The 90243-nt window shown below is 67.3% G+C and carries 96 protein-coding genes, 2 tRNA genes, 2 pseudogenes and 1 riboswitch (1 of these 101 only partly in view); of the genes and pseudogenes, 56 read left to right on the top strand and 44 right to left on the bottom strand.

Annotated features, from left to right (window positions below):
• From E3D03_RS01755 to E3D03_RS01795, 9 genes and pseudogenes are all read right to left on the bottom strand, one after another.
• A protein-coding gene (locus tag E3D03_RS01755) for an MBL fold metallo-hydrolase (RefSeq protein WP_263565543.1) crosses the window boundary here: on the bottom strand, window positions 1-913 show its 5' portion. The gene continues 20 nt to the left of window position 1, outside the view; only the first 913 of its 933 coding nucleotides appear in the window; its start codon is at window positions 911-913; the stop codon falls past the left edge of the window.
• 118 nt (window positions 914-1031) lie between these two features.
• Entirely contained in the window at window positions 1032-1679 is a 648-nt protein-coding gene (locus tag E3D03_RS01760; RefSeq protein WP_263565544.1) for an RluA family pseudouridine synthase, read from the bottom strand.
• Window positions 1676-2302, bottom strand: a complete 627-nt coding sequence (locus E3D03_RS01765; protein ID WP_263565545.1) for a LysE family translocator — start codon at window positions 2300-2302, stop codon at window positions 1676-1678. The genes E3D03_RS01760 and E3D03_RS01765 overlap by 4 nt, the downstream gene beginning before the upstream one ends.
• Before the next feature lie 47 nt (window positions 2303-2349).
• Window positions 2350-2748, bottom strand: a complete 399-nt coding sequence (locus E3D03_RS01770; RefSeq protein WP_263565546.1) for a GFA family protein — start codon at window positions 2746-2748, stop codon at window positions 2350-2352.
• The gene (locus E3D03_RS01775; protein ID WP_263565547.1) at window positions 2726-3178 is read right to left on the bottom strand and encodes a GAF domain-containing protein; all 453 of its coding nucleotides are present in this window, start codon (window positions 3176-3178) and stop codon (window positions 2726-2728) included. The genes E3D03_RS01770 and E3D03_RS01775 overlap by 23 nt, the downstream gene beginning before the upstream one ends.
• Window positions 3179-3209: 31 nt before the next feature.
• A complete protein-coding gene (locus E3D03_RS01780; RefSeq protein ID WP_263565548.1) occupies window positions 3210-3557 on the bottom strand; it encodes a hypothetical protein in 348 nt (115 codons plus the stop codon).
• A 90-nt stretch (window positions 3558-3647) separates the two neighbouring features.
• Window positions 3648-4496, bottom strand: a complete 849-nt coding sequence (locus E3D03_RS01785) for an NAD-dependent epimerase/dehydratase family protein (protein ID WP_263565549.1) — start codon at window positions 4494-4496, stop codon at window positions 3648-3650.
• Window positions 4493-5329 (bottom strand): annotated as a pseudogene (locus E3D03_RS01790) (glycosyltransferase). Before E3D03_RS01790 ends, E3D03_RS01785 begins: the two are co-directional and overlap by 4 nt.
• Window positions 5326-6543 (bottom strand): NAD-dependent epimerase/dehydratase family protein, encoded by a 1218-nt coding sequence (locus E3D03_RS01795; RefSeq protein ID WP_263565550.1) that lies wholly within the window; start codon window positions 6541-6543, stop codon window positions 5326-5328. The pseudogene E3D03_RS01790 and the gene E3D03_RS01795 overlap by 4 nt, the downstream one beginning before the upstream one ends.
• Window positions 6544-6695: 152 nt before the next feature.
• Between E3D03_RS01795 and E3D03_RS01800 the strand changes: the two genes are divergently transcribed.
• The 7 genes from E3D03_RS01800 (at window position 6696) to E3D03_RS01830 (ending at window position 12128) form a co-directional block, all read left to right on the top strand.
• Entirely contained in the window at window positions 6696-7142 is a 447-nt protein-coding gene (locus E3D03_RS01800; RefSeq protein ID WP_017999077.1) for an RrF2 family transcriptional regulator, read from the top strand.
• A gap of 151 nt (window positions 7143-7293) precedes the next feature.
• Window positions 7294-8145 (top strand): shikimate dehydrogenase, encoded by an 852-nt coding sequence (locus tag E3D03_RS01805; protein ID WP_263565551.1) that lies wholly within the window; start codon window positions 7294-7296, stop codon window positions 8143-8145.
• A complete protein-coding gene (gene coaE / locus E3D03_RS01810; protein ID WP_263565552.1) occupies window positions 8142-8738 on the top strand; it encodes a dephospho-CoA kinase in 597 nt (198 codons plus the stop codon). Before E3D03_RS01805 ends, coaE begins: the two co-directional genes overlap by 4 nt.
• Complete coding sequence (gene dnaQ, locus E3D03_RS01815) at window positions 8731-9447, top strand: DNA polymerase III subunit epsilon (protein WP_263565553.1); 717 nt, start codon at window positions 8731-8733, stop codon at window positions 9445-9447. The genes coaE and dnaQ overlap by 8 nt, the downstream gene beginning before the upstream one ends.
• A gap of 75 nt (window positions 9448-9522) precedes the next feature.
• Entirely contained in the window at window positions 9523-10392 is an 870-nt protein-coding gene (locus tag E3D03_RS01820) for a YihY/virulence factor BrkB family protein (protein ID WP_253879927.1), read from the top strand.
• A gap of 126 nt (window positions 10393-10518) precedes the next feature.
• Entirely contained in the window at window positions 10519-11190 is a 672-nt protein-coding gene (locus E3D03_RS01825) for a hypothetical protein (protein WP_263565554.1), read from the top strand.
• The gene (locus tag E3D03_RS01830) at window positions 11187-12128 is read left to right on the top strand and encodes a hypothetical protein (RefSeq protein ID WP_263565555.1); all 942 of its coding nucleotides are present in this window, start codon (window positions 11187-11189) and stop codon (window positions 12126-12128) included. Before E3D03_RS01825 ends, E3D03_RS01830 begins: the two co-directional genes overlap by 4 nt.
• 37 nt (window positions 12129-12165) lie before the next feature.
• Here E3D03_RS01830 and E3D03_RS01835 read toward each other — a convergent pair whose 3' ends face one another.
• The 3 genes from E3D03_RS01835 to E3D03_RS01845 are packed head-to-tail and all read right to left on the bottom strand — an operon-like array spanning window position 12166 to window position 14702.
• Window positions 12166-13947, bottom strand: coding sequence for a sensor histidine kinase (locus tag E3D03_RS01835; RefSeq protein WP_263565556.1), 1782 nt, complete (start codon window positions 13945-13947; stop codon window positions 12166-12168).
• 9 nt (window positions 13948-13956) lie between these two features.
• Window positions 13957-14550 (bottom strand): RNA polymerase sigma factor, encoded by a 594-nt coding sequence (locus E3D03_RS01840; protein WP_017999071.1) that lies wholly within the window; start codon window positions 14548-14550, stop codon window positions 13957-13959.
• Between the two features lie 5 nt (window positions 14551-14555).
• Complete coding sequence (locus tag E3D03_RS01845; protein ID WP_017999070.1) at window positions 14556-14702, bottom strand: NepR family anti-sigma factor; 147 nt, start codon at window positions 14700-14702, stop codon at window positions 14556-14558.
• A 93-nt stretch (window positions 14703-14795) separates the two neighbouring features.
• Here E3D03_RS01845 and E3D03_RS01850 point away from each other — a divergent pair, with 93 nt between their 5' ends.
• The gene (locus tag E3D03_RS01850; protein ID WP_263565557.1) at window positions 14796-15599 is read left to right on the top strand and encodes a response regulator; all 804 of its coding nucleotides are present in this window, start codon (window positions 14796-14798) and stop codon (window positions 15597-15599) included.
• A gap of 105 nt (window positions 15600-15704) precedes the next feature.
• On the opposite strand, the gene E3D03_RS01855 is transcribed toward E3D03_RS01850, so the two are convergent.
• The 11 genes and pseudogenes from E3D03_RS01855 to E3D03_RS01905 form a co-directional block, all read right to left on the bottom strand.
• Window positions 15705-16679: an NAD(P)H-dependent flavin oxidoreductase gene (locus tag E3D03_RS01855; protein WP_263565558.1), complete on the bottom strand. Its 975-nt coding sequence runs from the start codon at window positions 16677-16679 to the stop codon at window positions 15705-15707.
• A 72-nt stretch (window positions 16680-16751) separates the two neighbouring features.
• Window positions 16752-17806, bottom strand: a pseudogene (locus E3D03_RS01860) (aldo/keto reductase).
• Between the two features lie 18 nt (window positions 17807-17824).
• Window positions 17825-17920, bottom strand: a tRNA-Sec gene (locus tag E3D03_RS01865).
• Window positions 17921-17927: 7 nt separating this feature from the next.
• Window positions 17928-19853, bottom strand: coding sequence for a selenocysteine-specific translation elongation factor (gene selB / locus E3D03_RS01870; RefSeq protein ID WP_263565559.1), 1926 nt, complete (start codon window positions 19851-19853; stop codon window positions 17928-17930).
• On the bottom strand, window positions 19850-21181 hold the full coding sequence (gene selA, locus E3D03_RS01875) for an L-seryl-tRNA(Sec) selenium transferase (RefSeq protein ID WP_263565560.1): 1332 nt from the start codon (window positions 21179-21181) through the stop codon (window positions 19850-19852). The genes selB and selA overlap by 4 nt, the downstream gene beginning before the upstream one ends.
• Entirely contained in the window at window positions 21181-22089 is a 909-nt protein-coding gene (gene fdhE, locus E3D03_RS01880; RefSeq protein WP_263565561.1) for a formate dehydrogenase accessory protein FdhE, read from the bottom strand. Before fdhE ends, selA begins: the two co-directional genes overlap by 1 nt.
• Window positions 22090-22124: 35 nt before the next feature.
• A complete protein-coding gene (locus E3D03_RS01885; protein WP_411969780.1) occupies window positions 22125-22811 on the bottom strand; it encodes a formate dehydrogenase subunit gamma in 687 nt (228 codons plus the stop codon).
• The gene (fdxH, locus tag E3D03_RS01890; RefSeq protein ID WP_318013683.1) at window positions 22811-23794 is read right to left on the bottom strand and encodes a formate dehydrogenase subunit beta; all 984 of its coding nucleotides are present in this window, start codon (window positions 23792-23794) and stop codon (window positions 22811-22813) included. Before fdxH ends, E3D03_RS01885 begins: the two co-directional genes overlap by 1 nt.
• Entirely contained in the window at window positions 23791-26874 is a 3084-nt protein-coding gene (fdnG, locus tag E3D03_RS01895; protein WP_263565563.1) for a formate dehydrogenase-N subunit alpha, read from the bottom strand. The genes fdxH and fdnG overlap by 4 nt, the downstream gene beginning before the upstream one ends.
• A 126-nt stretch (window positions 26875-27000) precedes the next feature.
• A complete protein-coding gene (locus E3D03_RS01900) occupies window positions 27001-28077 on the bottom strand; it encodes a hybrid-cluster NAD(P)-dependent oxidoreductase (RefSeq protein WP_263565564.1) in 1077 nt (358 codons plus the stop codon).
• Window positions 28077-29315: an aromatic ring-hydroxylating oxygenase subunit alpha gene (locus E3D03_RS01905; RefSeq protein WP_263565565.1), complete on the bottom strand. Its 1239-nt coding sequence runs from the start codon at window positions 29313-29315 to the stop codon at window positions 28077-28079. The genes E3D03_RS01900 and E3D03_RS01905 overlap by 1 nt, the downstream gene beginning before the upstream one ends.
• A gap of 214 nt (window positions 29316-29529) precedes the next feature.
• Between E3D03_RS01905 and E3D03_RS01910 the strand changes: the two genes are divergently transcribed.
• The 8 genes from E3D03_RS01910 to E3D03_RS01945 all read left to right on the top strand — a co-directional run bounded on the left by E3D03_RS01910 (window position 29530) and on the right by E3D03_RS01945 (window position 38175).
• Complete coding sequence (locus E3D03_RS01910; RefSeq protein WP_263565566.1) at window positions 29530-30552, top strand: TAXI family TRAP transporter solute-binding subunit; 1023 nt, start codon at window positions 29530-29532, stop codon at window positions 30550-30552.
• A 410-nt stretch (window positions 30553-30962) separates the two neighbouring features.
• Window positions 30963-31409, top strand: coding sequence for a CopD family protein (locus E3D03_RS01915; RefSeq protein WP_263565567.1), 447 nt, complete (start codon window positions 30963-30965; stop codon window positions 31407-31409).
• Between the two features lie 122 nt (window positions 31410-31531).
• Window positions 31532-32803, top strand: coding sequence for a transcription termination factor Rho (gene rho, locus E3D03_RS01920; RefSeq protein ID WP_062561621.1), 1272 nt, complete (start codon window positions 31532-31534; stop codon window positions 32801-32803).
• Window positions 32804-32819: 16 nt separating this feature from the next.
• Window positions 32820-34076, top strand: coding sequence for a tRNA uridine-5-carboxymethylaminomethyl(34) synthesis GTPase MnmE (gene mnmE / locus E3D03_RS01925; RefSeq protein WP_263565568.1), 1257 nt, complete (start codon window positions 32820-32822; stop codon window positions 34074-34076).
• Window positions 34077-34084: 8 nt separating this feature from the next.
• Window positions 34085-35944, top strand: a complete 1860-nt coding sequence (gene mnmG / locus E3D03_RS01930) for a tRNA uridine-5-carboxymethylaminomethyl(34) synthesis enzyme MnmG (protein ID WP_263565569.1) — start codon at window positions 34085-34087, stop codon at window positions 35942-35944.
• On the top strand, window positions 35941-36522 hold the full coding sequence (gene rsmG, locus E3D03_RS01935) for a 16S rRNA (guanine(527)-N(7))-methyltransferase RsmG (protein ID WP_263565570.1): 582 nt from the start codon (window positions 35941-35943) through the stop codon (window positions 36520-36522). The genes mnmG and rsmG overlap by 4 nt, the downstream gene beginning before the upstream one ends.
• Window positions 36515-37291 carry a ParA family protein gene (locus E3D03_RS01940; protein WP_062561625.1) on the top strand — a complete coding sequence of 259 codons (777 nt, stop codon included), beginning with the start codon at window positions 36515-36517 and terminating at the stop codon, window positions 37289-37291. The genes rsmG and E3D03_RS01940 overlap by 8 nt, the downstream gene beginning before the upstream one ends.
• Before the next feature lie 8 nt (window positions 37292-37299).
• Window positions 37300-38175, top strand: coding sequence for a ParB/RepB/Spo0J family partition protein (locus E3D03_RS01945; RefSeq protein WP_263565571.1), 876 nt, complete (start codon window positions 37300-37302; stop codon window positions 38173-38175).
• 84 nt (window positions 38176-38259) lie between these two features.
• Here E3D03_RS01945 and E3D03_RS01950 read toward each other — a convergent pair whose 3' ends face one another.
• Window positions 38260-38802, bottom strand: a complete 543-nt coding sequence (locus tag E3D03_RS01950; protein ID WP_263565572.1) for a nucleotide exchange factor GrpE — start codon at window positions 38800-38802, stop codon at window positions 38260-38262.
• A 5-nt stretch (window positions 38803-38807) separates the two neighbouring features.
• A complete protein-coding gene (gene hrcA / locus E3D03_RS01955) occupies window positions 38808-39863 on the bottom strand; it encodes a heat-inducible transcriptional repressor HrcA (RefSeq protein ID WP_263565573.1) in 1056 nt (351 codons plus the stop codon).
• Window positions 39864-39946: 83 nt separating this feature from the next.
• Between hrcA and rph the strand changes: the two genes are divergently transcribed.
• The 14 genes from rph (at window position 39947) to E3D03_RS02025 (ending at window position 51243) form a co-directional block, all read left to right on the top strand.
• On the top strand, window positions 39947-40660 hold the full coding sequence (gene rph, locus E3D03_RS01960; protein ID WP_263565574.1) for a ribonuclease PH: 714 nt from the start codon (window positions 39947-39949) through the stop codon (window positions 40658-40660).
• Window positions 40657-41262, top strand: coding sequence for an RdgB/HAM1 family non-canonical purine NTP pyrophosphatase (gene rdgB / locus E3D03_RS01965; RefSeq protein WP_263565575.1), 606 nt, complete (start codon window positions 40657-40659; stop codon window positions 41260-41262). Before rph ends, rdgB begins: the two co-directional genes overlap by 4 nt.
• Window positions 41255-41629 carry a RidA family protein gene (locus E3D03_RS01970; protein ID WP_263565576.1) on the top strand — a complete coding sequence of 125 codons (375 nt, stop codon included), beginning with the start codon at window positions 41255-41257 and terminating at the stop codon, window positions 41627-41629. The genes rdgB and E3D03_RS01970 overlap by 8 nt, the downstream gene beginning before the upstream one ends.
• Window positions 41626-42819: a radical SAM family heme chaperone HemW gene (hemW, locus tag E3D03_RS01975; protein WP_263565577.1), complete on the top strand. Its 1194-nt coding sequence runs from the start codon at window positions 41626-41628 to the stop codon at window positions 42817-42819. The genes E3D03_RS01970 and hemW overlap by 4 nt, the downstream gene beginning before the upstream one ends.
• 1 nt (window position 42820) lies before the next feature.
• Complete coding sequence (locus tag E3D03_RS01980) at window positions 42821-43174, top strand: YbaN family protein (RefSeq protein WP_017999011.1); 354 nt, start codon at window positions 42821-42823, stop codon at window positions 43172-43174.
• Window positions 43175-43265: 91 nt separating this feature from the next.
• Window positions 43266-43850: an S-(hydroxymethyl)glutathione synthase gene (gfa, locus tag E3D03_RS01985; protein WP_062561632.1), complete on the top strand. Its 585-nt coding sequence runs from the start codon at window positions 43266-43268 to the stop codon at window positions 43848-43850.
• Between the two features lie 113 nt (window positions 43851-43963).
• Entirely contained in the window at window positions 43964-45091 is a 1128-nt protein-coding gene (locus E3D03_RS01990; RefSeq protein WP_263565578.1) for an S-(hydroxymethyl)glutathione dehydrogenase/class III alcohol dehydrogenase, read from the top strand.
• 75 nt (window positions 45092-45166) lie between these two features.
• Complete coding sequence (locus tag E3D03_RS01995) at window positions 45167-45799, top strand: ATP-dependent Clp protease proteolytic subunit (RefSeq protein ID WP_062561634.1); 633 nt, start codon at window positions 45167-45169, stop codon at window positions 45797-45799.
• Window positions 45796-46308: a GNAT family N-acetyltransferase gene (locus E3D03_RS02000; protein WP_062561635.1), complete on the top strand. Its 513-nt coding sequence runs from the start codon at window positions 45796-45798 to the stop codon at window positions 46306-46308. Before E3D03_RS01995 ends, E3D03_RS02000 begins: the two co-directional genes overlap by 4 nt.
• The gene (gene fghA / locus E3D03_RS02005; protein ID WP_263565579.1) at window positions 46305-47144 is read left to right on the top strand and encodes an S-formylglutathione hydrolase; all 840 of its coding nucleotides are present in this window, start codon (window positions 46305-46307) and stop codon (window positions 47142-47144) included. The genes E3D03_RS02000 and fghA overlap by 4 nt, the downstream gene beginning before the upstream one ends.
• 175 nt (window positions 47145-47319) lie before the next feature.
• Window positions 47320-49122 (top strand): methanol/ethanol family PQQ-dependent dehydrogenase, encoded by a 1803-nt coding sequence (locus tag E3D03_RS02010; RefSeq protein ID WP_062561637.1) that lies wholly within the window; start codon window positions 47320-47322, stop codon window positions 49120-49122.
• A 104-nt stretch (window positions 49123-49226) separates the two neighbouring features.
• On the top strand, window positions 49227-49904 hold the full coding sequence (locus E3D03_RS02015; protein WP_263565580.1) for a c-type cytochrome, methanol metabolism-related: 678 nt from the start codon (window positions 49227-49229) through the stop codon (window positions 49902-49904).
• Window positions 49901-50725: a substrate-binding domain-containing protein gene (locus tag E3D03_RS02020; protein ID WP_263565581.1), complete on the top strand. Its 825-nt coding sequence runs from the start codon at window positions 49901-49903 to the stop codon at window positions 50723-50725. The genes E3D03_RS02015 and E3D03_RS02020 overlap by 4 nt, the downstream gene beginning before the upstream one ends.
• Window positions 50722-51243 (top strand): PQQ-dependent catabolism-associated CXXCW motif protein, encoded by a 522-nt coding sequence (locus E3D03_RS02025; protein WP_062561640.1) that lies wholly within the window; start codon window positions 50722-50724, stop codon window positions 51241-51243. The genes E3D03_RS02020 and E3D03_RS02025 overlap by 4 nt, the downstream gene beginning before the upstream one ends.
• On the opposite strand, the gene E3D03_RS02030 is transcribed toward E3D03_RS02025, so the two are convergent.
• Together E3D03_RS02030 and E3D03_RS02035 are read right to left on the bottom strand one after the other, a co-directional pair.
• Complete coding sequence (locus E3D03_RS02030) at window positions 51224-52141, bottom strand: YncE family protein (protein WP_263565582.1); 918 nt, start codon at window positions 52139-52141, stop codon at window positions 51224-51226. The two genes, E3D03_RS02025 and E3D03_RS02030, sit on opposite strands and share 20 nt — an antisense overlap.
• On the bottom strand, window positions 52138-52677 hold the full coding sequence (locus E3D03_RS02035; RefSeq protein ID WP_253879929.1) for an SRPBCC family protein: 540 nt from the start codon (window positions 52675-52677) through the stop codon (window positions 52138-52140). The genes E3D03_RS02030 and E3D03_RS02035 overlap by 4 nt, the downstream gene beginning before the upstream one ends.
• A 199-nt stretch (window positions 52678-52876) precedes the next feature.
• Between E3D03_RS02035 and E3D03_RS02040 the strand changes: the two genes are divergently transcribed.
• The 8 genes from E3D03_RS02040 (at window position 52877) to mobA (ending at window position 58663) form a co-directional block, all read left to right on the top strand.
• Window positions 52877-54070 carry an ABC transporter substrate-binding protein gene (locus tag E3D03_RS02040; protein WP_263565583.1) on the top strand — a complete coding sequence of 398 codons (1194 nt, stop codon included), beginning with the start codon at window positions 52877-52879 and terminating at the stop codon, window positions 54068-54070.
• Window positions 54071-54078: 8 nt separating this feature from the next.
• Window positions 54079-55050: a YVTN family beta-propeller repeat protein gene (locus E3D03_RS02045; protein ID WP_062561643.1), complete on the top strand. Its 972-nt coding sequence runs from the start codon at window positions 54079-54081 to the stop codon at window positions 55048-55050.
• Window positions 55051-55249: 199 nt separating this feature from the next.
• Window positions 55250-55642, top strand: coding sequence for a hypothetical protein (locus tag E3D03_RS02050; RefSeq protein WP_062562291.1), 393 nt, complete (start codon window positions 55250-55252; stop codon window positions 55640-55642).
• 9 nt (window positions 55643-55651) lie between these two features.
• Window positions 55652-55915, top strand: coding sequence for a PepSY domain-containing protein (locus tag E3D03_RS02055; protein WP_263565585.1), 264 nt, complete (start codon window positions 55652-55654; stop codon window positions 55913-55915).
• Between the two features lie 39 nt (window positions 55916-55954).
• Window positions 55955-56671, top strand: a complete 717-nt coding sequence (locus E3D03_RS02060; RefSeq protein ID WP_263565586.1) for an ABC transporter ATP-binding protein — start codon at window positions 55955-55957, stop codon at window positions 56669-56671.
• A complete protein-coding gene (locus tag E3D03_RS02065; protein ID WP_263565587.1) occupies window positions 56668-57474 on the top strand; it encodes an ABC transporter permease in 807 nt (268 codons plus the stop codon). Before E3D03_RS02060 ends, E3D03_RS02065 begins: the two co-directional genes overlap by 4 nt.
• Window positions 57471-58064: a hypothetical protein gene (locus E3D03_RS02070; protein ID WP_263565588.1), complete on the top strand. Its 594-nt coding sequence runs from the start codon at window positions 57471-57473 to the stop codon at window positions 58062-58064. Before E3D03_RS02065 ends, E3D03_RS02070 begins: the two co-directional genes overlap by 4 nt.
• Complete coding sequence (gene mobA / locus E3D03_RS02075; protein ID WP_263565589.1) at window positions 58061-58663, top strand: molybdenum cofactor guanylyltransferase MobA; 603 nt, start codon at window positions 58061-58063, stop codon at window positions 58661-58663. The genes E3D03_RS02070 and mobA overlap by 4 nt, the downstream gene beginning before the upstream one ends.
• Here the strand turns inward: mobA and E3D03_RS02080 are convergent.
• From E3D03_RS02080 to E3D03_RS02130, 11 genes are all read right to left on the bottom strand, one after another.
• On the bottom strand, window positions 58660-59391 hold the full coding sequence (locus tag E3D03_RS02080) for an ABC transporter permease (protein ID WP_263565590.1): 732 nt from the start codon (window positions 59389-59391) through the stop codon (window positions 58660-58662). The genes mobA and E3D03_RS02080 overlap by 4 nt on opposite strands.
• Window positions 59388-60173, bottom strand: a complete 786-nt coding sequence (locus E3D03_RS02085; RefSeq protein WP_263565591.1) for an ABC transporter ATP-binding protein — start codon at window positions 60171-60173, stop codon at window positions 59388-59390. The genes E3D03_RS02080 and E3D03_RS02085 overlap by 4 nt, the downstream gene beginning before the upstream one ends.
• Window positions 60170-60838 carry a TenA family protein gene (locus tag E3D03_RS02090; RefSeq protein ID WP_263565592.1) on the bottom strand — a complete coding sequence of 223 codons (669 nt, stop codon included), beginning with the start codon at window positions 60836-60838 and terminating at the stop codon, window positions 60170-60172. The genes E3D03_RS02085 and E3D03_RS02090 overlap by 4 nt, the downstream gene beginning before the upstream one ends.
• Window positions 60835-61776: an ABC transporter substrate-binding protein gene (locus E3D03_RS02095; RefSeq protein WP_263565593.1), complete on the bottom strand. Its 942-nt coding sequence runs from the start codon at window positions 61774-61776 to the stop codon at window positions 60835-60837. Before E3D03_RS02095 ends, E3D03_RS02090 begins: the two co-directional genes overlap by 4 nt.
• On the bottom strand, window positions 61773-62747 hold the full coding sequence (locus tag E3D03_RS02100; RefSeq protein ID WP_263565594.1) for a ThiF family adenylyltransferase: 975 nt from the start codon (window positions 62745-62747) through the stop codon (window positions 61773-61775). The genes E3D03_RS02095 and E3D03_RS02100 overlap by 4 nt, the downstream gene beginning before the upstream one ends.
• Entirely contained in the window at window positions 62744-63340 is a 597-nt protein-coding gene (locus E3D03_RS02105) for a thiamine phosphate synthase (RefSeq protein WP_062561653.1), read from the bottom strand. Before E3D03_RS02105 ends, E3D03_RS02100 begins: the two co-directional genes overlap by 4 nt.
• Window positions 63337-64101, bottom strand: coding sequence for a thiazole synthase (locus E3D03_RS02110; RefSeq protein ID WP_263565595.1), 765 nt, complete (start codon window positions 64099-64101; stop codon window positions 63337-63339). Before E3D03_RS02110 ends, E3D03_RS02105 begins: the two co-directional genes overlap by 4 nt.
• A 1-nt stretch (window position 64102) precedes the next feature.
• The gene (gene thiS / locus E3D03_RS02115; protein WP_062561655.1) at window positions 64103-64300 is read right to left on the bottom strand and encodes a sulfur carrier protein ThiS; all 198 of its coding nucleotides are present in this window, start codon (window positions 64298-64300) and stop codon (window positions 64103-64105) included.
• Window positions 64284-65261, bottom strand: a complete 978-nt coding sequence (locus tag E3D03_RS02120; protein WP_263565596.1) for an FAD-dependent oxidoreductase — start codon at window positions 65259-65261, stop codon at window positions 64284-64286. The genes thiS and E3D03_RS02120 overlap by 17 nt, the downstream gene beginning before the upstream one ends.
• Window positions 65258-66079 carry a bifunctional hydroxymethylpyrimidine kinase/phosphomethylpyrimidine kinase gene (gene thiD / locus E3D03_RS02125; RefSeq protein ID WP_263565597.1) on the bottom strand — a complete coding sequence of 274 codons (822 nt, stop codon included), beginning with the start codon at window positions 66077-66079 and terminating at the stop codon, window positions 65258-65260. The genes E3D03_RS02120 and thiD overlap by 4 nt, the downstream gene beginning before the upstream one ends.
• A gap of 64 nt (window positions 66080-66143) precedes the next feature.
• Window positions 66144-66247: riboswitch (TPP riboswitch) on the bottom strand.
• A 41-nt stretch (window positions 66248-66288) separates the two neighbouring features.
• Window positions 66289-67455 carry a nucleotide sugar dehydrogenase gene (locus tag E3D03_RS02130; RefSeq protein ID WP_263565598.1) on the bottom strand — a complete coding sequence of 389 codons (1167 nt, stop codon included), beginning with the start codon at window positions 67453-67455 and terminating at the stop codon, window positions 66289-66291.
• Window positions 67456-67578: 123 nt separating this feature from the next.
• Between E3D03_RS02130 and E3D03_RS02135 the strand changes: the two genes are divergently transcribed.
• Both E3D03_RS02135 and E3D03_RS02140 read left to right on the top strand, forming a co-directional pair.
• Window positions 67579-68181 carry an HAD family hydrolase gene (locus E3D03_RS02135; RefSeq protein WP_263565599.1) on the top strand — a complete coding sequence of 201 codons (603 nt, stop codon included), beginning with the start codon at window positions 67579-67581 and terminating at the stop codon, window positions 68179-68181.
• Between the two features lie 82 nt (window positions 68182-68263).
• Window positions 68264-69103, top strand: a complete 840-nt coding sequence (locus E3D03_RS02140) for a glycosyltransferase family 2 protein (RefSeq protein WP_263565600.1) — start codon at window positions 68264-68266, stop codon at window positions 69101-69103.
• On the opposite strand, the gene aroQ is transcribed toward E3D03_RS02140, so the two are convergent.
• Genes aroQ through E3D03_RS02155 form a run of 3 tightly spaced genes read right to left on the bottom strand, consistent with a single transcriptional unit; the run spans window position 69054 to window position 72109 of the window.
• A complete protein-coding gene (gene aroQ / locus E3D03_RS02145) occupies window positions 69054-69488 on the bottom strand; it encodes a type II 3-dehydroquinate dehydratase (RefSeq protein ID WP_263565601.1) in 435 nt (144 codons plus the stop codon). The genes E3D03_RS02140 and aroQ overlap by 50 nt on opposite strands.
• A 28-nt stretch (window positions 69489-69516) precedes the next feature.
• On the bottom strand, window positions 69517-70218 hold the full coding sequence (locus E3D03_RS02150) for a response regulator transcription factor (RefSeq protein ID WP_263565602.1): 702 nt from the start codon (window positions 70216-70218) through the stop codon (window positions 69517-69519).
• Window positions 70211-72109: a PAS-domain containing protein gene (locus E3D03_RS02155; protein WP_263565603.1), complete on the bottom strand. Its 1899-nt coding sequence runs from the start codon at window positions 72107-72109 to the stop codon at window positions 70211-70213. Before E3D03_RS02155 ends, E3D03_RS02150 begins: the two co-directional genes overlap by 8 nt.
• A gap of 119 nt (window positions 72110-72228) precedes the next feature.
• On the opposite strand from E3D03_RS02155, the gene E3D03_RS02160 reads away from it, so the two are divergent.
• The 8 genes from E3D03_RS02160 to E3D03_RS02195 all read left to right on the top strand — a co-directional run bounded on the left by E3D03_RS02160 (window position 72229) and on the right by E3D03_RS02195 (window position 81176).
• Window positions 72229-74202, top strand: a complete 1974-nt coding sequence (locus E3D03_RS02160) for an AMP-binding protein (RefSeq protein WP_263565604.1) — start codon at window positions 72229-72231, stop codon at window positions 74200-74202.
• Window positions 74199-75005 (top strand): ABC transporter ATP-binding protein, encoded by an 807-nt coding sequence (locus E3D03_RS02165; protein WP_263565605.1) that lies wholly within the window; start codon window positions 74199-74201, stop codon window positions 75003-75005. The genes E3D03_RS02160 and E3D03_RS02165 overlap by 4 nt, the downstream gene beginning before the upstream one ends.
• 9 nt (window positions 75006-75014) lie before the next feature.
• A complete protein-coding gene (locus E3D03_RS02170; RefSeq protein ID WP_263565606.1) occupies window positions 75015-75995 on the top strand; it encodes a branched-chain amino acid ABC transporter permease in 981 nt (326 codons plus the stop codon).
• Between the two features lie 147 nt (window positions 75996-76142).
• On the top strand, window positions 76143-77219 hold the full coding sequence (locus tag E3D03_RS02175; protein ID WP_263565607.1) for a branched-chain amino acid ABC transporter permease: 1077 nt from the start codon (window positions 76143-76145) through the stop codon (window positions 77217-77219).
• A 45-nt stretch (window positions 77220-77264) separates the two neighbouring features.
• On the top strand, window positions 77265-78545 hold the full coding sequence (locus E3D03_RS02180) for an ABC transporter substrate-binding protein (RefSeq protein WP_062562294.1): 1281 nt from the start codon (window positions 77265-77267) through the stop codon (window positions 78543-78545).
• 52 nt (window positions 78546-78597) lie between these two features.
• On the top strand, window positions 78598-79422 hold the full coding sequence (locus E3D03_RS02185) for an ABC transporter ATP-binding protein (protein WP_062561667.1): 825 nt from the start codon (window positions 78598-78600) through the stop codon (window positions 79420-79422).
• Window positions 79423-79439: 17 nt separating this feature from the next.
• Window positions 79440-80657 carry a phenylacetate--CoA ligase family protein gene (locus tag E3D03_RS02190; protein WP_263565608.1) on the top strand — a complete coding sequence of 406 codons (1218 nt, stop codon included), beginning with the start codon at window positions 79440-79442 and terminating at the stop codon, window positions 80655-80657.
• A 78-nt stretch (window positions 80658-80735) separates the two neighbouring features.
• Window positions 80736-81176, top strand: a complete 441-nt coding sequence (locus E3D03_RS02195) for a DMT family transporter (protein WP_263565609.1) — start codon at window positions 80736-80738, stop codon at window positions 81174-81176.
• 136 nt (window positions 81177-81312) lie between these two features.
• On the opposite strand, the gene ykgO is transcribed toward E3D03_RS02195, so the two are convergent.
• Complete coding sequence (ykgO, locus tag E3D03_RS02200) at window positions 81313-81438, bottom strand: type B 50S ribosomal protein L36 (RefSeq protein ID WP_017998967.1); 126 nt, start codon at window positions 81436-81438, stop codon at window positions 81313-81315.
• A gap of 84 nt (window positions 81439-81522) precedes the next feature.
• Window positions 81523-81597: transfer RNA gene (locus E3D03_RS02205), tRNA-Val, on the bottom strand.
• Between the two features lie 180 nt (window positions 81598-81777).
• On the opposite strand from E3D03_RS02205, the gene E3D03_RS02210 reads away from it, so the two are divergent.
• The 5 genes from E3D03_RS02210 (at window position 81778) to E3D03_RS02230 (ending at window position 84917) form a co-directional block, all read left to right on the top strand.
• On the top strand, window positions 81778-82641 hold the full coding sequence (locus E3D03_RS02210; RefSeq protein WP_263565610.1) for an N-formylglutamate amidohydrolase: 864 nt from the start codon (window positions 81778-81780) through the stop codon (window positions 82639-82641).
• 12 nt (window positions 82642-82653) lie between these two features.
• The gene (locus E3D03_RS02215) at window positions 82654-83544 is read left to right on the top strand and encodes an SPFH domain-containing protein (protein WP_263565611.1); all 891 of its coding nucleotides are present in this window, start codon (window positions 82654-82656) and stop codon (window positions 83542-83544) included.
• Window positions 83541-83807, top strand: coding sequence for a hypothetical protein (locus tag E3D03_RS02220; RefSeq protein WP_263565612.1), 267 nt, complete (start codon window positions 83541-83543; stop codon window positions 83805-83807). The genes E3D03_RS02215 and E3D03_RS02220 overlap by 4 nt, the downstream gene beginning before the upstream one ends.
• A gap of 20 nt (window positions 83808-83827) precedes the next feature.
• Complete coding sequence (locus tag E3D03_RS02225; protein ID WP_263565613.1) at window positions 83828-84223, top strand: NUDIX hydrolase; 396 nt, start codon at window positions 83828-83830, stop codon at window positions 84221-84223.
• A gap of 64 nt (window positions 84224-84287) precedes the next feature.
• Window positions 84288-84917, top strand: coding sequence for a glutathione S-transferase family protein (locus E3D03_RS02230; protein ID WP_263565614.1), 630 nt, complete (start codon window positions 84288-84290; stop codon window positions 84915-84917).
• On the opposite strand, the gene pyrF is transcribed toward E3D03_RS02230, so the two are convergent.
• Window positions 84918-85604 carry an orotidine-5'-phosphate decarboxylase gene (pyrF, locus tag E3D03_RS02235; protein WP_263565615.1) on the bottom strand — a complete coding sequence of 229 codons (687 nt, stop codon included), beginning with the start codon at window positions 85602-85604 and terminating at the stop codon, window positions 84918-84920.
• A gap of 152 nt (window positions 85605-85756) precedes the next feature.
• Here pyrF and clpB point away from each other — a divergent pair, with 152 nt between their 5' ends.
• The 3 genes from clpB to E3D03_RS02250 all read left to right on the top strand — a co-directional run bounded on the left by clpB (window position 85757) and on the right by E3D03_RS02250 (window position 90012).
• On the top strand, window positions 85757-88384 hold the full coding sequence (clpB, locus tag E3D03_RS02240) for an ATP-dependent chaperone ClpB (protein WP_263565616.1): 2628 nt from the start codon (window positions 85757-85759) through the stop codon (window positions 88382-88384).
• Between the two features lie 108 nt (window positions 88385-88492).
• Complete coding sequence (msrP, locus tag E3D03_RS02245; protein ID WP_263565617.1) at window positions 88493-89389, top strand: protein-methionine-sulfoxide reductase catalytic subunit MsrP; 897 nt, start codon at window positions 88493-88495, stop codon at window positions 89387-89389.
• A complete protein-coding gene (locus E3D03_RS02250) occupies window positions 89386-90012 on the top strand; it encodes a sulfite oxidase heme-binding subunit YedZ (RefSeq protein WP_263565618.1) in 627 nt (208 codons plus the stop codon). Before msrP ends, E3D03_RS02250 begins: the two co-directional genes overlap by 4 nt.
• Window positions 90013-90243 lie beyond the last annotated feature (231 nt).

Consider the following 90243-nt stretch of genomic DNA (forward strand, 5'->3'; position numbering starts at 1 on the left):
CCGGCACATAGCGATAGCTGCCAGCGCTGTTCGGCGCGATGAAGCCCAGCGCCGGGAACGGCATGTGATAGCCGACAAAGGGGATCATTTCGCTGGCCAGCCGCACCAGGACCCGCTTGCGGGTCGCGGCGCCAGCCTCCTTGTCGACGTCGAAACGCACATGCCATTCCGGCCGCTCGACCGAATAGACATAGTGGTTGAAACTGTCGCCGGTCAGCAGCAGCTTTTGCCCCTCGCTCTCCAGCAGATAGGTGGTATGGCCGGGCGTATGGCCATGGGCGGCCTCGGCGCGGATGCCGGGCAGGATTTCGCCATCCTCCTCGAACAGCCGCGCCTTGTCGATCAGGGGCTTCACCTTGGCATTATAGGCATCGCCCGGATTGGCCGCCCAGTAATCCGCCTCGGGGCGCGAGGCGACCAGCTCGGCATTGGCAAAGACCGGTGCCTCGCCGTCCATCAGCCCGCCGATATGGTCGCCATGCATATGCGTCAGCACGACATGGGTGACATCCTCGGGCTTGACCCCGGCCACGGCCAGCGAGGCCACGGTGTTCCCGGGCTGCATGCCGGTGTCGAACAGCACCAGCGCATCGGCGGTGCGCAGCAGCGTGGGCGTATAGGACCCGCCCGTGCGATCCGAGGGAATGAAATTCGCCTTGCTCACCGCCTCGAACTCGGCCGGCTCGGCATTCAAGCCGAAGGTCGCGATCGGATTGTCGCTGCTGCCGGTGCCGCCCAGCACGGTGGTCAGCTCGAACCCGCCCAGGCGGATGCCATGCACCTTTCCGGCGAAAGCCGGCTTCTCCGCCTCTGCCGCCGGCGCGGTCTGCGCCCGGGCCGGCAATGCCATCAGCACAGGCAGGCTGCCACCGGCAAGCAGCGCCCCGCGACGACTGAATTTCACCTTGTCCATGCCGCTCTCCCTTTCCCGACTGCCCGTTCAACCCGCAGCGGCAGGGCCGGTTCCGCGCCGACCGGCACTTTCCGTTTGCCAAATACCCGAACCCGGCCGTGCCACGGGAGCAAGCGGCTCAGAACGGGGCCGGCGCGTTGAAGCCCAGCATCACCCCGCTTTCGGGATGCTTGAAGCGCAGGCTCTCGGCATGCAGCATCAGCCGGGGGAAATCGGCGGCGGCGCCGGTCGCGTAAAGCGGATCGCCCAGGATCGGATGGCCCAGCGCCGCCATATGCACGCGCAGCTGGTGGCTGCGCCCGGTCAGCGGCGTCAGCCGCACCCGGGTCTCGGCATCCGAGGCCTTCATCACCCGCCAATCGGTCTGCGCCGGCCGGCCCTCGGCATGATCGACCTTCTGGCGCGGCCGGTTCGGCCAGTCGACGATCAGCGGCAGGTCAACGGTGCCGGATTTCGGCTCGAGCCGGCCCCACAGCCGGGCGACATAGGTCTTTTTCGTCCGCCGCTCCTCGAACTGCTTCGACAGGTGCCGCTGCGCATGCGGCGTCAGGCCGAAGACCATGACGCCCGACGTGTCCATGTCCAGCCGATGCACCAGCAGCACGGTCGGAAAGGCGCCGCGCAGCCGCTCGATCAGGCAATCGGCGCGGTCCTCGCCGCGGCCCGGCACCGACAGCAGCCCGGCCGGCTTGTCCACCACCAGCACCTCGTGATCGGCATGGATCACGCGGGGCTGCGCCTCGGTGGGCTGATAGACGAAGCTCATTTCCAGACCAGCCGCAGCGCCAGCCCGGCGAACAGGACCGAGGCAAGACGGTTCACCACCCGCATCCGCGCCGCCATCGCCCGGCCGGCCAGCCCGGCGGCCATGCCGTAGCCCATGGTGACCAGCGTGCCCGAGCAGACGAACATCAGCCCCAGCGCCAGCACCTGCTGGCCCACCGGCCCGTATTCCGGCCGGGTGAACTGCGGCAGAAAGGCCAGCAGGAACAGGATCGGCTTGGGGTTCAGCAGGTTCGCCAGCGCCCCGCGCCCGACCAGGTTGCCGGGGCTGCGGGCGGGTTGCGCGGCATTGTCCGTCGGCGTCGCGTGCCAGCTTTTCCAGGCCAGGATCAGCAGATAGACCGCGCCCAGAGACTTGATCGCGGCCAGCGCGCCGGGCTGGGCCGCTACCAGCGCCCCCAGCCCCAGCGCGCAGAAAGCCACATGCGCCGACCCGCCGATGCCGACGCCCAAGCCCGCCAGCGCGCCGGCCCTGGGTCCGTCCTGGATGCCGCAGGCGCTGGCGAAAAGCACGTCCTGCCCGGGCGTCAGGTTCAAGACCAGCGCCCCGGCCATGAAGGCCAGCAGTTGCTGCGCGGGAAATTGCGCCAGCGTGTCCCAGATCATCGCTCAACCTCGCTTTGGCGCGGATATGCTATGCGGGCCGGCCGGCGTCAATTCTCGCCCGGGTCCTGCGGCAGGCCGTCGGCGATGTCATAGTAATCACCCTTGTCGGCGACAAAGATATGGCCCTGCAATTGCAGCCCGGTCGGCGTGTCGATGGCACCCGCCGCCACGTCGATCACGTCCGATCCGTCGCGCTGCCAGAACAGCGACGACCCGCAGGTGCCGCAAAAGCCGCGCCGGGCGACGTCCGAGGCGCGGTACCACAGCGGCTCACCCTCGATCTGCAGCGATGTCGGCAGGATCGCGGCCCAGACATGGCCGGACCAGCGCCGGCACTGGCTGCAATGGCAGGCCTTCAGGTCGTGGCCCGCGTCATAGGTGCCGCGAAAGCGGACCCTGCCGCACAGGCAATGGCCGGTGAATTCAACCGCGTCCGAAGCATTCATCCAGGATCTCCCGCAGCCGCTGGGCGTCTTCCGCCGTGAAAGCGTCGGGCTGGTTGCTGTCGATGTCAAGCACGCCGAGCAGCTGCTCGCCGGCGCCGAGCACCGGGATCACCAGCTCGGACCGGGTCGAGCTGGCGCAGGCGATATGGCCCGGGAAGACATCGACATCGGGCACCAGCTGGACCTGCCGCGTCCGGGCCGCCGCGCCGCAGACCCCGCGCGAGAAGGGGATGACCAGGCAGCCGTGGCCGCCCTGATAGGGGCCGATCTTCAGCGTCTCGGGCGCCGTGACGCGATAGAAGCCGGTCCAGTCGAACCGGTCGTCCGAATGGTGGATCTCGCAGGCGAGGGTGGCCATCAGCGCGACCTCGTCGGTCTCGCCACGGGTCAGGGCGCGGATGCGGGCGGTCAGGTCGTCGTAATCGGGCATGCGCCGAACCTAGCCTTGCCACGCGGCGCTGTCACCCCGCGACGCGCCAATAGCTGCTGGGCGTGTGCATCAGCGGCAGCAGCGCAAAGCCGGCGGCAACGAGGCACATCAGCGCGCTGAGGTTCAGCCCGGCGAAGCGGGCCGCGACAAGCTGGCAGGCCATGAACAGGCCGCATCCGGCCAGCATCGGCGCCCAGCCCTCGCAGCGCGAGCGCAGAGCCAGCACCGCACCCAGGGCCGCCAGCGCCAGCATGGCCCAGGACAGCGGCGACATGACCGGTTGCAACCGGTTCAGCGGCAGGCCGCCAAGCGAAAGGGCAAGGAGATAGCCGGCCATGACAGCAAAGGACAGGCCGCAAAGGATCGAAAGCACGCGCATAAGCAACAAACCTCGTGCAGGGAAACAACATGCTCGTATACGGGCTTTTTCTGGCGCAGGACCGCTGTCCGGGCAAGGGTCCTGACGATTCTAATCTAATTTGTCGGCGATTTCTTGCTCAGGTTGTATTTGCGCAACAATCTCCGGCAGATCCCGGCGCAGCAGGGGCAGGCCGCCGGGGCACCAGCCCAAGGCCTGCAAGCGCCGGCTCAGCGGCCGGCGCAGCGGGCCCGGGTCGCCGGGCGGCGGCAGCGGGGTGGCGCAGCCGGTCAGACGCGCGACCTCGGCCAACAAATCGCTGCGGTCCAGCACCAGGTCGCCGACATTGTAACTCCCTGACATCGCATGGTCTTCCAGCACGGCCAGGGCGGCGCGGCCCAGGTCGGCGCCATGCACCTCGGTCGCGACGGCGGGGGCGGGCGTGGTGCCGGCCAGGAAATCCGCGATCAGCCCGGCCCATTTCTGCGGCAGGCCGGGTCCGTAGACTCCGGTCGGGCGCAGGCTGGCGGTGCGGAAATCGGGGGTCGCGAGGGCGGCCAAGGCGACCTCGGCCTGGGCTTTCACCTCGCCGTAAGGGCTTGTCGGCGCGGGGGAAAGTTCGTCTGTCAGCTCCATGCCGGCGGGGTGGCCGTCGTGGACGGCACGGCTGGAGAGGAACAGCACGCGAGAGATACCTTGCGCGCGGGCGGCGTGGAACAGGGCCAGCGAGCCGTCGAGATTGGCGCGGATGAAGCCTTGCGGATCGTCGCCCTCACCGCCGCGATAGCGGCCGGGGATGTGCTGGAAGGCGGCGTGGATCAGCGCATCTTTTCCTGACAGATCAACGGGCTGGCCCAGGCGCCAGCCGGGCAGGGGGTCGAGGTCGTGGCCGGCCTCGACCGCCGCTCGGGCGATCCAGCGACCGACGAGGCCCGAGGCGCCGGTCAGGGCGATCTTCATGGCTGCGCCGGGCCCGGCAACTCGCGCGGATCGGGCACCGACCCGTCGCCGGCATGGGCGTGCCAAAGGTCGATCAGCGGGCGCAACGCATCGGCCTTGGCGTGGTTTTGCCAAGGTTTTTCATACTGATAGTGCAAGACGCGGATGTCCTGCCAGCGCCAGAGTTCGGGCAGGTTCAGCCAGACATATTGCAGCATATTGTCGAAAACCGGCAGGCCGTGCCAGTTCGGGAAGAAATGTTCGAGAAAGGTCTGGTCGGTGCGGCGCTAGAAGCGGCCGGGCTGGTCGAGTTCGGACAGCATCCGCGCGAAGGTTTCCGGCGACGGGCGGGCGGTGAACACGCCCGAATTCAGGCGGTGGAAATCCGCGAGGCTCTCGTAAACATTTGGCGCGGCTGAGAATTCCGGGTAGTCGAACAGCCGGTCGATATTTTGCAAGACCAGCGCGTCGGCGTCGATGAACACCACGCGGGCATAGTCCAGCTGCCAGAGCCGCAGCTTGACGAAATTGTCCAGCGGCGTGTGGAAGGGCGGCTTTTCGCCCTTGGTGAAGGGGGCGATGCCATGCACCCGGTCGCGGGCATGCAAGGCGTTGAAATCGCTGGAGGTGGGCAGCAGATCCGCGTGCACCGCGCGTACACCGAGCGTACACAGCTCGTCGATCAGATTGTCCGGCAGCTCGGTATAGAGCAGCACCAGGTCGGCGGTGGTGCCGGTGCGCTTGAGCGACTTGAACAGCGCCCGCGCCCCGGTGACGTAATCCGGGTTGGTCGCCAGCGTGACAAAGGCGCGGTCGGACCGCGCCTTGCCTGTCAGATGCAGCCCGAAACTCACGATACGGAACGCAGCCTGCGGCCCTCGGGGTCGTGCTCGACGCGCTTGGCGATGTCGCGGGTCCAGGCCGAGACCGCCGGCACGCGCGAGCGGTCGATGCGATGGGCGTATTTCCGCGCCACCTCGACCACCTCGGAGAGCAGGCCCTCGGCCAGGGTGATCGGCTGCAGGCCCAGCGCCAGGAACTGGTCGTTCTTGACGATCAGGTCGTTCTCCTCGGCCTCCTTGCGGGGGTTCGGCAGATAGGCGATCTCGGCCCCGGTCAGCTTGGCGACCAGCTCGGCCAGGTCGCGGACGCGGTGGGTCTCGGTCATCTGGTTGAAGATCCGCACCCGCTCGCCCGCCGCCGGCGCGTCCTGCAACGCCAGCTCGATGCAGCGCACCGAATCCTGGATATGGATGAAGGCGCGGGTCTGGCCGCCGGTGCCGTGCACGGTCAGCGGATAGCCGATGGCGGCCTGGATCAGGAAACGGTTCAGCACCGTGCCATAGTCGCCGTCATAGTCGAAGCGGTTGATGAGCTGCTCGTGCCGGCGGGTCTGGTCGGTATGGGTGCCCCAGACGATGCCCTGATGCAGGTCGGTGATGCGCAGCCCGTCGTTCTGGGCATAGAACTGGAACAGGATCTGATCGAGGCTCTTGGTCATGTGATAGACCGAGCCGGGCCGCGTCGGATAGAGGATCTGCTGGTCGCGCGGGCCGGCGGGCGTGTCGATCTGCACGTCCAGATAGCCCTCCGGGATCGGCGCGCCGACGCTGGAATAGCCATAGACGCCCATGGTGCCCAGATGCACCAGATGCGCGTCGATGCCGGTTTCCACCAGCGCCGCCAGCAGGTTATGCGTGGCGTTGGTGTTGTTGTTGACCGTATAGACCTTGTGGCGGTCGGTCTTCATCGAATAGGGCGCGGCGCGCTGCTCGGCGAAATGGATCACCGCATCGGGACGGATGTCGCTGAGCCAGGACTTGAGACGCTCGTATTCCGTCGCCAGGTTGAGCAGGTGGAAATGGATGCGCCGCCCGGTTTCCTGATGCCAGATCCGGCAGCGTTCCTGGATGGAATCCATCGGCGTCAGCGACTGCACGCCCAGTTCGGTGTCGATCCAGCGCCGCGACAGGTTGTCGAGGATATGGACCTCGTGGCCCAGGTTCGACAAATGCAGGGCGGTGGGCCAGCCGACGAACCCGTCTCCACCCAGAACGGCAATGCGCATGTTGATCTCCCTTGGTGCTGCGCGGCAGGAATGCGCGGCCAATGTGTCAAAACTATGACTTTCTGGCGAAGGTTCCATGGCGATGCCAGAGGGGCGCGCGAAATCTTGCCGAAGAGATTGCATGATGTGGCAGGCAAGACTAAGGATTCGTTATGATCTCGCAGAAGACGAAATATGCCATCAAGGCCCTGCTGGCGCTGGCCGACGAGGTCGCCGCGGGCGGCCATGCGCTGACGATCGAGGAGATCGCGCAGCGTTCCGGCGCGCCGAAGCGTTTTCTGGAGCATATCATGCTGGAGCTGCGCAACGCCGGCTATGTCGGTTCGCGCCGCGGCCGGGCCGGCGGCTATGTGCTGATCAAGCGGCCGAAGGAGATTTCCATCGGCGAGTTGCTGCGCCAGGTCGACGGGCCGATCGCGCCCTTGCCCTGCCTGTCGCGGCGCTCCTACCAGCGCTGCGAGGATTGCGAGGACGAGGCCAGCTGCCGGCTGCGGCGCATGTTCGGCCAGGTGTTCTGGTCCTATCTGCTGCTGATCGAATCGCTGACGCTGGAGGACCTGGTGGCCGAGGGCGACCTGCCCGAGATGGGCGCGATCTGAGGGCAGGCACAGCCGGGGGTTGCATTCCTGCCATGGCCCCGCGACGGCCGGGGCGATACGTCTTGACCCCGGGTCGGGCCATCTGCACTTGTCGGTTCAACAGGAACCGGCCGGGGTCCGCGCCCCGGTTGCCAGACGCGCAAGGTAGGCCATGCCCGAGACCGACTCCGCCGCCCCCCGCAACACGCCGCTTGCCGCGGTGCTGGGCTGGCCCATCGCCCATTCCCGCTCGCCCCGGCTGCACGGGCATTGGCTGCAACGCTATGGCATCGCCGGGCATTACGTGCCGCTGCCGGTGATGCCCGAGCATCTGGCCGAGGTGCTGCGCGCCATGCCGCGCATGGGTTTCGTCGGCGCCAATGTCACCATCCCGCACAAGGAGTCGGTTCTGGCGCTGGCCGATGTCGTCACCGACCGCGCCGCGCTGATCGGCGCCGCCAATACGCTGATCTTTCGCCCCGACGGCAAGATCCATGCCGACAATACCGACGGTTACGGCTTCATCGCCAATATCCGCCAGATGGCGCCGGACTGGATTCCGGACCTGGGGCCGGCGGCGGTGATCGGCGCCGGCGGTGCGGCGCGGGCCGTGGTCGCCTCGCTTCTGGAAAGCGGCGTGCCCGAGCTGCGCATCGCCAACCGCACCCGCATCCGGGCCGAGCAGATCAAGGCCGAGTTCGGCGCCAAGGTCGTGGTCTATGATTGGGCGCAGGCCGGCAACATGCTGGAGGGGGCGCTGACCGTGGTCAACGCCACCTCGATGGGCATGGCGGGCAAGGAGGCGCTGCGGGTGCCGCTGGACGCGCTGTCGCCCGACGCGCTGGCCACCGACCTGGTCTATACGCCGCTGATGACGCCCTTCCTGGTCGAGGCGCAGGCGCGCGGCTGCCGCGTGGTCGACGGGCTGGGGATGCTGCTGCATCAGGCCGCGCCGGGCTTCGAGCGCTGGTTCGGCCGCCGCCCCGAGGTGGACGAGGCCCTGCGCGCGGCCGTGCTGGCATGAGCTTCCTGCTGGGCCTGACCGGCGGCATCGGCATGGGGAAATCCACCGCCTCGGGGATCTTCCGCGCGCTGGGGCATCCGGTCTGGGACGCGGATGCGGCGGTGCACCGGCTTTACGCCCCGGGCGGGGCGGCGGTGGCCCCGGTCGCGGCGGCCTTCCCGGGCGTGCTGCGCGACGGCGGCATCGACCGCGCCGCGCTGAAGGCGCAGCTGGCGGCCGATCCGGGCGGCTTTGCGCGGCTGGAGGCGATCGTGCATCCGCTGGTCGCCGCCGACCGCGCGGCTTTCGTCGCCGCGCATGCCGATGCGCCCATCGTGGTGCTGGACATCCCGCTGCTCTATGAGGGCGGCTCGGAGCGGCAGATGGACGGGGTGGCGGTGGTCTCGGCCCCGCCCGAGGTGCAGCGGGCGCGGGTGCTGGCGCGGCCGGGCATGGACGCGGCCGGGCTCGCGATGATCCTGGCGCGGCAGATGCCGGATGCGGACAAGCGGCGCCTGGCCGACTGGGTGATCCCGTCCGAGACGCTTGACGGCGCGCGGGCGGCGATCATGGACATCTGCGCCGAGATCATGGCAAAACGCCGCCATGCGTGAGATCGTCCTGGATACCGAGACCACCGGCTTCGACCCCGACAGCGGCGACCGCATCGTCGAGATCGGCGCCCTGGAGCTGATGAACCACCTGCCCACGGGCCGGACCTTCCATGTCTACATCAACCCCGAGCGCCCGATGCCGCAGGAGGCCTTCGAAGTGCATGGCCTGGGCGACGACTTCCTGCGCGACAAGCCGCGCTTTGCCGAAGTGGCCGCCGACTTCATCGCCTTCATCGGCGAGGACGCCCGGCTGGTGATCCACAACGCCCAGTTCGACATGAAATTCCTGAACTGGGAGCTGAGGACGGCGGGCTATCCGGTGATGCCGCATAGCCGCGCGGTGGACACGCTGGAGATCGCCCGGATGCAGTTCCCGGGGGCGCAGAACTCGTTGGACGCCTTGTGTCGGCGGTTTCGGGTCGACAATTCGGGGCGGACGCTGCACGGCGCGCTTCTGGACAGCGAGCTTCTGGCCGAGGTCTATCTGGCGCTGCGCGGCGGCCGCCAGCCCGGGCTGGTTCTGGAAAGCGCCGGGCAGAGCGTGGCGGTGCCGAATGCGGTGGCCGCGCCCCTGGCCCCGCGCGGGCCACGGCCGCGGGCGCTGGCGCCGCGCCTGACCGCCGACGAGGCTTTGGCCCATGCCGCCTTCGTCGCGAAACTGGGCGAAAAGGCGGTGTGGCTGCGCTACAGCGCCGGGGAAAACCGCTAGGCGGGCCGGAACCTTTCTGGCGGCCCCGGCGGTTTTCCTGCCAGGATGGCCAGGACGCGATGCGAGGACGGGAATGTGATCAGGGATTGGTGGCTGTTCCTTCAGGCGATCTTCGAGCGCATGGACAAGATCCACATGACCCTGATCGCGGCGGGCGTGGCCTTCTATGCCATGTTCGCGGTCTTCCCCGGCCTGGCGGCGCTGTTTGCGCTGTGGGGGCTGTGGTACGACCCGCAGCAGCTGGAGCAATACGTCCATGCCACCGACGAATTCATCCCCTCGGGCGCGGCGGACATCATCTATGGCCAGATCAATTCGCTGATCGCCGCCGGCCGCACGCAGTTGGGCTGGACCACGGCGATTTCCTTCCTGATCGCGACGATCTCGGCCCGGCAGGGGGTCGGAGGGCTGATCCAGGGGCTGAACGCGGCGCATGGCGTACGCTCGCATCCGACGATCTGGGGCTTCATCCTGGCCTATCTGCTGACGCTGGTCATCGTCGGCGTGATCGCGCTGGGGCTGGCGACGATCATCTTGGTGCCCATCGCCTTCAACTTCCTGCCCGACGTGCCGCTGCGGAACTGGCTGATCGGCTCGGTGCCCTGGATGGCGATCTTCTTCATCGTTCTCTTGGTGATCGGCATCATCTATCGCTACGGGCCGAACGTGAAGACGCCGCGCACGCCGATCTTCACCTGGGGCTCGGTCTTTGCGGCGCTGGCCTGGGCGGGGGTGTCCTATGGCTTCTCGGCCTATCTGGCGAGCTTCAACAGCTACAACCGCATCTATGGCTCGATCGGGGCGGTGATCGCGCTGTTGATGTGGTTCTACTTGGGCGGGTTCACGGTTCTGCTGGGCGCGATGCTGAACCTGGAGCTGGCCCGGCGACGGCGGTTCCTGGCCGCGCGGAAGCTGCGGCAGGCGGCGCGGGGGGATGGGGGGTGAGGGGGCATCGTGCGGGCTGATTGACAAGATACGCTGCGACCGCCTTATTCGCGCTGGTCAGCCACGTGGAAACCTGCATATCAGGTGTAACACAATCGCGTGAATGGTTCAGGTACAGGGTTCTCGATGAGTCTTCCGGCGGAAATTCAGCAGGCGCAAATCCTGGATTGGTGGGAGGCGTCGCACGAGCACATATGCAATGCTCTGAAAGATCGGCTGCCGGCGCTTTATTATCATGTCGATGAAAAGATCGACGCGATGTCGCTGAAGGATCTTGCCCGCAAGGGCAGAGTTCGCAGCGAACAGATCGAGCCAATCGTTTCCGGCTGGATGCAGAAAACCTATGCGGAACTAACCCATGACCTCGACAAGTCCATGCGCCTCTCGCTGGCGGCACTTGAGGGAAACGAGGCGGCAGATCAGTGGAGCTATAGCGAGATGGCAATCGCGGGCTCGGCCCTTGCCATCAGCGCCGCTCCGGTCGCAGCTGTTCCGTTTTTCGCTGGGGGCCTGACGGCGGCGGGGACGGTGGTTCTGGGTTTCACGATCGGCGGCGGGGCCTTACTTGCTTTGCCCGTGGCTGCCCTGGCGGGCGGTGCGGTGCTTGCAGCGCTGGGGCCCAGCGCGCGGGCAAAGGCGATGGCCAGCCTGAAGCAGCGCTATCGCAGCGCGATTCATGCCGCAATCGCCTCGCGTGTCATGGGGGACAAGGACAATCCGCAGCAGCCATCCCTGAAAGGCACCTTGCTGGGCGAACTTCAGTGCGTCGCGCTGAAAAGGATGGACGAGGCGAAATGAGCATACCCTTTGACATCCCCGCGCGGTTCATGGCCGGCCTGAGTTCTGGCGAGTTGCAGCGATTTGGCGGCATTATCAAGGATGCGGGCTCTGGTCAGATCGTCGGCCATCTGCAGGAAACGGGCGTGCTTCAAAGCGTGCTTCGGAGTGGCCTGTCGTTTGATCCGACGGGAGTAACCGGCCTGATCGGTGTCGCACAAAACGCCGCGATTTCGCACAAGCTGAACGCGATGCAGGCCATGATGGGCACGCTGCAGACCCTGCAGATCGCCACATTGGCATCTTCGGTCGTCGGTATCGGCGTGACCGCCGCCTCGACCGCAATCATTCTGCAGCGGCTGCGCGGCATCGATCAGCGCCTGGAGCGCATCGAAGGTACCCTGGCCGAATTGCCTCGGCAATGGCAGGACATGGAATTGCGCAAGAAGCTGCTGACCATGTCCACGTCACTGGAAAGGCTGCAAGAGGCTGAATATCGCCCTGACGCCGAAAGCGTAGCGCGCGCCGAGGAAGAGCGGCTCAATTATGTTTTCGGCGATCTGCACGGCGGCCTATGCAATGTCGTCATCGAGGCGAAAATAGACCCCGCGCTGCTGCAATGCCTGCTGGCCGGACTGTCATTATCCGCAGACGCGCAATTTAAGGCGCTGCTTTGGCTGGATATGAAAGAGGCAGCAGGGAAACGGGCGGTAAACCAGTTCGCGAAGCTGCGGGAACTGGGGTTCAGGATGCCTCGGCACAGCATGGCCGAAAGACTCGCCGGCGATGGCGCGCAGGCCATGCAGATTTCCAGCGATTTCTCGGAGATCCGCATGAGGGCAGCGTCGCAGCCGCAGCTTGCGCGAACACTGATCGCACAGGGTATCAATGGCCGGGAATTCATAGACCAGATCCAGAATGAAGACACCCAGCCGATCTTGATCTTGCCATACGCCTGAGCAAATACTTCCGGCGCGCGTAGCGCCTTGATCCCCCCTAATGCCGCGCCCCCGGACGTGAGGCCGAGGTCAGCACCACCGCGCCCGGCGTGGCGGTTTCGCGTTTCGCCAGGTTCTCGACCCGGAAACGCAGCCGCAGGAGATAGCGGCGGTCGTCGGCCTCTTGCGTTGCCTCGCCCTCCAGCTGCATGGCGAAGGCCTCGATCAGCTGGCTGCCGAGACCGGTGCTTTCGGCCAGGCTCGCGGCGCCGACCGAGTTCTCGACCTCGAGCACGGCGTGATGCGGGCCGTCCATGCCCAGTTGCACCCGCACCCAGGGCCGGGCCTGCGGATCGGCCACGCCGGAATATTTCAGCGCATTGGTGAAGGCCTCGGTCGCCAGCAGCGTCAGCGGCACCGCCTGGTCGGGCATCAGCACCAGCGGCTCGAGCTGGGTCTCGATGCGCAAGCCCCCGCCGGGCCCGACCGAGGCATTGGCCATCTGGTTGATGATGTCGCTGATCAGCCGGTCGGCCTCGACCGAATCCAGGTGCTCGGCCTGGTAGAGGTTGCGATAGATCGTCGCCAGCGACGCCACCCGGTCCTGGACCGAGCGCAGCACCCGGCGCGCATCGTCGTGGTCGATCATGCGGATCTGCATGTTGATGATCGAGGCGATCAGCTGCAGGTTGTTCTTGACCCGGTGATGCACCTCTTTCAGCAGCACGGTCTTTTCGTTGACCGCCGCCTCCATCGCCTCTTCGTCGCGGATCAGGATGCGGGCCATGTTGTGGAAGGTCTGGCTCATGTCCTCGATCTCGGCCGGGGCGTCGGTCAGGACGGGCGGCGGGGCCGAGCGGTCGCCGATGGCGAAGCGGCGCATCTGGCCGCGCAATTCGCGGATATGGCGCAGCACCAGGCGATAGACCGCGAAATAGGCCACGACCAGCGAGGCCGCCCACAGGATCAGGGGCAGGATCAGCGCCGTGCGCCGGGTGATGTCGATGCCGGCGATGCCGCTGTCGGCACGGTTCCACGAGCCCAGCGCATAGACCAGGCCCGGCACCACCGGCACGACGCTGAACACCCGCCGCTCGCCCGCGCTGGTATAGTCGCGGAAGGTGGTCTCGCTGCGCGACAGGAGCGAGGTCAGCGACTTGTCGCGCGGCAGCACCTCGTCGAAATCCGCCAGGGGCTCGCTGTCGGCGGACAGCACCTGTCCCTGGTTGTTGAAGGTCAGGATGCGGGCGCCGTCGGTGCCCAGTTCGGCGACATGGGTCGAGCGCAGCATGTCATGCGACAGCGAGACGCTGATATAGCCCAAAAGATCGACGCCGCGATAAAGCGGCTGGATCACGATCACCACCGGCAGGCCGCCGACCGCGCCCACCGGGCTGCTGGTGACCAGCGTGCCCGGACTGTCGCGGAACTGGCGATAGGCCGGGTCGTCCGAGACGTCATGCACCCCCGGCATCGAGGAGCATTCCGTGACCCCGTCCAGCCGGGTGAAGCCGGCATAGACGAAGCTGACCGTGCGCTGCACGAAGCCGCGCATGATGTCGGAACAGGCCTGCGGCCGGTCCATGGTTTCCAGCACCGCCGGGCCCAGCGCGTCGGCGGTGCCGAGCGCGCCTTGCAAAAGCGCGCGTTCGCCGGCGGCGGCGGTCGCCGTGCGGCCCAGCAGCGCAATTTCCGAGCTGCGTTCGTATTCGCGCGACAGGTGCAGGGTCTGGATGACCGAGATCAGCCCGATCGGCAGGATCGCCACCGACAAGAGACCGCCCAGCCGGAAGCCCAGGCCCTTGGTGAATTCCATCCGGTCGAACAGACGCCGCAGCACGGGCGGGGCTCAGCGCAGGACGGGGTTGTTCTGCGCCATCACCGCCAGCGTGGCGCGGTCGGTCATCTCGAGCTCCTCGCCCTCTTCCAGGTGCAGCAGCTCGGCCAGGCGGCGGCGGCCGCGGTTGGCGCGCGACTTGACCGTGCCGACGGCGACGCCGGTCATCGAGGCGGCTTCCTCGTAGGAAAAGCCCGAGGCCCCGACCAGGATCAGCGCCTCGCGCTGCTCGTCGGGCAGCTTCTCGAAGGCGTGGCGGAAATCGTTCAGGGCCAGGCGGCCGTCATGCTCGGGCCGCGCGGCCTGGCGGGCGGCATGGATGCCGTCGGTGTCGCTGACCTCGCGCCGGGTCTTGCGCCGGGCGGAATAGAAGGTGTTGCGCAGGATGGTGAAGAGCCAGGCCCGCAGGTTGGTGCCGGGCTGGAACTTGTCGATATGGGTCCAGGCCTTGACGATGGTGTCCTGCACCAGGTCGTCGGCCGAGGCGCCTTCGCGCGTCAGCGACAGCGCAAAGGCCCGCAGCGCCGGCAGATGGTCCACCAATTCGTCCCGAGGGTCGCCATGGCCTTCGGAGCGGGCGGCTTTCGCCGGTTTCTGGAAGGTCATGCGGATTACTCCTGCTCGCGCAATTTGTCGAGCAACTGCAAGAACTTGTCGGGAATTTGCTGGGTGGCTTCCTGTTCATAGACACGCCGCAGATTCTCGTCGATCTGCTTCTCGATCGCGGCCCGCCTGCGTTCTTCCCGCCTCGTATTCATTTTTTAGTTATTCCCGAAAATCTTGTGCGCACCTTGCCTAACCGCTACGTATCCGGTCAAGTTCCAAACAGGAACGTATTTTTCGAGGAAGCCATGTCCGCAGCGGATCTCGCCCAATCCATCAGCCGAGAGCTGCCCTATCTTCGCCGCTATGCGCGTGCGCTGACCGGCAGCCAGACAGCCGGCGACAATTATGCCGCCGCCACGCTCGAGGCCATCCTGGCCGACCGCAGCGTCATGCAGGGCGATGACACCCGCATCGGCCTGTTCCGCACCTTCCACGCCATCTGGCAAAGCTCGGGCCAGCCGGTCGAGGCCGAGGCGCAGACCCCGCGCGAGGCCCGCGCCCAGGCGCATCTGCGCGGATTGACGCCGAATTCGCGCGAGGCGCTGCTTCTGCGCACCATCGAGGAGCTGCGCTACGACCAGATCGCGCAGGTCATGCAATGCCCGCAGGCCGAGGCCGAGGAGCTGGTGCAGATCGCGCTGAGCGAGATGAGCCAGACGCTGTCCGGCAAGGTCATGGTGATCGAGGACGAGACCATCATCGCCATGGACCTGAAGGGCATCGTGCAGGCCATGGGCCATGACGTGACCGGCATCGCCCGCACCCACAAGGCCGCGGTCGAACTGGCGCATCAGAAGCGGCCGGACCTGATCCTGGCCGATATCCAGCTGGCCGACGGTTCCTCGGGCATCGACGCGGTGAACGAGCTGCTGGCCGACATGGGCGACATTCCGGTGATCTTCATCACCGCCTTCCCCGAGCGGCTGCTGACCGGCGACCGGCCGGAGCCGGCCTTCCTGATCTCGAAGCCCTATTCCGAGGAGCAGGTGCGCTCGGCGGTATCGCAGGCGATGTTCTTTGCCTCGACCGAGGGGCTGGCGGTCAGCTGAGCCCTGGGCGCCGGTTGCGGCGTCGCCGGGGGTATTTGCAGAGCAAAGAAGCCGCGGGCCCCGGGCGCGCGGCTTCTTGAGTATTTGGGAAACGGTGAGGCGCGCTCAGTCGGCGCAGAGGCGGCGGCGGGCGGCGGCGTATTCCGTGGCCAGGCGGTCGATGAGTTCGGCGGCCGGGGTCACGGATTTCACCACGCCGATGCCCTGGCCCGAGCCCCAGATCTGGCTCCAGGCCTTGGGTTTGCCGCCCGAGGTGGCCTTGTCGAAATCCATCGCCGTGGCATCGGCCGTCGCGAGGTTTTCCGGGTCGAGCCCGGCCGCGCGGATCGAGGGCGCGAGGTAGTTGCCCGACACACCGGTGAAGAGGGACGAGGTGACGATATCCTCGGCGCCGCTTTCGGCGATCATCTGCTTGTATTCCGGCTGGGCGCTGGATTCGGTGGTGGCGATGAACGGGCTGCCGACATAGGCGAGATCGGCGCCCATGGCCTGCGCCGCCAGCACGGCGCGGCCGGTGGCGATGGCGCCGGAAAGCAGCAGCGGGCCGTCGAACCAGGCGCGGATTTCCTGGACCAGCGCAAAGGGCGATTGCGGGCCGGCATGGCCTCCCGCACCCGCCGCGACCGCGATCAGCCCGTCGGCGCCCTTGTCGATGGCCTTTCGGGCGAAAGTGTTGTTGATGACGTCATGCAGCGCGATGCCGCCGCAGTCATGCGCGGCCGCGTTCACCTCGGGCCGGGCGCCCAGGCTGGTGATCCAGATCGGCACCTTGTGGCGGTGGCAGATCTCGATGTCGCGTTCCAGCCGCGCATTGCTGCGATGCACGATCTGGTTCACCGCGAAGGGCGCGGCCGGGCGATCGGGATTGGCCTGGTTGTGGCGGTCGAGCTCCTCGGCGATGCGGGTCAGCCAGGCGTCGAGCAGCGGGGCCTCGCCGGGTTTCTCGCGGGCGTTCAGCGCCGGGAAGCTGCCGACGATGCCGGCCTTGCATTGCGCGATGACCAGGTCGGGCCCCGAGACGATGAACATGGGCGAGGCGACGACGGGGATGCGCAGATGCGACAGGATGGGCGGCAGCATGGGTTCCTCCTTGAGCGGCGGGGCCAGATTGCCCGGCCGGGGCGCGGCTGCCAATGCTGCCGTGGCGTCGGTTCAATAGGGCAGCGGGTGGGCGCGGTGCAGCTGGTCGATGCGGCGCAGCGCGTCCGGGGGCAGCACCAGGTCGATCCCGGCCAGCAGGTGGTCGAGCTGCGCCGTGGTCGTGGCGCCGATGATCGGGATGCAGGCGAAGGGGCGCTGCCGCGTAAAGGCGATCGCCATGTGGATCGGGTCTAGGCCCAGCTCGCCCGCAAGCCCGTGCCAGGCGGCGACGGCGGCGATGGCGCGCGCGGTCCGGCGGCCGCCGAGGTTGCCCTGGCCGCCGGTCTCGAGGTCGACGGCGGCGCGGCTGCCTTGCGGTGCGCTGCCGTCCTGGTATTTGCCGGTCAGCAGCCCGGCGGCCAGCGGCGAATAGGCCAGCAGGGTGACGCTTTCATTCACCGCCAGTTCCGCGAGATCGGTGTCATAGGCGCGGTAGAGCGCCGAATATTCGTTCTGGATCGACGCCACGCGCGGCGCGCCCAGCCGCTCGGCCGTGTCGATCCAGCGCGCCGTGCCCCAGGCCGATTCGTTCGAGAGGCCGAAGGCGCGGATCTTGCCGGCCCGGTGCAGTTCGGCGATGGCGCCCAGCACATCGGCCATGTGGTCCAGCGTCTGCTGCCGGTCCTGTCCCGAGGGATCGTAGCGCCAATTCTGCCGGAAGGCGTAGCTGCCGCGCTGCGGCCAGTGCAGCTGGTAAAGGTCGATGCAATCGGTCCGCAGGCGTTTCAGCGAGGCCTCGACGGTCTGGCGGATGATGGCACCGTCATAGCCCTGGGGCCGGACATGCCGCTGGGGCCGGTGACCTTGGTCGCGATCTGCACCCGGTCGCGGTTGCCGCGCGCCGCCAGCCAGTCGCCGATGATCTCCTCGCTGCGGCCGACGGTTTCGCGCCGGGTGGGATTGACCGGATACATCTCGGCGGTGTCGAGAAAGCCGACGCCAGCCGCCAGGGCGCGGTCCAGCTGTTCATGGGCGGCCCGCGCGTCGGTCTGGTTGCCGAAGGTCATCGTGCCAAGGCAGATGCCGCTGACCGTCACGCCGCTGCCGCCCAGTTCCAAGCCGTTCATCCGTCACCTCTTTGGATTTGGCGGAAGAGAGTGGGAGTCGAACCCACCCGGGACAGGCTGACTGCCCCAACCGGATTTGAAGTCCGGCCGCCCCACCGGGGACGCTTCTCTTCCCTATGGTTCACATATCGGGGCCGTCCGGCTGGAACAGGTCGATCCGATGCGGATTGATGCGACGAAGATCGCCCCGGCGCAAGGTCAGACCCAGCCGGTCGAAGAAATCCAGGATCTGGATCGCCACCTTGCGGCCGTTCTGCACCCGGTCGCGAAAGGCGGGGGCGGTGAACCAGCCGTCCGGGGCCTGCGCCGCGACATCGCGGATGATGGCGACCATCTCGATCGTGGTGGCGCGGGCAAAGAAATGGTCATGCGCGATCTGGTCGAGGCGGCCCTGGCGCGCGGCCATGCGCAGGATGCGGCGGATCTCGGCCTCGTCGGCGCCCATTTCGGTGGCGAAGTCGCGGACGCGGGGCGGGCGGAACCGCTCGGCGCCGTCCAGGCGCGGCAGCATCTGGGCCAGCAGCGCCTCGTCCTGGTCCGAGAGCCGGGGCAGGTGGCCGGGCAGGCGGACGAAGGCGCCGTCGAGCGCGATGCGGCCGGCCTCGGCCTCGGCGCGCAGAAGCGCGGTGAAGTCGGGGCGCGACAGGCGGCGGTGCACGGCCAGGCGCAGCCGCTCGCGGCCCAGGCCCTGCAGATCGGCGTTCTCGGCGTGGAAGGCGGTGAGCTGGGCGGTAACCCCCTGGCGCAGCGCGTCGAGCAGATCGGGTGACAGCGCCTGCCGGGTGCCGGGGATCACGGCGACGCCCGAGTCGGCCACGGCCTGGGCCAGGCCCGGCGGCGCCAGCGCGCGGTCGCGGGCGAAGGCGTCGAGGTCCACCGCCTCCAGCCGGGCCATGGCGGCCAAGGCCTTGGCCGGGTTGGGCAGGGCCATGGCGGCGAGCTGCGCCAGCCGCTCGGGGCGCGCGCGGTGGCGGGCGGGCGGGCGCAGGTCGATCAAGCTGCCGCCGCCGATGGTCCGCCGGGCCGAGGTATCGCGCAGGATGAAGCGCTCGCCAAATGCTGCGGCGACGGGGCGGTCCAGCACGATCTGCGCCAGCCCGGTCTCGCCCGGACCCAGCGGGCCTTGCAGCGGCACGATGCGGGCGCCGGTCTCGGCCGCGCCCAGGTGCAGGCGGGCGGGGAACCAGGTGGCCAGCGGCTTCGGCTCGCCGGCAAGCACGCGCAGGGTCACGTCGATGCGCTGCGTTGGCGCGTGCAGTGCCGGGTCCAGCGCCAGGTCGCCGCGGTGGATCGCCTCGCGTGTGATCGCCTCGCCGGCAAGGTTCAGGGCGCAGCGCTGGCCGGCAAACCCCTGATCCGCCTTGCGGTTCTGGGCATGGATGCCGCGTACCCGCGCCGGCAGGCCGGAGGGGCTGAGCGTGACCTGATCCCCGGTCGCGACTCGGCCGGACAGCACGGTGCCGGTGACGACGGTGCCGGTGCCGGCCAGGGTGAAGCTGCGGTCGATGGCCATGCGGAAGCGGTCGCCGGTGGCGCGGGCGGCGGTCTCGGCCTCGGCCCGGGCCAGGGCGTCGCGCAAGGCGGGAATGCCGGCGCCGGTCAGCGAGGAGACCGGGAAGACCGGCGCGCCATCAAGCCCGGTCGGGGCCAGCAATTCGGCGATCTCGGCGCGCAGCGCGGCCAGCCGGTCGGGGCCGGCCAGGTCGGATTTGGTCAGCGCGACCATGCCGCGTCGGATGCCCAGCAGGTCGAGGATGGCCAGATGCTCGCGGGTTTGCGGCATGATGCCGTCATCGGCGGCGACGACCAGCAGCGCCAGGTCGATGCCGCCGGCGCCGGCCAGCATGGTATGGACGAATTTCTCGTGCCCCGGCACATCCACGAAGCCGGTGACGCTGCCGGCGCCCAGGTCGGCATAGGCGAAGCCCAGCTCGATGGTGATGCCGCGGGCCTTTTCCTCGGCCAGGCGGTCGGCGTCCACGCCGGTCAGCGCCTTGACCAGAGCGGTCTTGCCATGGTCGATATGGCCGGCCGTCCCGACGATCATGCCAGGGCTTGGGTCAGCGCCGCGTCATCGGGCAGGCAGCGCAGGTCGAGGATCAGCGCGCCGTCATGGATGCGGCCGATGATCGGGGTGGAAAGCCCGCGCAGCCTTTCGGCCAGCGCCTCGGGGCGCGGGGTCAGCGCCAGGCCGGCGCTGGGGATGGTGTCGGTCGGCAGCGCGCCCGAGCCGATCTGGCTGGCGCAGGGGGTCACGGTCACGGTGCAGCCAAGCGCGCGCGCAACCATCGGCGCCAGCCGCTCGGCCTGGGCGCGGATCTCGGCCAGCGGGCGCGAGAGCAGGCGCAGGGTCGGCAGCCGCTCGGCCAGCCGGTCGGGGTCGCGATACAGCCGCAGCGTCGCCTCGGTCGCGGCGATGCGGATCTTGTCCATGCGGAGGGCGCGTTTCAGCGGATTCCTGTTGATGGCGGCGATGATCTCGCGCCGGCCGACGATGAAGCCCGCCTGCGGCCCGCCCAGCAGCTTGTCGCCCGAAAAGGTGACGACATCGGCGCCCTCGGCCACCGCCTCGGCCACGGTCGGCTCGGGCGCGAGGCCCCAGCGGCGCAGGTCCACCAGCGTGCCCGAGCCGAGGTCGTTTACCATGGGCAACCCCGCCTGATGCGCGATCTGCGCCAGTTCGGGGGCCGGCACCTCTTTGGTGAAGCCCTCGATGCGATAGTTCGAGGTGTGGACCTTCATCAACAGGCCGGTCTCGGGGCCGATGGCCTCGCGGTAGTCCCTGGCATGGGTGCGGTTGGTGGTGCCGACCTCGCGCAGCCGGCAGCCGGCCTGCTCCATGATCGCGGGCATGCGGAAGGCGCCGCCGATCTCGATCAGTTCCCCGCGCGAGACCACGGCCTCGCGGCCCCGCGCCAGCGTGTTCAGCACGATCAGCACCGCCGAGGCGTTGTTGTTGACGACGGTCGCATCCTCGGCCCCGGTCAGTTCGCACAAAAGTCCGCGCAGGTGGCTGTCGCGTTCGCCGCGCCCGCCGGTGTCGAGATCGAATTCCAGCGCGGCGGGCGCGCGCATGGCGGCCAGCGCGGCCTCGATCGCCGCATCGGCCAGCAGGGCGCGGCCAAGGTTGGTGTGCAGGACGGTGCCGGTCAGGTTGAGCACCGGGCGCAGCCGGGATTGCGCCATCAGCGCCAGCCGGGCCTGCGCCAGCGCCAGGATCGCCGCCGCATCGGGCAGCGGCTCGGGTCGGGCTTCGCGGATCGTCGTCAGTTCGGCGCGCAGAGCGTCGGTGACCTGCGCCCGGCCATGGTTTTCGATCAGCGACCCGCATTCGGCCAGCAGCCGATCAACCGAGGGCAGGCCGCGCAGCGACATCAGAACCCCGCCAGGAAGGGATCGAAGCCGCCGCGTCGCCATTCCGTGTCGCGCATCATCAGGTCAAGGCCGAGACTTGCCACATCGTCTGCTACAACTTCCAGGGTCGGGTTCTTGTTCTGATACAAAATCTTGACCCACTGGCCGCATTCCCGGCAGCATTCGGCCTTGACCGTGGCCTCTTCGGTTTCGACCGAACGATAGGTGATGCCCTTGGTCGAGCCGCAGCAGGTGCATTTCACCCGCACCTCGTTCCACAGCGCCTGGCAGGTGGCGCAGGCGCAGTAACGCGCGCCCTCGGCGCCGATGTTTTCGGTGACGAGGCTGGCGAGCGGGCGGCCGCCGCAGGCCGGACAGGTGCCGGTGCGGATCGCCACCAGCCTGTCGCCGGGCAGGGCGGCAGCATGCAGGCTGGCCACGACCTGCAAGGCGGCAGCGGCGAAGACATGCGGGGCGACGCTGTCGGCGGGAATGGTGTCCGAGAGCACATTGCCGATGACCCAGTCGCGGTCCGCATCCTCGGCCGCGGCCAGGGCGGCCAGCGCCAGCCGGGCAGGCTCGGGCATCTCGACGGCTTCCAGCATGGGCAGCAGGGCGGCCAGTGCCTGGGCCAGCGGCGCGCGCAACGCCTGGCGGTCCAGGGGCGGCATGCGGGCGGCGCGGGCCTGCTCGATGGTTGCATCCGGCAGCGGTGCAGGGGCGGGCAGTTCGGCGGCAAGCTGGGCCTGCGCCCGGCAGATCGCCGCCAGGAAGCGCAGATAGGGCGCCAGATTGGCATTATGCCCGGCTAGGAAATCGAACCGCCCGGCGCGGGCGGCAAACAGCGCCTGCGGATCGGGCAGGCGCACCAGCGGCACCCGGGCGATGCCGCCGATCATGGAGGGGTCGGGTTTCAGGCTTGCGGACATGGGCTCCCTTGCGGGCCGGGACGGCCGGGCTGGCCCTACTCTGCCGGGCCGCGCCGCTCGCGTCCAGCCAGTTCCCGCAGCCATTTGCGGTGGTGCTTCCAGGCCCAGCCGCCGGTGACGGTGCCGCGCGTCATGGCGCGCAGCGTGCCGCGGGTCCAGAACGCCGCATAGACGTGCAGGATGAAGGTCAGGATGATCGCCACCGCCGCCAGCGAATGCACCAGCATGGCCCAGCGGCGCGCCGGGATCGAGACCAGATGCGGGAAATACTGCTCCCACACCATCACGCCCGAGACGATCAGCACCACGATCAGCGCCGACATGGCCCAGAAGATGAACTTCTGCCCGGCATTGTACTTGCCCAGCTCGGGCAGCTTTTCCTCGTCGCCCTTGAGCACGTCGCCGATGTTCTCGACCCAGGTCACGTCCTCGGCGCGCGGCAGGTTCAGGCGCCAGAGCTGCAGGAACAGGATGAAGAAGCTGAAGAACAGCAGGACGCCGACGAAGGGGTGCAGCCAGCGTGTCACCTGGCCGCCGCCGAAAAGCCCGGTCAGGAAGTAAAGCGCCGGGTGAAACAGCGCCATGCCCGACAGCAGCAGCACGATCAGGCTGCCGGCGGTGACCCAGTGATTGGCGCGGGTAAAGCCGCGATAGCGGCTGACCGTCACCGGGGCGGTGGTTTCGATATGATCGCCGGGTTGGGAAAAGATGCGCTTTGCCATCATGTCCTCTCGGGCGGGGGGTTGGGATCGACCAGTTCCTCGGCCTCGTGCTCGTCCTCGGCGCTGACGGTATTGGCGCGACCCAGGAGCCCGTGCAGGACCGAGCCGACCGCGGCCAGGCCGATGGCCGCCAGGCCCAGCGTCTTGGTGACGCCCTTCCAGCCCTCGACCACGGGCGAGATGCGCGGATTCTCGGGCAGGTTGGAATAAAGCGCCGGCTTGTCGGCGTGGTGCAGCACATAGAACACATGCGTGCCGCCGACGCCCTCGGGGTCGTAGATGCCGGCGTTCTCATAGCCGCGGGACTTCAGGTCGGCTACGCGCTCTTCGGCATGGGCGATCATGTCCTCCTTGTGGCCGAAGACGATGGCCTGGGTCGGGCAGGCCTTGGCGCAGGCCGGCCCCTGTCCCACCGCCACCCGGTCGGAACAGAGCGTGCATTTGTAGCTGACATGGGTCTTCTGGCTGACGCGCGGAATGTTGAACGGGCAGCCGGTCACGCAATAGCCGCAGCCGATGCAGTTCTCGTGGATGAAATCGACGATGCCGTTCGAATATTGCACGATGGCGCCCGGGGCCGGGCAGGCCTTGAGGCAGCCGGGATCGACGCAATGCATGCAGCCGTCCTTGCGGATCAGCCATTCGAGATCGCCGGTCTCGGGGTTGTCGTATTCCGAGAACCGCATCAGCGTGAACATCTCGGGCGTCAGGTCGTGGGGGTTCTCATAGACGCCGGTATTGTGCTCGATCTCGGGATGGGTGTCGTTCCATTCGGCGCAGGCCGACTGGCAGGCCTTGCAGCCGATGCATTTGCTGACGTCGATCAGCTTCGCCACCGGCGTCAGCTCGCGCGTGGGCGGGGCGAGGTCGGGCATGGCCGAGGCGCGGATGACGTCGCCCGCGCCCAGGTTGGTGGGCATGGGCTGGATCGGCGGATTGGCGACCGCAGTGCGCGGGCTGTCAAGCTTGGGGTCCGTGGTCATGACACCGCCTCCCCGGTTGCCGGTTCGATATTGACGAGGAACGCCTTGAATTCAGGCGTTTCCACATTGGCGTCGCCGACGAAGGGCGTCAGGCTGTTCGGCCCCCAGCCCTTGCGCGCCGCGCCGACAAAGCCCCAATGCAGCGGGATGCCGACGACATAGACGGTCTTGTCGCCGCATTGCAGCGGCTTCAGCCGTTTCGTCACCAGCGCCTTGGCCTTGACCGAGCCGCGCTTGGACCAGACCCGCACCCAGCCGCCCCGGGTGATGCCCTTCAGCGCCGCCAGTTCCTCGCTGATCTCGACGAAGAATTCGGGCTGGAGCGCCGCGTTGATGCGGTTGTTCTTGGTCCAGTAGTGGAAATGCTCGGTCAGCCGGTAGGAGGTCGCGACGAAGGGGAATTCGTCGCTGGTGGCGAATTGCTCGGCATCATCGACGAAGACCCGCGCCACCGGATTGCCCCGCATCTCGGGGTTGAAGACGTTGGCGATGGGGCTTTCGAACGGCTCCATATGGGTCGGGAACGGCCCGTCGCGCATCATGCCGCGGGTGAACAGCCGCGAGGTGCCCTCCTGGTTCATGATGAAGGGGCCGACCTCGCCGGGTTTCGAGGTCGGGGCGATGTCGGGCACGTCGTAGCCGGCCCATTTCTCGCCGTCCCATTCCATCAGCTTGCGGCTGGCGTCCCAGGGCTTGCCCTGCAGATCGGCCGAGGCGCGGTTGTAGAGGATGCGCCGGTTCAGCGGCCAGGCATAGGTCCAGTTCGGGAACAGGCCGACGTCGTCGGGGTCGGCGTTGTCGCGCCGGGCCATCATGTTGCCCTCTTCCGTCCAGGAGCCCGAGAAGATCCAGCAGGCGCCCATGGTCGAGCCGTCGTCGCGATACTGGCTGAAGTTCGCCAGAAGCTTGCCCGCCGGGGTCAGCAGCTTGGCGGTGTCCTTGAGATCGTGGACATCGGCAAGCGCCCGGCCGTTCATCTCTTTCGCCAGTTCCTCGGCCGTTGGTTCCTCGGGGTTGGCATAGTCCCAGGCCAGGTTCAGGATCGGCTCGGGCAGGATGCCGCCCTCGTCCTGGTAAAGCGTCCTGACGCGCTGGAAGATCTGCGACATGATCCAGGTGTCGCGTTTCGACTGGCCCGGCGGCGTGCCCGCCGCCCAGTGCCATTGCAGCCAGCGCCCCGAGTTCACCAGCGAGCCGTCGTCCTCGGCAAAGCAGGTGGTGGGCAGCTGGATCACCTCGGTCTGGATCGCGGCGGTGTCCACGTCGTTGTGTTCGCCGTGGTTTTCCCAGAAGCGGGCGGTCTCGGTCTCCAGCGGGTCCATGACGACCAGCAGCTTCAGCTTGCTGAAGGCCTCGGTCAGCTTGCCGCGGTCGGGGAAGGCCAGAAGCGGGTTGAAGCCCTGGCAGAAGTAGTTGTTGACCTTGCCCGCCTTCATCAGCTCGAACATGCGCAACACGTCATAGGTCGGCACGTCCAGCTTGGGCAGCCAGTGATAGGCCCATTCGTTCTGGGCCGTGGCGGCATCGCCCCACATCGCTTTCATGAAGCTGACGAAGAATTTGGAGTAGTTCTGCCAATAGCTGGTCTGGCCCGGCCGCAGCGGCTTGAAGGTGCGGCTGGACATATAGGTCGCCAGGTCCGGCTCCGCCTCGGTCGGGATGTTCATGTAGCCGGGCAGCAGGTTCGACATCAGCCCGATATCGGTCAGGCCCTGGATGTTGGAATGCCCGCGCAAGGCGTTCATGCCGCCGCCGCGCACGCCGATATTGCCCAGCACCAGCTGCAGCATCGCCATGCCGCGGATGTTCTGCGCGCCCTTGGAATGCTGCGTCCAGCCCAGCGCATACATCGAGGTCATGGCCTTGTCGGGCGCCGCGCATTCGCCGATCATTTCCGCGATATGCAGGAAACGGTCCTTGGGCGTGCCGCAGACCTGCGCGACCAGCTCGGGCGTATAGCGCGAGACATGCTCTTTCAGCAGGTTCCAGACGCAGCGCGGGTTTTGCAGCGTCATGTCGACCTGGGCGAAACCGTCCTCGCCGATGACGTAGTCCCAGCTCGACTTGTCATAGTCGCGCTTTTCAGGGTCGTAGCCCGAGAACAGCCCGTCGCTCCAGCCGAACTCGTCCTTCACGATGAAGGGCGCGTTGGTGAAGTTCCTGACATAGTCCCATTGGACCCTGTCGTTCTGGATCATCCAGTTGATGAGCGCCATCAGGAAGGTGATGTCCGAGCCGGGCCGGATCGGGGCGTAATAATCGGATACGGATGCCGTGCGCGTGAACCGTGGGTCCACGACGATCAGCTTGGCGCCGCGCCGCGCCTTGGCTTCGGTCACCCATTTGAAGCCGCAGGGATGGGCTTCGGCAGCATTCCCGCCCATCACGATCACCAGGTCGGTGTTCTTGATGTCGGTCCAGGGGTTGGTCATCGCTCCGCGGCCAAATGTCGGGCCCAAACTGGACACCGTGGGGCCGTGTCAGACGCGCGCCTGGTTGTCGAATCCGACGATCCCCATGGCGCGCACCGTCTTGTAGGTCAGCCATGCGGTCTCGTTCGTGGTGGCCGAGGCGGCCAGGAAGCCCGTGGTGGTCCAGCGGTTCACCGGCACGCCAAGGTCGTTGGTCAGCACCATGTTGGCGTCGCGATCGTCCTTCAGCGCGCGGGCGATCTTGTCCAGCGCCTCGTCCCAGCTGATCTCCTCGAAGCCGGCGGCGCCGGGGCGGCGGATGCGGGGCGCGGTCAGGCGGGTCTCGGAATGGACGATGTCCTTCAGCGCCGCGCCTTTCGGGCATAGCGTGCCGCGGTTGGTCGGGTGGTCGGCATCGCCCTCGATATGGGTGATGACGGCGTTTTCGCCGGCCGCCACGTCGCCCTTGGAATAGATCAGGATGCCGCAGGCGACCGAGCAATAGGTGCAGGTGTTGCGCGTCTCGGTCATCGAGGCCAGCTTGAAGGCACGCACATGCGCCTGCTCCGCCGCCTCTGCCTCGCCAAAGCCCATGGCTCCCAGCGAGGTTGCCGCGACACCCGCGCCGGCCAGCTTCAGAAAGCCACGCCGCGAGAGGTCGATGTTCATCGCGCCCTCCTTTGCCTGTCGTAGAGATAGGTACAGGGTCAGGATTGCGCGGTATGGTAGTGCTGTCAAGCGCAAGCACCGAAGGCACGCCCCAGTGGGGCGCGCCTTGGACGACACACGCCAAGCTCAGACTTCGACGGCGATGGCGCCCATGGGATGCGAGCAGCAGGCCAGGATATAGCCTGCCTCGATGTCGTCGTCGGTGATGCCGCCGTTGTGGACCATATGCACCTCGCCCGAGGTCTTCCTGATCTTGCAGGTGCCGCACAGGCCGAAGGTGCAGCCCGAGGGGATGTTCAGCCCGTTCGCCTTGGCCACCGCCAGCACCGTGTCGGTCTCGGCGCATTTCGCGGTGATGCCCGAGGCGGCAAAGGTGATCTGCGCGCCGGCGGCATCGTCCAGCACCACGTCGTCCAGCACCGGGGCATCGGATTCGGTGCGGATCGGGGCGCCGAAACTTTCCTGATGGTAATGGTCCATGTCGAAGCCGAGCGCGATCAGCATGTCGCGCACCGCCTGCATGAAGGGCTCGGGGCCGCAGCAGAACACCTCGCGTTCCAGATAGTCGGGCGCCATCAGGCCCAGCATGATCTGGTTCAGCCGGCCGCTGTAGCCGTGCCAGGTGCGGAACGGGTCGCTCTGTTCGACGGTAAAGCGCAGCTGCAGGCCGGGCACGCGGTCGGCCATGCCTTCCAGGCGCTGGCGGAAGATGATCTCGCTGGGGGTGCGGGCGGCGTGGACGAAGACGATGTCCGGCATCTCGCCCGAATCCCAGGCCCAGGTCGTCATCGACATGACCGGGGTGATGCCGGATCCGGCCGAAATGAACAGGTATTTCGGCGCCTCGTGCTTGACGAAGCTGAAGATGCCGCTGGGCCCATAGGCCTTGAGCCGCATCCCCGGCCGCAGGTGGTCCAGCATCCAGCGGGTGCCGATGCTGTCGGGACCGGCCTTGACCGTCACCGAGATCGACAGCGGCCGCGACGGGCTGGAGCTGATGGTATAGGTGCGCTGGACGTTGCCGCCCGGCACCGGCAGGTCCAGCGTGATGAACTGCCCCGGCTGATAGTCGAACCAGGCCCCCGAGGGCGCGCGAAAGGTGAAGGTGGCGGTGTCCGTGCATTCGGGCACCACCATCACGCATTCCAGCGGCTCGTCGTCCTTCCAGGGCCGGTCGCCGAATGCCTTGACCAGGACCGCCATTATTCCGCCGCCATCGCCGGGGTGGGGGACAGGCGGCCGATCATGGTGTCGGCATACCAGTCGATGAACTGCACCACGCCCTCTTCCTGGATCGAGGAATAGGGGCCCGGCTCATAGGCCGGCGACAGGATGCCCTTCTGGTTTTCCTCGACGACCTGGCGATCCTCGTCATTGGTGTTGATCCAGACGGTGGTCAGATCCTCGATATTGTAGTCCACGCCCTCGACCGCGTCCTTGTGCACCAGCCAGTTCGTGGTGACCTGGGTTTCGGTCGGGCTGATCGGCAGCACGCGGAAGACGATGGCGTGGTCGGCCAGGAAGTGGTTCCAGGTGTTCGGATAATGGAAGAACAGCAGGCTGCCGGCGTCGTTGAAGGGCATGCTGCCCATGCGCTTTGCGACCGCGGCCTTGGTGCTCATGGTGTAGCTTTCGGCGTTGTTCAGCAGCGGGATGCGGGCCAGGCGCCATTGCATCTTGGGGTGGTTGACGAAGCGCGAGGGCAGGCCGGCCTCTTCGCAGCGCTTCCAATGCGCCAGGATGTCGGGGCTGGCGCTGTCGGGGCCTTCCATCGCGGTCATGTTCGGGTTGTCGGAATAGGTCCGGCAGAGCGAGGGGTGCGAGCCGCCGCAATGATAGCATTCGCGGTTGTTCTCGATCACCAGCTTCCAGTTGCCGTTCTCGATGATGGTCGAGGAATGGGCCACCTTGGCATCGGCCAGCGCACTGGGCGCCAGGTAGGACATCAGCTGCTTGGCCACGTCGGCGATCGCGGGCGGCACCTCGGCCAGGCAGATGAAGACCATGCCGTTCAGGTCCACGCAATGCACCGGCTTCAGCCCGAATTTCGAGGCGTCGAAATCGTCGCCCATGTCGCGGGCATAGAGCAGCTTGCCGTCCAGCTCATAGGTCCACTGGTGATAGGGGCAGACCAGTTTCGGGGTCGAGCCGTTCGGCTTGGAGCACAGGCGCTGGCCGCGGTGGCGGCAGACGTTGTGGAAGGCCCGCACCTTGCCGTCGCCGCCGCGCACGATCAGCACCGGATAGGCGCCGACCTGCATCGTGGCATAGTTGCCGGTCTTGGGAATCTCGCAGGCCGGAACGGCGAACAGCCATTCCTTGTACCAGATCTGCGCGAGGTCGGTCTGGAAAACGCCCTCGTCGCAGTAAAGATCGCGGGGCAGCGCGAAATTCTTCTGGCGGTTGGCGAGTTGGTTCAGGATCTCGACTGTGTTCAGCATGGCTTGATTCCGCTGGCTATGGGGGACGTGCTGTTTTCAGGAATGCACCCGTTTTCGCCGCCAGCGCTCTTCAAATGCGACGCATGGATGACGCAAACGGATCACGCCGCGCGCGATTTCGTGCGCGGCCGCCGAAAGCCGCAGCGGGCCGGGTTGCCAGCCCCGCCGGCGCGGCGCAAGCTTGGCGCAGGGATCCGGGCGAAAAGGGCTGGCCATGCGGCGCAGGACTGGGTTGGGAATCGTCGCCGCGCTGGCGCTGCTTCTGGCCGGCAATGCGCTGGCGCAGCAGGCGGCCGACAACCCGGGGCCTTCGTTCTTTCGCATCGGCACCGGCAGCACGGCCGGCACCTATTATCCCATCGGCGGCTTGCTGGCCCAGGCGATCTCGGCGCCACCGGGTGCAAGGGCCTGCGCCGAGCCGGGCGAATGCGGCGTGCCGGGGCTGGTCGCCTCGGCCCTGGCCTCGACCGGATCGGTGGCGAATGCCGAGGCGGTGCAAGGCGGGGCGCTGGAATCGGGCTTCGTCCAGGGCGACGTCGCCGCCTGGGCCTATTCCGGCGGCGGGATCTGGCAGGACAGGCCCAAGGCCGACAAGCTGCGCGCCATCGCCAATCTTTACCCCGAGGCCATCCATCTGGTCGTGCGCGACGGCGCGCAGATCGAATCGGTCGCCGACCTGCGCGGCAAGCGGGTATCGCTGGACGAGCCCGGCTCGGGCACGCTGGTCGACGCCCGGGCCATCCTGGCCGGGGCCGGACTGTCCGAACGGGACATTTCGCCCCTCTATTTGACGCTGGACGAGGCCGGCGCGGCAATGCAGCAGGGCCAGCTTGACGCGCTGTTCTTCGTCGGCGGCTATCCGGCCGGCGCCATCGCGGAACTCGCCAGCCAGCAGCCGATCCGCATCCTGCCCATCGACGGCGCGCTGGCCCAGGGGCTGATGGGCGAGCACGGCTTCCTGGCCCGCGCCACGATCCCGGCCGGCACCTATGACGGACAGGACGCCGATGTCGCGACGATCAGCGTCGGCGCGCAATGGGTCACCTCGACCGACCAGCCCGAGGCGCTGATCCACGACATCACCCGGGCGCTGTGGAGCGCGCGCAGCCGCCGGCTGCTGGACGCCGGCCACGCCCGGGGGCGCGACATCGCGCCCGATCGTGCATTGCAAGGCATCGGCATCCCGCTGCATCCCGGCGCCGCGCGCTATTACCGCGAAGCCGGCCTGCTGAAGTAAAGGCTCGCGCGGGCCGTTCGGCATAACCCTGTGGATAAGCTGCCACGACTCACCCGGCATGGATTGTGGAGATCCGGCCTGCCCGCGCCGGCCTGTGCATGACCCCGCCGCGGCCCGCGTGAACGAAACGGGTTTGTCCCCATGTCGAAAACCCGCCGGATCGCCGTCAACAGCCTGTGGACAAGAAAATCTTTCACAAACTTATCCACAGAGGTCTTTGTCACAATATGCTGATTTCACTTCGGTAATTCCTTAACGAATGGTTAACGGGATTTTTCTCCCCAACCGGCTGCGGCTGGGGAGATCTGCCGTGGAACAGCGAAATCCCGTCATCCACAGGCCCAACAACATCATCATCTTTCTTTATCTTCTTTCTTTTTTGTTAGAGGAGATGGCCTCGGAGGTGCCCGATGACCGATTTCCTGTCCCTCGCTTACCCTTGGGTGAAGGCGCTGCATGTCATGGCGGTGATTTCCTGGATGGCCGGGCTGTTCTACCTGCCCAGGCTCTTCGTCTATCACGCCGAACGCGGCCAGAACGGCACCGAGCCGGCGCAATCCTTTGCGATCATGGAGCAGAAGCTGCTGCGGATGATCATGAACCCGGCGATGGTGGTCAGCTGGCTGGCCGGGCTGGCGCTGGTCATGACGCCCGGCATCGTGGATTGGAGCATGGTCTGGCCCTGGACCAAGGCGGCCGGCGTGCTGGGCATGACCTGGTTTCACATGTGGCTGTCCGGGCAGCGCAAGGCGCTGCTGTCCGGGCGCGGGCTGAACGGGCGCCGCTACCGGATGATGAACGAAGTGCCGACGCTGCTGATGGCGCTGATCGTGCTCTCGGTGATCGTGAAGTTCTGAAGAATTGACTCGCGGCCGCTTTCTGCCTATGTGAGCCCTGTCCGCCGTCCGGCGGAATCTTTCCAGACACAGTTTTTCGCGCGGCCCGGTCCGACCCCGGCACTTGCGCGCATAGGCGAGACATGACCGAAGAACGTCTTAACCTGTCCGATCTCAAGGCCAAGAGCCCGGCCGACCTGCTGTCGATGGCCGAGGAGTGGGAGATCGAGAACGCCTCGACCATGCGCAAGGGCGAGATGATGTTCTCGATCCTCAAGGAGCATGCCGAGGAAGGTTACGACATCGGCGGCGACGGCGTGCTGGAAGTGGTCCAGGACGGTTTCGGCTTCCTGCGCTCGACCGAGGCGAACTATCTGCCCGGTCCCGACGATATCTATGTCAGCCCCGACATGATCCGCCAGCATGCGCTGCGCACCGGCGACACCGTCGAGGGCGTGATCCGTGCGCCGGGCGAGAACGAGCGTTACTTCGCGCTGACCAAGGTCGAGCGGATCAATTTCGAGGATCCGGAAAAGGCCCGCCACAAGGTCGCCTTCGACAACCTGACGCCGCTTTATCCCAACGAGCGGCTGAAGATGGAAATCGAGGATCCGACGATCAAGGATCGCTCCGCCCGGATCATCGACCTGGTGGCGCCGATCGGCAAGGGCCAGCGCTCGCTGATCGTGGCGCCGCCGCGCACCGGCAAGACCGTGCTGCTGCAGAACATCGCGCATTCGATCGCCAACAATCATCCCGAATGCTACCTGATCGTGCTGCTGATCGACGAGCGGCCGGAAGAAGTGACCGACATGCAGCGCTCGGTCAAGGGCGAGGTGGTTTCCTCGACCTTCGACGAACCGGCCAGCCGGCACGTCGCCGTGTCCGAGATGGTGATCGAAAAGGCCAAGCGGTTGGTCGAACACAAGCGAGATGTGGTGATCTTGCTGGATTCGATCACAAGACTTGGTAGGGCCTTCAATACCGTTGTGCCCAGCTCGGGCAAGGTTCTGACCGGTGGTGTCGACGCCAACGCCTTGCAGCGCCCGAAGCGGTTCTTCGGTGCGGCGCGGAATATCGAGGAGGGCGGCTCGCTGACTATCATCGCCACGGCGCTGATCGACACCGGCTCGCGCATGGACGAGGTGATCTTCGAGGAATTCAAGGGCACCGGCAACAGCGAGATCGTGCTGGACCGCAAGGTGGCCGACAAGCGCGTGTTCCCCGCCATGGACATCCTGAAATCCGGCACCCGGAAAGAGGAACTCCTGGTCGATTCCAAGGACTTGCAGAAGACTTACCTGCTGCGCCGCATCCTGAACCCGATGGGCACCACGGATGCGATCGAGTTCCTGATCTCGAAGCTGAAGCAGACCAAGACCAACGGCGAATTCTTCGATTCGATGAACGCCTGACGGCGCGGAGGATGCGGTGGACACGATCTTTGCCGAGGCAACGCCTCCCGGCCGGGGGGGCGTTTCCGTTGTTCGTCTGAGCGGTCCGCAGGCGCGGTCTGCGGTGGAATCGCTTGCCGGTCCGCTGGCGCAACCGCGCCTGGCCGTTTTGCGGCCGTTGCGGGATGGCGACGATTTGATCGATCGCGCCCTGGTGATCTGGTTTGCCGAGGGTCACAGCTTCACCGGCGAAGAAGTGGCGGAACTGCATCTGCATGGCGCGCCGGTCATTGCAAGCCGATTGACCGAGGCCCTGCTGCAACGCGGCCTCCGGCGCGCTGACCCGGGCGAGTTCACCCGGCGGGCCTTCCTGAACGGGCGGATGGATCTGGCCGAGGCCGAAGGCCTGGCGGACCTGCTTTCCGCCGAAACTGAGGCACAACGCCGCTTGGCCATGCGCGCCACCGAGGGCGAGTTGAGCGAAAAGGCGGATAGCCTGCGAGCCAGCCTGATCCGCGCCGGCGCCCTGGTCGAGGCCAGCATCGACTTTGCCGATGAGGAAGTTCCCGACGAAATACCCGGCGAGGTGTTTCAGATCGTCGAAGCGGTCCAGGCGGAAATCCGACACATGCTGGCTCGCTATCCCGCAACCGAGCGCTTGCGGCAGGGCTATGAAGTGGCGATCATCGGCCCTCCGAATGCCGGAAAATCGACGCTGCTCAACCGGATCGGGCAGAGAGACGTCGCGCTGGTTTCGGATATTGCCGGAACGACGCGCGATATTCTTGAACTGCGCACCGACCTTCGTGGCCTGCCGGTCACATTTCTGGATACCGCGGGGCTTCGCGAAAGCCAGGATGTCATCGAGGCCATGGGAATTTCCCGCGCCAGAGCCCGCGCCGAGGCTGCGGACCTGCGCATCCATCTTTCGCCGGAAGGAATGCCGAGCGAACCTTGGGGGCCGGACGACATTGTGGTGCGTTCCAAGAGCGATCTTTCACAAGCCGAGGGGCTGTCAGTCTCTGCGGCTACCGGGCAGGGGGTCGCAGAACTTCTCGACCTAGTCTATGATCGGTTGCGAATCCGGGCGGCCGATTCCGGCCTGATCAGCCACAAGCGTCAGGCGGAGGCGCTGGAGCGTGCTCATGATGCGCTTCAGCTGCCCATGCGATCGCCTGAGTTTGTTGCCGAATCGCTTCGGCAAGCCATTCAAGCTCTGGCGGCGATGATCGGCCGGATTGGCGCGGAAGAATATCTGGACGAGATTTTCAGCTCGTTCTGCATCGGAAAGTAGGGTTTCACGTGAAACAATTCGATGTTGTAGTGATTGGCGGCGGCCATGCCGGAGTCGAAGCTGCCATGGCTTCGGCGCGCATGGGCGCGGAAACAGCGCTGGTTACGCTGCGCCTGGAAGATCTTGGCACCATGTCTTGCAATCCGGCGATCGGCGGTCTGGGCAAAGGTCATCTGGTGCGCGAAGTGGACGCGCTGGACGGCGTCATGGGCCGACTCGCTGATGCTGCCGGAATCCAGTTTCGCTTGCTGAACCGACGCAAGGGGCCGGCTGTCCAAGGGCCGCGCGCCCAGGCGGATCGCCAACTCTACCGTTCCGCTGCCCAAGCAACCGTGCTCTCGCAGCCCAATCTTGCCTTTGTCCCGGGCGAGGCGGCCGAGCTGCTGCACGAGAACGGCAAGATCCACGGTGTCCGGCTGAGCGATGGCAGAGAGCTCGCCGCGCAGCAAGTGGTGCTGACGACGGGAACATTCCTGAATGGGCTTATCCATATCGGAGATGTCACGCGCCAAGCAGGCCGCTGGGGCGATCCGGCTTCGCAATCCCTTGCCGCCTCGCTTGGTCCGTTGAATTTGCCCTTGGGGCGCCTGAAGACTGGCACGCCACCAAGGCTTGAACGGCGCAGCATCGACTGGGATATCCTCGACCAGCAGCCTGGCGATGAAGAGCCGGTCGTATTCTCCTATTTGAACAGCGGCCCGCAGGTGAGGCAGATCAGTTGCTCGATTACGCATACCAACGCCACGACGCATCGGATTATACAGGATAATCTAGGCCGCTCCGCGATGTATGGCGGTCGTATCGACGGGGTCGGGCCGCGCTATTGCCCTTCGATCGAGGATAAGGTCGTTCGCTTCGCCGACAAGGAGTCTCACCAGATTTTCCTGGAGCCTGAGGGTTTGGACAGTGATCTCGTCTATCCCAACGGGATCTCGACCTCGTTGCCAGAGGAAGTCCAGCTGGCTTATGTCCGTTCCATTCGGGGGCTAGAAGAGGCAGTCATCGCGCAACCCGGCTACGCGGTCGAATATGATTACGTCGACCCCCGCGCCTTGACGCCGACTTTGCAAGTCAAATCGTTGGCCGGCCTGTTCCTGGCAGGACAGATCAACGGCACGACGGGATATGAGGAAGCCGCGGCGCAGGGGTTGGTCGCCGGGTTGAATGCGGCTCTGCGTGCGCAAGGCCGGCCGGCCCAAGTCTTCAGCCGTTCACAAAGCTACATCGGCGTCATGATCGACGATCTGGTGACACGCGGGGTCAGCGAACCCTATCGCATGTTTACGTCCCGCGCCGAGTTCCGGCTTTCCCTGCGCGCGGACAATGCCGACCAGCGCCTGACGCCGTTGGGACTGGAAATCGGATGTGTTGGACACGTTCGACGCGAAGCCTTCACCGATAAGATGCGGCGATATTCTGCGGCGCGTGCCCGCGCCGAAGCGGTCAGCTTCACACCCACCGAATTGGCACGATTTGGCTTGGACGTCCGGCATGATGGAGTCCGGCGCAGCGTGTTTGCCTTGCTCGCCCAGCAGGAATTCTCCGCAGAGCAAGTTTTGCAGCTGGATGAGCAGCTTGCGCAGGCGGACCGGGGTATTCTCGTCCAATTGGCCACTGACGCGCTGTATCAGCAATATACGCAGCGGCAGGAGCGGGACGCAGAGATGCTTCGCAAGGAAGAGGCTATACGCATCCCCGACAGCTTTGATTACGCCGCGGTTTCCGGGCTTTCCAACGAGCTCAAGGCGAAGCTGCAACGTTTCCGCCCGCAAACCTTGGCGGCAGCAGGACAAATCGAGGGGATGACGCCGGCCGCCTTGACGCTCATCCTCGCCCTGATTCGGGCTGGGCAGCGGCGCAGTGCATGATTGTTTCACGTGAAACAGAGCGCCTGGAGGCGTTCGCGGGACTGCTCAGAAAGTGGAACCCGGCAATCAATCTTATCGCGCCGAGCACAGTGGATCAGCTCGAATCCAGGCACATCGCCGATGCGCTTCAGCTTGCGCGTCTTGCGCAGCCGACGCCCGGCCTATGGCTGGATCTCGGGTCCGGTGGCGGCCTGCCAGGCTTGGTCATTGCCATTGCACATCCCCAGATTCCAGTGCGGCTGCTTGAAAGCGATCAGCGAAAAGCGGCATTTTTGCGCAACTCGATTCGAGAGCTGGCGCTTCAGAATACTGACGTGATCTGTCGGCGCATCGAAATGGCCGACAGGCAGAATGCCGAGAATATCAGCGCGCGGGCGCTTGCCCCGTTGCCCCAGCTCATGGCATATGTGGATCGGCATCTTTCACCAGAGGGGACGGCTTGGCTGATGAAGGGCCGGAATTGGCAGAAAGAAGTCGCTGAAGCTCGCAAAGTCTGGAGTTTCGACATGAAGGCGCATCAAAGCAGCACCGATCCAGATGCTGCCATTCTGGAGATCACGGGAATCCGCCATGTCTGAAGCTCGCATCGTCGCGGTGGCAAACCAGAAGGGTGGGGTCGGCAAGACCACTACCGCGATCAATCTGGGGGCTGCTTTGGCCGAGCAGGGCCAACGGGTGATTATCATCGATCTTGACCCGCAAGGAAATGCCTCGACCGGTCTTGGCGTTCCGTTGGAAGAGCGCCAGACCAATGCCTATGATCTGCTTTCCGGCGAGCAGGACCTGGCGCAGACGCTGCAGGACACGGATATCAACAATCTGCGCATCGTGCCGTCGAATCATGATCTCGCCTCGGCCGATTTCCAGCTGTCCAGCCGCCCGGGCCGCACCCAGCTCTTGCGCCGGAAATTGTCGCAAGCCACTGGATTCGATTATATTCTCATCGATTGCCCGCCGGCGCTGGGTCTGCTGACCGTGAACGCCATGGTGGCCGCCGACAGCGTTTTGGTGCCCCTGCAGGCCGAGTTCTACGCATTGGAGGGTCTATCGCAGCTGCTGATGACCGTGCGCGAAGTCAGGCAAGCCGCCAATCCCGATCTGCGGATCGAGGGCATCTTGTTGACCATGTCGGACAGTCGCAACAACCTCTCGCAGCAGGTCGAGGCGGACGCCCGCAGCACGCTGTCCGGCCTGGTCTACAGGACCGTCATTCCGCGGAACGTGCGCCTGTCCGAGGCGCCGTCGCATGCCATGCCGGTGCTGCAATACGATCCGCATTCCAAGGGCAGCGCCGCCTATCGCGAGCTCGCCAAGGAATTTCTGTCTCGTCAACTCGCCACGGCCTAGGGGGGATCATGTCCGATCATAAACTGGAAAAGCGCGGGCTTGGTCGCGGCCTGTCGGCGCTGATGGCCGATGTCGATCTGATCCCCTCGGAACGCCCGGCGCCGCGGCAGGTGATTCCGGTCGAGCAGCTGACACCCAATCCCGACCAGCCGCGCCGCAGCTTTGCGCCGGAAGCCCTGCAGGAGCTGGCGGATTCGCTCAAGGCGCGGGGCATGTTGCAGCCCTTGATCGTGCGGCCGCATCCGACCGATCAGGGCCTTTACCAGATCGTCGCCGGAGAGCGGCGTTGGCGTGCCGCCCAGATCGCCCAGTTGCACGAGGTTCCGGCCATCGTGCGCGACTTCAGCGATACCGAGGTGCTGGAGGTGGCGATCGTCGAGAATATCCAGCGCGCCGACCTGAATGCGATCGAGGAGGCGGCCTCTTATCGCCAGCTCATGGATCGTTTCGGCCACACGCAGGAAAAGCTGGGCGAAGCGCTGAACAAGAGCCGCAGCCACATCGCCAACCTGCTGCGTTTGCTGAACCTGCCCGAGCAGGTGCAGGCCTGGCTCAAGGAGGGCAAACTGACTGCGGGCCACGCCCGCGCCCTGATCACCGCGCCGAATGCGGTCGAACTGGCGCGCAAGGTGATCGAGAAGAACCTCTCGGTGCGCGAGACCGAGGAACTCGTTCGCCGCCAGGCCGAGGGCACCACCGCGAAGCCCAAAGCGGCCAAGCCGGAAAAGGACGCGGATACCCGCGCACTCGAGGGCGATCTTTCCGCGCATCTCAAGATGAAGGTGGCGATCAATCATGCCGGCAGCGAGGGCGGGCAATTGGTCATCACCTATCGCGACCTGGATCAGCTGGATCGTCTGTGTCAGGTGCTGGCCGGCAACTGAACCACATTTTGTATTTCAGCGCCAAGCCAATACAAGATAACAAAAAACCCCGGAGAAATCCGGGGTTTTCCTGTTTCAGCGATCTCAGCTTGCTGGGGTCGAGCTGACCCCGACCTTGGCCGGCCTCAGCAGCCGATCATGCAGCATGAAACCGTTGTCCATGACCTGGATGATGCTGCCCGCCACCGTGCCGGGCACCGGCGCCTCGAACATCGCTTCGTGCTGCTGCGGGTCGAATTTGTCGCCCACGGCCGGGGTGACGACATGGATGCCGTGCTTGGCAAAAACGTTGTTCAACTCGCGCAGCGTCAGTTCGACGCCCTCGATCAGCGCGGCAGCGGCGGCGCGTTGCTCGTCGCCGGCGGCGTCCAAGGCGCGGCTCAGCGCGTCATGCACCGGCAGCAGGTCGCGGGCCAGGCGCGAGCCGCCATATTGCTCGGCATCGCGGCGCTCCTTGTCGGCGCGTTTGCGGGCGTTTTCGGCATCGGCCAGCGCGCGCATGAAACGGTCGCGATATTCGTCCCGTTCGGCCACCAGCGCCTCGACATCGGGCGAGGGCACCTCATCGCTCAGCGGGTCAACGAAATCCTCGTCCAGCGGGCTGCCGTTCGGGTTGTCCTTGGTCATGTCCTTCATCCTTTCCGGCCAGAGATCATCCGGCCGACAAGCTGCGCAGTGTAATCGACGATCGGCACGATCCGGCCATAGTTCAGCCGCGTGGGCCCGATAACGCCGACCGCACCGACAATTTTTCGGTCAGCATTCATATAGGGCGAAACCACCAGAGAGGAACCGGAAAGTGAAAAAAGCTTGTTCTCGGAGCCGATGAAAATCCGCACCCCCTCGCCATGTTCGGCCAGTTCCAGGAATTCGGCGATGTCGCGCTTGCGTTCCAGGTCGTCGAACAGCGAGCGCACCCGGTCCAGGTCCACCGCCTCGTCCTCCAGCAGGTTGGCGCGGCCGCGCACGATCAGCCGCGCGTCCGACCCGTCGCCGTCCCACATCGCCAACCCATGCGCGATCATCTGCGCCGCGATCAGATCCAGCTTCTGCCGGCTCGCCTCGATTTCCTGGGCGATGCCGCGGCGCAGGTCGGCCAGCGTGCGGCCCTCGGCGACGGCGTTCAGGAAATTCGCCGCCTCGCGCATCGAGCTGGCGGTATGGCCGGGCGGGGGGGTAAAGACCCGGTTCTCGACCCGGCCGTCGGCAAAGACCAGCACCACCAGCGCGCGGTCCGGCGCCAGGCTGACGAATTCGATATGGCGCACCGGCGCCTCTTGCTTCGGCATCAGCACCAGCGAGGCGCCATGCGTCAGCGCCGACAGTGCCGTGCTGACCCGGTCCAGCATGGCGCCGGTGTCGCCGCTGTCCTGGCCCAAGGTTTCCTCGATCATCTCGCGGTCGGTGGTCGAGACGGGGCCGGCCTCCATCAACCCGTCCACGAACAGCCGCAGCCCCAGCTGCGTCGGCATGCGCCCGGCCGAGACATGCGGATGGTCCAGAAGGCCCAGATATTCCAGATCCTGCATCACGTTGCGGATCGTCGCGGCGCTGACCTTTTCGGTCATGTCGCGGGTCAGGGTGCGCGAGCCGACCGGCTCGCCGGTGGCCAGATAGGATTCGACCACGCGGCGAAACACCTCGCGCGAGCGGTCGTTCAGGTCGGAAAGCAGGGCGGTTTCTGGCATCGGCGGCGATCGGGCGTTCTCGGGTTGCGGTTGGGGGGCTCTGGCCTGTATTTGAGCAGCAAAACCCCCGAAAGGAATGACGGATGCGCCCCTCTGGCCGGAATTTAAGTGATATGCGACCAATTTCAATCGAAACCGGGGTGATGCGGCACGCCGAGGGCTCCTGCCTGATCTCTTGCGGCGATACCAAGGTGCTGTGCTCGGCCACGATCGAGGAAAAGGCGCCGCCCTTCCTGAAAGGCTCGGGGCAGGGCTGGGTCACGGCCGAATACGGCATGCTGCCGCGCGCTACCAACAGCCGCAACCGGCGCGAGGCCGCCTCGGGCAAGCAATCCGGCCGCACCCAGGAAATCCAGCGCCTGATCGGCCGCGCTCTACGCGCCGGCGTCGACCGACGCGCCCTGGGCGAGCGGCAGATCGTCATCGACTGCGACGTGATCCAGGCCGATGGCGGCACGCGCTGCGCCTCGATCACCGGCGGCTGGGTGGCGCTGCGGCTGGCGGTGAACCGGCTGTTGAAGGCCAATATCATCACCACCGACCCGATCCTGGACCATGTCGCGGCGGTGTCCTGCGGCATCTATGCCGGCCAGCCGATCCTGGACCTGGACTATGCCGAGGACAGCGAGGCCGGCACCGACGGCAACTTCATCCTGACCGGCGCCGGCCGGCTGATCGAGGTGCAGATGTCGGCCGAGGGCGCCACCTTCTCGCGCCCCGAGATGAACCAGCTGCTCGACCTGGCCGAAGCCGGCATCGCCGCGCTGGTCGATGCGCAAAAGGCCGCGGTGGCATGAGGGCCTTCACGGAAAAGAAGCTGCTGGTCGCCACCCACAATGCCGGCAAGCTGGACGAAATCCGCGCCATGATGGCGCCGCATGGCATTGCGGTCACCAGCGCCGGCGAGCTGGGCCTGCCCGAGCCGGCCGAGACCGAAACCAGCTTCATCGGCAATGCCCGCATCAAGGCCCGCGCCGCCATGCAGGCGACCGGGCTGCCGGTGCTGGCCGATGACAGCGGCATCACCGTCGATGGCCTCGACGGCGCGCCCGGCGTCTATACCGCCGATTGGGCGGAAACCCCGAATGGCCGCGACTTCCTGCAGGCCATGACCCGCACCTGGCGCGAGCTGGACGAACGCAACGTCCCCGAACCGCGCACCGCGCAGTTCCGCGCCACGCTGATCCTGCTGTGGCCGGACGGGCATGAGGAGATCTTCGAGGGCATCGCCCCCGGCCATCTGGTCTGGCCGCCGCGCGGTCCGCACGGCCACGGCTATGACCCGATCTTCGTCCCCGACGGCCACGACCGCACCTTTGCCGAGATGCCGGCCGAGGAAAAGAACCGCATCAGCCATCGCGCCGACGCCTTCCGCAAGCTGGAGGCGGCTTTTGCGTAGGATCTCGACCGGTTCGCCCTTCGAGACCGCCTTCGGCTACAGCCGCGCGGTGGTGAAGGGTCCGTGGTGCTTCGTCTCGGGCACCACGGGCTACGACTATGCCGCCATGGCGATGCCCGACAGCCCGGCCGAACAGGCCCGCAACGCCTTTGCCACCATCTTCGCTACCCTGGCCGAGGCCGGTTTCGTGCCCGAGGACATCGTGCGCGTGCAATACACCATCACCGACACCGCCTTCCTGGACGAGGTGGTGCCGGTCTTGGGCGAGGCGATGAAACATGCGTTACCGGCCGCGGCCATGGTTGTCGCGGGGCTCATCAAGCCCGAAATGAAGATCGAGATCGAAGTCACCGCATACCGGGAATGACCGCCACGGCCGCAGCCCTCGCCACGGACCCGAACCTCACCGACGATTGGCGGGCAGGGGGGTTTGCGCTTTACGTCCATTGGCCCTTCTGCGCCGCGAAATGCCCCTATTGCGACTTCAACAGCCATGTTACGGCCAGCATCGACCAAAGCCGCTGGCTGGCTGCCTATCGCGCCGAGATCGCCCGGCTGGGCCGGGAGACCCCGGGCCGGGTGCTGAACAGCATCTTCTTCGGCGGCGGCACGCCCAGTCTGATGGCGCCCGAGACCGTGGCCGGCGTGATCGAGGCCGCCCGCGCCGCCTGGCCCTTCGCCAATGACATCGAGATCACGCTGGAGGCGAACCCAACCAGCGTCGAGACCGGCCGCTTCCGCGCCTATGCCGACGCCGGGGTGAACCGGGTCTCGATGGGCGTGCAGGCGCTGAACGACGACGACCTGCGCCGGCTCGGCCGGATGCATTCGGTGGCCGAGGCCCGCGCCGCCTTCGACATTGCCCGCGACTGCTTTGCGCGGGTCAGCTTCGACCTGATCTATGCCCGCCAGGATCAGGACCGCGCGCATTGGCGCCGCGAACTGGCGCAGGCGCTGGCCATGGCGGTCGATCACCTCTCGGCCTATCAGCTGACCATCGAGCCCGGCACCGCCTTCGGCGCCCGCCACGCCAGGGGCGGGCTCAAGGGCCTGCCGGACGACGATCTTTCCGCCGACATGTATCTCGACACGCAGGAGATCTGCGCCGCGGCGGGGATGCCGGCCTATGAGATCTCGAACCACGCCCGGCCGGGTGCCGAAAGCCGGCACAATCTGGTCTATTGGCGCCAGGGCGACTGGGCGGCGGTGGGGCCGGGCGCGCATGGCCGCCTGACGCTGGGCAATGGCCGCTGGGCGACCGAGGCGCATCGGGCACCGGGCGAATGGCTGGCGGCGGTGGAAGCGCGCGGCAATGGCGACAGCCTGCGCGATGTGTTGACGCTGTCCGACCGGGCCGTCGAATACCTGCTGATGGCGATGCGGCTGGCCGAGGGGATGGAGATCCCGCGCTATCTCGCCCATGGCGCGCGGCTGCCGCAGCGGCAGCTTGCGGATCTGATCGGGCTCGGTCTCGTTACCCATCGGGGCGACCGGCTGGCCGCGACGGCGACCGGCCGCCCCGTCCTGAATGGTATCCTGCGCGAACTGGCGGAGTAAGATGCGTTTCCTGTTGCTTGCCCTGGGCTGGCTGTCCCTGACCGTGGGGGTGATCGGGGCCTTCCTGCCGGTCATGCCGACGGTGCCCTTCCTGCTGATCGCGGTCTGGGCCTTTGCGCAATCCTCGCCCCGGATCAGCGCGCGCATCATGCGCAACCCGACCTTCGGCCCGCAGATCCGCGCCTGGCGCAAGAACGGCACCATCGGCCGGCGCGCCAAGATCTGGGCCGTCGCCGCCATGGCCTGCGGCGTCGGCTGGGCGCTGTGGCTGGGACTCGACCCGCGGCTGATCGCGGTGCAGGCGCTGTGCTGCACCGCCGTCGGCGCCTGGCTGGTGACGCGGCCCGAGCCGTAAGCCGCCGGGGATTACAACCTTTTGCCCACTTGCCGCAAAACCGCCCCGGCGCCAACCTGCCGCTGAAGAAGGTTCATCGGAGGAGGGGACCATGGCAGACACATCCGGGGTGAAGATTCATCCGGCCGTCGACAACGGCATCAAACCGGCAAAGCCCGGCTTTTCGGGCGGAGAGCTGCACTGCAAATGTGCCAGCAATCCGGTGCGGGTCAAGGTGAACGCCCAGACCGCGCATAACCACGTCTGCGGCTGCACCAAGTGCTGGAAGCCGGACGGCGCGATCTTCTCGCAGGTCGCCGTGGTTGGCCGCGACGCCATCGAGGTGGTCTCGGGCGCGGAAAAGCTGGAAATCGTCAACAAGGACGCGCCGATCCAGCGCTATCGCTGCAAGGATTGCGGCGTCCACATGTATGGCCGGATCGAGAACAAGGACCATCCGTTCTATGGCCTCGACTTCGTCCATACCGAGCTCTCGGATCAGGACGGCTGGGCCGAGCCGCAATTCGCGGCCTTCGTCAGCTCGGTGATCGAATCGGGCGTCGATCCCTCGCGCATGGACGGCATCCGTGCCCGGCTGCGCGAACTGGGGCTGGAGCCCTATGACGCGCTGTCGCCGCCCTTGATGGATGCCATCGCGACGCATATCGCCAAGCGTTCGGGCGCATTGCCGGCTTGACCGGCCCCGCCTGACAGGAAACAGCTTCGGGGCCGGTCCGCCGGCCCCAATGCCATGAGAAGACCCGAAGAAAGACCTGGGCCCATCCCGGCCATACGCAAGGAGAGCAAGTCATGAGAACACGCGCCGCCGTCGCCCTTGAGGCCGGGAAGCCGCTGGAGGTCATGGAGGTCAACCTGGAAGGCCCCAAGGCCGGCGAGGTTCTGGTCGAGATCAAGGCCACCGGCATCTGCCACACCGACGATTTCACCCGCTCGGGCGCGGACCCCGAGGGGCTGTTCCCCTCGATCCTGGGCCATGAGGGTGCCGGCGTGGTGGTCGAGGTCGGCCCCGGCGTGACCACGGTGAAGCCGGGCGACCATGTGATCCCGCTCTATACCCCGGAATGCCGCCAGTGCCCGTCCTGCCTGTCGCGCAAGACCAACCTCTGCACCGCGATCCGCAATACCCAAGGCCAGGGCCTGATGCCCGACGGCACCAGCCGCTTCAGCATGCTCGACGGCACGCCGATCCATCACTACATGGGCTGCTCGACCTTCTCGAACTATACCGTGCTGCCGGAAATAGCGGTGGCCAAGGTGCGCGAGGACGCGCCCTTCGACAAGATCTGCTACATCGGCTGCGGCGTGACCACCGGCATCGGCGCGGTGATCTATACCGCCAAGGTGGAGATCGGCGCCAAGGCGGTGGTCTTTGGCCTGGGCGGCATCGGCCTGAACGTGATCCAGGGCCTGCGCCTGGCCGGTGCCGACATGATCATCGGCGTCGACCTGAACGACGGGAAAAAGGACATGGCCGAGAAATTCGGCATGACCCATTTCATCAACCCGAAGAACTGCGACAACGTGGTGCAGGAGATCGTCAACCTGACCAAGACGCCCTTCGACCAGATCGGCGGCGCCGACTACAGCTTCGACTGCACCGGCAATGTCAATGTCATGCGCCAGGCGCTGGAATGCACCCACCGCGGCTGGGGCCAGTCCATCGTGATCGGCGTGGCGCCGGCCGGGGCCGAGATCAGCACCCGCCCGTTCCAGCTGGTCACCGGCCGGGTCTGGAAGGGCTCGGCCTTCGGCGGTGCGCGCGGCCGGACCGACGTGCCGAAGATCGTCGACTGGTACATGGACGGCAAGATCCAGATCGACCCGATGATCACCCACACCCTGAAGCTCGACGACATCAACAAGGGCTTCGACCTGATGCACTCGGGCGAGTCGATCCGCGCGGTCGTCCTTTACTGATCCGTAACGGCTGCTTAGGTAAAAGGACGGCGGGGGCGGGCGACCGTGCCCGCCGTCAACATGAAAGGACCAATCATGGCACAGCACTTCCATCTGGACGACGATGACGACGACGACGAGCGCCCGCAAGAAGGCCAGAAGGACGAAGGGCTGGGCCTGCCGGAAGGCGACAAGATCGGCAAGCTGTATTTCAAGTCGCGCACGGTGATCGTCGCCGGGCCGATCAACGACAAGCTGGCGCAGCGCACCGTGGCGCATCTGCTGGCCCTGGCCGAGGACAGCGACAAGCCGATCAACATGCTGATCAGCTCGCCCGGCGGCCATGTCGAATCGGGCGACATGATCCATGACGTGATCAAGTTCATCCGCCCGACGGTGCGCACCATCGGCTCGGGCTGGGTCGCCAGCGCCGGCGCGCTGATCTTCGTCGCGGCGAAGAAGGAAAACCGCTTCTGCCTGCCGAACACCCGCTTCCTGATCCACCAGCCCTCGGGCGGGATCGGCGGCACGTCCTCGGACATGATGATCCAGGCCGAGCAGGTCCGGCTGATGCGCGACCGCCTGAACCAGATCTTTGCCGAGGCGACCGGCCAGCCGATCGAGCGCATCGAGAAGGACACCCAGCGCGATTTCTGGCTGAACACGCAGGAGGCGCTGGACTACGGGCTGCTCGGCAAGGTGATCCGCTCGGTGGACGAGCTGGAATGACCGGCGGCGGGACCGCGATCCGTCCCGCCACGCCCGAGGACCACGAGGCGATCTGGCGGATCCTGGAGCCGGTCTATCGCGCGGGCGAGACCTATTGCATCCCGCCCGACATCACCCGGGACGAGGCGCTGGCGGACTGGTTCGCCGCGCCCTTCACCGCCTTCGTGGCCGAAGCGGACGGGCGGGTGCTGGGCACCAGCCATGTCGGCCGCAACCGGCCCGGTCCGGCGGCCCATGTCGCCAATGCCAGTTTCGCCACCCATCCGGACGCGCGCGGCCGCGGCATCGCCCGCGCGCTGGTCACCCACGCCAAGGACTGGGCGCGGGCGCAGGGCTTCCGGGCCATGCAGTTCAATTTCGTCGTCGCGACCAATGCCGATGCCGTTCATTCGTGGCAAAAGGCCGGTTTCGATATTGTCGGCCGCCTGCCGGGCGCGTTTCTTCATCCGCAACATGGCTATGTCGATGCGCTGGTCATGTTCCACGACCTGACAGGAGGACAGCCATGACCCTGGCTTACGAGACCGTTTCCGAGAACCGCAGCTTCGGCGGCACGCAGGGCGTCTATCGCCACAAGTCGCAGGCCACGGGCACCGACATGACCTTCGCCATCTATCTGCCGCCGCAGGCCGAACACGGCCGCGTGCCGGTGCTGTGGTATCTGTCGGGCCTGACCTGCACGCATGAGAATGCGATGACCAAGGCCGGGGCGCAGGAATGGGCCGCGGAATACGGCATCGCGGTGATCTTTCCCGACACCTCGCCGCGCGGCGAGGGCGTCGCCAACGACGAGGCCTATGACCTGGGCCAGGGCGCCGGCTTCTATGTCGATGCCACGCAAGAGCCCTGGGCGCCGCATTTCCGCATGTGGCACTATGTCACCCACGAACTGCCCGAGTTGGTCTTCGACAATTTCGCGCTGGACCGCGACGCGCAGGGCATCACCGGCCATTCCATGGGCGGCCACGGCGCGCTGACCATCGCCATGACCTTCCCCGAGCGTTATCGCTCGGTCTCGGCCTTCTCGCCGATCGCGAACCCCTCGGAAAGCGACTGGGGCAGGAAGCAGTTCACGGCCTATCTGGGCCAGGACAAGGCCGCCTGGGCCCGGCACGATTCGACCCTGCTGATGCGCGAGCGCGGCTATCCCGGCGAGGTGCTGATCGACCAGGGCGCCAGCGACCAGTTCCTGGACCTGCTCAAGCCCGAATCCCTGGCCCATGCCATGATCGAGCGCCGCCAGCCCGGCGCGTTCCGCATGCAGGAAGGCTATGATCACAGCTATTTCTTCGTGCAGACCTTCATGGGCGACCACATCCGCTGGCATGCCGAGCGGCTGGGCTGATCGGGCCTCGGGAAATTCGGGCGATAGATCCCATACTTATTGCCGAATTTCCCTAATACTTTGGTCTGGCGACCCGACCGCTCGCGTTGACGTGAACCCGGTCGGGTCCGAACCTTCCGAACAGGTCGGCGTTCACGCCCGAGGGGGTGCCGTGGCCGACGAGGGAGGAAAACTCATGAAAAATCTGCTGAACGGCGTCTGTCTTGCGCTGCTCATGTCCGGGTCGGCCGCGCTGGCCAATGACAGCGTCATGGCCGAGATCGCCAAGCCCGAGCAATGGGCGATCCAGACCGGCGATTATGCCAACACCCGCTATTCGACGCTCGACAAGATCAACAAGGACAACGTCAAGGACCTGCGCGTCGCCTGGACCTTCTCGACCGGCGTGCTGCGCGGCCATGAGGGCTCGCCGCTGGTCATCGGCGACGTCATGTATGTCCACACGCCCTTTCCGAACAACGTCTTCGCGCTGGACCTGAACGACAACGGCAAGATCCTGTGGCGCTATCAGCCGCAGCAGGACCCGAACGTGATCGCGGTGATGTGCTGCGACACGGTGAACCGGGGCCTGGCCTATGCCGACGGCATGATCCTGCTGTCGCAGGCCGACACCACCGTCGTCGCCCTGGATGCGAAAAGCGGCGAGGTGAAATGGTCGACCAAGGTCGGCGACCCCGCCATCGGCGAGACGCTGACCGCGACCACGATGCCGGTCAAGGACAAGCTGATGGTCGGCATCTCGGGCGGCGAATACGGCGTGCGCGGCCGCATGACCGCGCTGAACCTCAAGGACGGCAGCGTGGCCTGGAAGGCCTATTCCACCGGCCCGGACGAGGAAATGCTGGTCGATCCCGAAAAGACCACCCATCTCGGCAAGCCGATCGGCAAGGACAGCTCGCTGCAAAGCTGGGAAGGCGACCAGTGGAAGATCGGCGGCGGCACGATCTGGGGCTGGTTCTCGTATGATCCGGACCTGAACCTGATCTATTACGGCACCGGCAACCCCTCGACCTGGAACCCGGCCCAGCGTCCGGGCGACAACAAGTGGTCGATGACGATCATGGCCCGCGATGCCGATACCGGCATGGCGAAATGGTTCTACCAGATGACGCCGCATGACGAATGGGACTTCGACGGCGTCAACGAGATGATCCTGACCAACCAGCAGGTCGACGGCAAGGACCGCAAGCTGCTGACTCACTTCGACCGCAACGGCCTCGGCTATACGCTGGACCGCGAGACGGGCGAGCTGCTGGTGGCCGAGAAGTTCGACCCGGTGGTGAACTGGACCACCGGCGTGGACATGGATCCGAATTCGGAAACCTATGGCCGCCCGGCCGTGGTGGCCGAATACTCGACAGACCAGAACGGCGAGGACGAGAACACCACCGGCGTCTGCCCGGCGGCGCTGGGCAGCAAGGACATGCAGCCGGCGGCCTTCTCGCCCAAGACCAACCTGTTCTACGTGCCGACCAACCACGTCTGCATGGACTATGAGCCGTTCCGCGTCGCCTATACCGCCGGCCAGCCCTATGTCGGGGCCACGCTGTCGATGTATCCGGCCCCGAACAGCCATGGCGGCATGGGCAACTTCATCGCCTGGGACAACACCAAGGGCGAGATCAAGTGGTCGCTGCCGGAACAGTTCTCGGTCTGGTCGGGCGCCTTGGCGACCGCGGGCGACGTGGTCTTCTACGGCACGCTGGAAGGCTATCTGAAGGCCGTGGACGCCGAGACCGGCAAGGAGCTCTACAAGTTCAAGACGCCCTCCGGCATCATCGGCAACGTCATGACCTATGAACATGGCGGCAAGCAGTACATCGGCATCCTGTCCGGCGTCGGCGGCTGGGCCGGCATCGGCCTGGCGGCCGGCCTGACCAACCCGAACGAGGGCCTGGGCGCCGTGGGCGGCTATGCCTCGCTGTCGCAATACACCGAATTGGGCGGCCAGCTGACCGTGTTCGAGCTGCCGGGCTAATACTTTGGTGCAGAAAAGCGAACTGTGACTCGTCAGGCTCCGCCCGGGGAAAATACCCTTGGGCGGAGCAGCCATTTTCACGGGTGCCAGTCAGGGAGGAATTCATGACCAGCAAGACGACCGCCAGCTTGATGGCGATCTGCCTCGCATGTGCGACAGCCGCCGTCGGCCAGACGGCCATCGCGCAGACGACGAGCGAACAACCACCGGCCCAGGCCGGCGCCGGTGCCGCAGCCGCCGTCTCGGGCGATGCGCAGCAGCAGCCGGCCGCCGCCGCACCCGCAGCCGAGGAGGCGCCCGCGGTGCAGGAGGCGGGCGGCAAGCTCGTGCTGCCCAACGGTCAGGACATCACCCCCGACCACATGGAGAACGGCCGCTGGTATACGGCCGAGGACATCCCGACCTTCAAGATCGCCGAGGACGGCACCCTGGATTACGCCGCCTTCTCGGGCTACCGTCGCTATTCGGCGGAATGCCACGTCTGCCACGGCCCGGACGGCGAGGGCTCGACCTATGCGCCGGCGCTGAAGAACTCGGTGCTGAAGCTCGACTACTACGAATTCCAGGAGATCGTCGCCTCGGGCAAGCAAGAGGTGAACAAGGCCGCCAACCTGGTCATGCCGGCCTTCGGGACCAACAAGAACGTCTGGTGCTATGTCGACGACATCTATGTCTATCTGCTGGCCCGGGGCGCGGGCGACCTGCCGCGCGGCCGTCCGGCGAAAAAGGAAAGCAAATCCGATGATTTCGCGGCGCAGGAAGATTCCTGCATGAACGGATGAGACGCCCAGCCCCCCTGGCCGGGATCCTGGCCGCCTTTCTGGCCTGCGCCGCGCTGCCCGCGTCGGCGCAGGTCGCCGACCTGCGTTCCACGACCGAGTTCCGGGTCTGCGCCGACCCGGCCGCGGTGCCGATGTCCGCAGAGGACGGCTCGGGCTTCGAGAACCGCATCGCCCAGCTTTTCGGTGAAAAGCTGGGGGTGCCGGTGGTCTATACCTGGTTCCCGCAGGGCTCGGGCTTCATCCGCAAGACCCTGCGCGCCGGGCTGTGCGATGTCGTCATCGGCTATGCCCAGGGCGACGAGCTGGTGCAGAACACCAACCATTACTACACCTCGGCCTATGGCATCGTGACGCGCAAGGACAGTCCGCTGGCATCGGTCGAGACGCTCGAGGATCCGGCGCTGAAGGGCCATCCCATCGGCGTGGTGGCCGGCACGCCGCCGGCGACCAACCTGGCCCGCGCCGGCCTCGCCAAGGACATGCGCGGCTGGGATCTGTTCGTGGACCGCCGGGTGGAAAACCCGGTCGGCGACATGCTGGCGCAGGTGAAATCGGGCGAGCTGGCGGCGGCGGTGGTCTGGGGGCCGCTGGCCGGCCCGCTGGTCAAGGCCGATCCCGATCTGCAGTTCACCCCGCTGCTGAAAGAGACCTCGGGGCCACGCATGTTCTTCCGCATCACCATGGGCGTGCGGCTGGGCGAGGACGAATGGAAGCGCCAGCTGAACAGCCTGATCCGCCGGCACCAGGACGAGATCGACGCCATCCTGCGCGATGCCGGCGTGCCGATCCTGGACGATTACGGCAAGGGGCTGAAGCCATGAAAGCCTGGCTGCCGGCGCTGGTCCTGAGCACGGGCGCCGCGCTGGCGCAGGTGCCCGAGCCGCAGGATTTCCGGGGCGAGCCCTATCGCGCCCCGGTGCCCGCCACCCTGGCCGGCGCCCAGGTCATCGACGGGCCGCGGGCCAAGGCGCTGCATGACGCCGGCGTGCCCTTTCTCGACGTGCTGCCGCGGCAGAAGCGGCCCGACAACCTGCCCGAGGGCACGATCTGGGCCGCGCCGCCGCATCAGACCATCCCCGGCGCGACCTGGCTCTACGACACCGGTTATGAAAAGCTCGCGCCGGCCGAAGAACAGCGCCTGGCGGACGGGCTTGCTGCCGCCACCCATGGCGACAAGGCGGCGCCGGTGGTGATCTTTTGCAAGAGCGACTGCTGGATGAGCTGGAATGCCGGCAAGCGCGCCGTGGCCCTGGGCTACAGCGGCGTGAACTGGTATCCGGACGGCGTCGACGGCTGGGTCGAGATGGGCGGCACGCTGGTCAACGCGACCGACCCGTGAAGCTGCCGAAGGCGCGCGGGCCGTCCGGCAGTTCGATCTCGCGCGTGATCTCCAGGCTGACGGCGTCGATCCAGACCAGCGTGTTGCTGTCCCAATGCGCCACCACCACGCCCGAGCCATCGGGCAGGGCGGCGATGCCCTCGGGGTAATCCCCGGTCTCCAGACTTGTGATCACAGCCAGCGTCCCGGGGTCGAAGACCGTCACCGTGCCGGCATATTGGTCGGTGACGAAGCCGCGCCCGCCGGCGAAGGCCACGCCATAGGGGTGGCTGCCGGTCGGCACCTGGCCCAGCAGCGTGCCGGCCTGCGGTTCGATGACGCTGACCGTGTCGCTTTGCACATCCGCCGTCCACAGCCGTCCGCCGTGAAAGGCGACGGCATAGGGGTGCTGGCCGACCTTGACCCGCGCCCGCAAGGCGCCGCTGGCCGCGTCATAGACCGAGACGCTGTCGTCGTCGCGATCCGCCGTCGCGACCAGCGTGCCGTCGCTGGCGACACCCGCCGGCGCCTTGCCGGTCGGAACCGACCACAGCTCGCGCAGATCCGCATCCAGCCGCAGCAGCCGGCCCTGATACCATTCGGTGACGAAGACCCCGCCGCCCGGCGCCGCGGCGATGCCGAAGGCGCCCTCGGGCAGGTCGCGACCGCCGACGACCGCGCCGGCCTCGTCCAGAACCGTCAGCCGGCCGGTCTCGGCCGCAATCACATAGGCCCGGCCCGCCTGGGGGTCATAGGCCACCGGCGCCGGCGCGCCGGCCAGCGGCAGCTCGGCCCGCACCGCGCCCGAGCTGAGGTCGATCACCGTGACCGCCCCGGCATTCTGCGAGGTGACGAAGCCCAGGTCGGCGGCGCCCGCCGGCCCGGCCAGCGCCGCCAGCAGGGCCAAGCGCCGGATCATTCCGCCTTGCCGAACCTTTCGGCCAGCGCGTCCAGCCCGGCCTGATAGACGCCGGTCACCGCCTTGGTCGCGGCCTCGTCATTCTGGTCGGCGGGCGGGTTGTTGTTCGGGAAGCCGCGATAGAAGCCGCCCTTCCAGCTGACCAGCGCCTTGCCGCCCTCGTCCTTGACGCAAAGCGTCGAGGCATAGTTCGTCACCGGCAGCACGGCCACATCGACCTTTTCGATGCGATAGGCGTAGCAGCGCTTCTCGGGCTGCCATTTCGACAGGACCTCGGTGATGGTCGGATCGCCGGCATCGGCCTTGAGATGCAGCACGCGCTCGGACTTCTCGGGCTGGTCGGTCGAGCCGTCGCCGGTGATCTCGGTCTTGGCAATGGCGGGGTGCCAGCTCATGTCGTCGAACTTGCCGATCACCGCCCAGACCTCGTCCGGGGTCGCATCCAGCTTCTGATCCAGTTCCAGCTTCAGCCGCACCGGCCCGTGGGCCTGGGCCGCGCCGGCCAGCATCACGACCGCCGCAAGGCTTGCGGCCATCACTCGTCTCATCCGTCTCTCCCCTTCATCGCGAATGGCGGGGCGCGCCGGCCTCCGCCGCTATGGGCGACCATGCGCCCAGCCGGGGGTGGCGTCCATAAGACAAACGTATCGGGGCATTTTCCCCGGGTGAAATCGGGTGATTTGTCGGGTTGGCGAAGCCAGACTTGCCCGCCATGATGCCGGGGGGAGGATGGGCATGACAGGCAGAATCATCATACTTTTGGCTGGTTTGGCCGCCGCGGGCCCGGTTTTGGCGCAGCAGGCGGCGCAGAAGCCCGTGGAAACCGTGCGCGCCGCCGTGCTGCGCGTGGACGTGCCGCACCTGCCGCCGATCTCGCGGCTGGACACGCCGCCGGGCGACCTGGGCTTTGCCGGCGCGCGGCTGGCGATCCTGGACAACGACACCACCGGCCGCTTCATGGGCCAGGACTTCGAGGCGCTGGAAGTGGCCGCCACGCCCGAGACCGCCGCGGCCGAGATGGAGAAGCTGCTGGCCGAGGGCGTGCCCTTCATCGTGACGTTGGCCGATGACGCGACGACCCTGGCGCTGGCCGACCAGGCCGGCGACAAGGCGCTGGTGCTGAACGCGCGGGCGCGCGGCGACACCCTGCGCGGCAAGGATTGCCGGGCCAATGTCATCCATGCCGCGCCCAGCCAGGCCATGCTGACCGATGCGCTGGCGCAGTTCCTGATGTGGAAGAAGTGGCCGAACTGGTTCCTGGTCTCCGGCAGCCACCCCGAGGACATCGCGCTGGCCGATGCCTATCGCCGGGCCGCGACCAAGTTCGGCGCCAAGATCGTCGAGGAACGCACCTATGAGGACACCGGCGGCAGCCGGCGCAGCGATTCGGGCCATGTCCAGGTGCAGCAGCAGATGCCGGTCTTTACCCAGCGCGCGGCCGAGCATGACGTGCTGATCGCCGCGGACGAGAACGGCGTCTTCGCCGAATGGCTGCCCTATGAGACCTGGGACGCGCGCCCGGTCGCGGGCTCGGCCGGGCTGGTGCCGCGCAGCTGGGCGCCCTCGCTGGAAGCCTGGGGCGCGACGCAGTTCCAGAACCGCTTCGAAAAGCTCGCCACCCGGCCGATGCGCGAGGAGGATTACCAGACCTGGATCGCGCTGCGCATGATCGGCGAATCCGCGACGCGGACGCAAAGCACCGATCCGGCGACGCTGAAGCAGTTCATGCTGTCCGACAAGTTCGAGGTCGCGGGCTTCAAGGGCCAGAAGCTGACGATCCGCGACTGGGACCACCAGCTGCGCCAGCCGATCCTGCTGGCGACGCCGACTGTGACCGCCTCGGTCAGCCCGCAGGACCAGTATCTGCACCAGAGCTCGGCGCTGGATACGCTGGGCATCGACCGTCCCGAAACCGAATGTCAGTTCTGAGGTGAACGATGAAAGCCGCAACCGCCATCCTGACCTCGGCCCTGTGCCTGGGTTTCGCCCTGCCGGCCGCCGCCAACCGGGTCTTCGTCAGCAACGAAAAGGGCAATGACGTCACCGTGCTCGACAGCGAGACGCTGGAGGTGATCGGCACCTATCCGGTCGGCGCCCGCCCGCGCGGCATCACCATCAGCCCCGACGGGAAAGAGCTTTACGTCTGCGCCTCGGACGACGACCTGGTGCGGGTCTTCAACCCCGAGACCATGGAGGAGACGCACACCTTGCCCTCGGGCCCCGACCCCGAGCTGTTCGTGCTGCATCCCTCGGGCAACCCGCTTTACATCGCCAACGAGGACGACAACCTGGTCACCGTGGTCGACACCCAGACCCACAAGGTGCTGGCCGAGATCCCGGTCGGCGTCGAGCCCGAGGGCATGGGCGTCAGCCCCGACGGCAAGGTGGTCATCAACACCTCGGAAACCACCAACATGGCGCATTTCATCAATTCCGAGACCTTCGAGATCTTCGGCAATGTGCTGGTCGATTCGCGCCCGCGCTTTGCGCAATACAACGACCAGGGCACGAAACTGTATGTCAGCAGCGAGATCGGCGGCACGGTCAGCGTGATCCACCCGGAAAACCAGACCATCGAGAAGAAGATCAGCTTCGAGATCCCCGGCGTGCTGCCCGAGGCGATCCAGCCCGTCGGCATCCGCATCACCAAGGACGGGAAAAAGGTCTATGTCGCGCTGGGCCCGGCGAACCGCGTTGCCGTCATCAACGGCGAAACCGACGAGGTCGAGGATTACCTGCTGGTCGGCCAGCGCGTCTGGCAATTGGCCTTTACCCCGGACGAGAAATATCTGTTCACCACCAACGGCAATTCCAACGACGTGTCGGTGATCGACGTGGCGGCGAACAAGGTCGTCAAGTCCGTGCCCGTGGGCCAGCAGCCCTGGGGCGTGGTCGTCGCGCCGAACTGAAACCCACCAACGGAGGAAAACCATGACCCGCCTGCTGACCATCCTGCTGCTCTCGCTGGGCCTTGCCGCCCCCGCCGCTGCCCAGGAGGCGCCCGCCGCCAAGCCCGGGACCGAGGCCGCCGCCGGCGCCGAGACCGCCGCACCCGCGGCCGAGGAGGATGACGACGACGGCGACGAGGCCGAGGCCGCCGAGGCAGGCGTGCATGAGGCGGGCGCCAAGTTCGACTATGGCTTCTCGGGCATGCTGGCGCGGGACAACCGCATGCAGCTGGCGCCGCTGACGCTGGCCTCGGGCAAGCCGGTGGCGACGGCGGAATACAAGCTGAAATCCGGCGGCTTCTACCGCATCGACATCAATGCCGACGGCAGCCAGGAGCTGGCGCTGTCCGGCGGCGATTTCTTCCGCGCCGTCTGGATCAACGAAATCGTCATCAACGACATCGAAATCCGGCCGATGGGCGTTCATTCGCTGGAATTCGACGATGCCGGAACCGCGACGATCAGCTTCGTTGCCATCGTCCCGGGCCGCTATACCCTGTCGATCCCGGGCTCGCATGGCGAAACCCAGCAGGCCGTGTTCAATATCCAGTAGGAGCGTCCGATGCTGAAACCCATGCTTTGCGCCGCCGCCCTGGCCTGGGCCGTGACCCCGGCCCTGGCCGCCGATGACGATGTGGCTTCGGCCGAGGAAACCGCCAAGGTCGCCGAGGCCATCGCCAGGATCGGCTGCAAGCCCGATCCGCAAGCCGGGGTCGAAAAGGAGCGCGACGATCTTTACGAGGTCGACGACGCGCAATGCGAGATCGGCCAGTATGACATCAAGCTGAACGCCGATTTCGTGATCACAAGCATCACGCTCGACTGAATGCAGGTGGGCGCGGGCCAGCCTCGCGCCCCTTATCCCATGAACGATGCGCTTTCGATCCAGCATGTCAGCCACGCCTTCGGCCGCTTCCAGGCGCTGAAGGACGTGTCGCTGTCGGTGCCGCGCGGCGGCTTCACCGCGCTTCTGGGGGTGAACGGCGCCGGCAAGACGACGCTGTTTTCGCTGATTACCCGGCTTTACGACAACAATTCGGGCCGGATCGAGGTCGCGGGCCATGACCTGCGCCGCCAGCCCGGCGCGGCGCTGGCCCGGCTGGGCGTGGTGTTCCAGTCCCGCGCGCTGGATGCCGACCTGACCGTGGCGCAGAACCTGGAATATCACGCCGCCCTGCACGGCATGCCGCGTCGCGCCGCGCGGGCGCGCGCGGCCGAGGTGCTGGCCCAGGTCGATCTCGCCGACCGGCTGGACGCGCGGGTTGCGGCGCTGTCCGGCGGCCAGAGCCGCCGGGCCGAGATCGCCCGCGCCCTGATGCACCGCCCCGAGATCCTGCTGCTGGACGAGCCGACCGTGGGCCTCGACGTGAAATCGCGCGCCGAGGTGGTGGCGCTGACCCGGGCGCTGACCGCGACAGGGGTCTCGGCGCTGTGGGCCACGCATATCCTGGACGAGATCCGGCCCGAGGACGGGCTGGTGATCCTGCATCGCGGCGAGGTTCTGGCCCAGGGCACGGCCCAGGGCATCGGCGGCGACGACCTGACCGGCACCTTCCTCCGGCTGACGGGGGAACAGGCATGACGCCCCGCATGTGGCTGACCTGCTTCCTGGGCATCGCGCGGCGCGAGACGCTGCGCTTCGTCACCCAGCGCGGCCGCTTCCTCGCGGCGCTGGTGCGGCCGCTGGTCTGGCTCTTCATCTTCGCCGCCGGCTTCCGCGCCGTGCTGGGCCTGTCGATCACGCCGCCCTACCAGACCTATGTCCTCTATGAGGTCTATGTCACGCCCGGGCTTTGCGCGATGATCCAGCTGTTCAACGGCATGCAGTCGTCGCTGTCCATGGTCTATGACCGCGAGACCGGGGCGATGCGCACCCTGCTGGTCAGCCCGTTCCCGCGCTGGTTCCTGCTGGCCTCGAAACTGGTCGCGGGCGTGCTGGTGTCGATCATCCAGGTCTATACCTTCCTGGCCATCGCCTGGTTCTGGGGCGTCGATCCGCCGCCCGTCGGCTATCTGACCGTGCTGCCGGCGCTGTTCCTGTCGGGGCTGATGCTGGGGGCGATGGGGCTTCTGCTGTCCTCGGCCATCCGGCAGCTGGAAAACTTCGCCGGGGTTATGAATTTCGTCATCTTCCCGATGTTCTTCGCCTCGACCGCGCTCTATCCGCTGTGGCGGATGCGCGAAAGCTCGACGCTGCTGCACGACATCTGCGCCGCCAATCCCTTCACCCATGCGGTTGAGTTGATCCGCTTTGCCCTTTACGGCCGCTTCGATCTCATGTCCTTCTTGGTGGTGTCCGGGTGCCTGGTGCTGTTCTTTGCCGGTTCCGTCATCATGTATGATCCGGCCAAGGGGCTCTGGGCCCGGCGAAAGGGGGGAGCATGAAATACCTGGTTCTGGCCATGGCCTTGGCGGCGGCGGGCGCCGCCCATGCCGAAAGCGGCACCGATCCCGACTGGCCCTGCGTGCAGCGCAAGCAGCCGCATCTGTCGCTTGGGCAGATGTGGTCCGGCCCCGAGCCCGACGAAGCCATCCGCAGCCTGGCCGAGACGCCCGAGATCGCCGCCCTGGCCGACCGGCTCGAGCAGCGCCGCCTGCCGCTCGCGCAGGCCGAGGCCGAGATCGCCGAATTCTCCAAGGCTGCCGACAATCAGAAGCTGAGCGCGCTGATGCTGGCGATCTTCGAACGCATCGACCCGGATCGCAGCGCGCTGATCTCGGGCATCGCGCGCTATGGCCACAAGCAGGTCGATCTGGCCAAGCGCATCCAGGAGCGGCGCGACCGCATGGAGGCGCTGCAAAAGGCCGAGACGCCCGATTTCGACGCCATCGACGCCGAGGAGGAAAAGCTCGACTGGGACAGCCGCATCTTCCAGGACCGCCAGCAGTCGCTGACCTATGTCTGCGAGACGCCGGTGATCCTGGAACAGCGGGTCTTCGCGCTGGCCCGGGCGATTTCGGCGCATCTGCAATGACGCCGCTGCCCGCCGTCATCCTGGCCGGCGGCCTGTCGACCCGGATGGGCGGCGGCAACAAGGGCCTGCGGCTGCTGGGCGGCGAGACGCTGCTGGCGCGGGTGATCGCGCGCCTCGCGCCGCAATGCAATGCGCTCGCGATCAACGCGAATGGCGAGCCCGAGGCCCTTGCCGATTACGGGCTGCCGGTGATCGCCGATGGGTTTGGCGGCTTTGCCGGGCCGATGGCCGGCGTGCTGGCCGGGATGGAATGGGCGGCGGCCGAGGGCGCGGATGGCGTGGTCAGCGTGTCCGTCGACACGCCCTTCCTGCCCGAGGATCTGGTGCACCGCTTGCGCGAGGCGCGTGGCCGCAGCGGCTTGGCTGTCGCCGCCAGCCCGGACGACAGCGGCCGGCTGCGCGACCATCCGACCTGCGCGCTGTGGCCGGTGGCCTTGCAAGACGACCTGCGCGCGGCGCTGGAATCGGGGCTGCACCGCATCGGCCAGTTCGCCGCCGCCTATGACCCCGGCCGGGCGGTCTTCGACAGCCGGCCGCTGGACCCGTTCCTGAATCTGAACACGCCCGAAGACCTGGCCCGCGCCGCCCGGCTGGTCTAGGCGCCGTAGCGGCGCCAGGCCCGGTGCAGCGCCAGCGCCACCGCCCGGGCAAAGATCACCGTCATCACCGACAAGACCAGCAGCGCGGCAAAGACCAGGTCGGTCTTCATCCTGCCGTTCGCGTGGATCATCAGCGCGCCGAGGCCGCGGGCGCCGCCGACCCATTCGCCGATCACCGCGCCGATCGGCGCATAGACCGCCGCCAGCCGCAGCCCGGTGGCCAGGCTGGGCAGCGCCGCCGGGATGCGCAGGTGGCGCATGATGCGGATGCGGCTGGCGCCCATCACCTGCGCCAGGTCCAGCGCCGGTTGCGGCGTGCGCATCAGCCCGTCCAGGAAGGCGCTGGCGACCGGGAAGAACACGATCAGCACGGTCACGGCGATCTTGGGCGCCATGCCGAAGCCCAGCCACAGCGTCAGGATCGGCGCCAGGGCAAAGACCGGGATGGTCTGGCTGAAGGTCAGGATCGGCCGCAACACGCCGGTCAGCCGGTCCGAGAAGCCCATGGCGATGGCCAGGGCCGCGCCAAGCGCTGCGCCGAGGGCAAAGCCCAGCACCACCTCGGTCAGGGTAAAGCCGGCGTGGCGGGCGATCTCGGCGCGGTTGAGCCACAGCGCCTCGGCCACGGCCTGGGGCGAGGGCAGCAGGAAGGGCGGCATGTCCGCCAGCCAGATCAGCCCCTGCCATAGCAGGATAACGGTCAGGATCAGGGCGAGGGCGGTTCTCATGCCATCATCCCGCGCATCAACTCGGCCTGCAGCGTCAGCACCTCGGGCGCGTCGAAGGGCCGGGCGGCGGCTTCGGGCCGGGGTAAGGGCACCGGCCAGTCGGTCAGCCCGGTTTCGCGCAAGAGCAGGATGCGGTCGCCCAGCCGGGCGGCCTCGGCCGGGTCATGCGTGACCAGCAGGATGCTGCGATTGCTCAGCAGGCGGGCCGACAGGTCCTGCATCTGCGCCCGGGTCCGCGCGTCGAGCGCCGAGAAGGGCTCGTCCAGCAGCACCAGCGGCCGGTCCTCGAACAGGGTGCGGGCCAGGGCGACGCGCTGGCGCTGGCCGCCGGACAGGTTCGCGGGCAGGTGGTGGATGCGGTCGGCAAGGCCCACGGCCTCGATCAGATGCGCAGCGCGGGCGGCGGGGTCCGAGGGGGGCTCTGCCCCCCGCGAGACCGACCCCTCGATGGGGTCGGCCTCGCGCCCCCCGGGATATTTCGACAAGAAAGAAGCCGGGAGCGTGCCGCGCAGCCGGGCGCCCAGCGTGACATTGCCGGCGACGTCGAGCCAGGGGATCAGCCCCGGATCCTGCGCCATCAGGGCGACGGGCGCGTCCCGCGTGACCTCGCCCTGGAAGCGCGCGCCGGTGTCCAGCCCGGCGAGTAGGCGCAGGATGGTGGATTTTCCGACGCCCGAGGGGCCGAGCAGACAGGTCCACCGGCCCTCGGCGACCGTCAGGTCGATGGGGGCGAAGAGCGGCGTCTCGCCGACCCAGGCCTGGCCCCGCACCCGTGCCGTCATGCCCGGCCCAGATCCCAGAAGGCGGCCTCGAGCCGGGTCGCGGTGGCGAAGCGGTCCGTCAGCGCGTTCCAGCGCGGGCTGTCCTGCGGCGCGTCGCCCAGGCGCTTGCGGATCGCCCGATCCAGCAGCGCGCCGGCGTCGCGGCAGGCCTGCTGGTATTCGGCGCCGGCATAGGTGTCGATCCAGTCGCGATAGGGCGTGTCCGGCGCGGCCTCGGCCGCCAGGCGCAGGCCGATCTCGCCATAGCCCAGCACGCAGGGCATCAGCGCCGCCAGCAGGTCGAGAAAATCCCCCGACAGCCCGGCATCGAGCACATAGCGGGTATAGGCGATGTTCGTCACCGCCTCGGGCGTCGCAAGCATCGCCGCCGTGTCGATGCCGGCCGCGGCGCAGGTCTGCACATGCAGCGCCATTTCGTGATCGAGCAGCGTATGCACGGTGGCGGCGCAGGCCCGCAACTCGTCCAGATCGCCCGCCTTGACCACAGCCAACGCCCAGGCGCGGCTGAACTGGATCAGGAACAGGTAGTCCTGCACCAGATAGGCAAGGTATTCCGCGCGCGGCAGGCTGCCGTCGCGCAGGCCCTCGACGAAGCCGTGGCGGGTATAGGCGTCCCAGTCGGGCGCCGCCGCGCGCAGCCGGGCGAAGCTTTCACCGTAGCTCATTGTGCCCCCACATCCATCGCCAGGTCCGAGACCGGCAGCACGCTGTCCACCAGCCCGGCGTCATGCAGGAACTGCTCGAACCGCGCATAGCGACCCTGGTCCAGCGCCGCCGGCGATTGCGAAAAGCGCGGCAGGGTTTCCTTCCACGCGTCGGCATTGAGCTCGTCCTTGAGATCGGGGGCGGTGGCCGAGAACAGCTGCCACGCTTCGTCCGGGTGGTTGACCATATATTGCGCGCCGCGCTCGACCGCATGCAGCAGGCGGGCGGTGCGGTCCTTGTCCATGGTCTGCGGATTGGCGACGAAGATCAGCTCGTCATAGGTCGGCACGCCGCTTTCCTCGACAAAGAAGCAGCGGCCCTCGGCGCCTTCCAGCCGCATCTGCGTCAGCTCGAAATTGCGATAGGCGCCGATGGTGGCATCGACCTGGCCGGCGATCAGCGCCGGCGACAGCGACCAGTTGACGCTGACCATCTCGACGTCAGCCATGGTCAGGCCGGCGGTCCCGAGGATCTGGCCGACCAGCGCCTCCTCGACCCCCGAGACCGAATAGCCGATCTTCTTGCCCTTGAGGTCCGAGAGCTGCTGCACTGGCCCGTCGGCCTTGACCATCAGGCAGTTCAAGGGCGTCGCGACCAGCGTGCCGACGCGCTTCAGCGGCAGGCCCTCATGCACCTGCAGGTGCAGCTGCGGCTGGTAGCTGATGGCGTAATCGGCCTTGCCCGCCGCGACCAGCTTGGGCGGGTCCGAGGGATCGGCGGGGGCGACGACCTCGACCTCCAGCCCCTCGTCGGCGAAGAAGCCCTTTTCCTGGGCGACGATGATCGGGGCATGGTCGGGGTTCACGAACCAGTCCAGCATCAGCGTCACCTTGTCGGCGGCAAGAACGGGTTGGGCCAGCAGGGCCAGCGCGGCGGCGGCAAGGGGCAGGTGCTTCAAGTCTCGTCTCCCAGGGCTAGAAGGGTGATCTCGCCGTCCCAGCGGCGCGAAAGCGCGTCGGCGGCGCGCCATGAGCGCAGCCCCGAGCGGCAGGCCAGCACCGCGCGCCGGCCGGGTTCGGGCAGCGGGCCGATGGCGCCATAGCCGGGCATGCGCAGCGCCTTGGGCGTGGCCTTGCGCGGCGCCTCGTCGCGGTCGCGCAGGTCGACGACAAGGTCGCCCGGACGAATGTCCTGCCTGGCGATGAAGCGGGGGCCCGGGCTTTCCGGCGCGCCGTCAAAGCGGAATTGCGTGACGCGGCCATTGTCCAGGCGGGTGAACTCGCCCAGGGGCGAGGGGGCGGTGCCCAGAAGCAGCCGCAGCGCCATCTGCGCCTGCAGGCAGCCGAGCATGCCGACCACCGGCCCCAACACGCCCGCCGTGGCGCAGGTCTGGCCGCTGTCGGGCGGGTCGGGGAACAGCGCCCGCAGGCTGGGGGCGCCGCTTTGCCCGGGACCGCCGCAGAAGCCGCCGACATAGCCCGCCATCCCCAGCGCCGAGGCCGAGATCAGCGGCTTGCCCGCGGCAAGGCAGGCGTCGGACAGCGTATAGCTGGCCGCATAGCTGTCGGCGCAGTCCAGCACCACGTCGGCCGCGGCGACCAGCGCCGGCGCATTGGCCGGGGTCAGCGCCTCGCGCCGGCCCTCGAGCAGGACCGCGGGGTTCAGCCGCGTCACCGCCAGCGCCGCGGCCTGCACCTTGGGCCGGCCCAGGTCCTTCATGCGATAGAGCGGCTGGCGGTGCAGGTTGGTTTCCTCGACCGTGTCGGGGTCCATCAGCGTGATGCGGCCGATGCCGCTGCCTGCCAGGTATTGCAGCACCGGCACGCCCAGGCCACCGGCGCCGACGACCAGGACATGGGCGGCTTCGAGGCGCTCCTGCCCCTCGGCGCCGACTTCGGGCAGCACCATCTGGCGCAGATAGCGGCTCATGCCGTCACCTTCAGCCATTCGCGGATGCGGGCCTCGGGATCGGGGTTCAGCGTGATGTCGGTCACCGCCGAGGCCAGGTCGGCGCCGGCCGCGAAGGCTTCGCGGGCGCGTTCCGGCGTGACGCCGCCGATGGCGACCAGGGGCGTGGCGCCGACCAGCTTGCGCCATTCCCGCACCCGGTCCAGACCCTGCTGTTCCCATTTCATCTTCTTCAGGATCGTCGGCCAGACCGGTCCCAGGGCGACGTAATCGGGCGCCAGCGCCAGCGCCCGGTCCAGCTCGGCATGGTCATGGGTCGAGATCCCCAGCCGCATGCCGGCGCGGCGGATGGCGGCGATGTCGGCCGTGTCCAGATCCTCCTGCCCTAGGTGGATGAAATCGCAGCCGAGCTCGATGGCGGCCTGCCAGTGGTCGTTCACGACCAGCGTGGCGCCATGTTCGCGGCACAGTTCCTGCGCCAGCGCCAGCTCGCCCAGCAGGCGCGCGGCGGGCTGGTCCTTGATGCGGATCTGCACCAGCTTGACACCCAGGGGCAGGGCGCGGCGCAGCCAGGCGGCGCTGTCGAAGATCGGGTAGAAACGCGGCAGTTTCATGCCAGCACCGCCATGCCGAAAAGGGGGGTCGAGGGCGCGGCCATGTCGCGCGCCTCGATCGGATTGGCGCCAGCCGCCAGTCGGCCGGCCTCGATCGCCAGCGCCATGGCGCGGGCCATGGCCACCGGGTCGCCGGCCTTGGCGACGGCGGTGTTCAGCAGCACCGCGTCATAGCCCAGCTCCATCGCCTGCGCCGCATGGCTGGGCAGGCCGATGCCCGCGTCCACCACCAGCGCCACATCGGGGAAATGCGCCCGCAGGCTGCGCAGCCCATAGGGGTTGTTCAGCCCCCGGCCCGAGCCGATGGGCGCGCCCCAGGGCATCAGCACCGCGCAGCCCGCGTCCAGAAGCCGGCCGCAGACCGACAGGTCCTCGGTGCAATAGGGAAAGACCTGGAAGCCGTCGTCCGACAGGATCCGCGCCGCCTCGACCAGGGCGATCACGTCGGGGCAAAGCGTATCGTCGTCGCGGATGACCTCCAGCTTGATCCAGGGCGTCCCGAACAGTTCGCGCGCCATCTGGGCGGTGGTCACCGCCTCGCGCACGGAATGGCAGCCGGCGGTGTTGGGCAGGACCGGGATATTCAATCCCTTGATGAGGTTGTGGAAATCCTGGCCCGCCCCGCCCTCGCGGCGCAGGCTGACCGTGGCGATGCCGGCGCCCGAGGCGCGGAAGGCCTCGGCCATGATCGCGGGCGAGGGGTATTGCGCCGTGCCCAGCATCAGCGGGCTTTCGACATGGGTTCCGTAGAATTGCGGCATCTCAGCCCCCCTGCATCGGCGCCACGACTTCCAGTGCGTCGCCATCCTTCAACGTGGTCCCGGCGCGGGCGGCGGCGGGCAGGAAGGCGCCGTTCAGCGCCGTGGCGACCTTGGCCGCGCCCAGGCCGATTTCGTCCAGCGCATCCTGGACCGAGGGCCCGGCAAGGCTGCGGTTTTCGCCGTTAAGGGTGATTTTCATCCATGAACTCCGGTATCTGGCCGTCCAGCAGGTGGTCGGCGGCCATGCGGGCCACGGCGGGGGCCAGAAGATAGCCGTGGCGATAGAGGCCGTTGGCAAACAGCGTGTTTCCACGCCGGCGCAGGCGCGGCAGGTTGTCGGGGAAGGCCGGGCGGGCGTCCGAGCCCAGTTCGAGGATCTCGGCCTCGGCGAAGCCGGGATGCAGCGCATAGGCGGCCGACAGCATCTCGACCGCCGAGCGGGCGGTGACGCGATATTTGCCGCCGGTTTCCAGCATCGTGGCGCCTATCATGTATACACCGTCCCCCCTTGGAACAAGATATAGGGGGATGCGCGGATGCAGCAGGCGGATGGTGCGGGTCAGCTGGACCTCGGGGCAGCGGATCACCAGCATCTCGCCCCGCACGCCGCGCAGGTCGGGCAAGGCGTCGCGGGCGGCGAAGCCGCGGGCGTCGACGATCAGGCCGGTCGGCTCGCCTTCGGTCTCGATGGTGACGCCGGCAGCGGTCAGCCGGTCGCGCAGCGCCATGAGGGCGGCGCGGGGGTTCAGATGCGCCTCGCTTTCGAAGAACAGCCCGCGCGCGAACCGGCCCTGCAATACGGGCTCCAGCGCGGCGATGGCGTCAGCGTCCACCGGGCGATGCGCCTCTGTCATCCGGGTAAAGCGGTCCAGTTCCGCCCGGTCGCGCGAGGGGGCGAGCACCAGCGTGCCGCGCCGGATGACCTCGGCGCCATGCGCCTGCCACCAGTCGGCGGCGTCGAGCCCCAGGCGCAGGACCACCGGCTCGGCGCTTTCGGCCTCGCACCAGGGGGCCAGCATGCCGCCGGCACGCCAACTGCACGCCTGCGCGCCGGGCTTGCCGGCGGGGTCGATGACGCGGGGGGTGACGCCGCGGTCAAGCAGGGTCGCGGCAATTGCCAACCCCATCACGCCGCTACCAAGAATTGTTATCTCGTTCATTCGCCACCCCACATTTTGTAGAAGTGATGTACCGGCCCATGGCCCAACCCGATCCCCAGCCCGTCGGCGGCCCCGATGGCGCCTTGCAGCCAGCCATGGGCGCGGGTGACCGCAGCGGGCAGGTCCAACCCCAGCGCCAGCCCCGCCGCGATGGCCGAGGACAGCGAGCAGCCGGTGCCATGGGTATTGCGGGTCTGCTGACGTGGCGCCGACAGCTGAAAGCCCTGCGGACCGACCAGCAGGTCGGTGCAGGTGTCGCCCTCGGCATGGCCGCCCTTCATCAGCACATGGCCCGCGCCCAGGGCACGCAGCGCCTCGCCCTGTTCGGCCATGGCGTCGAGGGTGCCGGCCGGGGCACGACCCAGCAGCCGTGCGGCCTCGGGCAGGTTGGGGGTCAGGACGGTCGCCAGCGGCAAGAGCCGGTCACGCAGCGCCTGGACCGCCGCGTCGGGCAGCAGCGCATCGCCGGATTTCGCCACCATGACCGGGTCCAGCACCACCGGGATCGGATCGGCCTGCAGCGCGATGCGCAGCCGGTCCGCGACGGCTGTGATCACATCCGGGCCGCCGACCATGCCGATCTTGATCGCGCGCACGTCCAGGTCGCCGAAAACCGCGTCGATCTGCGCCGCGACCATGGCCGGCGAGACCGCCTCGACCGCCGCGACGGTGCGGGTGTTCTGGGCGGTGATGGCTGTGATCACGGATGCGCCATAGACCCCCAGCGCCGAGAAGGTCTTGAGGTCGGCCTGGATGCCGGCGCCGCCGCCGCTGTCCGAGCCGGCGATGGTCAGCGCGATGCGAGCTGGTCCCGCCATGATCCGCCTTTCATTGTCCGGTCGAGGCGGCGGAGAGGGGGTGGCGGCTGATGTGGTCTGCGTGCCGCGACACTCTACCCTTCCCTCCGCCGGTATGAGCCGGATCAGGTTCGATGGGTCGGTGCCTGGCACCTCTCAGCCCCGTTCGGGGCACCCCAAGTGTATGAGTCGTGGCGGGACACTAGGGCCGGCGCGCGGCTTTGGCAAGCTCAGTCGCGGGCGAACAGGTCGCGGGTGTAAAGCTTGTCCTGCACGTCGGCCAGTTCGGGCGCCTGGCGGTTGGCGATGATCAGGTCGGCCTGGGCCTTGAAGGCGTCGAGGTCGCGCACCACCGGGCTGTTGAAGAAATGCTCCTGTTCCAGCACCGGTTCGTAGACGATGCAGGGGATGCCCTTGGCCTTGATCCGCTTCATGATGCCCTGGATCGAGCTGTCGCGGAAATTGTCCGAGCCGGATTTCATCACCAGCCGATAGACGCCGACCAGCTTCGGACGCCGGGCGATGATTTCCTCGGCGATGAAATCCTTGCGGGTGCGGTTGCTGTCCACCACCGCGGCGATCAGGCTTTGCGGCACCTGGTCGTAGTTCGCCAGCAATTGCTTGGTATCCTTGGGCAGGCAATAGCCGCCATAGCCGAAGCTGGGATTGTTGTAATGCTCGCCGATCCGCGGGTCGAGGCCGACGCCCTCGATGATCTCGCGCGTGTTCAGCCCGCGGGCGACGGCATAGCTGTCGAGTTCGTTGAAATAGGCCACGCGCATGGCGAGATAGGTGTTCGAGAACAGCTTGATCGCCTCGGCCTCGGTCGAGCCGGTGAACAGGATCGGCATGTCCTTGCGGACCGCGCCCTGGGCCAGCAGATCGGCCAGCCGATGCGCGGCCGGGCCGTGGTCACCTACCACGATGCGCGAGGGGTGCAGGTTGTCCTGCAACGCCCGGCCTTCGCGCAGGAATTCCGGCGAGAACAGGATGCCGTCATGGCCGGTCTCGTCGCGCATGCGCTGGGTAAAGCCGACCGGGACCGTGGACTTGATGACGATGGTCGCCTGCGGCGCGTGCCGGCGGGCCAGCGCGATCACGCTTTCCACGCTGGAGGTGTCGAAGCGGTTCGAGCGCGGGTCGTAATTCGTCGGCGTGGCGACGATGACGAATTCGGCGCCGGCCATGGCCTCGGCCGGGTCGGTGGTGGCGCGCAGGTGCAGCGGCTTTTCCGCCAGCCACTGGCTGATCTCGGCATCCTCGATGGGCGAGCGGCCGGCATTCACCTGGGCCACCCGCTCGGCGCTGATGTCCAGGGCCACCACCGCGTCATGCTGCGCCAGCAGCACCGCGATCGACATGCCGACATAGCCCAGCCCAGCCACCGATATGGTCATCGCGTTCCCTTTCCCCGTGGTTTCCCCGGCTCTAGCACGGCTTTTCGCCCGGCAGAAGCGCGCCGGCTTGCGGGGCCGGCCGTGTTTCGGCACGATCCGGCCGGATGGCAAGGGAGGCCGGCGATGAAAAGCGTGATCTTCGACCTGGGGGCGGTGCTGATCGAATGGGATCCGGCGCTGGCCTTTGCCGATGTCTTCACCAGCCGCGCCGCGGCCGAGGCCTGGATGGCGCGCATCGGCTTCGACGGCTGGAACCGGGCGCAGGACGGCGGGCGCAGCTTTGCCGAAGGGCTGCAGGCCGCGCGCGAGGCGCATGGCGACGAGGCCCGGCAGCTGGCGGGCTATCTGGCCGCCTTTCCGCTGACCATCGAGAAGACCGTGCCCGGCGCCTGGGAAATCGCCGAGGCGCTGCTGGCGCGGGGGGTGCCGCTCTATGGCTTGACGAACTGGGCGGCCGAGACCTGGCCCCATGCGCTGGAAATCCATCCCCGGCTGGGCCGGCTGTTCCGCGACATCGTGGTTTCCGGGCGGGTGGGCGCGCTGAAGCCCGAGCCGGCGATCTATCGCCTGCTGATGGACCGCAACGGCTTGCGCCCCGAGGATTGCATCTTCATCGACGACAATCCCGACAACGTCGAGGGCGCCCGGGCGCTTGGCATCGACGGCATCCATTTCACCGGGGCCCAGGCGCTGGGCGCGGCGCTGGCGCGGCGCGGGCTGTTCTGACGCGATCGTGACGGCGGCCGTCAGCCAATTGTAAGCTGGAGCGCGTTAGGACGGCACGCCTGAACTGTCGTAGGAAGCCAGCTTGCCTCTTGTCGTGACCCTGTCCTCGATCCCGCCGCGCTTTGCCGGGCTGGAACCGACCCTGAAATCTCTGCTGAAACAGAAAACCCGCCCCGACGAGGTGCGGCTTTACCTGCCGCGCCGCTATCGCCGCTTTCCCGACTGGGACGGCAGCCTGCCGGCGGTGCCCCAGGGCGTGCGCATCGTCACGGTCGAGGACGACCTGGGCCCGGCGACCAAGATCCTGCCGGCGGTGCGGGATTTCCGCGGCCAGGATTGCGAATTGCTGCTCTGCGACGACGACCGGCTTTACGATCCGCTGTGGACCAGCCGCTTCCTGGCGGCGCGACGCGCGCATCCGGGCTGCGTCATCGCCGAGGCCGGCGGCTTCGTTCCCGGCCATGCCGGCGGGCTTGAGCCGCGGGCGGTGCCGCGCCGCAAGGGCTGGCGCTATCGCCTGCTGCGCGCGGCCACGCTGGGGCTGGTCAAGCCGCATGCCTGGCTGCGCTCGGGCTATGTCGATGTGCTCAAGGGCTATGGCGGCGCCATGCTGCGGCCCGAATTCATGCCCGACAGCGCCTTCGACATCCCCGAGCTGCTGTGGACGGTGGACGATCCCTGGCTGTCGGGGAACCTGGCGCTGAACGGCGTGCCGATCTGGCTGAACGCCGAGGGCCGGGTGCCGGGCGAGTGCCGGACCGCCCGCTGCCATGCGCTTCTGGACTTTGCCTTGCAGGGCAAGGGCCGGGGCGACGCCAATGGCGCCTGCTACGAATGGTTCCGCCAGAACCTGGGCATCTGGACGGCCGGGCCTAGCCGACCATCTTCGCCGCCTGCTGCAATGCCAGCAGATAGCCGTTGACGCCGAAGCCGGCGATCACGCCCTCGGCGCGCAGGCTGACATAGGAATGGTGGCGGAAGCCCTCGCGCTTGTGCACGTTCGAGATATGCACCTCGAGCACCGGGCCGTCGAAGGTGTTCAGCGCATCCAGGATCGCGACCGAGGTATGGGTAAAGGCAGCCGGGTTGATGACGATGGCCTGTGCCCGCAGCCGCGCCTCGTGGATCTTGTCGATGATCGCGCCTTCGTGGTTCGACTGGAAGAAGTCGATGGTCAGGCCCAGTTCGGCCGCCGTCGCCCTGCAGTCGCGTTCCACGTCGGCCAGCGTGGTGCTGCCATAGATCTCGGGCTGGCGCTGGCCCAGAAGGTTCAGGTTCGGGCCGTTCAGGACATAGACGGTGGGCATGGCAATCTCCGCTGCTTTCGGGTGGATCCTAGCCCAGTTCGGCCAGGAAGATATAGCCGGCGCCATAGATCGTCTTGATCAGGCGCGGGTTCTTCGGATCCTCGCCCAGCTTGGTGCGCAGGCGCGAGATGCGCACGTCCATCGCCCGGTCGAAACTTTCCCCCGCCGTGCCGCCCAGCGTCTCGAGCATCTGCGCGCGCGAAATCAGCCGGCGCGGATTGTCGAGAAACAGCCGCAAGACCTCGGCCTCGGCATGCGAGATCGGCGTCTCGGCGCCCTCGGGCGAGGTCAGGGTGTAGCGGTCGAAATCCGCGGCCCAGCCGGCAAAGCGGATCTGCTGGCGGCCGGGGCCGGTCTCGCGCTGGGGTTTGCGCAGCCGGGCGCGGATGCGGGCCACGACCTCGGCCGGCTCGAAGGGCTTGATGATATAGTCGTCGGCGCCCAGTTCCAGCCCCGTCACCCGGTCCTGCACCTGCGCCCGGCCCGAGATGATGATGATCGCGGCGCCGCTTTCGCTGGCCAGCCGGTGCACCAGCGCCAGCCCGTCGCGGTCGGGCAGGCCCAGGTCGATCAGGATCGCCTCGGGCTGGATGCGGCGCAGCGCCGCCTCGAACTCGGTGGCGCGGCCGAAGCCCAGGGTGCGAAAGCCCGCCTCCTCCAGCGCCGCGGACAGCAGGCGGCGGATCTCGGGCTCGTCGTCGAGGATGGCGATCAGGGGGGCGTCAGTCATCGGTATCTGCCAGGGCCAGGGCCAGTTCGGTGTCGCCAAAGGGCTTGGTCAGGACCGGCCCGTCAAGCCCCGATCTGCCCGGATCGCCCGGCGGCAGCGCGGTCATCAGCACCACGGGCAGGCCGCGCCCGCGCAGGGCGGCGCCCGAGCCGTCACCCAGCTGCAGGTCCGACAGGATCAGCGTCAGGCCGGGCAGGTCGGTCAGGCCCTGCGCCTCGGAAAGCGATCCGGCCTCGATCACCGAATGGCCCTGGGCGGTCAGCAGCTCGCGGATATGGCTGCGGATGGCGTCGTCGTCTTCGACCAGCAGGACCAGATGCGGGCGCGCGGCGCGCAGCGGCAGGCGGATCGCCACCTGCGCGCCCTGGGCAAGGTTCGCCAGCCGCAGCGTGCCGCCGGCCAGCTTGACCTGGTCATAGACCATCGACAGGCCCAGCCCGCTGCCCTTGCTGCCCTTGGTGGTGAAGAAGGGCTGCGTGGCGCGGGCCAGCGCCTCGTCCGAAAAGCCGGGGCCGCTGTCGGTGACGGTGATTTCCAGCCAGCGCCCGGCCGTGCGGGCCTGCAAGCCGATGCGGCCCTTGCCCTGCATGGCGTCGCGGGCGTTCAGGATCAGGTTCAGCAGCGCATCCTGAAGCGCGCCGGGGTCCAGCATCACCCGCGCCGGCAAGTTCATCGTGGCGTGTTCCAGCGTCACGGCGGCGCCCAGCGTCGGCCGGGCCATGGCGGCCAGGTGCTCGAACAGCGCGCTGAGGTCCACCGGCTGCGGGTGCTGTTCGCGCTTGCCGGTCAGCGCGGCGATGCCGTCCAGCAGCGTCGCCCCGCGGCGGGCGGCGGCGAGCGTCGCCTGCACGTCCTCGGCCTGTTCCGGCGGCAGGCCGGCGCGCGCCAGCCGGGTTTGCAGGCCGAGGATGATGGTCAGGAGATTGCCGAAGTCATGCGCCAGTCCCGAGGTCATCTGCGCCGCCAGCGCGCGCTTGGCGGCATGGGTCAGCGCCTCGCGCGATTGCACCTCGGCGGTGACGTCGGTGGACAGCACATAGGCGCCGCGCCCGGTCGGATCCGGGGTCAGGGCGATGCGGATGCGCCGCCCCGAGGGCGGGTGCGTGATCTCGAACACCTGCGGCTGGCCGGCGACGGCGCGGTCCATATGCGGGCGGATGCGGTCGAAGGTCTCGCGGCCCAAGACCTCTTCGCCCGCGCGGCCGATGATGCCGCGGTCGGCACCGGGAAACACCGCCGCAATCTGGTTGTTGGAGAAGGTATAGCGATAGTCGCGGTCCATATGCGCGATATGGGCCGGCACCATGGCGGTGACATGGCGGGTGCGCGCCTCGGATTCGGTCAGGATGCGCTTGGCCTCCTCCAGCGCGGCATTGGTCGCGGCCAGCGCGCGGTTCGCGGCCGACAGCCGCTCGGCATGGTCCAGCACCAGTTCGGAAAGCTCCTCGGAGCGGGCGCGCAGCAGTTCCTCCTGCCGCTTGATCTGGGTGATGTCGGTATAGACCGCGATCCAGCCGCCCTGCGACAGCGGCGCCCCCTCGACCGAGATCCAGCGGCCGTCGGCGCGCTTGCGCTCCATGTAATGCGGCTGGAAGGTGCGGGCCTGGTCGACGCGCTCGCGAATCGCGGTCTCGGGGTCGTCCTGGGGCCCGTATTCGCCGCGATGCACCAGGTAGCGGATGGTGTCCTGGAAGCTGGCGCCGGGCCGGGTCAGTTCGTCCGGCAGGCCGAACATCGCCTGATAGGGGCGGTTGCAGACCGCCAGCCGCAGGTCGGCGTCGAAGATCGAGATCGCCTGCTGGATCAGGTTCAGCCCCGAGCGGGTCAGCGCGGCATGTCGGTCCGGAGTGGGCTGGGCCGGGTTGGGCTGGGCCGGGTTGGTGGTCGCCATGGCTGTTGCCTTGCAGTTGTAACAATTCGTAGGATTCGGGCAAAACTGACGCAAGGATTGCCGCAGTAAGCTGCGATTGCCAGAGGGGAAGAGGAGCCCGGACGGCAAGGGGAGGATCTATGCAGAACCAGCCGGACCGCAGCGGACCGCCGTCGATTCCCGCGCTGCTGGCGCGCAATGCCGCGACCTGGGGCCAACGGCCGGCCTATCGCGAAAAGGAATTCGGCATCTGGCAAAGCTGGACCTGGGCGCAGGCGGCCGAGGAAATCCGCGCGCTGGCGCTGGGCTTTCTGCACATGGGCCTGGCGCCCGGCGACCATGTCGCGATCATCGGCCGCAACCGCCCGGCGCATTACTGGTCCATGGTCGCGGTGCAGATGTGCGGCGCGGTGCCGGTGCCGCTGTACCAGGACGCGGTGGTCGAGGAGATGGCCTATGTGCTGGGCCATTGCGGCGCGCGTTTCGTGGTCTGCGGCGATCAGGAACAGGTGGACAAGGTGCTGGAGGTCGGCGCCGGCGCCCCGAAGATCGAGCAGATCATCTATACCGACAAGCGCGGCATGCGGAAATACGACCACAGCGCCATGAACGCGCTGGCCGACGTGCAGGCCGAGGGCCGCGCCGCGCATCAGCGCCACGAAGAGGAACTGGACCGCCGCATCGCGGCCCTCGGCTACGACGACACCTGCGTGATGCTGTATACCTCGGGCACCACCGGCAAGCCCAAGGGCGTGGTGCTGTCGAACCGCAACATCATCGAGACGGCCAGGAACACCTGCGCCTTCGACAGGCTGACCGAGGCCGAGGAGGTGCTGGCCTATCTGCCGATGGCCTGGGTCGGCGACTTCATCTTTTCCATCGGCCAGGCCTATTGGGCCGGCTTCACGGTGAACTGCCCCGAAAGCGCGCAGACCATGATGACCGACCTGCGCGAGATCGGCCCGACCTATTTCTTCGCGCCGCCCCGCGTCTTCGAGGGCCAGCTGACCAGCGTGATGATCCGCATGGAGGACGCCGGGCGCATCAAGCGCGGGCTGTTCCACCACGCCATGAACCTGGCCCGCCGCATCGGCCCGGACCTGCTGGACGGCAAGCCGGTCGGGATGCTGGACCGGCTGCGCTATGCCCTGGGCGATCTTCTGGTCTATGGCCCGCTGAAGAACACGCTGGGCTATTCCCGCATCCGCGTCGGCTATACCGCGGGCGAGGCGATCGGCCCCGAGATCTTCGATTTCTACCGTTCGCTGGGCATCAACCTGAAGCAGCTCTACGGCCAGACCGAGGCCTCGGTCTTCATCACCCAGCAGCCGGACGGGCAGGTGCGCTCGGATACCGTGGGCGTGCCCTCGCCGGGGGTGGAGCTGAAGATCGCCGACAGCGGCGAGGTGTTCTATCGCTCGCCCGGCACCTTCGTCGAATATTTCAACAACGCGGAAAGCACCGCCTCGACCAAGGATGCCGAGGGCTGGGTGGCGACCGGCGACGCCGGCTTCTTCGAGGAGGGCTCGGGCCACTTGCGCATCATCGACCGCGCCAAGGACGTGGGCCGCATGGCCGACGGCCGGATGTTCGCGCCGAAATATGTCGAGAACAAGCTGAAGTTCTATCCCAACATCCTTGAGGCCGTGGTGTTCGGCGCCGGGCGCGAGATGTGCACCGCCTTCATCAACATCGACCTGACCGCGGTCGGCAACTGGGCCGAGCGCAACAACATCGCCTATGCCAGCTATCAGGAACTGGCCGGCCATCCGCAGGTCTATGCCGCCATCCGCGAGCATGTCGAGGCGGTGAACGAATCCGTCGCCGCCGACCCGATGCTGTCGGGCTGCCAGATCCACCGCTTCCTGGTGCTGCACAAGGAGCTGGACCCCGACGACGGCGAGATGACCCGCACCCGCAAGGTGCGCCGCAACATCATCGCCGAGAAATACGCCGACCTGATCGCCGCGCTCTACGACGGAAGCGAGCAGGTCAGCACCCGCACCGAGGTGACCTATGAGGACGGCCGCAAGGGCGAGATCCGCGCCACGCTGCGGATCGAGGATGCCCGCACCTTTCCCACCGCCGAGCCGCAAAGGGTGGCCGCAGAATGACCCATGACCCGACCCCCGACGCCCGCCGCATCGGCCCGGTGCTGATGGACCTCAGGAACATCACCCTGCGCTTCGGTGGCGTGACCGCGATCAAGGACATCAGCTTCGACATCCGCGAGGGCGAGATCCGCGCCATCATCGGCCCGAACGGCGCCGGAAAATCCTCGATGCTGAACGTGATCTCGGGCTTCTATGTCCCGCAGGAGGGCGAGATCTGGTTCGAGGGCAAGCGCCGCCCGGCGATGAAACCCTATGAGGTGGCGCGGCTGGGGCTGGCGCGCACCTTCCAGAACATCGCGCTGTTCGACGGCATGTCGGTCCTGGACAACATCATGACGGGGCGGCTGAACAAGATGAACGCCCCGCTCTGGAGCCAGGCCCTGTGGTGGGGCCGGGCCGAGCGCGAGGAGGTGGAAAACCGCGCGCAGGTCGAGAAGATCATCGATTTCCTGGAAATCCAGAACATCCGCAAGACGCCCGTGGGCCGGCTGCCCTATGGCTTGAAGAAGCGCGTCGAACTGGCCCGGGCGCTGGCGGCCGAGCCGCGCATCCTGCTGCTGGACGAGCCGATGGCCGGCATGAACGTCGAGGAGAAGGAGGACATGTGCCGCTTCATCCTGGACGTGAACGACGAATTTGGCACCACCATCGCCCTGATCGAGCACGACATGGGCGTGGTCATGGATCTGTCGGATCGGGTCGTGGTGATGGATTACGGCCGCAAGATCGGCGACGGCACCCCGGACGAGGTGCGCAACAATCCCGAAGTCATCAGCGCCTATCTGGGCGTGGAACACGCATAGGGGGCGCGGATGGAATTCCTTTACGCAAGCGAGGTCCTGGTCAACGGGCTGATGGCCGGGGTGATGTATTCGCTGGTCGCGCTGGGCTTCGTGCTGATCTACAAGGCCTCGGGCGTCTTCAACTATGCCCAGGGGGTGATGGCGCTGTTCGCGGCCATGACGCTGGTCGGCATCATGGAGGGCCGGGTGCCCTTCGCCCATCTGATCAACGCGGCCTTCGGAACGCATGTCTCCAGCTTCGGCTGGACCGTGCCGGCGCTGCTGGGCATCGCGCTGACGGCGCTGGTCATGGTCGGCCTCGGCATCGCCATCGAGAAGCTGGTGCTGAAGCACCTGGTCGGGCAGGAACCGATCATCCTGTTCATGGCCACCATCGGCCTGGCGTGGTTCCTGGAAGGCCTGGGCGACGTGATGTGGGGCGCCGATGTCAAGACGCTGGACGTGGGCCTGCCGCAGGGCATCTCGGAAACCGCCGAGACGCTAACCAACGACTGGCTGGGCTATGGTTTCTTCATCGACCGGCTCGACATCTGGGCGGCGGTGATCGCGGCGCTTCTGGTCGCGGCGCTGGTCGGCTTTTCGCAATATACCAAGCAGGGCCGGGCGATGCGCGCCGTGGCCGACGACCACCAGGCGGCGCTGTCGGTCGGCATCAGCCTGCAATTCATCTGGATCATGGTCTGGTCCATCGCCGGCTTCGTGGCGCTGGTCGCGGGCATCATGTGGGGCACCAAGTCCGGCGTGCAGTTCAGCCTGTCGCTGATCGCGCTGAAGGCGCTGCCGGTGCTGATGCTGGGCGGGTTCACCTCGATCCCCGGCGCCATCGTCGGCGGGCTGATCATCGGCATGGGCGAAAAGCTGTTCGAATATTTCGTCGGCCCCCTGGTCGGCGGCGCGACCGAGAACTGGTTCGCCTATGTGCTGGCGCTGCTCTTCCTCGTCTTCCGGCCGCAGGGCCTGTTCGGCGAGCGCATCATCGAGCGGGTGTAGCCATGAAAAGATTCTATGCCTCCGGCGGGGATATTTGGACAAGAAAGAAGCCGCGCGCGGCACCGACCTTCTTTCTTGTGAAAATATCCCGCGGGGGTGTGGGGGCGCGAAGCCCCCACCAGCCAGCAGCAAAGCCGGGAGGGGCGGATGTTCTATCGTGAGGCGGGCGACTTCAAGACGAGCTATCGCGACGATGGCCAGACCTTCCCGATCCGGCTGGACCGCTGGGCCTATTACGCCATCCTGGCCGTGGCCTTCCTGGTCGTGCCGCTGGTCATCGACAGTTACTGGGCCAATGCGGTGCTGGTGCCCTTCCTGATCTATGCCATTGCGGCCATCGGGCTGAACATCCTGACCGGCTATGCCGGCCAGGTCAGCTTGGGCACGGGCGGCTTCATGGCGGTGGGGGCCTATGCGGTCTACAAGCTGATGACCGCCTTCCCGGGCGTGCCGATCGTGATCCTGATCGTGGTCGCGGGCGCCGTTACCGCGGTGGTCGGCGTGCTCTTCGGCCTGCCCAGCCTGCGGATCAAGGGCTTTTATCTGGCCGTGGCGACGCTGGCGGCGCAGTTCTTCCTGGTCTGGCTCTTCAACAAGGTGCCGTGGTTCTACAACTATTCCGCCTCGGGCCAGATCAACGCGCCGGAACGCACCATGTTCGGCTGGGCGATCACCGGGCCGGCCACCACGGCCTCGGCGAAATACCTGACCTGCCTGGTCTTTGCCATCGTGCTGGCCTGGGTGGCACGCAACCTGACGCGCGGCAGCGTGGGCCGCAAGTGGATGGCGATCCGCGACATGGACATCGCGGCCGAGATCATCGGAGTGAACCCGCTGACCGCCAAGCTGTCGGCCTTTGCCGTCTCGAGCTTCTTCGTCGGCATCGCCGGGGCGCTGCTGTTCTCGGTTTACCTGGGCGCGGCCGAGGCCAGCGAGGCCTTCGGCATCAACAAGAGCTTCCTGATCCTGTTCATGGTCATCATCGGCGGCCTGGGCAGCATCTTCGGCAGCTTCGCCGGCGCGGCCTTCCTGGTCCTGCTGCCGGTGTTCCTGAAGAACGTGCTGGTGGCGCAACTCGGCTGGCCGACCGACCTGGCCGCCCATATCGAGCTGATGATCGTCGGCGCGCTGATCGTCTTCTTCCTGATCGTCGAGCCGCATGGCCTCGCGCGGCTGTGGCGGCTGACGAAGGAGAAGCTGCGGCTCTGGCCGTTCCCGCATTAACGACCGGACAACCGGCGCATGAAAACCCTTGGGGAGGAGACCAAGATGAAACTGAAACTCGCAAGCCTGGCGCTGGGCGCCGTCATGGCGGCGGCACCGGCCATGGCCGACCTGGTGGTGCCGAACCTCAGCTATCGCACCGGCCCCTATGGCGCGAACGGCACGCAATATGCCGACGGGTTCAACGACTATTTCACTCTGCTCAACGAACGCGACGGCGGCATCGGCGGGCAGAAGGTGCTGACCCCGGAATGCGAGACCGCCTATAACACCGAAAAGGGCGTCGAATGCTATGAGGCGACCAAGGGCAATGGCGCGCTGGTCTATAACCCGCTGTCGACCGGCATCACCTATCAGCTGATCCCCAAGGTCTCGGCCGACAAGATCCCGCTTTACACCCCGGGCTACGGCCGGACCTCGGCCAAGAACGGCAAGGTCTTCGAATGGATCTTCAACGCCCCGGCGAACTATTGGGACGGCGCCTCGGTCGCGGTGAAATACCTGCTGGACCAGAACGGCGGCGACCTGAACGGCAAGAAGATCGCGCTGGTCTATCACAACTCGGCCTATGGCAAGGAGCCGATCCGCACCCTGCAGGAACTGGCCAAGAAGCACGGCTTCACCCTGACCGAGCTGCCGATCGACCCGCCTGGACAGGAGCAGAAAAGCCAATGGCTGCAGATCCGCCGCGACAAGCCGGATTACGTCATCATGTGGGGCTGGGGCGTGATGAACCAGACCGCGATCCAGGAGGCCGCCAACATTCGCTTCCCGATGGAGAATTTCATCGGCATCTGGTGGTCGGGCTCCGAGGTTGACGTGCTGCCGGTCGGCGCCGCCGCGAACGGCTACAAGTCGCTGACCTTCAACGGCGTCGGCACCGATTACCCGCTTTACGCCGACATGCAGAAATTCGTCGTCGAGCCGGGCAAGGCCTCGCAGGGCGGACAGTTCGTCGGGTCCGCGCTCTATTCGCGCGGCATGTATGCCGCCGTGGTCATCGCCGAGGCGATCAGGAAGGCGCAGGAACTGGCCGGCACCGCCGAGATCAACGCCGCCCAGCTGCGCGACGGGTTCGAGGCGCTGGACATCACCCCCGAGCGCCTGACCGAGATCGGCCTGCCGGACTTTGGCCCCGAGATCAAGATGAGCTGCGACAACCACGGCGGCAGCGGCATGGCGCGGCTGCAGCAATGGGACGCGGCGGCCAAGAAATGGACGCTGATCACCGAGTTCACCGCGCCGGATCAGGAAATCCTCGACCCGCTGATCCTCGAGGACAGCGAGGCCTATGCCAAGGAAGCCGGCATCACGCCGCGCTGCTGAGCCCGCACCCCGGCGGTCCGCCGCCGGGGCCACCCATGCAAGGGGAAAAGCCATGTTCGACGCATCGCCCGACCGCGAGACCCTGCTCGAGGTCAACAATATCGAGGTGATCTACAACCACGTCATCCTGGTGCTGAAGGGCGTCAGCCTGTCGGTGCCCAAGGGCGGCATCACCGCGCTGCTGGGCGGCAACGGCGCCGGCAAGACCACGACGCTGAAGGCGATCTCGAACCTGCTGCATTCCGAGCGCGGCGAGGTCACCAAGGGCGCGATCAGCTATCGCGGCCAGCGCGTGCAGGACATGGACCCGGCCAGCCTGGTCAAGAAGGGCGTGATCCAGGTGATGGAGGGCCGGCATTGCTTCGAGCACCTGACCATCGAGGAAAACCTGCTGACTGGCGCCTATACCCGCAGCGACGGCCGGGCCGCGATCGCCCGCGACCTGGAGATGGTCTATGCCTATTTCCCGCGCCTGAAGGAACGCCGGAAAAGCCAGGCCGGCTATACTTCGGGCGGCGAGCAGCAGATGTGCGCCATGGGCCGGGCGCTGATGTCGCGGCCGGAATGCATCCTGCTGGACGAGCCCAGCATGGGGCTGGCGCCGCAGCTGGTCGAGCAGATCTTCGAGATCGTCCGCGCGGTGAACGAGGGCGAGGGCGTCACCTTCCTGCTGGCCGAACAGAACACCAATGTCGCGCTGCGCTATGCCCATTACGGCTATATCCTGGAAAGCGGCCGGGTGGTGATGGACGGGCCGGCCGAGGCGCTGCGCGAGAACCCGGACGTCAAGGAATTCTATCTCGGCATGTCGGATCAGGGCCGCAAGAGCTTTCGCGACGTGCGCAGCTATCGCCGGCGCAAGCGCTGGCTGGCCTGAGTTCGGAAAGGCACCCCATGAGCTTCTATGACCAGTTGGAAACCCGCAGCCCCGAGGCGCGGGACAGGGATCTGGCGGCCGAACTGCCGCGCGCCGTGACCCGGGCGCAATCCGCACCGGGGCTGGCCGCGCTGCTTGCCGGCGTCGATGCGCCATCGGTGACCGGTCGCGCGGCGCTGGCCCGGCTGCCGGTGCTGCGCAAGTCCGAGCTTTCGGCCGCGCAGAAGGCGGCGCCGCCCTTCGGCGGCTTCACCACGCGCCCGGCCGCGGATTTCGAGAACATCTTCCAGAGCCCCGGCCCGATCTATGAGCCGGGCCGGCGCGACGGCGACTGGTGGCGGCTGGGTCGCTTCCTGCATGCCGCCGGCATCGGCCCGGGCGACATCCTGCAGAACTGCTTCGGCTATCACCTGACCCCGGCCGGGATGATGTTCGAAAGCGCCGCCCGCGCGGTCGGCGCCGCGACGCTGCCGGCCGGCACCGGCCAGACCGAATTGCAGGTCCGTGCCGGCGTCGACATCGGCACCACCGCCTATGCCGGGACGCCCGACTACCTGAAGATCATCCTCGACAAGGCCGAGGAGATGGGCGAGCGCATGCGGTTCTCGCGCGCCGCGGTCTCGGGCGGGGCGCTGTTTCCCAGCCTGCGCCAGGCCTATGCCGAGCGGGGCATCGCCTGCACGCAATGCTATGCCACCGCCGACCTGGGGCTGATCGCCTATGAATCGCCGGCGCTCGACGGCATGATCGTGGACGAGCGCGTGATCGTCGAGATCGTCCGCCCCGGCACCGGCGACCCGGTGCCCGAGGGCGAGGTCGGCGAGGTTCTGGTCACCACGCTGAACCCCGACTACCCGCTGATCCGCTTCGCCACCGGCGACCTGTCGGCGGTGCTGCCGGGAACCAGCCCTTGCGGTCGCACCAACATGCGCATCAAGGGCTGGATGGGTCGTGCCGACCAGACCACCAAGATCAAGGGCATGTTCGTGCGCCCCGAGCAGGTCGCGGCGCTGGTCGCCCGCCACGCCGAGATCACCCGCGCCCGGGTCGTGGCCGATCGCGCCGGCGACATGGACGTGATGACGGTGCTGCTGGAGACCGGCGCCCAGGACGCGGCGCGCTACGAGGGCGCGGTCTTCGACACGCTGAAGCTGCGCGGTCGCATCGAGCTGGTCGCGCCGGGCTCGCTGCCGAACGACGGCAAGGTGATCGAGGACCGCCGCAGCTACGACTGACGCCGGCGGCGCAAGGCTGGCCCTTCGGCCCGGCAGGGGCTATTCCCGCGCAGGACATGCGTCGCAAGGGGAAAAGCCATGCCATATCTGCTGCTCGCCGGGCTGGTGACGCTGGCCGGGGTCTGCATCGCGGTCCAGGCGCCGATCAATGCGGCGCTGGGCCGCGGCGTGCAAAGCCCGCTGGCGGCCGCCGCCATCTCTTTCGGGGTCGGCTTCAGCATCCTGGCGCTGGCCGCCATCGGCCTGGGTCAGGGCCGGGCCTTCCTGCGCGCCGGTTCGATGGAATGGTGGATGTGGGCCGGCGGCGCGCTTGGCGCCTTCTATGTCTGGACCATGGTCTGGACGCTGCCGCGCCTCGGCGCGCTGACGGCGCTTTGCGCGCTGGCGCTGGGCCAGATCCTCGCCGCCATCATCCTGGACCGCACCGGTGCCTTCGGCCTGCCCATCCGCGACATCTCGCTGCCGCGGGTGCTGGCGGCGCTGATGGTCGGCGGCGGCCTGATCCTGTCCCGCTTCTAGGACTTCTTTCTTGGAAAAATATCCACGGGGGCGTGGGGGCAGTCGGCCCCCACCAGCGACCGCGCCAGCCGGAACGGCAGAACGCCCGCCGCACAACCGTGCGACGGGCGTTCGAAAACAGCGATCAAGCCGCGGATCAGCCCTGGCGGGCCTTGAAGCGCGGGTTGGTCTTGTTGATCACATAGATCCGGCCCTTGCGGCGCACGATCTGGCAATCGCGGTGGCGGCTCTTGAGCGAGCGGAGCGAATTGCGAACCTTCATCGGTCTTCTCCTATCGCGGCGCATCGCTAGGTCGCGCCTTGAAAACGAAATACCGCCGGCAGGCACCGGCGGCGCGAAACAGAATGGTGGGCGGTACTGGGATCGAACCAGTGGCCACTACGATGTCAACGTAGTGCTCTACCGCTGAGCTAACCGCCCACGAACAGGTGATTCTGCGAGAAAACCCGCCGGATCGCCTTGGTCCGCGTGTCTATAGCCACCTCCTCCCGGGGTTTCAAGCCCTCAATCGCCGGCTTTCGCGCTTGCGGTTCGCGGGCGAATGGCTTTCAGTCTTTCTGCCCGGAATCGACGCCGGGGCCACGCGCGGAACCCTGGGGAATGGACAGCGAAGACAGCGTATATGACCTGACAAGGCCGGACCGCTGGCAGGGCGGGGTGATCTTTGCCTCACCGCATTCCGGCTGCGCCTATCCCGACTGGTTCCTGGCCGAATCGCGGCTGGATGCGCAGCAGCTGCGTTCGTCCGAGGATGCCTTCGTCGACCGGCTGATTCGGCGCGCGCCCGACCATGGCGCGGCGCTGCTGACCGCGCGGGTGCCGCGCTCGGTCGTGGACCTGAACCGGGGCCCGGAGGAGATCGACCCGCTGGTGGTGCAGGGCGCCACGCCGCCGGCGATGAACCCGCGCATCATGGCCGGGCTGGGGGTGATTCCCCGCGTCGTCTCGCAGGGGCGTTCCATCCACGACCGGCCGATGCCGCGGGCCGAGGCCGAAAGCCGGCTCGCGCGTTTCTGGCATCCCTATCACCGCGCGCTTTCGGGCCTGATCGACGAGGCGGTGGCGCGCTTCGGCGGCGCGGTGCTGATCGACATGCATTCCATGCCGCGCGACGCGCTGGCGCATCTGCCGCGCCCGCGCCCGGACATGGTGCTGGGCGACCGCAACGGCGCCTCGGCCGCCCCCCGCATCAGCGCCGCCGTGGCCGAGGCCGCCATGGCCGAGGGCTTCCGCGTCCGTCGCAACTCGCCCTTTGCCGGCGCCTATGTCACTGCGACCTATGGCAGGCCGCGCGACAATATCCATGTCGTGCAGCTGGAACTGGACCGCTCGCTTTACATGGACGAGGGCCGGATCGAGCCGCGCGCCGATTTTGCGCAGTTCGAAGCCCGCTTCGCCCGTGTCGTCGCGCGGCTGGCCCGGCTGCGACCGGATGCGACCGACGGCGCCATCGCCGCCGAATAGAAAGGACTGCCGATGCCGCCCGAACTCTCGGATCTGCTCAGCCGGAACATCGCCCTGATCGTGCTGGCGGTGGTGATCTTCTTCGCCGTCAGCCGCGCCGTGCGCATCGTGCCGCAATCCGAGAAATTCGTCGTCGAGCGCTTCGGTCGGCTGCATGCGGTGCTGGGGCCGGGGATCAACTTCATCGTGCCCTTCCTCGACCGGGTGGCGCACAGGATCTCGGTGCTGGAACGGCAGCTGCCGACCTCGCGCCAGGATGCGATCACGGCGGACAACGTGCTGGTGCAGGTTGAAACCAGCGTCTTCTACCGCATCATCGAGCCGGAAAAGACCGTCTATCGCATCCGCGACGTCGATGCGGCGATCACCACCACCGTCGCCGGCATCGTGCGGTCCGAGATCGGCACCATGGAGTTGGACCAGGTGCAGTCGAACCGCGCCCCGCTGATCGAGCGCATCCGCGAATCGCTGGCCAATATCGTCGACGACTGGGGCATCGAGGTGACGCGGGCCGAGATCCTGGACGTGAACCTGGACGAGGCGACCCGCGCCGCCATGCTGCAGCAGCTGAACGCCGAGCGCGCCCGCCGCGCCCAGGTCACCGAGGCCGAGGGCCGCCGCCGCGCCGTGGAACTGGCCGCCGACGGCGATCTTTACGCCGCCGAGCAGCAGGCCAAGGCCAAGCGCATCCTGGCCGATGCCGAGGCCTATGCCACCAATGCCATCGCCGCCGCCATCCGCGACGGCGGCATCGAGGCCGCGCAATATCAGGTGGCGATGAAGCAGGTCGAGACCCTGGCCGAGGTCGGCAAGGGCCAGGGCAAGCAGACGGTGATCCTGCCCGCCGCGGCCGTCGAGGTCATGGGTGACGCCTTCAAGCTGTTCCGGGGGCCGCGGCCATGATGAACGGCTGGATCTGGATCGCCGTCGGGCTGGCGCTGGCCGCGCTGGAACTGGCGCTGCCGGGCTGGTTCTTCCTGGGCGCCGCCATCGCGGTCGGGCTGATGGGTCTGGCGCTGCTGGTCGGGCTCTGGACCGGCGGACTGCCGCTGGCGCTGGTGGTGACCGCGGTGCTGACCGGCCTGATCTGGCTGGCCCTGCGCCGCATCTTTGGCACCAGCCGGGGCGAGGTGCGGCGCTGGACCCGCGACATCAACGACAATTAGGCTTCATCGGCGCCAAGCTGGTGCTGACCCATGCCGGCTGCCTGCTGGCCTGCCTGCGCGACGATTTTCCGCATATCCCGTTTCCGGCGCATTGGGATCTGCCCGGCGGCGGGGCCGAGCCGGGCGAGACGCCGCTTGCCTGCGGCCTGCGCGAGCTTCACGAGGAATTCGGCCTGCGCCTGCCGCCCGGGCGGCTGACCGGCCGCGCCTTTGCCGCCTGGAACGACCCCGGCCGGCAAAGCTGGATGTTCCACGGCCAGCTTCGCCCCGAGGAAATCGCCGCCATCCGCTTTGGCGACGAGGGGCAGGAATGGCGCATGATGCCTGTCCAGGAATTCATCGCCCATCCCCGCGCGGTGCCGCATTTCCGGCAGCGGGTGCGGCTGATCCTTGCCGAGGCCAGCGCGGATATTTGAGAATCGGCGCCGGCCGTGCATGATCCGCCCCGAATCGCATGGGCGAGCCAGCATGGAGCATGTCATGTCCGTGATGCAGCTTTACCGGCGCGGCGGTTGGGGCTCGGCCATTGTCGAGATGCAACTGGCGCATTACGGGATCGGCTTCGAGCCGGTCGAGGTCGCCGACCTGTTCATCGACCAGCAGGCGCGCGAGGCGCTGATGCGCATCAGCCCGGCCGGGCAGATCCCGGTGCTGATCCTGCCCGACGGTCGGGTGATGTCGGAGACCGCCGCGATCACCCTGCACCTGGCCGATCTGACCGGGCGCGACGATCTGGTGCCCGGGCCGGATGCGCCCGGGCGGCCGCAGTTCCTGCGCTGGCTGATCTTCCTGGTGGCGCAGGTCTATCCCTGCTTCACCTTCGGCGACGATCCGGCGCGCTTCCTGACCGAGGAACCGGCGCAGAAGCAGCTGGCCGAGGCCAGCACCACGCGGCTGCAGGAGCTGTGGTCGATCCTGGAAAGGCCGGCCGGCACGCCCTGGCTGCTGGGCGAGCGTTTCTCGGCGCTGGATGTCTATGCGGCGGCAATGACCAATTGGCGGCCCGGCCCGGAGTGGTTCCAGGCCCAGGCGCCCAAGGTCTGGGCCTGCGCCCAGGCGACCGCGGCGCGGCCCGAGATCGCCCCGGTCTGGCAGCAGAATTTCGCCTGATCAGGCGAGTTCCGCCTGGATCGCCTGCGCGGCGGCGCGCGGGTCGGCGGCCTGCCAGATCGGGCGGCCGACCACGATATGATCGGCGCCACTGGCGATGGCGGTGGCAGGCGTCTCGATCCGCTTCTGGTCGCCCGCCTCGGCGCCTGCCGGCCGCACGCCGGGGGTGACGATCAGCCGGCCCGCCGATTCGGGCAGGGCGCGGATCGCTGCTGCCTCGCGCGGGCTGGCGATGACGCCGTCGGCCCCGGCCTCGAAGGCGCGGGCGGCGCGGGTGGCGACGATCTCGGCCAGGTCGCCCGGCACGATCAGCCCGGCATCGAGGTCGGCGCGGTCCAGCGAGGTCAGGATAGTCACGGCAAGGATCTTCAGGTTCGACCCGGCCGCGCCCTGTTTCGCCGCCCGCACCACATGCGGGTCACCGTGCACGGTCAGGAAGTCGAGGTCGTATTGCGCAATGCCCTTGACCGCCGCCTGCACCGTCGCGCCGATGTCGAAGAACTTCATGTCGAGGAAGATGCGCTTGCCATGTTCCTGCTTCAGTTCGTTGGCGAGCGCCAGGCCGCCGCCGGTCAGCATGCCCAGCCCGATCTTGTAGAAGCTGGCGGCGTCGCCGATCTTCTCGGCCAGCTCCAGCCCGGCCAGCGCATTCGGCACGTCCAGCGCCACGATCAGACGGTCATCCATGTTTCACCCAAGGCTGCGACAAACGGCGCGGTTATAAGGGGGAACCGGTCGTCTTGAAACCCCGTTTGTCCTTGCCCATGTCACAGGCAGACCCGAGCCGGGCCGTGCCATTGCGGGCGGTCCAAAGCGGGGGCTGAGGAAAGGATTTTCATATGGATATGGAAAAATTCACGGAACGCTCGCGCGGTTTTCTGCAAGCCGCCCAGACCATTGCGATCCGCGAGGACAACCAGCGCGTGATGCCCGAGCATCTGCTGAAGGCGCTGATGGATGACGACCAGGGCTTCGCCAGCAACCTGATCGCGCGCGCCGGGGGCGATGCCCAGGCGGTGCGGCAGGCGGTCGACCTGGCCGTGGGCAAGCAGCCGAAGGTCAGCGGCGGGCAGGGTCAGGTCTATGTCGACCCCTCGATGGTGCGCGTGCTGGACGAGGCCGAGAAGCTGGCCAAGAAGGCCGGCGACAGTTTCGTTCCGGCCGAGCGCATCCTGACCGCTCTGGCCGTCGTCAACACCAATGCGCGCGACGCGCTCAGCGCCGGCAAGGTCACGGCGCAGGCGCTGAACGCCGCGATCAACGATGTCCGCAAGGGCCGCACGGCGGATACCGCCAGCGCCGAGGACAGTTATGAGGCGCTGTCGAAATACGCCCGCAACCTGACCGAGGCGGCCGCCGACGGCAAGATCGACCCGATCATCGGCCGGGACGAGGAAATCCGCCGCGCCATGCAGGTGCTGTCGCGCCGCACCAAGAACAACCCCGTGCTGATCGGCGAGCCCGGCGTTGGTAAGACCGCCATCGCCGAGGGCCTGGCGCTGCGCATCATCGACGGCGACGTCCCCGAATCGCTGCGCAACAAGCAGCTCTGGGCGCTGGACATGGGCGCGCTGATCGCCGGCGCGAAATATCGCGGCGAGTTCGAGGAGCGGCTGAAGGCCGTGCTGAAGGAGATCGAGGATGCCGCCGGTGAGATCGTGCTGTTCATCGACGAGCTGCATGTGCTGGTCGGGGCTGGCAAGACCGATGGCGCCATGGATGCCGCGAACCTGATCAAGCCGGCGCTGGCGCGCGGCGAGCTGCATTGCGTCGGCGCCACCACGCTGGACGAATACCGCAAGTATATCGAAAAGGACGCGGCCTTGGCCCGGCGTTTCCAGCCGGTCATGGTGCTGGAACCGACGGTCGAGGACACGATCAGCATCCTGCGCGGCATCAAGGAAAAGTATGAGCTGCACCACGGCGTGCGCATTTCCGACGCGGCGCTGGTCGCGGCGGCGCAGCTGTCGCATCGCTACATCACCGACCGCTTCCTGCCCGACAAGGCCATCGACCTGGTGGACGAGGCGGCGAGCCGGCTGCGCATGGAGGTGGACAGCAAGCCCGAGGAGCTGGACCAGCTCGACCGCCAGATCCTGCAGATGCAGATCGAGGCCGAGGCGCTGAAGAAGGAAGACGACGCCGCCAGCAAGGACCGGCTGGAGAAGCTGGAAAGGCAGCTGTCCGAGTTGCAGGAGCGCTCGGCCACGATGACCGCGCGCTGGCAGGCCGAGCGCGACAGGCTGGAAGGCTCGCGCAACCTGAAGGAGCAACTCGACCGCGCCCGCGCCGAGCTGGACCAGGCCAAGCGCGAGGGCAACCTGGCCCGCGCCGGGGAGCTGTCCTATGGCATCATTCCGGGGCTGGAGAAGAAGCTGGCCGAGGCCGAGGGCCCGGACGAGGGTCCGATGGTCGAGGAGGCCGTGCGCCCCGAGCAGATCGCCGAGGTGGTCGAGCGCTGGACCGGCATCCCGACCAGCAAGATGCTGGAGGGCGAGCGCGAGAAGCTCTTGAAGATGGAAGAGGTGCTGGGCAAGCGCGTCATCGGCCAGTCCGAGGCGGTGACGGCGGTGGCCAATGCCGTGCGCCGCGCCCGCGCCGGGCTCAATGACCCGAAGCGGCCGCTGGGCAGCTTCCTGTTCCTGGGCCCGACCGGCGTCGGCAAGACCGAGCTGACCAAGGCCATCGCCGAATACATGTTCGACGACGACAGCGCCATGGTCCGCATCGACATGTCGGAATACATGGAGAAGCATTCGGTCGCGCGGCTGATCGGCGCGCCTCCGGGCTATGTCGGCTATGACGAGGGCGGCGCGCTGACCGAGGCGGTGCGGCGCCGGCCCTATCAGGTGATCCTGTTCGACGAGGTCGAAAAGGCGCATCCGGACGTGTTCAACGTGCTGTTGCAGGTGTTGGACGACGGTCAGCTGACCGACGGCCAGGGCCGGACGGTGGACTTCAAGCAGACGCTGATCATCCTGACCTCGAACCTGGGGGCGCAGGCGCTGTCGGCGCTGCCCGACGGCGCGGATTCGAGCCAGGCGCGGTCGCAGGTCATGGACGCGGTGCGGGCGCATTTCCGCCCCGAGTTCCTGAACCGGCTGGACGAGATCATCATCTTCCACCGCCTGACGCGCGAGAACATGGACGGCATCGTCAGGATCCAGCTGATGGGCCTGGAACACCGGCTGGCGCAGCGCAACATCCATCTGGACCTGGACGAGGATGCGATGAAATGGCTGGCGGACGAAGGCTATGACCCGGTCTTCGGCGCCCGGCCGCTGAAGCGGGTGATCCAGCGCAGCCTGCAGAACCCGCTGGCCGAGATGATCCTGGGCGGCGAGGTGCTGGACGGCCAGACCGTGCATGTCGGCGCCGGGCCCGACGGGCTGATCGTCGGCAACCGGGTGACCGGCGCCCATCTGGGCGAGGCCGGCGAAAGCGGCCCGCGCGCGCCGCTGCATTGAGCCTTGAAAGGGCGGCCCTGGTGGCCGCCCTTTCCCGTTCACGCGGAATTTCATCGGCCTGCGCCGGCTCCGGTGGCATCATGGCCGGGCTGGATGAAAGGACGCGCCATGAAGCTCAACTGGTCCGACGTGACGCCCGAGGCGGATTTCCTGAACCGCCGCAGCTTCCTGGCCGCCGGGCTGGCCATGCTGGCGACGCCGGCGCTGGGGCTTAGCGGCAAGCCCTCGGGCTTTTCGACCGACGAGAAGCCGAACAGCTTCGAGGACATCACCCATTACAACAATTTCTACGAATTCGGCACCGGCAAGACCGACCCGGCCGAATATGCCGGCAGCCTGAAGACCGCTGGCTGGCAGGTCGCGATCGATGGCATGGTCGACAAGCCCGGCCGCTACGGCGTCGAGGATCTGGTGCCCGACTCGGCGCTCGAGGAGCGGATCTATCGCCTGCGCTGCGTCGAGGCCTGGTCGATGGTCATCCCCTGGCTCGGCGTGCCGCTGGCCTCGGTGCTGGCCAAGGCCGGGGTGCAGCCGGGGGCGAAACACGTGGCCTTCCGCACGCTCGAGGATCCGGCGCAGATGCCGGGCCAGCGCAGCCGCAGCATCGACTGGCCTTATCGCGAGGGGTTGCGGCTGGACGAGGCGATGCACCCGCTGACCATCCTGGCGACCGGGCTTTACGGCAAGGTGCTGCCCAATCAGAACGGCGCCCCGATCCGGCTGGTGGTACCGTGGAAATACGGCTTCAAGTCGATCAAGTCGGTGGTCTCGATCACCCTGACCGACAAGCAGCCGCAGACCAGCTGGCAGATGCTGCAACCCTCCGAATACGGCTTTTACGCCAATGTGAATCCGCAGGTCGACCACCCGCGCTGGTCCCAGGCCACCGAGCGGCGCATCGGGGCCGGCCTGTTCGGCGGCCGGCAGGACACGCTGATGTTCAACGGCTATGCCGACCAGGTCGCGGATCTCTATGCCGGCATGGACCTGAGGAAGAACTATTGATCCAGCGGTTGAATGGCTGGCTGCGCCGCCTGCCGGTCTGGGCGGTCTGGCTGGGCGGGATGATTCCCCTGGCGCTGCTGGTCTGGGACACGCTGGCGGGTGGCTTGGGCGTCGATCCGGTCCGCGACATCGAGCATCGGCTGGGACGCACCGCGCTTTATTTCCTGCTGGCGACCCTGGCCGTGACGCCTCTGCTGCGGCTGACGCGGCTCAACCTGATGCGGTTTCGCCAGGCGCTGGGGCTGATCTGCTTTGCCTATGTCGGCTGCCACCTGCTCGCCTGGGTGGTCTTCGACATGGGCTTTCTCTGGGCGCAGATGCTGCGGGACATCGTGAAGCGGCCCTATCTGGTCTTCGGCATGCTGGCCTTTGCGATGCTGCTGGCGCTGGCGGTGACCTCGAACCGGTTCTCGATCCGGCGCATGGGCCGGAACTGGCGGCGCCTGCATCGCCTGATCTATCCCGCGGCCCTGCTGGCGGCGATTCACTGGCTCTGGGCGCTGAAGGTCTGGGAATCATGGCCCCTGATGATTCTCGGGGCGATTCTGCTGCTGCTTTCCCTGCGTTTGCCGGGTCTGGCGCGGATTTCGCTGGTCCCGGGCCTGTCCAGATCTCGCGGCTAGGTGGCGCCGAGCGGTCGCGCTGTCGTCGCGGCGGTGAACCATCGGCGAAGAAAATCGTTTACGTTCAACACATTAGCAGAAACTGTCATTTTCTTGTTTTTTCCCTCTTGCGGGTGTTTGTGCCGCGGCCTAAATACCCGCTCACCGAACGACGGCAGCGTCGGACGGGACGGGGAAGCGGGAGCGGAACCGAGACAATCTGGGAATGACTGACCGGTTGGGGCGTCGAGC

The sequence above is a fragment of the Paracoccus sp. DMF genome, from assembly GCF_004407025.1.
Classification (GTDB): Bacteria; Pseudomonadota; Alphaproteobacteria; order Rhodobacterales; family Rhodobacteraceae; genus Paracoccus; species Paracoccus aminovorans_B.

Excerpts from the sequence above, each read along its gene's own strand:
- E3D03_RS01760 (WP_263565544.1), bottom strand. The coding sequence starts at position 1,679 with ATGAGCTTCGTCTATCAGCCCACCGAGGCGCAGCCCCGCGTGATCCAT.
- E3D03_RS01765 (WP_263565545.1), bottom strand. The coding sequence starts at position 2,302 with ATGATCTGGGACACGCTGGCGCAATTTCCCGCGCAGCAACTGCTGGCC.
- E3D03_RS01770 (WP_263565546.1), bottom strand. The coding sequence starts at position 2,748 with ATGAATGCTTCGGACGCGGTTGAATTCACCGGCCATTGCCTGTGCGGC.
- E3D03_RS01775 (WP_263565547.1), bottom strand. The coding sequence starts at position 3,178 with ATGCCCGATTACGACGACCTGACCGCCCGCATCCGCGCCCTGACCCGT.
- E3D03_RS01780 (WP_263565548.1), bottom strand. The coding sequence starts at position 3,557 with ATGCGCGTGCTTTCGATCCTTTGCGGCCTGTCCTTTGCTGTCATGGCC.
- E3D03_RS01785 (WP_263565549.1), bottom strand. The coding sequence starts at position 4,496 with ATGAAGATCGCCCTGACCGGCGCCTCGGGCCTCGTCGGTCGCTGGATC.
- E3D03_RS01795 (WP_263565550.1), bottom strand. The coding sequence starts at position 6,543 with ATGCGCATTGCCGTTCTGGGTGGAGACGGGTTCGTCGGCTGGCCCACC.
- E3D03_RS01800 (WP_017999077.1), top strand. The coding sequence starts at position 6,696 with ATGATCTCGCAGAAGACGAAATATGCCATCAAGGCCCTGCTGGCGCTG.
- E3D03_RS01805 (WP_263565551.1), top strand. The coding sequence starts at position 7,294 with ATGCCCGAGACCGACTCCGCCGCCCCCCGCAACACGCCGCTTGCCGCG.
- coaE (WP_263565552.1), top strand. The coding sequence starts at position 8,142 with ATGAGCTTCCTGCTGGGCCTGACCGGCGGCATCGGCATGGGGAAATCC.
- dnaQ (WP_263565553.1), top strand. The coding sequence starts at position 8,731 with ATGCGTGAGATCGTCCTGGATACCGAGACCACCGGCTTCGACCCCGAC.
- E3D03_RS01825 (WP_263565554.1), top strand. The coding sequence starts at position 10,519 with ATGAGTCTTCCGGCGGAAATTCAGCAGGCGCAAATCCTGGATTGGTGG.
- E3D03_RS01830 (WP_263565555.1), top strand. The coding sequence starts at position 11,187 with ATGAGCATACCCTTTGACATCCCCGCGCGGTTCATGGCCGGCCTGAGT.
- E3D03_RS01840 (WP_017999071.1), bottom strand. The coding sequence starts at position 14,550 with ATGACCTTCCAGAAACCGGCGAAAGCCGCCCGCTCCGAAGGCCATGGC.
- E3D03_RS01845 (WP_017999070.1), bottom strand. The coding sequence starts at position 14,702 with ATGAATACGAGGCGGGAAGAACGCAGGCGGGCCGCGATCGAGAAGCAG.
- E3D03_RS01850 (WP_263565557.1), top strand. The coding sequence starts at position 14,796 with ATGTCCGCAGCGGATCTCGCCCAATCCATCAGCCGAGAGCTGCCCTAT.
- E3D03_RS01855 (WP_263565558.1), bottom strand. The coding sequence starts at position 16,679 with ATGCTGCCGCCCATCCTGTCGCATCTGCGCATCCCCGTCGTCGCCTCG.
- selB (WP_263565559.1), bottom strand. The coding sequence starts at position 19,853 with ATGATCGTCGGGACGGCCGGCCATATCGACCATGGCAAGACCGCTCTG.
- selA (WP_263565560.1), bottom strand. The coding sequence starts at position 21,181 with ATGTCGCTGCGCGGCCTGCCCTCGGTTGATCGGCTGCTGGCCGAATGC.
- fdhE (WP_263565561.1), bottom strand. The coding sequence starts at position 22,089 with ATGTCCGCAAGCCTGAAACCCGACCCCTCCATGATCGGCGGCATCGCC.
- E3D03_RS01885 (WP_411969780.1), bottom strand. The coding sequence starts at position 22,811 with ATGGCAAAGCGCATCTTTTCCCAACCCGGCGATCATATCGAAACCACC.
- fdxH (WP_318013683.1), bottom strand. The coding sequence starts at position 23,794 with ATGACCACGGACCCCAAGCTTGACAGCCCGCGCACTGCGGTCGCCAAT.
- E3D03_RS01900 (WP_263565564.1), bottom strand. The coding sequence starts at position 28,077 with ATGGCGGTCCTGGTCAAGGCATTCGGCGACCGGCCCTGGAAGGACGAC.
- E3D03_RS01905 (WP_263565565.1), bottom strand. The coding sequence starts at position 29,315 with ATGCTGAACACAGTCGAGATCCTGAACCAACTCGCCAACCGCCAGAAG.
- E3D03_RS01910 (WP_263565566.1), top strand. The coding sequence starts at position 29,530 with ATGCGGCGCAGGACTGGGTTGGGAATCGTCGCCGCGCTGGCGCTGCTT.
- E3D03_RS01915 (WP_263565567.1), top strand. The coding sequence starts at position 30,963 with ATGACCGATTTCCTGTCCCTCGCTTACCCTTGGGTGAAGGCGCTGCAT.
- rho (WP_062561621.1), top strand. The coding sequence starts at position 31,532 with ATGACCGAAGAACGTCTTAACCTGTCCGATCTCAAGGCCAAGAGCCCG.
- rsmG (WP_263565570.1), top strand. The coding sequence starts at position 35,941 with ATGATTGTTTCACGTGAAACAGAGCGCCTGGAGGCGTTCGCGGGACTG.
- E3D03_RS01940 (WP_062561625.1), top strand. The coding sequence starts at position 36,515 with ATGTCTGAAGCTCGCATCGTCGCGGTGGCAAACCAGAAGGGTGGGGTC.
- E3D03_RS01945 (WP_263565571.1), top strand. The coding sequence starts at position 37,300 with ATGTCCGATCATAAACTGGAAAAGCGCGGGCTTGGTCGCGGCCTGTCG.
- E3D03_RS01950 (WP_263565572.1), bottom strand. The coding sequence starts at position 38,802 with ATGACCAAGGACAACCCGAACGGCAGCCCGCTGGACGAGGATTTCGTT.
- hrcA (WP_263565573.1), bottom strand. The coding sequence starts at position 39,863 with ATGCCAGAAACCGCCCTGCTTTCCGACCTGAACGACCGCTCGCGCGAG.
- rph (WP_263565574.1), top strand. The coding sequence starts at position 39,947 with ATGCGCCCCTCTGGCCGGAATTTAAGTGATATGCGACCAATTTCAATC.
- rdgB (WP_263565575.1), top strand. The coding sequence starts at position 40,657 with ATGAGGGCCTTCACGGAAAAGAAGCTGCTGGTCGCCACCCACAATGCC.
- hemW (WP_263565577.1), top strand. The coding sequence starts at position 41,626 with ATGACCGCCACGGCCGCAGCCCTCGCCACGGACCCGAACCTCACCGAC.
- E3D03_RS01980 (WP_017999011.1), top strand. The coding sequence starts at position 42,821 with ATGCGTTTCCTGTTGCTTGCCCTGGGCTGGCTGTCCCTGACCGTGGGG.
- gfa (WP_062561632.1), top strand. The coding sequence starts at position 43,266 with ATGGCAGACACATCCGGGGTGAAGATTCATCCGGCCGTCGACAACGGC.
- E3D03_RS01990 (WP_263565578.1), top strand. The coding sequence starts at position 43,964 with ATGAGAACACGCGCCGCCGTCGCCCTTGAGGCCGGGAAGCCGCTGGAG.
- E3D03_RS01995 (WP_062561634.1), top strand. The coding sequence starts at position 45,167 with ATGGCACAGCACTTCCATCTGGACGACGATGACGACGACGACGAGCGC.
- E3D03_RS02000 (WP_062561635.1), top strand. The coding sequence starts at position 45,796 with ATGACCGGCGGCGGGACCGCGATCCGTCCCGCCACGCCCGAGGACCAC.
- fghA (WP_263565579.1), top strand. The coding sequence starts at position 46,305 with ATGACCCTGGCTTACGAGACCGTTTCCGAGAACCGCAGCTTCGGCGGC.
- E3D03_RS02010 (WP_062561637.1), top strand. The coding sequence starts at position 47,320 with ATGAAAAATCTGCTGAACGGCGTCTGTCTTGCGCTGCTCATGTCCGGG.
- E3D03_RS02015 (WP_263565580.1), top strand. The coding sequence starts at position 49,227 with ATGACCAGCAAGACGACCGCCAGCTTGATGGCGATCTGCCTCGCATGT.
- E3D03_RS02020 (WP_263565581.1), top strand. The coding sequence starts at position 49,901 with ATGAGACGCCCAGCCCCCCTGGCCGGGATCCTGGCCGCCTTTCTGGCC.
- E3D03_RS02025 (WP_062561640.1), top strand. The coding sequence starts at position 50,722 with ATGAAAGCCTGGCTGCCGGCGCTGGTCCTGAGCACGGGCGCCGCGCTG.
- E3D03_RS02030 (WP_263565582.1), bottom strand. The coding sequence starts at position 52,141 with ATGATCCGGCGCTTGGCCCTGCTGGCGGCGCTGGCCGGGCCGGCGGGC.
- E3D03_RS02035 (WP_253879929.1), bottom strand. The coding sequence starts at position 52,677 with ATGGCCGCAAGCCTTGCGGCGGTCGTGATGCTGGCCGGCGCGGCCCAG.
- E3D03_RS02040 (WP_263565583.1), top strand. The coding sequence starts at position 52,877 with ATGACAGGCAGAATCATCATACTTTTGGCTGGTTTGGCCGCCGCGGGC.
- E3D03_RS02045 (WP_062561643.1), top strand. The coding sequence starts at position 54,079 with ATGAAAGCCGCAACCGCCATCCTGACCTCGGCCCTGTGCCTGGGTTTC.
- E3D03_RS02055 (WP_263565585.1), top strand. The coding sequence starts at position 55,652 with ATGCTGAAACCCATGCTTTGCGCCGCCGCCCTGGCCTGGGCCGTGACC.
- E3D03_RS02060 (WP_263565586.1), top strand. The coding sequence starts at position 55,955 with ATGAACGATGCGCTTTCGATCCAGCATGTCAGCCACGCCTTCGGCCGC.
- E3D03_RS02065 (WP_263565587.1), top strand. The coding sequence starts at position 56,668 with ATGACGCCCCGCATGTGGCTGACCTGCTTCCTGGGCATCGCGCGGCGC.
- E3D03_RS02070 (WP_263565588.1), top strand. The coding sequence starts at position 57,471 with ATGAAATACCTGGTTCTGGCCATGGCCTTGGCGGCGGCGGGCGCCGCC.
- mobA (WP_263565589.1), top strand. The coding sequence starts at position 58,061 with ATGACGCCGCTGCCCGCCGTCATCCTGGCCGGCGGCCTGTCGACCCGG.
- E3D03_RS02080 (WP_263565590.1), bottom strand. The coding sequence starts at position 59,391 with ATGAGAACCGCCCTCGCCCTGATCCTGACCGTTATCCTGCTATGGCAG.
- E3D03_RS02085 (WP_263565591.1), bottom strand. The coding sequence starts at position 60,173 with ATGACGGCACGGGTGCGGGGCCAGGCCTGGGTCGGCGAGACGCCGCTC.
- E3D03_RS02090 (WP_263565592.1), bottom strand. The coding sequence starts at position 60,838 with ATGAGCTACGGTGAAAGCTTCGCCCGGCTGCGCGCGGCGGCGCCCGAC.
- E3D03_RS02100 (WP_263565594.1), bottom strand. The coding sequence starts at position 62,747 with ATGAGCCGCTATCTGCGCCAGATGGTGCTGCCCGAAGTCGGCGCCGAG.
- E3D03_RS02105 (WP_062561653.1), bottom strand. The coding sequence starts at position 63,340 with ATGAAACTGCCGCGTTTCTACCCGATCTTCGACAGCGCCGCCTGGCTG.
- E3D03_RS02110 (WP_263565595.1), bottom strand. The coding sequence starts at position 64,101 with ATGCCGCAATTCTACGGAACCCATGTCGAAAGCCCGCTGATGCTGGGC.
- thiS (WP_062561655.1), bottom strand. The coding sequence starts at position 64,300 with ATGAAAATCACCCTTAACGGCGAAAACCGCAGCCTTGCCGGGCCCTCG.
- E3D03_RS02120 (WP_263565596.1), bottom strand. The coding sequence starts at position 65,261 with ATGAACGAGATAACAATTCTTGGTAGCGGCGTGATGGGGTTGGCAATT.
- thiD (WP_263565597.1), bottom strand. The coding sequence starts at position 66,079 with ATGGCGGGACCAGCTCGCATCGCGCTGACCATCGCCGGCTCGGACAGC.
- E3D03_RS02130 (WP_263565598.1), bottom strand. The coding sequence starts at position 67,455 with ATGACCATATCGGTGGCTGGGCTGGGCTATGTCGGCATGTCGATCGCG.
- E3D03_RS02135 (WP_263565599.1), top strand. The coding sequence starts at position 67,579 with ATGAAAAGCGTGATCTTCGACCTGGGGGCGGTGCTGATCGAATGGGAT.
- aroQ (WP_263565601.1), bottom strand. The coding sequence starts at position 69,488 with ATGCCCACCGTCTATGTCCTGAACGGCCCGAACCTGAACCTTCTGGGC.
- E3D03_RS02150 (WP_263565602.1), bottom strand. The coding sequence starts at position 70,218 with ATGACTGACGCCCCCCTGATCGCCATCCTCGACGACGAGCCCGAGATC.
- E3D03_RS02155 (WP_263565603.1), bottom strand. The coding sequence starts at position 72,109 with ATGGCGACCACCAACCCGGCCCAGCCCAACCCGGCCCAGCCCACTCCG.
- E3D03_RS02160 (WP_263565604.1), top strand. The coding sequence starts at position 72,229 with ATGCAGAACCAGCCGGACCGCAGCGGACCGCCGTCGATTCCCGCGCTG.
- E3D03_RS02165 (WP_263565605.1), top strand. The coding sequence starts at position 74,199 with ATGACCCATGACCCGACCCCCGACGCCCGCCGCATCGGCCCGGTGCTG.
- E3D03_RS02170 (WP_263565606.1), top strand. The coding sequence starts at position 75,015 with ATGGAATTCCTTTACGCAAGCGAGGTCCTGGTCAACGGGCTGATGGCC.
- E3D03_RS02175 (WP_263565607.1), top strand. The coding sequence starts at position 76,143 with ATGTTCTATCGTGAGGCGGGCGACTTCAAGACGAGCTATCGCGACGAT.
- E3D03_RS02180 (WP_062562294.1), top strand. The coding sequence starts at position 77,265 with ATGAAACTGAAACTCGCAAGCCTGGCGCTGGGCGCCGTCATGGCGGCG.
- E3D03_RS02185 (WP_062561667.1), top strand. The coding sequence starts at position 78,598 with ATGTTCGACGCATCGCCCGACCGCGAGACCCTGCTCGAGGTCAACAAT.
- E3D03_RS02190 (WP_263565608.1), top strand. The coding sequence starts at position 79,440 with ATGAGCTTCTATGACCAGTTGGAAACCCGCAGCCCCGAGGCGCGGGAC.
- E3D03_RS02195 (WP_263565609.1), top strand. The coding sequence starts at position 80,736 with ATGCCATATCTGCTGCTCGCCGGGCTGGTGACGCTGGCCGGGGTCTGC.
- ykgO (WP_017998967.1), bottom strand. The coding sequence starts at position 81,438 with ATGAAGGTTCGCAATTCGCTCCGCTCGCTCAAGAGCCGCCACCGCGAT.
- E3D03_RS02210 (WP_263565610.1), top strand. The coding sequence starts at position 81,778 with ATGGACAGCGAAGACAGCGTATATGACCTGACAAGGCCGGACCGCTGG.
- E3D03_RS02215 (WP_263565611.1), top strand. The coding sequence starts at position 82,654 with ATGCCGCCCGAACTCTCGGATCTGCTCAGCCGGAACATCGCCCTGATC.
- E3D03_RS02220 (WP_263565612.1), top strand. The coding sequence starts at position 83,541 with ATGATGAACGGCTGGATCTGGATCGCCGTCGGGCTGGCGCTGGCCGCG.
- E3D03_RS02230 (WP_263565614.1), top strand. The coding sequence starts at position 84,288 with ATGTCCGTGATGCAGCTTTACCGGCGCGGCGGTTGGGGCTCGGCCATT.
- pyrF (WP_263565615.1), bottom strand. The coding sequence starts at position 85,604 with ATGGATGACCGTCTGATCGTGGCGCTGGACGTGCCGAATGCGCTGGCC.
- clpB (WP_263565616.1), top strand. The coding sequence starts at position 85,757 with ATGGATATGGAAAAATTCACGGAACGCTCGCGCGGTTTTCTGCAAGCC.
- msrP (WP_263565617.1), top strand. The coding sequence starts at position 88,493 with ATGAAGCTCAACTGGTCCGACGTGACGCCCGAGGCGGATTTCCTGAAC.